This window comes from Lactobacillus sp. LL6, assembly GCF_007570935.1.
Classification (GTDB): Bacteria; Bacillota; Bacilli; order Lactobacillales; family Lactobacillaceae; genus Lactobacillus.
This window is the reverse complement of the sequence record NZ_VLLR01000001.1, coordinates 346,030-461,372: the sequence shown is the minus strand read 5'-3', so window position 1 is coordinate 461,372 and position 115,343 is coordinate 346,030. Positions and strand designations below refer to the sequence as shown.

At 34.8% G+C, this 115,343-nt stretch carries 135 protein-coding genes, 3 tRNA genes, 1 other RNA gene, 1 pseudogene and 1 other annotated feature (2 of these 141 only partly in view); of the genes and pseudogenes, 8 read left to right on the top strand and 132 right to left on the bottom strand.

Features of this window, described 5'->3' with window-relative positions; translation table 11 throughout:
* The 18 genes from FOD82_RS02365 to FOD82_RS02280 all read right to left on the bottom strand — a co-directional run.
* Positions 1–1,350: the 5' portion of an endonuclease MutS2 gene (locus FOD82_RS02365; protein ID WP_144354898.1), read on the bottom strand. 1,008 nt of this gene lie to the left of the window's left edge; the window shows 1,350 of its 2,358 coding nt (coding positions 1–1,350); its start codon is at positions 1,348–1,350; its stop codon lies beyond the left edge, outside the window.
* Between the two features lie 52 nt (positions 1,351–1,402).
* Positions 1,403–1,711, bottom strand: coding sequence for a DUF1292 domain-containing protein (locus FOD82_RS02360; RefSeq protein ID WP_144354897.1), 309 nt, complete (start codon positions 1,709–1,711; stop codon positions 1,403–1,405).
* Positions 1,711–2,145 (bottom strand): Holliday junction resolvase RuvX, encoded by a 435-nt coding sequence (gene ruvX, locus FOD82_RS02355; RefSeq protein ID WP_144354896.1) that lies wholly within the window; start codon positions 2,143–2,145, stop codon positions 1,711–1,713. Before ruvX ends, FOD82_RS02360 begins: the two co-directional genes overlap by 1 nt.
* The gene (locus FOD82_RS02350) at positions 2,146–2,403 is read right to left on the bottom strand and encodes an IreB family regulatory phosphoprotein (RefSeq protein ID WP_004045418.1); all 258 of its coding nucleotides are present in this window, start codon (positions 2,401–2,403) and stop codon (positions 2,146–2,148) included. It lies immediately after the preceding gene.
* A 52-nt stretch (positions 2,404–2,455) separates the two neighbouring features.
* On the bottom strand, positions 2,456–5,095 hold the full coding sequence (gene alaS, locus FOD82_RS02345; protein ID WP_144354895.1) for an alanine--tRNA ligase: 2,640 nt from the start codon (positions 5,093–5,095) through the stop codon (positions 2,456–2,458).
* A 243-nt stretch (positions 5,096–5,338) separates the two neighbouring features.
* Positions 5,339–6,700, bottom strand: a complete 1,362-nt coding sequence (locus FOD82_RS02340) for a DEAD/DEAH box helicase (protein ID WP_144354894.1) — start codon at positions 6,698–6,700, stop codon at positions 5,339–5,341.
* Positions 6,693–7,649 (bottom strand): bifunctional oligoribonuclease/PAP phosphatase NrnA, encoded by a 957-nt coding sequence (locus FOD82_RS02335; RefSeq protein ID WP_144354893.1) that lies wholly within the window; start codon positions 7,647–7,649, stop codon positions 6,693–6,695. Before FOD82_RS02335 ends, FOD82_RS02340 begins: the two co-directional genes overlap by 8 nt.
* Positions 7,650–7,703: 54 nt before the next feature.
* Positions 7,704–8,825 (bottom strand): DNA polymerase IV, encoded by a 1,122-nt coding sequence (gene dinB, locus FOD82_RS02330; protein WP_144354892.1) that lies wholly within the window; start codon positions 8,823–8,825, stop codon positions 7,704–7,706.
* Positions 8,818–10,269, bottom strand: a complete 1,452-nt coding sequence (gene zwf / locus FOD82_RS02325) for a glucose-6-phosphate dehydrogenase (protein WP_144354891.1) — start codon at positions 10,267–10,269, stop codon at positions 8,818–8,820. Before zwf ends, dinB begins: the two co-directional genes overlap by 8 nt.
* A gap of 99 nt (positions 10,270–10,368) precedes the next feature.
* On the bottom strand, positions 10,369–10,800 hold the full coding sequence (gene yajC / locus FOD82_RS02320; protein WP_186277703.1) for a preprotein translocase subunit YajC: 432 nt from the start codon (positions 10,798–10,800) through the stop codon (positions 10,369–10,371).
* A 75-nt stretch (positions 10,801–10,875) separates the two neighbouring features.
* Positions 10,876–11,892 (bottom strand): Holliday junction branch migration DNA helicase RuvB, encoded by a 1,017-nt coding sequence (gene ruvB / locus FOD82_RS02315; RefSeq protein WP_144354889.1) that lies wholly within the window; start codon positions 11,890–11,892, stop codon positions 10,876–10,878.
* A 51-nt stretch (positions 11,893–11,943) separates the two neighbouring features.
* Positions 11,944–12,531 carry a Holliday junction branch migration protein RuvA gene (gene ruvA / locus FOD82_RS02310; RefSeq protein ID WP_144354888.1) on the bottom strand — a complete coding sequence of 196 codons (588 nt, stop codon included), beginning with the start codon at positions 12,529–12,531 and terminating at the stop codon, positions 11,944–11,946.
* Between the two features lie 2 nt (positions 12,532–12,533).
* Positions 12,534–14,399: a DNA mismatch repair endonuclease MutL gene (mutL, locus tag FOD82_RS02305; protein WP_144354887.1), complete on the bottom strand. Its 1,866-nt coding sequence runs from the start codon at positions 14,397–14,399 to the stop codon at positions 12,534–12,536.
* Positions 14,400–14,401: 2 nt separating this feature from the next.
* The gene (gene mutS / locus FOD82_RS02300; protein ID WP_144356006.1) at positions 14,402–16,969 is read right to left on the bottom strand and encodes a DNA mismatch repair protein MutS; all 2,568 of its coding nucleotides are present in this window, start codon (positions 16,967–16,969) and stop codon (positions 14,402–14,404) included.
* Positions 16,970–17,107: 138 nt separating this feature from the next.
* A complete protein-coding gene (gene groL / locus FOD82_RS02295) occupies positions 17,108–18,739 on the bottom strand; it encodes a chaperonin GroEL (protein ID WP_144354886.1) in 1,632 nt (543 codons plus the stop codon).
* Positions 18,740–18,756: 17 nt separating this feature from the next.
* A complete protein-coding gene (gene groES / locus FOD82_RS02290) occupies positions 18,757–19,041 on the bottom strand; it encodes a co-chaperone GroES (protein ID WP_144354885.1) in 285 nt (94 codons plus the stop codon).
* A 203-nt stretch (positions 19,042–19,244) separates the two neighbouring features.
* Positions 19,245–19,739, bottom strand: coding sequence for a hypothetical protein (locus FOD82_RS02285; RefSeq protein ID WP_144354884.1), 495 nt, complete (start codon positions 19,737–19,739; stop codon positions 19,245–19,247).
* Between the two features lie 111 nt (positions 19,740–19,850).
* Positions 19,851–21,800 carry a sucrose-specific PTS transporter subunit IIBC gene (locus FOD82_RS02280; RefSeq protein ID WP_144354883.1) on the bottom strand — a complete coding sequence of 650 codons (1,950 nt, stop codon included), beginning with the start codon at positions 21,798–21,800 and terminating at the stop codon, positions 19,851–19,853.
* Positions 21,801–22,048: 248 nt separating this feature from the next.
* Here FOD82_RS02280 and FOD82_RS02275 point away from each other — a divergent pair, with 248 nt between their 5' ends.
* Together FOD82_RS02275 and FOD82_RS02270 are read left to right on the top strand one after the other, a co-directional pair.
* Positions 22,049–23,503: a sucrose-6-phosphate hydrolase gene (locus FOD82_RS02275; RefSeq protein WP_144354882.1), complete on the top strand. Its 1,455-nt coding sequence runs from the start codon at positions 22,049–22,051 to the stop codon at positions 23,501–23,503.
* Between the two features lie 14 nt (positions 23,504–23,517).
* The gene (locus tag FOD82_RS02270; protein ID WP_144354881.1) at positions 23,518–24,504 is read left to right on the top strand and encodes a LacI family DNA-binding transcriptional regulator; all 987 of its coding nucleotides are present in this window, start codon (positions 23,518–23,520) and stop codon (positions 24,502–24,504) included.
* A 30-nt stretch (positions 24,505–24,534) separates the two neighbouring features.
* On the opposite strand, the gene FOD82_RS02265 is transcribed toward FOD82_RS02270, so the two are convergent.
* Both FOD82_RS02265 and FOD82_RS02260 read right to left on the bottom strand, forming a co-directional pair.
* Positions 24,535–25,518, bottom strand: a complete 984-nt coding sequence (locus FOD82_RS02265) for a class III bacteriocin (RefSeq protein ID WP_144354880.1) — start codon at positions 25,516–25,518, stop codon at positions 24,535–24,537.
* 94 nt (positions 25,519–25,612) lie between these two features.
* Entirely contained in the window at positions 25,613–26,263 is a 651-nt protein-coding gene (locus FOD82_RS02260) for a redox-sensing transcriptional repressor Rex (RefSeq protein WP_144354879.1), read from the bottom strand.
* Between the two features lie 194 nt (positions 26,264–26,457).
* Between FOD82_RS02260 and FOD82_RS02255 the strand changes: the two genes are divergently transcribed.
* Complete coding sequence (locus FOD82_RS02255; protein WP_144354878.1) at positions 26,458–28,386, top strand: ABC-F family ATP-binding cassette domain-containing protein; 1,929 nt, start codon at positions 26,458–26,460, stop codon at positions 28,384–28,386.
* A gap of 47 nt (positions 28,387–28,433) precedes the next feature.
* Here FOD82_RS02255 and FOD82_RS02250 read toward each other — a convergent pair whose 3' ends face one another.
* The 33 genes from FOD82_RS02250 to rplJ form a co-directional block, all read right to left on the bottom strand.
* On the bottom strand, positions 28,434–29,159 hold the full coding sequence (locus FOD82_RS02250) for an ABC transporter ATP-binding protein (protein WP_144354877.1): 726 nt from the start codon (positions 29,157–29,159) through the stop codon (positions 28,434–28,436).
* Positions 29,160–29,171: 12 nt separating this feature from the next.
* The gene (locus tag FOD82_RS02245; protein WP_144354876.1) at positions 29,172–29,999 is read right to left on the bottom strand and encodes an energy-coupling factor transporter transmembrane component T; all 828 of its coding nucleotides are present in this window, start codon (positions 29,997–29,999) and stop codon (positions 29,172–29,174) included.
* Positions 29,950–30,984 carry a cobalt transporter CbiM gene (gene cbiM / locus FOD82_RS02240; protein WP_144354875.1) on the bottom strand — a complete coding sequence of 345 codons (1,035 nt, stop codon included), beginning with the start codon at positions 30,982–30,984 and terminating at the stop codon, positions 29,950–29,952. The genes FOD82_RS02245 and cbiM overlap by 50 nt, the downstream gene beginning before the upstream one ends.
* A gap of 25 nt (positions 30,985–31,009) precedes the next feature.
* A complete protein-coding gene (locus FOD82_RS02235; protein ID WP_144354874.1) occupies positions 31,010–31,861 on the bottom strand; it encodes an urease accessory protein UreD in 852 nt (283 codons plus the stop codon).
* Entirely contained in the window at positions 31,851–32,477 is a 627-nt protein-coding gene (gene ureG, locus FOD82_RS02230) for an urease accessory protein UreG (RefSeq protein ID WP_144354873.1), read from the bottom strand. The genes FOD82_RS02235 and ureG overlap by 11 nt, the downstream gene beginning before the upstream one ends.
* Before the next feature lie 21 nt (positions 32,478–32,498).
* Positions 32,499–33,209, bottom strand: a complete 711-nt coding sequence (locus FOD82_RS02225; protein WP_144354872.1) for an urease accessory protein UreF — start codon at positions 33,207–33,209, stop codon at positions 32,499–32,501.
* Positions 33,210–33,221: 12 nt separating this feature from the next.
* Positions 33,222–33,671 carry an urease accessory protein UreE gene (locus FOD82_RS02220; RefSeq protein ID WP_144354871.1) on the bottom strand — a complete coding sequence of 150 codons (450 nt, stop codon included), beginning with the start codon at positions 33,669–33,671 and terminating at the stop codon, positions 33,222–33,224.
* Positions 33,672–33,746: 75 nt separating this feature from the next.
* The gene (gene ureC / locus FOD82_RS02215) at positions 33,747–35,468 is read right to left on the bottom strand and encodes an urease subunit alpha (RefSeq protein ID WP_144354870.1); all 1,722 of its coding nucleotides are present in this window, start codon (positions 35,466–35,468) and stop codon (positions 33,747–33,749) included.
* Positions 35,469–35,495: 27 nt separating this feature from the next.
* Positions 35,496–35,870 carry an urease subunit beta gene (locus FOD82_RS02210; protein WP_144354869.1) on the bottom strand — a complete coding sequence of 125 codons (375 nt, stop codon included), beginning with the start codon at positions 35,868–35,870 and terminating at the stop codon, positions 35,496–35,498.
* 24 nt (positions 35,871–35,894) lie between these two features.
* Entirely contained in the window at positions 35,895–36,197 is a 303-nt protein-coding gene (locus tag FOD82_RS02205) for an urease subunit gamma (protein WP_144354868.1), read from the bottom strand.
* 22 nt (positions 36,198–36,219) lie between these two features.
* Entirely contained in the window at positions 36,220–36,738 is a 519-nt protein-coding gene (locus tag FOD82_RS02200; RefSeq protein ID WP_144354867.1) for an AmiS/UreI family transporter, read from the bottom strand.
* A 37-nt stretch (positions 36,739–36,775) separates the two neighbouring features.
* Complete coding sequence (locus FOD82_RS02195; protein ID WP_144354866.1) at positions 36,776–37,981, bottom strand: ammonium transporter; 1,206 nt, start codon at positions 37,979–37,981, stop codon at positions 36,776–36,778.
* A 330-nt stretch (positions 37,982–38,311) separates the two neighbouring features.
* Positions 38,312–39,361, bottom strand: coding sequence for a tRNA (adenosine(37)-N6)-threonylcarbamoyltransferase complex transferase subunit TsaD (gene tsaD, locus FOD82_RS02190; RefSeq protein WP_144354865.1), 1,050 nt, complete (start codon positions 39,359–39,361; stop codon positions 38,312–38,314).
* A gap of 15 nt (positions 39,362–39,376) precedes the next feature.
* Positions 39,377–39,931 (bottom strand): ribosomal protein S18-alanine N-acetyltransferase, encoded by a 555-nt coding sequence (rimI, locus tag FOD82_RS02185; RefSeq protein WP_144356005.1) that lies wholly within the window; start codon positions 39,929–39,931, stop codon positions 39,377–39,379.
* Positions 39,915–40,658: a tRNA (adenosine(37)-N6)-threonylcarbamoyltransferase complex dimerization subunit type 1 TsaB gene (tsaB, locus tag FOD82_RS02180; protein WP_144354864.1), complete on the bottom strand. Its 744-nt coding sequence runs from the start codon at positions 40,656–40,658 to the stop codon at positions 39,915–39,917. The genes rimI and tsaB overlap by 17 nt, the downstream gene beginning before the upstream one ends.
* A gap of 22 nt (positions 40,659–40,680) precedes the next feature.
* Complete coding sequence (locus FOD82_RS02175) at positions 40,681–41,199, bottom strand: folate family ECF transporter S component (protein ID WP_186277702.1); 519 nt, start codon at positions 41,197–41,199, stop codon at positions 40,681–40,683.
* Between the two features lie 51 nt (positions 41,200–41,250).
* Positions 41,251–41,988, bottom strand: a complete 738-nt coding sequence (locus FOD82_RS02170; RefSeq protein WP_144354862.1) for an acyl-ACP thioesterase domain-containing protein — start codon at positions 41,986–41,988, stop codon at positions 41,251–41,253.
* 2 nt (positions 41,989–41,990) lie between these two features.
* Positions 41,991–42,845, bottom strand: a complete 855-nt coding sequence (gene rsmI, locus FOD82_RS02165) for a 16S rRNA (cytidine(1402)-2'-O)-methyltransferase (RefSeq protein ID WP_144354861.1) — start codon at positions 42,843–42,845, stop codon at positions 41,991–41,993.
* A gap of 1 nt (position 42,846) precedes the next feature.
* On the bottom strand, positions 42,847–43,200 hold the full coding sequence (gene yabA, locus FOD82_RS02160) for a DNA replication initiation control protein YabA (RefSeq protein ID WP_144354860.1): 354 nt from the start codon (positions 43,198–43,200) through the stop codon (positions 42,847–42,849).
* A 10-nt stretch (positions 43,201–43,210) separates the two neighbouring features.
* Entirely contained in the window at positions 43,211–44,068 is an 858-nt protein-coding gene (locus tag FOD82_RS02155; protein ID WP_144354859.1) for a DNA polymerase III subunit delta, read from the bottom strand.
* A complete protein-coding gene (locus FOD82_RS02150) occupies positions 44,068–44,388 on the bottom strand; it encodes a cyclic-di-AMP receptor (RefSeq protein WP_144354858.1) in 321 nt (106 codons plus the stop codon). The genes FOD82_RS02155 and FOD82_RS02150 overlap by 1 nt, the downstream gene beginning before the upstream one ends.
* 12 nt (positions 44,389–44,400) lie before the next feature.
* A complete protein-coding gene (tmk, locus tag FOD82_RS02145) occupies positions 44,401–45,039 on the bottom strand; it encodes a dTMP kinase (RefSeq protein WP_144354857.1) in 639 nt (212 codons plus the stop codon).
* A 100-nt stretch (positions 45,040–45,139) separates the two neighbouring features.
* Positions 45,140–45,373, bottom strand: coding sequence for a YaaL family protein (locus tag FOD82_RS02140; protein ID WP_144354856.1), 234 nt, complete (start codon positions 45,371–45,373; stop codon positions 45,140–45,142).
* The gene (recR, locus tag FOD82_RS02135) at positions 45,373–45,972 is read right to left on the bottom strand and encodes a recombination mediator RecR (protein WP_144354855.1); all 600 of its coding nucleotides are present in this window, start codon (positions 45,970–45,972) and stop codon (positions 45,373–45,375) included. The genes FOD82_RS02140 and recR overlap by 1 nt, the downstream gene beginning before the upstream one ends.
* A 1-nt stretch (position 45,973) precedes the next feature.
* Complete coding sequence (locus FOD82_RS02130) at positions 45,974–46,303, bottom strand: YbaB/EbfC family nucleoid-associated protein (protein ID WP_144354854.1); 330 nt, start codon at positions 46,301–46,303, stop codon at positions 45,974–45,976.
* 12 nt (positions 46,304–46,315) lie between these two features.
* Positions 46,316–48,097 carry a DNA polymerase III subunit gamma/tau gene (gene dnaX / locus FOD82_RS02125; RefSeq protein ID WP_144354853.1) on the bottom strand — a complete coding sequence of 594 codons (1,782 nt, stop codon included), beginning with the start codon at positions 48,095–48,097 and terminating at the stop codon, positions 46,316–46,318.
* Positions 48,098–48,117: 20 nt separating this feature from the next.
* An RNA gene (gene ffs / locus FOD82_RS02120) (signal recognition particle sRNA small type) lies at positions 48,118–48,216 on the bottom strand.
* 43 nt (positions 48,217–48,259) lie between these two features.
* Positions 48,260–48,766 carry a tRNA adenosine(34) deaminase TadA gene (tadA, locus tag FOD82_RS02115; protein WP_277950084.1) on the bottom strand — a complete coding sequence of 169 codons (507 nt, stop codon included), beginning with the start codon at positions 48,764–48,766 and terminating at the stop codon, positions 48,260–48,262.
* A gap of 65 nt (positions 48,767–48,831) precedes the next feature.
* Positions 48,832–49,014: a hypothetical protein gene (locus FOD82_RS02110; protein WP_144354852.1), complete on the bottom strand. Its 183-nt coding sequence runs from the start codon at positions 49,012–49,014 to the stop codon at positions 48,832–48,834.
* A 79-nt stretch (positions 49,015–49,093) separates the two neighbouring features.
* A complete protein-coding gene (locus FOD82_RS02105) occupies positions 49,094–49,714 on the bottom strand; it encodes a class I SAM-dependent methyltransferase (protein WP_144354851.1) in 621 nt (206 codons plus the stop codon).
* Between the two features lies 1 nt (position 49,715).
* Positions 49,716–50,564, bottom strand: coding sequence for a potassium channel family protein (locus tag FOD82_RS02100; protein WP_144354850.1), 849 nt, complete (start codon positions 50,562–50,564; stop codon positions 49,716–49,718).
* Positions 50,565–50,643: 79 nt separating this feature from the next.
* Positions 50,644–51,006, bottom strand: coding sequence for a 50S ribosomal protein L7/L12 (gene rplL, locus FOD82_RS02095; protein WP_144354849.1), 363 nt, complete (start codon positions 51,004–51,006; stop codon positions 50,644–50,646).
* A 60-nt stretch (positions 51,007–51,066) separates the two neighbouring features.
* Complete coding sequence (rplJ, locus tag FOD82_RS02090; RefSeq protein WP_144354848.1) at positions 51,067–51,576, bottom strand: 50S ribosomal protein L10; 510 nt, start codon at positions 51,574–51,576, stop codon at positions 51,067–51,069.
* 39 nt (positions 51,577–51,615) lie between these two features.
* Positions 51,616–51,741: a sequence feature (ribosomal protein L10 leader region), on the bottom strand.
* A 90-nt stretch (positions 51,742–51,831) separates the two neighbouring features.
* On the opposite strand from rplJ, the gene FOD82_RS02085 reads away from it, so the two are divergent.
* Positions 51,832–52,215, top strand: coding sequence for a hypothetical protein (locus tag FOD82_RS02085; RefSeq protein ID WP_144354847.1), 384 nt, complete (start codon positions 51,832–51,834; stop codon positions 52,213–52,215).
* Between the two features lie 29 nt (positions 52,216–52,244).
* Here the strand turns inward: FOD82_RS02085 and phoU are convergent, their stop codons facing one another.
* From phoU to FOD82_RS01985, 20 genes are all read right to left on the bottom strand, one after another.
* On the bottom strand, positions 52,245–52,922 hold the full coding sequence (gene phoU / locus FOD82_RS02080) for a phosphate signaling complex protein PhoU (RefSeq protein ID WP_144354846.1): 678 nt from the start codon (positions 52,920–52,922) through the stop codon (positions 52,245–52,247).
* A gap of 15 nt (positions 52,923–52,937) precedes the next feature.
* Positions 52,938–53,693: a phosphate ABC transporter ATP-binding protein PstB gene (pstB, locus tag FOD82_RS02075; RefSeq protein WP_144354845.1), complete on the bottom strand. Its 756-nt coding sequence runs from the start codon at positions 53,691–53,693 to the stop codon at positions 52,938–52,940.
* A 10-nt stretch (positions 53,694–53,703) separates the two neighbouring features.
* Complete coding sequence (gene pstB, locus FOD82_RS02070; protein WP_144354844.1) at positions 53,704–54,501, bottom strand: phosphate ABC transporter ATP-binding protein PstB; 798 nt, start codon at positions 54,499–54,501, stop codon at positions 53,704–53,706.
* Positions 54,502–54,510: 9 nt separating this feature from the next.
* Positions 54,511–55,398: a phosphate ABC transporter permease PstA gene (gene pstA / locus FOD82_RS02065; protein ID WP_144354843.1), complete on the bottom strand. Its 888-nt coding sequence runs from the start codon at positions 55,396–55,398 to the stop codon at positions 54,511–54,513.
* Complete coding sequence (pstC, locus tag FOD82_RS02060; protein WP_144354842.1) at positions 55,399–56,397, bottom strand: phosphate ABC transporter permease subunit PstC; 999 nt, start codon at positions 56,395–56,397, stop codon at positions 55,399–55,401.
* Positions 56,397–57,269: a phosphate ABC transporter substrate-binding protein gene (locus FOD82_RS02055; protein ID WP_144354841.1), complete on the bottom strand. Its 873-nt coding sequence runs from the start codon at positions 57,267–57,269 to the stop codon at positions 56,397–56,399. Before FOD82_RS02055 ends, pstC begins: the two co-directional genes overlap by 1 nt.
* Positions 57,270–57,365: 96 nt before the next feature.
* Positions 57,366–58,058: a 50S ribosomal protein L1 gene (gene rplA / locus FOD82_RS02050; protein WP_144354840.1), complete on the bottom strand. Its 693-nt coding sequence runs from the start codon at positions 58,056–58,058 to the stop codon at positions 57,366–57,368.
* A gap of 78 nt (positions 58,059–58,136) precedes the next feature.
* A complete protein-coding gene (gene rplK / locus FOD82_RS02045; RefSeq protein WP_004045505.1) occupies positions 58,137–58,562 on the bottom strand; it encodes a 50S ribosomal protein L11 in 426 nt (141 codons plus the stop codon).
* 122 nt (positions 58,563–58,684) lie between these two features.
* Positions 58,685–59,236 carry a transcription termination/antitermination protein NusG gene (nusG, locus tag FOD82_RS02040; RefSeq protein WP_144354839.1) on the bottom strand — a complete coding sequence of 184 codons (552 nt, stop codon included), beginning with the start codon at positions 59,234–59,236 and terminating at the stop codon, positions 58,685–58,687.
* Between the two features lie 105 nt (positions 59,237–59,341).
* Complete coding sequence (gene secE / locus FOD82_RS02035; RefSeq protein WP_144354838.1) at positions 59,342–59,512, bottom strand: preprotein translocase subunit SecE; 171 nt, start codon at positions 59,510–59,512, stop codon at positions 59,342–59,344.
* A 6-nt stretch (positions 59,513–59,518) separates the two neighbouring features.
* A complete protein-coding gene (rpmG, locus tag FOD82_RS02030; protein WP_144354837.1) occupies positions 59,519–59,668 on the bottom strand; it encodes a 50S ribosomal protein L33 in 150 nt (49 codons plus the stop codon).
* A 142-nt stretch (positions 59,669–59,810) separates the two neighbouring features.
* Positions 59,811–60,026: a hypothetical protein gene (locus FOD82_RS02025; protein ID WP_144354836.1), complete on the bottom strand. Its 216-nt coding sequence runs from the start codon at positions 60,024–60,026 to the stop codon at positions 59,811–59,813.
* 68 nt (positions 60,027–60,094) lie between these two features.
* A complete protein-coding gene (locus tag FOD82_RS02020) occupies positions 60,095–60,667 on the bottom strand; it encodes a sigma factor (RefSeq protein ID WP_186277701.1) in 573 nt (190 codons plus the stop codon).
* A gap of 138 nt (positions 60,668–60,805) precedes the next feature.
* On the bottom strand, positions 60,806–61,558 hold the full coding sequence (gene rlmB / locus FOD82_RS02015) for a 23S rRNA (guanosine(2251)-2'-O)-methyltransferase RlmB (RefSeq protein WP_144354834.1): 753 nt from the start codon (positions 61,556–61,558) through the stop codon (positions 60,806–60,808).
* Positions 61,545–61,985 carry a Mini-ribonuclease 3 gene (locus FOD82_RS02010; RefSeq protein ID WP_144354833.1) on the bottom strand — a complete coding sequence of 147 codons (441 nt, stop codon included), beginning with the start codon at positions 61,983–61,985 and terminating at the stop codon, positions 61,545–61,547. The genes rlmB and FOD82_RS02010 overlap by 14 nt, the downstream gene beginning before the upstream one ends.
* Positions 61,978–63,402 carry a cysteine--tRNA ligase gene (gene cysS / locus FOD82_RS02005; protein ID WP_144354832.1) on the bottom strand — a complete coding sequence of 475 codons (1,425 nt, stop codon included), beginning with the start codon at positions 63,400–63,402 and terminating at the stop codon, positions 61,978–61,980. The genes FOD82_RS02010 and cysS overlap by 8 nt, the downstream gene beginning before the upstream one ends.
* A 103-nt stretch (positions 63,403–63,505) precedes the next feature.
* Positions 63,506–63,826 (bottom strand): bacteriocin immunity protein, encoded by a 321-nt coding sequence (locus FOD82_RS02000; protein ID WP_144354831.1) that lies wholly within the window; start codon positions 63,824–63,826, stop codon positions 63,506–63,508.
* A 66-nt stretch (positions 63,827–63,892) separates the two neighbouring features.
* Positions 63,893–65,392, bottom strand: coding sequence for a glutamate--tRNA ligase (gltX, locus tag FOD82_RS01995; protein WP_144354830.1), 1,500 nt, complete (start codon positions 65,390–65,392; stop codon positions 63,893–63,895).
* 73 nt (positions 65,393–65,465) lie between these two features.
* Positions 65,466–66,842, bottom strand: coding sequence for a DNA repair protein RadA (gene radA, locus FOD82_RS01990; protein WP_144354829.1), 1,377 nt, complete (start codon positions 66,840–66,842; stop codon positions 65,466–65,468).
* A complete protein-coding gene (locus FOD82_RS01985) occupies positions 66,842–67,393 on the bottom strand; it encodes a dUTP diphosphatase (RefSeq protein ID WP_144354828.1) in 552 nt (183 codons plus the stop codon). The genes radA and FOD82_RS01985 overlap by 1 nt, the downstream gene beginning before the upstream one ends.
* Positions 67,394–67,520: 127 nt before the next feature.
* Here FOD82_RS01985 and FOD82_RS01980 point away from each other — a divergent pair, with 127 nt between their 5' ends.
* Both FOD82_RS01980 and pepC read left to right on the top strand, forming a co-directional pair.
* Positions 67,521–67,805 (top strand): N-acetyltransferase, encoded by a 285-nt coding sequence (locus FOD82_RS01980; RefSeq protein ID WP_144354827.1) that lies wholly within the window; start codon positions 67,521–67,523, stop codon positions 67,803–67,805.
* Between the two features lie 69 nt (positions 67,806–67,874).
* Positions 67,875–69,221, top strand: coding sequence for an aminopeptidase C (gene pepC / locus FOD82_RS01975; RefSeq protein WP_144354826.1), 1,347 nt, complete (start codon positions 67,875–67,877; stop codon positions 69,219–69,221).
* 55 nt (positions 69,222–69,276) lie between these two features.
* Here the strand turns inward: pepC and FOD82_RS01970 are convergent, their stop codons facing one another.
* From FOD82_RS01970 to FOD82_RS01945, 6 genes are all read right to left on the bottom strand, one after another.
* Positions 69,277–70,212 carry an AAA family ATPase gene (locus tag FOD82_RS01970; RefSeq protein ID WP_144354825.1) on the bottom strand — a complete coding sequence of 312 codons (936 nt, stop codon included), beginning with the start codon at positions 70,210–70,212 and terminating at the stop codon, positions 69,277–69,279.
* A 107-nt stretch (positions 70,213–70,319) separates the two neighbouring features.
* Complete coding sequence (locus FOD82_RS01965; protein WP_144354824.1) at positions 70,320–70,997, bottom strand: 2,3-diphosphoglycerate-dependent phosphoglycerate mutase; 678 nt, start codon at positions 70,995–70,997, stop codon at positions 70,320–70,322.
* 5 nt (positions 70,998–71,002) lie between these two features.
* Positions 71,003–71,182 carry a hypothetical protein gene (locus FOD82_RS01960; RefSeq protein WP_144354823.1) on the bottom strand — a complete coding sequence of 60 codons (180 nt, stop codon included), beginning with the start codon at positions 71,180–71,182 and terminating at the stop codon, positions 71,003–71,005.
* Positions 71,183–71,191: 9 nt separating this feature from the next.
* Positions 71,192–72,091 (bottom strand): cation diffusion facilitator family transporter, encoded by a 900-nt coding sequence (locus tag FOD82_RS01955; protein WP_144354822.1) that lies wholly within the window; start codon positions 72,089–72,091, stop codon positions 71,192–71,194.
* Positions 72,092–72,150: 59 nt separating this feature from the next.
* Positions 72,151–72,831 carry a histidine phosphatase family protein gene (locus FOD82_RS01950; protein ID WP_144354821.1) on the bottom strand — a complete coding sequence of 227 codons (681 nt, stop codon included), beginning with the start codon at positions 72,829–72,831 and terminating at the stop codon, positions 72,151–72,153.
* A 46-nt stretch (positions 72,832–72,877) separates the two neighbouring features.
* Complete coding sequence (locus FOD82_RS01945; RefSeq protein WP_144354820.1) at positions 72,878–73,642, bottom strand: sulfite exporter TauE/SafE family protein; 765 nt, start codon at positions 73,640–73,642, stop codon at positions 72,878–72,880.
* A gap of 69 nt (positions 73,643–73,711) precedes the next feature.
* On the opposite strand from FOD82_RS01945, the gene FOD82_RS01940 reads away from it, so the two are divergent.
* A complete protein-coding gene (locus FOD82_RS01940; protein WP_144354819.1) occupies positions 73,712–74,296 on the top strand; it encodes a DJ-1 family glyoxalase III in 585 nt (194 codons plus the stop codon).
* A 1,130-nt stretch (positions 74,297–75,426) separates the two neighbouring features.
* Here FOD82_RS01940 and rpsI read toward each other — a convergent pair.
* From rpsI to rpsL, 38 genes are all read right to left on the bottom strand, one after another.
* Positions 75,427–75,822, bottom strand: coding sequence for a 30S ribosomal protein S9 (gene rpsI / locus FOD82_RS01935; RefSeq protein ID WP_144354818.1), 396 nt, complete (start codon positions 75,820–75,822; stop codon positions 75,427–75,429).
* Positions 75,823–75,833: 11 nt separating this feature from the next.
* Positions 75,834–76,277: a 50S ribosomal protein L13 gene (gene rplM / locus FOD82_RS01930; RefSeq protein WP_144354817.1), complete on the bottom strand. Its 444-nt coding sequence runs from the start codon at positions 76,275–76,277 to the stop codon at positions 75,834–75,836.
* Between the two features lie 104 nt (positions 76,278–76,381).
* Positions 76,382–77,170 (bottom strand): tRNA pseudouridine(38-40) synthase TruA, encoded by a 789-nt coding sequence (gene truA / locus FOD82_RS01925; protein ID WP_144356003.1) that lies wholly within the window; start codon positions 77,168–77,170, stop codon positions 76,382–76,384.
* Complete coding sequence (locus tag FOD82_RS01920) at positions 77,170–77,967, bottom strand: energy-coupling factor transporter transmembrane component T (protein WP_144354816.1); 798 nt, start codon at positions 77,965–77,967, stop codon at positions 77,170–77,172. The genes truA and FOD82_RS01920 overlap by 1 nt, the downstream gene beginning before the upstream one ends.
* A 4-nt stretch (positions 77,968–77,971) precedes the next feature.
* A complete protein-coding gene (locus FOD82_RS01915) occupies positions 77,972–78,817 on the bottom strand; it encodes an energy-coupling factor transporter ATPase (RefSeq protein WP_144354815.1) in 846 nt (281 codons plus the stop codon).
* On the bottom strand, positions 78,793–79,644 hold the full coding sequence (locus tag FOD82_RS01910) for an energy-coupling factor ABC transporter ATP-binding protein (RefSeq protein ID WP_144354814.1): 852 nt from the start codon (positions 79,642–79,644) through the stop codon (positions 78,793–78,795). Before FOD82_RS01910 ends, FOD82_RS01915 begins: the two co-directional genes overlap by 25 nt.
* Before the next feature lie 189 nt (positions 79,645–79,833).
* Positions 79,834–80,217: a 50S ribosomal protein L17 gene (gene rplQ, locus FOD82_RS01905; RefSeq protein ID WP_144354813.1), complete on the bottom strand. Its 384-nt coding sequence runs from the start codon at positions 80,215–80,217 to the stop codon at positions 79,834–79,836.
* Between the two features lie 29 nt (positions 80,218–80,246).
* Positions 80,247–81,185, bottom strand: a complete 939-nt coding sequence (locus FOD82_RS01900) for a DNA-directed RNA polymerase subunit alpha (protein ID WP_144354812.1) — start codon at positions 81,183–81,185, stop codon at positions 80,247–80,249.
* 45 nt (positions 81,186–81,230) lie between these two features.
* Positions 81,231–81,614: a 30S ribosomal protein S11 gene (gene rpsK / locus FOD82_RS01895; protein ID WP_004045557.1), complete on the bottom strand. Its 384-nt coding sequence runs from the start codon at positions 81,612–81,614 to the stop codon at positions 81,231–81,233.
* Between the two features lie 22 nt (positions 81,615–81,636).
* A complete protein-coding gene (gene rpsM, locus FOD82_RS01890; protein WP_144354811.1) occupies positions 81,637–81,987 on the bottom strand; it encodes a 30S ribosomal protein S13 in 351 nt (116 codons plus the stop codon).
* Positions 81,988–82,010: 23 nt separating this feature from the next.
* Positions 82,011–82,127: a 50S ribosomal protein L36 gene (gene rpmJ / locus FOD82_RS01885; RefSeq protein WP_002878160.1), complete on the bottom strand. Its 117-nt coding sequence runs from the start codon at positions 82,125–82,127 to the stop codon at positions 82,011–82,013.
* Between the two features lie 14 nt (positions 82,128–82,141).
* Positions 82,142–82,363: a translation initiation factor IF-1 gene (gene infA, locus FOD82_RS01880; RefSeq protein WP_004045559.1), complete on the bottom strand. Its 222-nt coding sequence runs from the start codon at positions 82,361–82,363 to the stop codon at positions 82,142–82,144.
* A gap of 71 nt (positions 82,364–82,434) precedes the next feature.
* Positions 82,435–83,091, bottom strand: coding sequence for an adenylate kinase (locus tag FOD82_RS01875; protein WP_144354810.1), 657 nt, complete (start codon positions 83,089–83,091; stop codon positions 82,435–82,437).
* Positions 83,092–83,101: 10 nt separating this feature from the next.
* Positions 83,102–84,397 (bottom strand): preprotein translocase subunit SecY, encoded by a 1,296-nt coding sequence (gene secY, locus FOD82_RS01870; protein WP_144354809.1) that lies wholly within the window; start codon positions 84,395–84,397, stop codon positions 83,102–83,104.
* Complete coding sequence (gene rplO / locus FOD82_RS01865; protein ID WP_144354808.1) at positions 84,397–84,837, bottom strand: 50S ribosomal protein L15; 441 nt, start codon at positions 84,835–84,837, stop codon at positions 84,397–84,399. The genes secY and rplO overlap by 1 nt, the downstream gene beginning before the upstream one ends.
* 25 nt (positions 84,838–84,862) lie before the next feature.
* Positions 84,863–85,048 carry a 50S ribosomal protein L30 gene (gene rpmD / locus FOD82_RS01860; RefSeq protein WP_144354807.1) on the bottom strand — a complete coding sequence of 62 codons (186 nt, stop codon included), beginning with the start codon at positions 85,046–85,048 and terminating at the stop codon, positions 84,863–84,865.
* Between the two features lie 11 nt (positions 85,049–85,059).
* Positions 85,060–85,569 carry a 30S ribosomal protein S5 gene (rpsE, locus tag FOD82_RS01855; RefSeq protein ID WP_144354806.1) on the bottom strand — a complete coding sequence of 170 codons (510 nt, stop codon included), beginning with the start codon at positions 85,567–85,569 and terminating at the stop codon, positions 85,060–85,062.
* 16 nt (positions 85,570–85,585) lie between these two features.
* Entirely contained in the window at positions 85,586–85,945 is a 360-nt protein-coding gene (gene rplR / locus FOD82_RS01850) for a 50S ribosomal protein L18 (RefSeq protein WP_144354805.1), read from the bottom strand.
* A 23-nt stretch (positions 85,946–85,968) separates the two neighbouring features.
* Positions 85,969–86,499, bottom strand: a complete 531-nt coding sequence (gene rplF / locus FOD82_RS01845; RefSeq protein WP_144354804.1) for a 50S ribosomal protein L6 — start codon at positions 86,497–86,499, stop codon at positions 85,969–85,971.
* A gap of 24 nt (positions 86,500–86,523) precedes the next feature.
* A complete protein-coding gene (rpsH, locus tag FOD82_RS01840) occupies positions 86,524–86,922 on the bottom strand; it encodes a 30S ribosomal protein S8 (RefSeq protein ID WP_144354803.1) in 399 nt (132 codons plus the stop codon).
* A 24-nt stretch (positions 86,923–86,946) separates the two neighbouring features.
* On the bottom strand, positions 86,947–87,132 hold the full coding sequence (locus tag FOD82_RS01835) for a type Z 30S ribosomal protein S14 (protein ID WP_103660821.1): 186 nt from the start codon (positions 87,130–87,132) through the stop codon (positions 86,947–86,949).
* A gap of 12 nt (positions 87,133–87,144) precedes the next feature.
* Complete coding sequence (rplE, locus tag FOD82_RS01830; protein ID WP_144354802.1) at positions 87,145–87,687, bottom strand: 50S ribosomal protein L5; 543 nt, start codon at positions 87,685–87,687, stop codon at positions 87,145–87,147.
* A 17-nt stretch (positions 87,688–87,704) separates the two neighbouring features.
* Positions 87,705–87,938 (bottom strand): 50S ribosomal protein L24, encoded by a 234-nt coding sequence (gene rplX / locus FOD82_RS01825; RefSeq protein ID WP_144354801.1) that lies wholly within the window; start codon positions 87,936–87,938, stop codon positions 87,705–87,707.
* 19 nt (positions 87,939–87,957) lie between these two features.
* Positions 87,958–88,326, bottom strand: coding sequence for a 50S ribosomal protein L14 (gene rplN / locus FOD82_RS01820; RefSeq protein ID WP_090092306.1), 369 nt, complete (start codon positions 88,324–88,326; stop codon positions 87,958–87,960).
* Between the two features lie 32 nt (positions 88,327–88,358).
* On the bottom strand, positions 88,359–88,625 hold the full coding sequence (gene rpsQ, locus FOD82_RS01815) for a 30S ribosomal protein S17 (protein WP_004045575.1): 267 nt from the start codon (positions 88,623–88,625) through the stop codon (positions 88,359–88,361).
* An 18-nt stretch (positions 88,626–88,643) separates the two neighbouring features.
* Entirely contained in the window at positions 88,644–88,841 is a 198-nt protein-coding gene (gene rpmC, locus FOD82_RS01810; protein ID WP_008472651.1) for a 50S ribosomal protein L29, read from the bottom strand.
* Positions 88,831–89,271 carry a 50S ribosomal protein L16 gene (rplP, locus tag FOD82_RS01805; RefSeq protein ID WP_144354800.1) on the bottom strand — a complete coding sequence of 147 codons (441 nt, stop codon included), beginning with the start codon at positions 89,269–89,271 and terminating at the stop codon, positions 88,831–88,833. Before rplP ends, rpmC begins: the two co-directional genes overlap by 11 nt.
* On the bottom strand, positions 89,271–89,936 hold the full coding sequence (gene rpsC, locus FOD82_RS01800) for a 30S ribosomal protein S3 (RefSeq protein ID WP_144354799.1): 666 nt from the start codon (positions 89,934–89,936) through the stop codon (positions 89,271–89,273). The genes rplP and rpsC overlap by 1 nt, the downstream gene beginning before the upstream one ends.
* Positions 89,937–89,950: 14 nt before the next feature.
* Entirely contained in the window at positions 89,951–90,304 is a 354-nt protein-coding gene (gene rplV / locus FOD82_RS01795; protein WP_144354798.1) for a 50S ribosomal protein L22, read from the bottom strand.
* 19 nt (positions 90,305–90,323) lie between these two features.
* Positions 90,324–90,605, bottom strand: coding sequence for a 30S ribosomal protein S19 (rpsS, locus tag FOD82_RS01790; protein WP_144354797.1), 282 nt, complete (start codon positions 90,603–90,605; stop codon positions 90,324–90,326).
* 18 nt (positions 90,606–90,623) lie between these two features.
* The gene (rplB, locus tag FOD82_RS01785; RefSeq protein WP_144354796.1) at positions 90,624–91,460 is read right to left on the bottom strand and encodes a 50S ribosomal protein L2; all 837 of its coding nucleotides are present in this window, start codon (positions 91,458–91,460) and stop codon (positions 90,624–90,626) included.
* A 15-nt stretch (positions 91,461–91,475) separates the two neighbouring features.
* Positions 91,476–91,781, bottom strand: coding sequence for a 50S ribosomal protein L23 (gene rplW / locus FOD82_RS01780; RefSeq protein ID WP_144354795.1), 306 nt, complete (start codon positions 91,779–91,781; stop codon positions 91,476–91,478).
* Positions 91,781–92,398, bottom strand: coding sequence for a 50S ribosomal protein L4 (rplD, locus tag FOD82_RS01775; protein WP_144354794.1), 618 nt, complete (start codon positions 92,396–92,398; stop codon positions 91,781–91,783). Before rplD ends, rplW begins: the two co-directional genes overlap by 1 nt.
* A gap of 14 nt (positions 92,399–92,412) precedes the next feature.
* Positions 92,413–93,051, bottom strand: a complete 639-nt coding sequence (gene rplC, locus FOD82_RS01770) for a 50S ribosomal protein L3 (RefSeq protein WP_144354793.1) — start codon at positions 93,049–93,051, stop codon at positions 92,413–92,415.
* A gap of 28 nt (positions 93,052–93,079) precedes the next feature.
* Entirely contained in the window at positions 93,080–93,388 is a 309-nt protein-coding gene (gene rpsJ / locus FOD82_RS01765; RefSeq protein ID WP_144354792.1) for a 30S ribosomal protein S10, read from the bottom strand.
* 276 nt (positions 93,389–93,664) lie between these two features.
* Entirely contained in the window at positions 93,665–95,755 is a 2,091-nt protein-coding gene (gene fusA / locus FOD82_RS01760) for an elongation factor G (protein WP_144354791.1), read from the bottom strand.
* A gap of 36 nt (positions 95,756–95,791) precedes the next feature.
* A complete protein-coding gene (rpsG, locus tag FOD82_RS01755; RefSeq protein ID WP_144354790.1) occupies positions 95,792–96,262 on the bottom strand; it encodes a 30S ribosomal protein S7 in 471 nt (156 codons plus the stop codon).
* Between the two features lie 14 nt (positions 96,263–96,276).
* A complete protein-coding gene (gene rpsL / locus FOD82_RS01750; RefSeq protein WP_004045589.1) occupies positions 96,277–96,684 on the bottom strand; it encodes a 30S ribosomal protein S12 in 408 nt (135 codons plus the stop codon).
* 176 nt (positions 96,685–96,860) lie between these two features.
* Here rpsL and FOD82_RS01745 point away from each other — a divergent pair, with 176 nt between their 5' ends.
* Positions 96,861–97,538: a prepilin peptidase gene (locus FOD82_RS01745; protein ID WP_186277700.1), complete on the top strand. Its 678-nt coding sequence runs from the start codon at positions 96,861–96,863 to the stop codon at positions 97,536–97,538.
* Positions 97,539–97,576: 38 nt separating this feature from the next.
* On the opposite strand, the gene rpoC is transcribed toward FOD82_RS01745, so the two are convergent.
* From rpoC to dusB, 15 genes and pseudogenes are all read right to left on the bottom strand, one after another.
* Positions 97,577–101,245 (bottom strand): DNA-directed RNA polymerase subunit beta', encoded by a 3,669-nt coding sequence (gene rpoC / locus FOD82_RS01740; protein WP_144354788.1) that lies wholly within the window; start codon positions 101,243–101,245, stop codon positions 97,577–97,579.
* Positions 101,246–101,260: 15 nt separating this feature from the next.
* The gene (gene rpoB, locus FOD82_RS01735) at positions 101,261–104,893 is read right to left on the bottom strand and encodes a DNA-directed RNA polymerase subunit beta (RefSeq protein ID WP_144354787.1); all 3,633 of its coding nucleotides are present in this window, start codon (positions 104,891–104,893) and stop codon (positions 101,261–101,263) included.
* A 222-nt stretch (positions 104,894–105,115) separates the two neighbouring features.
* Positions 105,116–107,602 (bottom strand): ATP-dependent Clp protease ATP-binding subunit, encoded by a 2,487-nt coding sequence (locus tag FOD82_RS01730; RefSeq protein ID WP_144354786.1) that lies wholly within the window; start codon positions 107,600–107,602, stop codon positions 105,116–105,118.
* Positions 107,603–107,671: 69 nt separating this feature from the next.
* Entirely contained in the window at positions 107,672–108,130 is a 459-nt protein-coding gene (locus FOD82_RS01725) for a GAF domain-containing protein (RefSeq protein WP_144354785.1), read from the bottom strand.
* A 148-nt stretch (positions 108,131–108,278) separates the two neighbouring features.
* A tRNA-Pro gene (locus tag FOD82_RS01720) sits at positions 108,279–108,352 on the bottom strand.
* Between the two features lie 39 nt (positions 108,353–108,391).
* Positions 108,392–108,463, bottom strand: a tRNA-Gly gene (locus FOD82_RS01715).
* A gap of 60 nt (positions 108,464–108,523) precedes the next feature.
* Complete coding sequence (locus FOD82_RS01710; RefSeq protein WP_144354784.1) at positions 108,524–108,973, bottom strand: GNAT family N-acetyltransferase; 450 nt, start codon at positions 108,971–108,973, stop codon at positions 108,524–108,526.
* Between the two features lie 54 nt (positions 108,974–109,027).
* A tRNA-Gly gene (locus FOD82_RS01705) sits at positions 109,028–109,099 on the bottom strand.
* Between the two features lie 345 nt (positions 109,100–109,444).
* Positions 109,445–110,053, bottom strand: coding sequence for an SAP domain-containing protein (locus FOD82_RS01700; protein WP_144354783.1), 609 nt, complete (start codon positions 110,051–110,053; stop codon positions 109,445–109,447).
* 111 nt (positions 110,054–110,164) lie between these two features.
* A pseudogene (locus FOD82_RS01695) lies at positions 110,165–110,389 on the bottom strand (amino acid--tRNA ligase-related protein); the annotation flags it as partial.
* A gap of 476 nt (positions 110,390–110,865) precedes the next feature.
* Entirely contained in the window at positions 110,866–111,369 is a 504-nt protein-coding gene (locus FOD82_RS01690) for a hypothetical protein (RefSeq protein ID WP_144354782.1), read from the bottom strand.
* 87 nt (positions 111,370–111,456) lie between these two features.
* Complete coding sequence (locus FOD82_RS01685; protein ID WP_144354781.1) at positions 111,457–112,236, bottom strand: LytTR family DNA-binding domain-containing protein; 780 nt, start codon at positions 112,234–112,236, stop codon at positions 111,457–111,459.
* Positions 112,237–112,238: 2 nt separating this feature from the next.
* Positions 112,239–113,537 carry a GHKL domain-containing protein gene (locus FOD82_RS01680; protein ID WP_144354780.1) on the bottom strand — a complete coding sequence of 433 codons (1,299 nt, stop codon included), beginning with the start codon at positions 113,535–113,537 and terminating at the stop codon, positions 112,239–112,241.
* A 101-nt stretch (positions 113,538–113,638) separates the two neighbouring features.
* The gene (lysS, locus tag FOD82_RS01675; RefSeq protein WP_144354779.1) at positions 113,639–115,180 is read right to left on the bottom strand and encodes a lysine--tRNA ligase; all 1,542 of its coding nucleotides are present in this window, start codon (positions 115,178–115,180) and stop codon (positions 113,639–113,641) included.
* 19 nt (positions 115,181–115,199) lie between these two features.
* Positions 115,200–115,343, bottom strand: the end of a protein-coding gene (gene dusB, locus FOD82_RS01670) for a tRNA dihydrouridine synthase DusB (protein WP_186277699.1). 882 nt of this gene lie beyond the right edge of the window; only the last 144 of its 1,026 coding nucleotides appear in the window; the start codon falls outside the window, past its right edge; it ends in the stop codon at positions 115,200–115,202.

Sequence of the window (115,343 nt, the reverse complement as noted above, 5' to 3'; positions counted from 1 at the left end):
TAATTCAGGATAGTGAGTTGTAACCATAATTTGAGCTTTATTTTTACGTAAAAAGTCCAAAATACTAATGGCTAAACTTGCTCCTTCTTCCGGGTCAGTTCCGGCTCCAATTTCATCAATTAAAACCAAAGTATCACTATCGACGTTTTTCATAATAGCGATAATATCGTTAATATGTGAAGAGAAAGTACTTAAAGATTGTTCAATTGATTGTTCATCTCCAATATCAGCATAAATCTGCTTAAAAATACCAACTCGGCTTCCCTCTTGGGCTGGAATAAACAGGCCAGATTGTGCCATTAATTGTAAAAGACCAGCTGTTTTTAGGGTAATGGTTTTACCACCAGTGTTTGGTCCGGTGATAAGCATCGTATCAAAATCTTCTCCAAGCACAATATCATTTGGCACTACTTTTTCAGGATCAATTAAAGGATGACGCGCCTTTAATAAGTTCATTGAATGATCTTGAGTTAATTTTGGCTCAGTGGCTTGCATCTTTTTAGCTAGCTTGGCTTTAGCTTGTAAAAAATCAAGTTCTGTTAGTGCATTAGCAATAGAATTAAGATTTTCAATTTCTTCACGAGCTAAATTAGATAGGTTCTTTAAAACGCGACGAATTTCTTGCCGTTCTTGAGCCAATAAATTTTGTTGACGATTATTTAATGCCAAAACTGATTCTGGCTCAATAAATAAAGTCTGTCCACTTGCACTTTGGTCATGAACTACTCCACCAAATTTACTTCGATATTCTTGCTTAACCGGAATAACATAGCGGTCATCACGAATCGTCACAATTTGTTCTGACAAATACTTGCTACTATTCCCCTTAGTATAAGCATCCATTCGATTCTTGATGTCTTCTTCATTACTTTTCATATCATGACGAAGTCGAGCCAAGCTGCTAGAAGCAGAATCTAATACTTCTCCATCATAATCAACTGATTTTTTTAATTCATTAAAAAGTAGTTCAGGCACGTCAAGTTTATCTAAAATACTTTCAATTGCTGATAAATCAACTTCTTCAACATCTTCCAAAAAGTTATTAACTTCTTTAGCTAAAGTTAAAACTAATAATAAGTTTCCAAGTTCTTCTGCGTTTAAATCAGCTTTAACACTCAAACGTTTAGTACTTGGATGAATATCTAAGAAGTCACTTAAAGGCAGTTGCCCTTTTACTCTCAATAAATTTACTAAAGATAAAGTTTGCTCTAATTGCAGTTTTACTTGATCATAATCACTAGCAGGACGCAATTGTTCGGCATGTTTTTTTGCTGGAGCAGTTATTGCTTCATTTTTTAATTTATTAGTAATTTGTTCAAATTCTAAAATTTCTAAAATCTTTTCGTTCATTATTCCTTATTCCAATTAACAAAAAGAGGCTGGCATTAAACCAGTCCTCTTTTTATTCACCACTTAAACGGTCATCATCAAGGAAAGTATTTAATACTCCTTGTACCATTTCCCATTCTTCATCAGATTCAATTTCATGCAAATCACTGCTGGTTACATCTCCAGCATCATCTGCATCATAGCTAAATGCTTGAACTTCAATATCTTCTCCTTCACCAACTGCAGCTGGATAAAGAAGGACATAAGACTTATCATAATCATCTGAATGAAAAGTGAATAAGATTTCATATAATTCTTCATTACCCTTGTCATCAACTAGAGTAATTTGGCGATCCATATCGTCTTTATTTTGTTGTGTCATTATTGATCCTTTCGGTTTAAATCTAAATAGTTTTGCAAGATAAGAACTGCAGCCATTTGATCAATTACCTCTTTGCGTTTATGGCGGTCATGAATTCCAGCTTCTTCAACTAAAACTCTTTCTGATTCTATAGTAGTTAATCTTTCGTCTGAATAATATACAGGTAAACCAAACTTCTTTTTTAGTCTTTCCCCATATGCTTTACTACGTGCTACAGAATCGCCTGCTGAACCATCCATATTTTTAGGTAATCCCAATACAAAACCTGCTGGGTCATACTCACGCACTAATTTCTTAATTGATTTCATACCAAAATTAAATTTGGTTTCATCAACTTGAATTGTTTCTACTTTTTGCGCAGTATATCCTAACTCATCGCTAACAGCTACGCCGACAGTTTTAGAACCAATATCTAACCCTAATAGTCTACGCATTTACTTATCCTTACCGAGGTAACTTTTAACTAATTCTTCGATAATTTCATCACGTTCATGCTTAAGAATTAAGTTACGCGCATCATTGTGACGTGGGATATAAGCAGGATCGCCAGAAAGTAAGTATCCTACAATCTGGTTAATTGGGTTATAACCCTTTTCTTCAAGCGCATTGTAAACATCTTGCAGAGTATCATAAACATTTTTACCCTTATTTTGGTTAAAGTCAAAATGCATTGTTTTATCTAACGAACTCATAATTATTCCTCCTGTTCCAATTTTACTTGAAAAAAAGCTTAAACTCAATTAATTAATTCTTTGAAATTTCATCAAGTACTACATCAATGGCATCCTTCAAGCCCTCTGGTTTCTTACCACCAGCTTGAGCCATATTAGGACGACCACCACCGCCACCACCAAAGATTGGAGCAGCAGTCTTAATTAAGTTACCAGCTTTAAGGCCTTTATCTAATGCCTTGTCATTCAAGCTAATAATCATATTTGCTTTACCGTCATTTTCTGCGGCAAGAACTAAAATATCTGACTTATTTTGACTCTTCCAGCTATCAGCAAGTTCACGCAAGTCTTTCATACCATCAACATCAGCAATTTCTGCAATAACAGTTAAATCACCTGCTTGTTTAATGTTATTAAACAAATCTTTTGACTTAGCTTGGTTAATAGTCTTGTTTAATTCTTCAACTTGTTTTTGACTATCATGTAAATCAGTTTCAAGTGAATCAATCTTATCAATGATATTTTCTGGTTTAGTTGCCTTAACTTCTTCTTGAATATTATCAAGTAAGTTTGAGCGATTTGCTAAATATTCATATGCCTTCTTTGAAGTTACTGCTTCAATTCTACGCATACCAGCACCGATAGCAGATTCTGAAGTAATCTTGAAAATACCGATTTGACTAGTGTTATCACAGTGAGTACCGCCACAAAACTCAGTTGAAAAGTCAGAAATTTGAACAACACGAACTTTATCACCGTATTTACCGTTGAATAGTGCTAATGCTCCCATTTTACGACCAGTTTCTGGATCAGTAATAGTAGTCTTAACTTGAATTGCTTCCCAAATCTTTTGGTTAACAAGTTCTTCGACTGACTTAAGTTCACGTGGAGTCATTGGGTCCATTGCAGTAAAGTCAAATCTCAAGTAATCAGGTTCTACTAAACTACCTGCTTGGTGAGTATGTTCACCTAAAACTTGGCGAAGTGCTGAATGTAAAAGGTGAGTTGCAGTGTGTGAGTGACGAAGACCTTCACGACGTTCACGATCAATCTTAAGAATGTATTCTGTACCTTTTTCAAGTGGCAAAATTACATCTACAAAGTGTAAGTTTTGATCATTTGGTGCATGTTGTACATCAGTAACTTTAGCTACTAACTCACCATCTTTATTATAGATATCACCATGATCAGCAACTTGACCACCACGTTCAGCATAAAATGGTGTCTTATCAAATACTAAAGTTGCTTGTTCACCTTCTGCTTTATCAACAAGCTTATCATCAACAATAATATCAATAAGTTTTGCATGGGGTTCTTCATAAACACCATATTCAAACTCTGACTTATCCTTTAAATTCATCAAAGTTTCATCTTGCTTACCCATTGATTGAAGATCACCACGAGCTTTTCTAGCACGATCTTTTTGAGCTTGCATTTCTGCGTCAAAGCCATCTTTATCAACATTTAAGCCTTCATCTTGAGCTGATTCAAATGTTAATTCATATGGAAATCCATAAGTATCGAATAACTTAAATGCATCTTTACCTGAAATAGTCTTATCTTCAGATTTTTTAGCCTTTTCAATTAAATCATCAAGCAAAGTTAAACCGCTGTCAAGAGTTGCACCAAATCTTTCTTCTTCATTTTGGATAACATTTGCAATGAATCCTTGTTGATCAACAATTTCTGGATAGTGACTTTGCATAATTTTACCAACAACTGGAACTAATTTGTAAAGAAAGGCACCCTTAATTCCTAAACGTTGACCATTAAGATCAGCACGACGGATTAAACGACGCAAAACATAGCCACGTCCTGAGTTTGATGGAAGAGCACCATCTGCAATAGCAAAACTTACTGCACGAACGTGATCTGCAATAATCTTGAAGGCAGTTGTATCTTCTTTATTTTCACCATATTTCTTTCCATCAGTCATTTCTTCAGTTGCATGAATGATTGGTAAGAAAAGGTCAGTTTCAAAGTTTGTTGGTGCATCTTGTAAAATTGAAAGCACACGTTCAAGCCCCATACCAGTATCGATATTCTTGTGTGGCTGGTCTACATATTGGCCATTTGGCAAGTGGTTATATTGTGAGAATACAATATTCCAAATTTCAAGATAGCGAGCATTTTCACCACCTGGAAAGTTTTCTGGGTCATCTTCGGCAACATCATTATTTTCTTGACCACGGTCATAAAAAATTTCTGTATCCGGACCACATGGACCCTCACCAATATCCCAGAAGTTATCTTCTAATTCAACAATATGATCTTTTGGCATCCCTGCTTTAATCCAAACTTCTTTTGAATCTTTGTCTTTTGGATAAACAGTACAGTAAAGTTTTTCCTTATCAAGATCAAGCCATTCAGGACTTGTCAAAAATTCCCATGCCCAAGGAATTGCTTGTTCTCTAAAGTAGTCTCCTACTGAAAAGTTACCAAGCATTTCAAAGAAAGTTTGGTGACGAGCAGTTTTACCAACGTTTTCAATATCATTAGTTCTGATTGACTTTTGTGAAGAAGTAATTCTATGATTCTTAGGAACTACTGAACCATCAAAATACTTCTTCATTGTAGCAACCCCTGAGTTGATCCAAAGAAGAGTTGGATCGTCTTGTGGAATAAGTGATGCACTTGGCATAATCATGTGGCCATGGTCCTTAAAGAAATCTAAGAACATTTGGCGAAACTCTGAACTATTTAGTTTCTTCATGAATTTTTATCTCCCATTTACAAAAAATAAAAAACACCGTTGCTTAATGCAAGGACGCCCAAAGCGCGGTACCACCTTGTTTGCAACAGTGCTTGTTACCTCTTTATTATCTTCAATTCAAAACTTAAAGGAGCATTTTTTAAACGTTATTAGACTTTTTCACCAAGCAGTCCTCTCTTTGAAATAACTATTTAAAAAATATATCTTAAGCTGAGAAAAATTATACTACAAGTTGAAGCTTTGTCAACGTCCTTGTTCGCGCTTACGCTTTCTTTGGCGCTTAGCCTTTCGAATTTCATGACGTTGTTCAAGTTTGCGTTTTTGACGATTATCTTCTTGGATTGCACGCTTAATTTTCTTTTTGTAGCCTGGCTTACGCTTACGTTTTTGCTTTTTCACCAAACCTACAAGCTTAGTATCAAGCTTTCTATTTTTAGCTTCACGATTATCACGTCTTCGATAATGCTTACGCGGTACTAATTCGCCATTTTTAATTTCAACAAAATCAAAATGAACCCCCATCTTTTCAAGATCAGCAATTCGATTCATTTCTTCTTCACGAATTAAAGTAATCGCATGTCCAGATAAACCATTTCGACCAGTACGTCCAATTCTATGAATTACAAATTCTAAATCTCTTGGAACTTCATAGTTAATAACCAAACTAACTCCATCAATATCAAGACCGCGTGCTGCTAAATCACTTGCTACAACATATTGGAATTGCCCTTGTTCTACTTGTCTAATAGTACGTTTACGCTCACGTTCTGTGATTCCACCATGAATTTTAGCAACTTTCATTCCTTGATCTTGTAAATATTTAGTGATTTCATCAACTTTTTGCTTAGTATTAGCAAAAACTAGTGCCAAATATGGCTGACCCATTGTCAAAAGTTTATATAAAATTGCCTTTTTATTTTTAGAACCTACATCTAATAAGTCATTTTTTATAGTAGGTGCAATAACAGCTGGATTATCAATTACAATTTCATCAGGATGGGCCATATATTTACGTAAGAAATTGGAGAGCTTAACTGGAATAGTTGCAGAAAATGCAGCAAATAAGACATTTTTAGGTAATTTATTTGCTACTTGATCAATATCTGCTAAAAATCCCATATCAAGAGTCATATCAGCTTCATCAATCACAAAAACTTTAACTTGATCTACTGCAAAAATTTTCTTTTGTACAAAATCAAGCAAACGTCCTGGCGTCGCAATAATTAATTGCGGTTTTTTATTAGCCATTTTTTCAAGTTGACGCTCACGATCAGTTCCTCCAGCTAAATGCGCAATTGAAATATCAAGCCCAGATGCATCCCTTAATTGTCTAGCAACTTTATAAAGCTGATCAGCTAATTCTCGACTTGGAGCTGTGATAATAGCTTGAACATAATCAGAATTTTCATCTATTTTATTTAAAACAGGTACTAAGTATGCATGAGTTTTACCTGAGCCAGTTGCAGCTTGAACAACTACATTGACATCAGATAAAAGAGTTGGAATAACTTTTTCTTGAACTTTAGTTGGCTTTTTAAAATTAATTTTTTCCAGAGCTGTCTGAAGTTCTGGTCTAATTCTTGAATCGGTAAAAGTATTATTCATTTTCTTCTTTGTATCTCTTTGTTACATCAACTAATTCAGCAAAAATTTGCTTAACTTCATCCATGTCCTTGGCATTAGCACCACTTGCTAATGCATGACCTCCACCATCGTGCTTTTCTGCTAAATGATTAATTACAGGACCCTTTGAACGATAGTGAACACGATAAGTACCATCTGGCTTTTCAACAAAGACATTCCAAGCAATAATATCCTTAATTCTGCCAGGAGTTGAAACAGTTACTGAAGTTTGTTCAAAGTTAACTCCTAACTTCTTAAGTTCATCTTGAGTAAGTACTGCATAGGCAGCGCCGCTTGGATCAACTGTCATATAATCAAGAACAGCTGCTTGAAGTTTAGCTTGAGCAAAAGTTACGTCACTAATATTACGAGCAATTTCAGTAATATCAATACCAGTTTTTGCAAGTTGAGCTGCTACTTCAAAAGTATGGGCAGAAGTTTCTGGATACATAAAACGACCAGTGTCGCCAACAATACCAGCATAAAGTGGATAAGCAATTTCTTTATTCATAGGTAAGTTTTCGGCATTGATAAAATCAACAATGATTTGACAAGCAGCTGGAGCATCTGGATCAACATAACTCATATCTGCATATGGGTCTACATCTGGATGGTGGTCAATTTTAATCAAGAAATCCCCTTGATCATAAAGCTTATTAGAAATTCTTGGGGTATTAGCTGTATCAGTAGTAATAACTAAAGCTCCCTTATAATCCTCAGCATTGACTTCATCCATATGGTTGATCCATGCTAAATCACCTTCATCATTTTCCCCAGCACATAGAATTCTCTTTTCTGGGAACTTTTCACTTAAACTGCGAGCAAGCCCAGCTTGTGAACCAATTGCATCTGGGTCTGGACTAGTATGACGGTGCAAAATAATAGTAGGATATTGTAAGATTTTTTCATAAATATCATCAAATGAACTCATATTAATTTCTCCTCGTTTTTAATAATCACTATCTAGTTTACCAGAAAAACGTCCTTAAAGTGTATCAAACAAATCAACTTCCGCATAATGAGTCTGCTCTAAGTTAGTTGTAGAAACCCCTAGTAAACGAATTCCTTTGTTCAAAAATTCTGGCAATGTTAAAAATAAATCCCGTACTTCTTGAAAAATTATTTTTTCATTACTTGTGGCTTTTTTTAACATTCTTCTTCGAGTAATGGTATGAAAATCACTATCTCGTATTTTTAGAACTATACACTTAGCAGATAAATTTTTCTCTATAAGAATATCACTAACTTCACTGCTATATTTTCTCAAATTGGTCAAAGCTTGTTGCTGATCAAAAATACTTGGTTCAAAAGTTCTTTCTTTTCCAATAGATTTCCTAGTTCTATCACCTTCAACTGGACTCAAATCAATTCCACGAGAGTGCATCGCTAAAGAATAGCCCCATTTTTTAAACTTTTTTATTAAAAATTCTACACTTTTATTTTGTAAATCTTTACCTGTGTTAATTCCTAATTCTCGCAATGAATTTTGTGTCTTTTTTCCAACACCAGGAAACTTTTTAATATCTTGTCTAGCCAAAAAATCTATTGCTTCTTCAGGCAGAATAATAGTTTTTCCAAATGGCTTAGCATATTCAGAAGCCATTTTAGCCAAAAATTTATTATAAGTTGCACCAAAAGAAGATGTTAGACCGGTTCTTTTATATATCTCGGCTTGCATATAATTTCCTAACTCAAGTGCCGTGTAACTACCAAGTTTATTTTTAGTAACATCTAAATAAGCTTCATCTAATGAGATAGGCTCCACAATGTCAGTTACTTCATGCATAATTTCATGAACTTGCTGTGAAACTGCCCGATATTTTTTGAAATTTGGTTCTACAAATACTAATTTATCCGGTGGAATTTTTCTTACAGCTTCAATTGCTGGCATTGCGCTTCCTACTCCATAACGACGTGCAATATAATTAGCTGTTGTAATTACACCATGACCATTATATTTTCGCGGATCATGTGCTACTACTAATGCCTTAGTCTTTAAATTAGGGTTATCTCGCATTTCCACTGAAGCGTAAAAGGCATCCATGTCTAGATGAATAATCCGACGATGGATGTCTTGTTTAGGTAATAAGTTTTCAGAACTATTCATAAATCCAATGTTCAGTAGGCGATTCAAAGACGTTATTTGATTCTTTAGGTCCCATTCTATATGGCGCATATTGTACTAGTTCTGCTTGACCATTCTCATTTTCTTTTTGCCAAGCTTCTTCTATTGCATCGATATATTCCCAATAGCGCTTAAGTTCTCCCCAATGAGTAAAGTTAGTTGAATCATTGATAAATACATCATGAAGAAGTCTTTCATAACCATCTGGTACTTGTGCCATTTCTTCTTTAGAAAAAGCATAAGTTAAATCTTCTTGTCTTAATCCTTCACCAATAATCTTTTTACCATTAATAGTTAAAGTAATAGAACTAGTTGGATCAAACTCAATTGTCAATACATCATGCTTAACTTTACCATACAAACTATGACAATTTTTAAAGACAATATCAATTCGGTTTTTCTTTTCCTTAAATTCTTTACCTGTTCTAAAGTAGATAGGAACTCCAGCAACTGGTCCCTTCTTAAACTTAACAAGCCCTGCAGCAAAAGTCTCAGTAGTAGAATTTTCATCAACATTTGGCTCATTTTTATAAGCAAAAGTTGTATCACTACCGGCATATTGACCACGAACAAAGTGATTCTTGATTTCTTCAGTATTTGGGATTATTAAGCTATCTAATAATTTTTGCTTAGCTTTATGAATATCGTTATCTTTTAAACTTTCAGGCTCTGGCATAGCTAAAAGAGTTATAATTTGAAAAATATGATTTTGAACCATATCACGCAACGCGCCAGAAGTTTCGTAATAGCCACCCCGTGCTTCAACTCCTAAACGTTCAGCAAGCGTTACTTGAATGTTCTTAATGTTTTCTTTATTCCAAGAGTTTTTAAAAATCCAGTTACTAAAACGAAGCGGAATGATATTTTGAATCATTTCTTTACCAAGATAATGGTCGATTCTAAAAATATCATCTTCTTTAAATGAAGCAGTAATTTGTTTATTTAATTCTTCAGCTGATGCTAAATCACGTCCAAATGGTTTTTCAACAACAATTCGATTAAAACCGCTTCCTGTTAAATGTTGATCATTAATATGAGTTGCAATTGTACCAAAGAATCTTGGAGCCATTGCCATGTAAAAGAGACGATTACCTTGAGCATTATAGTGCTCATCGAGATCTTGAGCTAATTTTTTCAAAGTTTCATAATGTTCTACATTAGTAACATCATGAGATTGATAATAGAAATGACTAGCAAAATTCTTTACTTCATTTTCATCAACATTATTATGAGTTTCATGAATTGCATCGCTAACTTGACTGCGTAAATATTCATGTGACCATGGTCTACGTGCGGTTCCAATAACTGCAAAATTGTCATGAATGAGTCCTTGTTCATAAAGATTGTACAAAGCTGGATATAGTTTACGGTGAGCTAAGTCACCACTGCCACCAAAAATAACCATAACTACTGGAATATTTTTCATTTAAATTCCCCTTTTCTACTTCTGAACTTATACTAAATTCATTTTACAACAAGCACTCACTTAGAAAAAATAAAAAAGTGTTCATTTGAACACTTTTTTCTATTCTTTTGAATTATCTGTATCTTTATTTTTATCGGAAACAGGGTTTTCTGATTTTTCAGACTTTTCTTCAGGTTTATTTTCTACGTCTTTAGCAGTATCAACTACTGTTTTTTCTTCCGTAGCTTCACTTGACGGAATAATTTGTCTAACAGCCATTCTGCTAAAAGTTAGGTAAATACCATCTGCATCAACAACTACAGTTTGATCCTTAGAATTAATGGAATCAATTTTTGCATGTAATCCGTCTACTAAGACTACACGGTCACCCTTTTTTAATTGGTCCATCATTTCCATACGCTTTTGTTGTTGCTTTTTTTGTGGACGAATCATACCAAAGTAAGTGAATCCAATTAAAATTATAAACAAAATAATCATCATTACATTGTTGCTTTGCATACCACCATTAGCTGCTAAAAATAAAGTATTCAATATTTCCACCTCATCAAAATTTTCTATTTAAAATGTACATTAATATAATTATACAAAAATATAGTTGTTTTTTCATTAATCTTCATGAGGAATTGGCAAATTTAACTGAGCATATGCTTTTTCAGTTACCATTCTTCCACGAGGAGTTAATAAAATAAAGCCATGTTGAAGCAAATATGGTTCATATAAAGACTCAATTGTTTCGACATCCTCACCAATATTTGCTGCTAAAGTCCTGATTCCGACTGGGCCTCCATTATAACCATCAATCATAGTTTTCAAAATTTTACGATCAGTTAAATCCAGTCCCTCATCATCAACTTGTAGTTGTTTTAGTGCATGATTAGTGGTTGATAAAGAGATGGTATCTTCATCTTTTACTTGGGCAAAATCACGCACACGTTTCAAAAGTCGATTAGCTACTCTAGGAGTTCCTCTAGAACGACGAGCTAATTCATGAGCTGCTTCTGGGGCAATATGCGTATTAAAGACATCGCTTGAACGTTGAACAATTTTTTCAAGTTCATCAACAGTATAGTATTGCATATGTTCAACAATTCCAAATCGATCTCTCAATGGAGCTGATAATTGCCCTGCAAGTGTAGTTGCACCAATTAAAGTAAAGGGTGGCAATGGAACATGAACTGCATGAGTAGTTTGCCCTTCACCAATCACAATATCAATATAATAATCTTCCATTGCAGAATAAAGAATTTCTTCAACTGGTTTTGCTAAACGATGAATTTCATCAATAAATAATACATCGCCTGGATCTAAATCTGACAAAAGAGCTACTAAATCTCCTGCCTTTTCAATAGCCGGTCCACTTGTGCTTTTTAAATTTACTCCAAGTTCATTAGCGATTACAAAGGCCAAAGTAGTTTTACCAAGACCAGGTGGTCCATAAAGCAAAACATGGTCAAGCGCTTCATCTCGTTTAAGAGCTGCCTTAATATAAATAGACATCTCATTTTTAACACGCTTTTGCCCTAAATACTGACTAAGTCTCTGAGGACGAAGCGATAGTTCCATAGCTTCTTCGTTAGTGCCTTCTACTTCTCCGGAAACTACAGAATCATCTTTAGTTGCCAATTTTTTCACTTCCTTAAATCTATTTAATCAATCCTTTTTATTGTAGCAGATTTATTTTTTTAGTAATAATGAGAGACCATATTTAATATATTCATCTGCAGTTGTTGCATCAAATTCTTCTAGCTTAGGAGTAATTTTATTTACTTCTTTTTGTGTATAACCTAATGCAACCAAAGCTAAAAGTGCATCATTTAATGCCGGTGAAACTTCCTTATCGTGTACTTGATCAAGGCGCTGAACATAATCACCTAATTTACCCTTTAAATCAAGCACAATTTGGGAAGCAGTCTTTTTTCCAACTCCAGGAAAACGCGTTAAATATTTAACTTCACCTTGTTCAATTGCTTCCGCTAAAGACTGACTATCTTCTGCTGCCATGATTGCCAAAGCAGACTTAGGACCAATCCCACTAACACTTAGCAAATTTAAAAATAAACCTTTGGCATCTTCACTTTCAAAACCATACAAAGTGAGACCTGTATTATCACTAAATTTTTGCTCAATATATACTTTTGCCTTTTGTCCTTGCTCATAAGCAAAAGGAGTTGGACTATATACTTTATAACCTACGCCATTTACATCTATAACAATGTAATTTGGCATAATTAAAGTTATTACACCTTCTAAATATTCATACATAATTATTTATCCTTTTTAAACATCTTTTCTAAATCGCGTGCAGGCATTTTAACAATTACCAAATTTCCTTCTTCATCATGATATGGTTCTGAAACTGTTCTAAGAGAACTTAAAATTCTTCTAGCTTCTGCATCTGAAATCTTTTTTCTGGTCTTGACCTGCTTTTTGCTTTCTAAAAGTGCAATTTGATTTAAAAACTTAGTGAAATCACCTTTAGCATAATTTAAGTAATTATCTAAAATTTTACGTATACTTTTTTCGATATCACCACTAATCCAGGTTGGATAAGATCTAACGATAAAACTATCTTGACCAAAATCTTCCAGAGCAATTCCAATTTTATTTAATTCAGAAGCTTTAGCTTTAATTTGCAAAAAATCAAAATTGCTAAATTCTAAGATTATTGGCGTCAATAAAGTTTGCTGAATTTTTTTATCAGAATCTATCTGCTTACGGAGCTTATCATACATTAATCTGCGTCTTGCAGCTAGTTGATCAACAAGATATAAGTCTCCGTCGTTATCAGCAATCATATAGGATTGATTTTGCCCAATATAATTTAATTGAGGTAAGTTATTATTTAAAATTTCATCGCCATCAGATATAATTTCAGTATTTTTTTCTTCAGGAAATGGAGTAAGCTGGGTTTGTTTTTGAACATTCTCATTCCAAGTTTTAGTTAAAATATAGCGACTATCTTCTCTAACTTGATTTAAATCTACATAACGTGGTGTTCGCTTGATAATTTTAGTTGGTCTATTTTCGTGAACTTCACTTTTACGTTTAGTATTTACAACATTTTTATTGAGATTAAACTTAAGCTGATCAACTAAAGTATTCTTACGATTAATTGTTACATTATCAAATGCATTAGTTTCCTCAACTTTTTGAATAAATGTTGTGCTAATAGCTGAAGTAATTAAACGACTTAGCTCTTTTTCTTTTGAAAGACGAACCTCTTGTTTAGTTGGATGAACATTAACATCAACTAAGAGCGGATCAACTTTAATATTAACAATTGCAATGGGATAGTGGCGAGTTGTTAATTTTGCTCCGTAGCCATCCATTACTGAAGCTGCTAATTGATAATTTTTAATATAACGACCATTAAGCAATATGGAAATAAAATTACGTGTGGATCGCGTTAAATCAGGTTTAGAAAGCAAACCACTAATTTCAAAATCACGATCTTTCTTTTTAAAAGGCACCATTTTTTCAGCAATATGGCGACCATACACGTTAGCAATTGTTTGTTGTAAATTTTTGTTACCTGGAGTTCTTAACAAAACTTTACCAGAATTTGTCAGCGTAATTGCAATTTGAGGATATCCTAAGGCAATTCGGTTAACAATATCAACGATTTTCATAATTTCAGTTCGTGGACTGCGCAAATATTTTAACCTTGCAGGAGTATTATAAAACAAATCTTGAACTGTAATTTGAGTTCCTTTTCTAGCAGCAGCATCTTCTTGACTATCTTTAATTCCACCAGAAAACTTTGCTCTTGTGCCAACCTCACTCCCACTACTTGTTAAAATTTCAACATGACTAACTGCTGAAATTGAAGCTAAAGCTTCTCCTCTAAACCCTAAAGTAGCAACATTAAACAAATCTCGCTCAGTATTAATTTTACTTGTTGCATGTCGAGTAAAAGCCAAATCTATTTGGTCACGTTCAATCCCAGACCCATTATCTTGAACTGTAATTTGTTTAAGACCAGCATCTATAAAATCAATCCTAACCCTAGTACTGCCAGCATCAATTGAATTTTCAATAAGTTCTTTTACCACACTTGCAGGTCGCTCTATAACTTCACCAGCAGCAATTTGATTAGCTAAATTTTCAGATAATTCATGAATCTTTGCCATTATTAATCATTATCCTTTAATTCTCGTTGCCAATCGGCAACCATTTGCATAATTTCAAGGGGCGTTTTATCCGCTAAATATAAATTTGAAATTTCATCTAATACATCTTTTTCTGCATTAGAAACTACTTCTCCCTCTTCTTCAGACTCTACTGTTTGTGCAGATGCTTCATTAAACAAGTCTAATTGCTGACTACTTGGAGCAAGTTCACTGCCTTGAGCTTCAAGTCGCTTTAATAATTTAGTAGCTTCTCTTAATACCCCATGAGGCAAGCCTGCAAGTTGGGCAACATGAATACCATAACTTTGATCAGCAGGCCCAGGTAAAATTTTATGCAAGAAAATCAACTTTCCATTTTCTTCAGTTGCACCAACATGGATATTTTTAAGATGTGTTAAGTTATTCTCTAAATCAGTTAATTCATGATAGTGCGTTGCAAATAGAGCTTTAGCTCCTACTTTATCATGTAAATACTTTACAATTGCTCCAGCAAGCGCCATACCATCATAAGTTGCAGTTCCTCGACCAATTTCATCAAATAATACAAGACTGCGCTTAGTAGCATATTGCAAAGCATCATTTGCCTCGCTCATTTCTACCATAAAAGTACTCTGTCCTGAAATTAAATCATCAGCAGCTCCAATTCTAGTGAAAATTTGATCAAAAATTGGTAAATCAGCACTATCAGCTGGAACAAAACTCCCTACTTGTGCCATGATTGCAATCAAGGCCATTTGCCGCATATAGGTACTTTTACCAGACATGTTAGGACCAGTAATCAAATAAATATTAGTTCCATCCCCCATTTCAACATTGTTGGGGATATAGCTGCCTGCGGTCATCACTTTTTCAACAACTGGGTGCCGTCCTTGAATAACATTAATATCCTGATTATCAGTATGGAAATTAGGACAACAATAATTATTTTCTTCAGCTACTGTCGCAAATCCACAATAAACATCAAGAGCAGCTAGTTGATTTCCAAGTTTTTGGAGAGCAGGAATATATTTTTTAACTTCTTCACGTAATTTAACAAATAAATCATATTCCAAACTAGTTGAACGAGTTTGAGCTTCCATAATTAAGTTTTCATGTTCTTTAAGTTCGGGAGTAATATAGCGTTCAGCATTAGTTAGGGTCTGTTTACGAGTATAGCGGTCAAGTGGCACTTTTTTCTTATTACCATTTGAAACTTGAAGATAATAACCAAAAACTTTATTATAACCAACTTTAAGATTATCAATACCCGTTTTTTGACGCTCTTCCATTTCCATCTCAGCAAGCCACTTTTTACCATTATTCATAGCATCACGGTAGCGGTCTAGTTGACTATCTACCCCTTCTTGAATAAGGCCTCCTTCTGTTGTAAGAATTGGTGGGTCCTTTACAATAGTAGTAGAAATAAGTTCAGCTACTCCTTGTAATGGATCAATTTCACTAGCAAAATTCTTCAAAGAAGCATCATCTGATTGTTCTAAAGCATCTAAAATTACAGGAACTGCATTAAGTGAACGTGATAATTGTAAAAGCTCTCTTGCATTAACATTTCCAAAGGCAATTCGTCCAGTTAATCGCTCCAAATCATAGACACCCTTTAAAGCATCAATTACATTTTCACGAGTAAAATAATTATCAAAAAGTGCCTGTACAAGCTGTTGACGATGGTTAATTTCTTCTATTGATAATAAAGGACGTGCTAACCACTGCTTAAGAAGGCGTCCACCCATTGCTGTATGAGTTTTGTCTAAAACCCAAAATAAAGACCCCATCTTCTTTCCAGTTTTAGCAGAAGAAATAAGCTCCAAATTATTTTGGACAGTGTGAGACATTTGTAAGTATTGGCTAACTTCATAGCTTTTAGCAATTTGTAAGTGAGCTAAGCTTCGTTTTTGAGTAGATAATAAATAACCAACAAGTTGTTCTGTAGCTAAACGTTCTGACTTATTCGTTAAATTTTGTTCTACATATGAAACTTCTGCATGTTCTCCTTCAAGTTCAGTTGGCTGAGACACAGTAATATTTGCCTTCTTCATAAAGTCACGATCTTTTTCAGTTAATGGACCATTATAGACAACTTCACGAGTTCTTAAAGATAAAAGTTCATTAGTGACTGCAGCAAAATCTTTTAAGTGTGTAGCATATACTTCACCAGTAGATAAATCGCTGTAAGCTAAACCAAAGCCACTTTTCGTAGTAACTACTGAAGTTAAATAGTTAGACTCTTTGGCATCTTGTGGTCCCTCATTCATCATTGTTCCCGGAGTAACTAATTGAATGATTCCACGCTTAACCATACCTTTAGCTTCTTTTGGATCTTCTAATTGCTCACAAATTGCAACTTTGTGTCCCTTTTCTACCAAGGTATTCACATAGCTATCGACTGCCATATGTGGCACACCTGCCATAGGAACAGGATTGGCAGTTTTATTAGAACGGTGGGTCAAGGTTAATTCAAGAATTTGGGCACCTTTGACAGCATCTTCTTCAAACAATTCATAAAAATCCCCAACACGATAAAAAAGAAAGGCATCGGGATATTGTTCTTTAATCTTATAATATTGCTCCATCATAGGAGTGGTGCTTGTTTTAGCCAAATGGATTCCTCTTTCTATAAAAATAATATCTGCTCTCAATTATACGACAAAAATAGGTTTTGCCCAATTTGACAAAACCTATTTTTTATATCTTCAATTAAAATTATCAGGAAATTACATTCCCATACCCATTCCTGGAGCACCTGCACCTGGATTTGGAGTATCATTCTTTTCTTCTGGAATGTCAGCAACAACAGCTTCAGTAGTAAGAAGAAGAGCTGCAATTGATGCGGCATTTTGAAGAGCAGTACGAGTTACCTTAGTTGGGTCAATAATACCTGATTCAATCATGTTTTCCCACTTACCAGTTGCAGCATTGTAGCCGATTTCTGGTTCTTGGTGTTCAAGCTTATCTAAGATAACTGAGCCATCTTCACCTGCGTTTTCAGCAATTTGACGAACTGGTGCGCTAAGTGCACGAAGAACAATGTTGATACCAGTTTGTTCGTCTGGGGTTTCGCCCTTAACTTCACGAACACCCTTTTCAGCGTTTACTAAAGCAGTACCACCACCTGCAACGTAACCTTCGTCAACAGCTGCACGAGTTGAGTTCAATGCGTCTTCAATTCTGTAACGACGTTCTTTCAATTCAGTTTCAGTAGCAGCACCAACGTGAATAACAGCTACACCACCAGTAAGTTTTGCAAGACGTTCTTGTAACTTCTTCTTGTCGAAGTCTGAAGTAGTATCTTCAATTTGCTTTCTAATAGTGTCTTCACGTTCTTTAATAGATTCTTTAGAACCTTCACCATCAACAATAGTAGTTGAGTCCTTAGTTACAGTAACACGACGTGCTTGACCTAATTGGTCAATCTTAGTGTCCTTAAGTTCTAAGCCAAGGTCTTCACTAATTACAGTACCACCAGTTAATACGGCAATATCTTGAAGCATTTCCTTACGACGGTCACCAAAGCCAGGAGCCTTAACAGCAACAACATTGAAAGTACCACGAATCTTGTTAAGTACAAGAGTTGGAAGAGCTTCACCAGTTACATCATCAGCAATGATAAGCAAGCTCTTACCTTGTTGAACGATTTCTTGAAGAAGTGGCAAAATATCTTGAATGTTAGAAATCTTCTTGTCAGTAATCAAGATGTAAGGATTATCAAGATCTGCTTCCATCTTATCGTTATCAGTTACCATATATTGTGAAAGGTAACCGCGATCAAATTGCATACCTTCTACTACTGAAAGTTCAGTATCAATACCACGTGAATCTTCAATAGTAATTACACCGTCATTACCAACTTTTTCCATAGCATCAGCAATTAAATTACCAACTTCTTTTGAAGCTGATGAAACAGCTGCAACTTGAGCAATTTGTTCCTTTGAAGAAACTTGGTGACTAATCTTGTGAAGTTCATCAACAGCAGCCTTAGTTGCTTTTTCAATACCACGACGAATACCTACAGGGTTTGCACCAGCAGTAACGTTCTTCATACCTTCACGAGCGATTGCTTGAGTCAAAACAGTAGCAGTTGTAGTACCGTCACCAGCAATATCGTTAGTCTTTTGAGCAGCTTCAGCAACAAGCTTTGCACCCATGTTTTCAAAGTGATTCTTTAATTCAATTGACTTAGCAATAGTAACACCGTCATTAGTAATATCTGGATTGCCGTAGCTTTGTTCCAAAACAACATTACGACCCTTAGGACCAATAGTAGTCTTAACAGTATCTGCTAACTTATCTACACCCTTTAAAAGTGAACGTCTTGCATTTTCTGAAAACTTAATATCTTTTGCCATAATTAAATTACTCCTAACTACTTAACAATTGCTAAGATGTCTTGTTCATGAAGGACTAAATATTTTTGACCTTCGTATTCAACATTGGTGCCAGAGTATTTATCATACAATACTTCGTCGCCTTCCTTAACAGTCATAGGAATCTTGTCACCATTGTCAGCAAATTTACCAGTGCCGACTGCAACAACTTCACCTTGAGTTGGCTTTTCTTTAGCGTTTGATGCTAAAACAATGCCACCAACAGTCTTTTCTTCTTCTTCCTTAACTTTAACGATCACGCGATCACCGATTGGTTCTAACACGTTTAGTCCCTCCTATTAATTAAGTTTTTTATTTTCATTTGTTTGTCGTTTTTAGCACTCTTATTTATTAAGTGCTAACTTACAATTAAAATAATAACTTTTTTTAGGAGTGATTGCAAGCAAAAAGCACAAAAAATTAGCACTTTTATTAAAAGAGTGCTAATTTTTGCATTTTATTATTTTCACTTACTTCCACTAATAAACTAATTAAATATTGCAGCCAAAATCATCTCAAAAATTCCTGATACTAGTCCCTCTAGATAATATTCTTTAAATGCTTCCCAAAAATTATCACAACGCTTTTTCCTATTTCCTTCTACATAATAATATCTATCATTTTTTCGATATTTAAACGTTTTATACAAAGCATAGAAAACTGCTAAAATAGCAAAAATAATTAAGAATATGATTGGGATGAAATACCCAATTACATCTTGTAATTTATACGCCAAACTAACTGCAATCACAATGAGCAAATATATACCTGCAATTGGAACTTTATTTACCCAATGTGGGACCTTTATCTTTAAAGTTACTATTAACGAATAAACCACCGGCAAAATCAACGTTATAATTAAGCTAATTCCATAGTAGCTATTGATATGTTTTATTCCGCCCCAGAAAAAACAAACTACACCAATAATCCAATAAAGTCCTGTGAAAAACCAAGTCTCTTTAATATTTTCATTTTGCTTCATAATTAATCCTCCATTAATCAACAAAAAATGCCAGAGAATAATCTCTGACATTAGTATAACGTACATATTTTATTTTTTGACTTGAGAGAGGAAAGTAAGTCTTAATTAATTTTATTTTTCATGTGCAGTTACAGCAATTAAGTCATCGCCGTGCTTATCGCCTGCATCAGTAATACGTGATACGCTTGCATAATCAGCTGTATTAGTAATTACCACCATAACAGTAGTATCATAACCGGCCTTCTTTAAAGCTTCAATATCAGCAGTTCCAAGTTTATCGCCCTTTTCAACACGTTGACCTTGTTTTACAAAGCTTTCAAAGTGTTCACCCTTAAGGTTAACAGTATCAAGACCAATGTGAATCAAAACTTCAGCACCATCATCTGACTTAATACCATAAGCGTGTTTAGTTTCATAAGCAATAGTAATTGTCCCTGAAACTGGTGAGTAAATTGTATTATCAGTTGGAACTACAGCAGCTCCATCACCCATAAGTTTTGCAGAAAATACTTGGTCATTAACTTTGGTTAAACTTTCAGGCTTACCATCTACTGGTGAATAAATTACTTCATCTTTCAAGCTTAATTCTTCTTTACCAAGTTTTTCGTCTTCTTGAGTTTCTTCTGCATAATCAGTTGCATCTTGAACTGGGACATCTTGTTCAGCAACTTCTTCTTTTAAGTGACCCTTACCGTAAATATAAGTAATGGCAAATGAAGCTACAAAACTAATAGCAACTGATACTGCCCACATAGGAATTGTCTTTGGATAAATTGAAAGGAATCCTAACAATCCAGCTGAACCAAGTGCTGCAGCAGTTACATGCATAAAACCAGCAAAAGCAGCAGCAATACCTGATCCAATAAGAGCACTAAAGAATGGGAACTTGTACTTCAAGTTAACACCAAAAAGTGCTGGTTCAGTAATACCTAAGAGTGCTGATACACCAGATGATGAAGCTAAGCCCTTCATCTTTTCATTCTTAGTTAAGAAGTAAACTGCAAATGTTGCAGCACCTTGGGCAACGTTTGCCATACATGCAGTAACAAAGATAAAGTCTCCGGCTCCACGACCTTGAGCAAATTGTGCAAGAAGCTGTGTTTCAACAGCTGGGAAACTTTGGTGAAGCCCAGTAGTAACAATGGCTGAATATGATAAACCAAAGACACCCATACCAAATGCACCGGTTGTATTGTAAAGCCATACAATCGCATCAGTAATTGCGTCTGACACACCCTTGAATACTGGACCAATAATAGTAAAAGTAAGGAATCCAGTAATCATAATTGCCAAAAGTGGTGTAAAAGTAAAGTCAACTGCAGATGGAAGCCACTTGTGGAATTTCTTTTCTAAAATAGAAAGTATCCATACTGCAACTAAAACCGGAATTACTTGATATTGATAATTAGTTTGAGCAACATGCAATCCAAAAATATCCCAGAACTTAGCAGCTCCGCCTAAGTTTGGCGTGGTCATAATCATACCAATTGTTGCACCTAAGAACTGGTTCGCTCCAAATCTCTTAGCCGCCGACATACCTACAAGAATCGGCATAAAGATAAATGGTGCAGCTGACATGATTTGAATCATGCTAGAAAGTCCAGCAATACTTGGCACCATCTGAACAATTGCTTTTGGTCCAAACAATCCAGGTGATGTCAAGAAGTTGTTCAAAGCCATCAACAAACCACCAGCCACTAAAGCCGGAATAATTGGTACGAAGATATCTGATAAGAGCTTAATGAAGTCCATCACTGGATTCTTCTTTTTGCCGTTTTCAGCTACCTTCTTCAAATCCTCAGTTGATAATTCCTTTAAACCAGTAATCTTAATGAATTCATCATAAACATCATTAACATCTCCCGGTCCAATAATTACTTGGTATTGACCATTAGTCTTAAAAGTCCCCTTAACATCTGGATCATTGTCCAATGCTTTTTGATCAACTTTTGAATCATCCTTAAGCACAAGACGCAAACGAGTAGCACAGTGAGCAGCTGCGATAATATTATCGCGGCCAACATCTTTAATTACTCGCTCGGCCACTTTTTTATGGTCCATATTATAAGTCCCCCTTCAATTATGTAAACGCTTTATTAAATATGCTCAATAACTATGATAGCGTATTCTAAAAATATGTCAATCGTTTATCACAAATTTTCTTTATTTTTTTGCATTTTGTATTGCTATACTTAAATTTAAGCATCTATATTCTATAATTTATGTGTCAAACGATTGACATATTTTTCATATCTATTTACAATATTTATTAAAAGATACCGCTTACAGGTTAAATGGAGGTTTTTATTATGGAATGGACAAGAAAAAAACGTTATTTACCTTATAATGAATGGGATGCAGATACACTTTTGCATTTACAAAGCCAAGCATCAAGATCTAACTATCAAATGCGTTATCATTTACGCCCTATTTCAGGATTAGTTAATGATCCTAATGGTTTTTCTTATTACAATGGAGAATACCATGTATTTTATCAATCATATCCTTTTGGAGCCGTTCATGGATTAAAGTCCTGGGTTCATTTCAAATCTCATGATTTAGTTCACTGGGAAAGACAAGGCTTAGCAATTGAACCTAGTTTCAAGGGAGATTCACATGGAGCTTATTCTGGATCCGCAAAACAAATCGGTGACAAATTATTCATTATGTATACTGGTAATCACAGGAGTAAAGATTGGATTCGGACTCCTTATCAAATAAGTGCTTGGATGAACAAAGATGGTGTAGTCAGTGATAAAGAAATTTTATTTAAAAATCCATCTCACATTACTGAACATTTCAGAGATCCACAAATCATCGAAAAAGATGGAACTTACTATGCCATTTTAGGAGCTCAAGATGAACAAAATAAAAAAGGACATATCGATGTTTGGAAGTCTCAAAACCTTAAAGATTGGGAAGAAATTGGCTTTTTAAACTTTACTGATGAAGATATGGGTTACATGATTGAGTGTCCTAATTTAGTTCAAGTAGATGACAAATGGGTGTTAATCTTTTGTCCTCAAGGATTAAATAAAGCTGTAGCAGATTATCAAAATATTTATCCTAATATGTATGTAATTGCAGATGATATTGACTTTGAAAATGCAAAAATGATTAATCCTTCAAAACTTCAAAATCTAGATGAGGGTTTTGACGTTTATGCAACTCAAGCGTTCAACGCTCCAAATGGTAAAGCTTATGAAATCAGCTGGGTAGGTCTACCTGACATAACTTATCCAACAGATGATGAAAACTGGGCAAACTGCTTAAGTCAAGTCAAAGAATTATCTATTAAAGATGGTAAATTAATTCAAAAACCAGTAAAAGCAATTGAGTCTATCCGTAAATCTGAAAATAAATTAACAGATAAACTAATCAGAAATACTACTAGTGGACAATATGAGTTAAAATTAACTATCGCTAAAAATCAATCCACTACCCTTCATTTAGCAGCAAACAAAGACTTGAGCGAAAGTTTAATTCTTAATATTGATACAAATGATGGGAAACTAGTTTTAGACCGCTCCAAAGGTAAAAAAGTGGCTGTTGATTATGGCGAAACCAGATCTTGTGAATTGAATCCTAATGAAAGTGTAGATTTAGATATTTTTATTGATCATTCATTGATTGAAATTTTCGTCAATCATGGAGAACATGTATTAACTGGAAGATTTTTCACTAATCCAGAAAATCAAAAAATTAGTTTTGATAAAGATATTGATTTTACTGGAAAATTCTGGGAAATGGAAACTATTTTTTAAAGTAAGGTGAAACTATGGCAGTAAAGTTGACTGATGTTGCTAAAAAAGCAGGAGTTTCAGCTACAACAGTTTCAAGAGTAATCAATAATCATGGTTATCTTAGTGAAAAAACTAAGCAAAAAGTGTTTACAGCAATGCAAGAATTAAATTATCAACCCAATTCTTTAGCACGCTCGCTTCAAGGTAAAAAAATGAAATTAATTGGTGTAGTCTTTCCAAGTATTACTAATCCATTCTTTGCAGAACTTATTCAAAATATCGAGGAGCAGCTTTTTGACCAAGGCTATAAAATTATTCTTTGTAATGCAGGCAAAAACAAGCAAAAAGAACATGAATATATTAAGATGCTAATTGCAAATCAAGTAGATGGTATTATAGCTGGTGCACATAATTTGGGAATTGATGAATATCAACGCCTTAATCTCCCAATCGTTTCTTTTGATAGAAAGTTATCAGATAATATTCCAATTGTTTCTTGTGATAATTATCAAGGTATGCAACTTGCAGTTCATGATCTATTACAAGCTGGCTGCAAAAACATTTATTTTTTAGGCAATAAAATTCAAAAAGGTAATCCTACTGATGAACGACTTGAAGCTTATTGCGATACTATCAAGGCTTTAGGACTACAAGAACATATTTGTTCAATTTCATTTTCTGATTCTCCATTATTAAAAAATATGGCAATTCATAAAATGCTTGAAGAAGACCGCCCTGATGGAGTTGTTGCCACTGATGATCTATCAGCCATTCTAGTATTACAAGAAGCTCATAAGTTAGGTATTTCAGTACCAGATGATTTGAAAGTGATTGGCTTTGATGGAACTCAAGAAATTCAAACTTATCATTCAGAACTTTCAACTATTGAACAACCAATTTCAGATATGGCTACTTTACTTGTAAAATTATTACTTCAAAGAATTGAAAATCCTAAAAAAGTATTTGAGCAAAAACACTACAAACTACCTGTTAAATTAATTAAAAGTCAAACAACTGCATAAAAAAGAAAGCTGCATTCGCAGCTTTCTTTTTTAATTACCAAATCCTTCAACTTTATAAATTCGGTTCTTCAATGTAGTCAAATCACTTCTTCTGTGATAAGCCACAGTCAAATAGATATTATTAGCATCAAGTACTTGCACACTTTCAAATTCAGTTACATACCCAAGAGAATCAACCGTTTTATCATGAGTTAAATCTGCAACTTCCCAGTTATCTGGATTAGTTTCACCCCATGGAATTTTAACAATTTCTCTAGGTTTACCTTCTTTAGCAAGACCTAAAAAATCAGTAGTTGGTCCTAATTGACTAGATACATAAATATTATTATTTTCATCAATATCATAGCCTTGCACTGATTGAATAATTTCCGAATTAAAATTAGGTACTGCAAATGCTCCCAGACAGTGCATATTTTGAATATTTACATCTGCATTATCAGCTTCTGCTTCATCAAGCGCTTGATTAATTTCATCTAAGTCATAAAGTGCAAACCTACCAACATGATTAACATCAATACTTGCAACCAAAAATTTCTTATAGTCTGGCGAAACTGCTGCTTCAAGACGTTCAAATTGGCTCCCTGGAATTGGAACACTATTGTCGCCATAACCATATCCTGCTCGATTCATATAAGAAAGTCGAGGCAACGCAGTATTACTATCCACTTGGAGTGGTGCATTTTCTAAATTAACTCTAGCAATTTGAGTATCCCAAAGAATGCTCCCATGTTTTTTAGGTTTAGTTCCAATAAACCAGCGATCTTTTTCACCAGAATAAGTCCAAGTTTGAGTATGACCACCAGCCATACCTGTTAAATAAACAAGAGGATTATCTTCATCAAAAATTACATGACTTCCTTCAGGTTCAGCCCGATAAACGATAATATCAGTTTGCTTATGAAGAAGTTGCAATGCATAAACATATTTGCTTCCAACATCACTTGCTTGAACCACAACATGATGCAAATTATCAAGTTCATACATTAAACTAAGTTCAACATTTTTATTAATCATAAAAATTACACTTTCTATAAATACCTTTATCTTTATTTTAGTGATTTTTTTAATAAAGACAATTAAAAAAGACTGCTAAAAAGCAGCCAAATAGCTATTTATCTTCTTTATCTGAATCTAAGAAGTAAATCAAAGTCTGAAGTTCAGTTGCTAAGTCCACATTCTGAACTCGAACATCAGCTGGTGCAGAAAGTCTAATTGGTGTAAAATTCATAATGCCTTTTACGCCTGCTTCTACCATTTCATCAGTAGTTTTTTGCGCTTCAGTTGATGGAACTGTTAAAATAGCAATGGAAATTTGTTGATCAGTTAATTGCTTCTTCAAATCATCCATATGATATACTGGCACTCCACTTAGAATTCGACCAGTAATTTCTTCATTAATGTCAAAAGCACAAGAAATACGAATATTATTACTACGTTTAAAGTTATAATTAAGAAGAGCTCGTCCTAAGTTTCCTACTCCTACTAACGCTACATTAGTTAAAGTATCTTGATTCAAAATTTTCTTAAAGAAATTAAGTAAGGCTTCAACATCATAACCATATCCGCGTTTGCCTAATGCACCAAAATAAGAAAAATCACGACGAATTGAGGCACTATCAACTTGAACTGCTTCAGATAATTCTGTTGAAGAGACCTTGTCCTTTCCTTCTTCATTTAAGATAATAAGGTAGCGGTAATAAAGTGGAAGCCGTTTAGCAGTGGCTCTAGGAATTTTTATTTTTTTATCAATGTTGTTCATTTGTGAAGCCTCCATATGTTTCATCTTTGTGAATATCAATCAAGCCTTTATATAATACCTATAGTTATACTGTATTTGCAAGTATATTTTTCACAATGTTAAAATCCTTACTTAAATTGTAACATTACTTCACAAACAATTACTAGACAAAACAATTATTAGATTATGATAGAATATTTTTAGGTGAAAAAATTATGATTATTGCACAAGGGCACGATTTGCAGCAGCAATTTGGTGCCAATATTTTATTTGATAATGTTAACTTTTCAATTGATTCTAATGCCAGAATTGGTCTTGTTGGTCCAAATGGTGCCGGAAAAACTACCCTACTTAAAATAATGACTGGTCAGCAAGATCCAACCCACGGTGAATTTACAGTTAACAAAAATGTTGATGTAGGTTATATCGCCCAGGAAAATGACCTTGATGAAAGTAAAACTATCTGGGACGGGATGGAAGAAGTATTTGCGGAATTAATTGCTCAAAGCAAAAAACTAGAAAAGATGCAAATGCAAATTGCAGACCATCCTGAAGACCAAGAACTTCTCAAGCGATATGATCAATTACAGTTTGATTTTGAGCAAAGAGGAGGTTACACTTATCAATCTGATATAAAGAGTATCCTTAATGGATTCAAGTTTCCAGAAGATACTTGGAGTAAAAAAATTGGTAGTTTATCTGGTGGAGAAAAGACACGTTTAGCATTTGTTAAGCTCCTTTTAAAAAAGCCACCGCTACTTTTACTAGACGAACCTACTAACTACCTTGACATGGATACTTTGGATTGGCTAGAAAGTTTCTTAAAAAATTATTCTGGCGCTATTTTGGTTGTATCTCACGACCAATACTTCTTGGATAACTTAGCTAATCAAATCTTTGAACTTGAATTTGGAAAGCTTACTACTTTTAAAGGTAATTATTCTCAGTATAAAGCTGAACGCGAATTACGAAATAGACAACAACAGGCAGCTTATGAAAAGCAACAAGAAGAAATTAAACGTGATGAAGAATTTGTTCAAAAGAATATGGTACGCGCTTCAACAACTAAACGCGCACAAAGTCGTCAAAAGAAGCTTGAAAAAATTGAACGAATCACACCACCAAAACATAAAAATAAAGTCCGTATTCACTTTAATAGCGATAGACCTTCTGGTAAGGAAGTTTTAATTTTAAACGATTTATCAATCGGTTATCCAGATAAGACAATGGTTGAAGATATTTCTTTCCAAATCAATAAAGGAGACCGTGTGGCTATAATTGGTCCTAATGGAATTGGTAAATCTACTCTTCTTAAAACTGTAATGAAACAGCTTACCCCTAAAGCTGGGTCTATTAAATATGGCGCTAGTCTTGATATTGGCTACTATGATCAAGAATTACAAAGACTCGACCCTTCAAAAACTGTTCTAGATACCATCTGGGATAGACACAAAACAATGCCTGAAAAAGACGTACGCTCAATTCTTGCAAGTTTCTTGTTTACTGCAAAAGATATTGATAAAACTGTTGGACAATTATCTGGTGGACAAAAAGCTCGTTTAACTTTGACTGTTTTATCACTTGAACATGATAACTTCTTATTAATGGACGAGCCTACTAACCACTTAGATATTGAAGCAAAAGAAGTGTTAGAAGAAGCTTTAAATGAATACGATGGTACACTTTTGTTTGTATCCCATGACCGTTACTTTATTAATCAGCTTGCAAACAAAATTGTATCTGTTAGAAACGGACATGCTAAAATTTATGATGGAAATTATTCATATTACCTTGATGAAAAAGCAAAACAAGCTGCTGGAGTAACACCTGGAGAAACAAGTAGCGAAGATATTGTAGCCCCGACTAAAAAAGTAAGTGAACAAAAATTATCTTATCAAGAGCAAAAGCAGCGCGATTCTCAAAAGAGAAAGTTAGAACGTGCTGTAGAAAATTCTGAAAAAGAAATTGAAGAGTTAGAAAATCAAGAAAAAGAAATTCAAGATAAAATGGCTGATCCAGCGATTGCCTCAAATTTTGATAAATTAGGACCTTTACAAGAAGAACTTTCAAAAATACAGGCAAAAATCACTCAAATAAGTAATGAATGGGAAAAAGCAATGGAAGACTTAGAAAACTTTGAGTAACAAAAAAGACAATCAGACGATTGTCTTTTTTGTTTAAATAATTATTTTTATAAGTTATCCAAATAATCAATAAACTGTGGCATATCCGTAAGTTGCTGAGAGCTTAGTTCTCGACAAATCGTATGATCCTCTGAGAAAACATATACTCTATCAACAATTGAACGAATTTGATTAAAGTGGTGACTAGAAATAATTAATGTTTTTCCAGATTGATGCAATTGATGAATAATTTGATTAATCAATGTTCTATATTTAGGCGACAAACCATTAAAAGGCTCATCTAAAATAATAATATCTGGATTCATTGATAATACACTGGCAATGGCAACCAGTTTTTGTTCACCACCAGATAAATGATACGGAACTCGATCTTTAAGACGCTCAATTTTCAAAAGTTTTAAGCAATCATTAACACGCTTATCTACTTCTTCTTGAGTAAGCCCTAAATGCAATGGACCAAATGCTATTTCTTCAGCTACACTAGTATTAAATAGTTGAACTTCACTATTTTGAAAAACAAATCCAAATTTTTGATAAAATGGACCAGTTTTTGTGGAATCTTTCAAAAATCTCTTATCAATTACTTGTCCATTAAAAGTATAACTTCCATCTTCAAGAGCATATAAACCAACGATAGTTTTTAACAAGGTCGATTTTCCTGATCCATTAGGTCCCATTATACACACTGCATCCCCTTTACCAATTTCCAAATTTATATCATGAAAACCAGTATGAACACCATATGTATAAGTTCCACCATTTATTTTAATCATCAATTACGCTCCTTAAATTACAAAATATGCGATAATTGCAACTAATATTTCTATTAAGCTTAAATTATCATATTTATTCCAGCCTAGTTTCCAGTTTACTACATTTTTATTGTTATAGCCGCGTAAAGTCATTGCCTGATATAAATCTATAGTTCTTTTTTTAGCAGATAAATAAACTTGTCCCACAATAACGCCTAAGACTTTACGATTTACATGCTGACCAAATGTACGTAATTTAATACTATTTAAAACTTCTTGAATATATATTCCTAATGTATATACATACTTCATTGTAATATCTAAAGTCAAAATCATTACACTTGGAAAGTGAATTTGTTCAAGCCCTTGAATAAATTGAGGCCAAGAAGTAACACTCAAAAATATTGAAATATTAAGCATTATTAATACTGTGCGTGCAATAAACAAGCCAATATTGTTATCCCTCAACAACAAACTTGGTAATAGAACTATTAAAGAAATTAAAATTAATTTTGTTAATTTCTTTCCAATTCTAACAATTACTTTTCCAGGTAAAAATACCAAATGCAATAAAATTAATATAAAAACCAGCCACAAAAATACAACTTGAGATGATAATAATATCAAAGTAGTAAGAACTATCAATTCAGCTATTCTCATCCAGGGAGAATTTTTAGCAGCATAAGCTGGAGATACTTTTGTTAGAGCTTTAATTAAATTAGTAAAAATATTTAAATTATTTTGAATTAATTTGCCCTTTGAAAGCTGGACCTTACTTTCTTCTTTCTTATTAAGCCATCCAGGCAAATCATTACAATCGTTGACCTGATTGCTTTGGCTTTGATCTATTTGATGAATCATAAATTGACATCAACACCTTACTAATAAGAAAGAAAATTAATATTGCGGTAACCGCACTTAAAATATACCCAATAGGCAAACTAGTTCCAGGAATTGTATAGTCCCCAAATAGAGCAGTGTACTTTATTCCATGACTCATTCCAGTTGGAATTGTATTTGAAATATGCTCTAATTTTAATCTCTGCAATAATTCTGCGTTATCCCATTCGCCAAAAGCAGTTCCAGTAGCAAGTAATCCAATTGGCGATAAAGCTACTAAACCAATAATAAAGTAAATGAAATACTTGACTGCACTCTTTTTAGAAGTATTTTTTGGTAAATTATTTTGATAGAGCTCATTAGGAGCCGCCTTTTTAACAAATGCATAAACAACGTAAGTAAAGAACGCTTCAACCCAGCCTCCAATAGCTAAGTGAGCAACACAAAGCGCTGGAATTGTAATTGCTAATGGATATGGATTATATAATGGAGTTCCATTTGAAGTGTGTGCAATCAATGGCTGAATCCCAAGTTCAAATCCCGCCATTAAAGCTGCTAAATTAATACCACAATAAGACCCAACGATGGCACCTAAACTTGGATGGTGATGTTTACGCAAAAAGTTATAGATCCAATATCCTGTAAATGGCATTACAATGGCCATATTAAAGATGTTTGCACCAAGCGCTAAAATTCCGCCATCTCCAAATAAAAATGCTTGTAAAATCAACGCGACACTCACCGCAATCGACGCGGCATATGGTCCTATCAATATCGCTAGTAGTGTCCCTCCGACAGCGTGCAGACTTGTAGCACCAGGAATTGGAACATTAAACATCATCATTAAGAATGATAGTGAAGCTGCAATTCCCAGCATCGGCGCTAAATCTTTACGCTGTTTAAGTTCTAACTTAACTTTTTTCAATGAAATTGCCACAACAGGAGCTGCTACTACAAACATAACTCCACATGTTGCTGGACTTAAGTAGTTATCTGGTATATGCATTTAATTTCCTGCTTTCATTTGATGTTTATACATCACATTCAATATGATCGCTTTTACGTAAATCAAACTTTGAAAAGTTAAGCATTTTTTCTCTATAATAATTAATGAATTTTAATATTAATTTTCGATTTTTATAAGAACTGCTACTTAAAACCCGCAAAACTATTCCGTCTTCTTCAAGCACTGAAATACCATAATGAACATCAAAATCAAACTGATTCAAATATTTACGGATTTCTTCTACTGTATCTTGATTAAGATTTTCATCAATAATTACTGCGGAATTGAAATTTTGCTTTCCTTCAAAGTAGCCAATTTGGTACATTGGATCAATTTCTGGATCAACAATTAAATAATCATTATATACCAAGCGACCATCATAAGTTATTTTTGTTTGCAAGCCAATTTCACTGTATTGAAATGGAGTATCATCTGGTGACCATCCACTTGACAATCCATCAGTTAGGATTAATTTAGCTCCTTTTTCCATTTCAATTTTAGTATTTTGATGATAATATGCATCCTTATAAGGAATTGTTTCATCTTGATAAAATTCTAAGAAAGCATCTTTTCCTATATGAATCCGATCTTCTTGACTCGTTAATTCATGATTTTCACACTTATAAACATATGTCGGAGACTGTGTAGTAACTATAGCATGACTATTATCTTCAAGCTTAACTTGATATAGATAATTTTCACCTTCGACATAGCCACCTCCAGTAGTAATTAAAAAATAATATGGAATATCATCTTTATTAGGCTGCCGAAATGAAATCCATGAATTTCCTTCACGATATGTACGCTTAGCAAAACTACGACCATTTTTATTAACAAACTGAAGATCAATCAATCCATCTACAGTTTTATTTTGCATTTTCTAGATCCTCAAGCAATACATCTTTCTTAATCCAATTAATAACGCCATCTAAGCCCTCATCTGTCTTAAGGTCTGTAAACAAGAAGTCGCCATCTTTACGGAATTTTTCTGAATCTTCCTTCATTCGATCAAGATTTGCACCTACATATGGAGCTAAGTCAGTCTTATTAATGATAAACAAATCAGATTTAATCATACCTTGACCAGCTTTACGTGGAATCTTTTCACCTTCAGCTACATCAATGATATAAATTGAAAAATCTACCAATTCTGGACTAAAAGTTGCAGCAAGGTTATCACCACCACTTTCAATAAAAATTAAGTCCAAATCATTATTAAAGCGCTTTTCAAGTTTTTCAACTGAGGCCATGTTCATTGAAGCATCTTCACGAATTGCTGTGTGGGGACAGCCTCCAGTTTCGACACCAATGATTCTGTCTTCATCAAGGACTGAATTCTTAACCATATATTCAGCGTCCCACTTAGTATAAATATCATTAGTGATAACTGCCATGTTGTAATCTTTATTCATATGGCGTGTTAGACGTTCAATCAAAGTAGTCTTACCTGATCCAACAGGTCCACCAACACCAATTCTTACTGCACGTTTCATAAAATTATATCCTTTCAATAATTACGACATAAATAAACGAGATTCTTGAGTTTCATGCTTTATTTGAGCTATTTCAAGCCCAGGTGCATTCGCACCTAAATATGCTTCATCAAGTTTTTGAACTTGCTTATATAATCTTTTAAGAAGCTTAATTAAATCGTTTAAAATTACTTGACCTTCTCTTTGTCCTAAAGGAATTGCTCTAACCGCATTCAATACCAACGTAGAAGCTACACTGTAGCCATACATTAAAAATGCATCTAATAACGGAATTTTTTTATAATGGGCAAAGATTGAGAAAACAATAGCCGGATTTCCATAAGCTTTATTATCCTCAATAGCTTTAGCATATTTGTTTAAATATGGTACTTTGTTACCATAAATTTTTTTGATCAGAGTAATCATTTCATGAGCGATAAGCTTAGTACCGTCACGAGTTTCAACAGCTAAAGTAGACTTGGTGATTTCGTCATCATATTTGAATAATCTTTCAATTTTTTTATCATTGAGTGCTTCATAACACAACTTAACGAGCAAGCCTTCACCATACTTAAACTGTGAACGATAATAATTTTCTAGCCAAATTTTAAACTCTGGGGACTTTTTAATTACATTTCTTCTTAGATAATTTTCCATTCCAAATGAATGGTTAAACGTTCCAATTGGAAAAGTTGAATCACAAATCTGAAAAACCTCAAGATAGTTTATTTTTTCATTTAGCTCATTTTTCATCTTTTTTCCTACTTATTTTGTGAAATCAACATACTCTAATGGTTGATCAAGTTGTATCTTCTTTGTTTCATAATTAATGTCTTTATTGTTAAGGGCATTAATGACTACTTTATCTAAAAGCAGTGCAATTTTTCCATTCTTGATTTGAACAGGTTTATGCAAATTACCTAAAAAGTGAGCAATCAAGCCCATTTCATCAATATCTTTTGGAGTAATTTCAATCATTTCATCTGGAATTACGCTCAAGACAAGTAATTCGTGCTCACCTAACTTAAAAGCAGAACCGTTTTCTAGAATTTGATCTTCATTTTCAAGACGGATACCATATTCATTACCATGATCAGTCTTTACGCGAAGAATATTCTTCATTAAATCATCACTTTTAACTGATGCGGTTTCAATATGATAGCTTCCGATATTTGGAATATCATCTACATTACGATAAACTTCTGTTAAAATCATTTATAAACCTCTTTTGTCGAGTAATAAAAGAAGATTGGAATTAAATAAATTCCAATTCCTCTTTCAAATTTTCAATTAGAATAAGTAATAACGTTGAGTTAATGGAAGTGTTGGTGCTGCTGGACAAGTAATTTCTTTTCCATCAATAGTTACTACATATGTTTGTGGATCAATTTCGATAGTCTTTGGTGTGTAATTGTTAAGCTTCATATCACGCTTAGTTAAGTTTCTTGTGTTGTGAACTGGCAAGATTGTCTTATTCAGACCAAGTTCTTCTTTAATACCATGATCATAAGCATATTGTGAAACATAAGTTACACAAGTGTGGTTAACTGCACGACCTTTTGCACCATAAAGGAAACGTTCAAAGACTGGCTCTGGAGTTGGCAAACTTGCTCCTGGATCACCTTGGATTCCGTAGGTAATCATACCGTTTTTAATTACCATATCAGGCTTACCACCAAAGTACTTAGGATCCCAAAGAACTAAGTCAGCATATTTGCCTTTTTCAACAGAACCAATATAGTCGCCAATACCATTACAAATTGCAGGATTAATGGTATATTTAGCAACATATCTCTTAATACGATTATCATCATCATATTTAGAGTCGCCTTCAAGTGGACCACGAAGTTTCTTCATTTTACTTGCAAGTTGCCATGAACGCATTGCAACTTCACCAATACGTCCCATAGCTTGGGCATCTGAAGACATCATACTTAAAGCACCCATATCTTGGAGAACATCTTCGGCTGCTTCAGTTTGCTTTCTGATTCTAGATTCAGCAAAAGCTACATCTTCAGGAAGCTTTGGATTCAAGCTGTGACAAACAATAGTCATATAGAATAATTCATCAATAGTATCCTTGCAGAATGGGTTAGTTGGAGTAGTTGATGATGGAAGTACATTATCTTGACCACAAACAACCATGATATCAGGAGCGTGACCACCACCGGCACCTTCTGTGTGGTAAGTGTGAATGGTATTTCCGCCAATAGCATTGATAGTATTTTCAACGAATCCACCTTCGTTCAATGAGTCAGTGTGAATCGCAACTTGTACATCATATTTATTAGCGACAGCAAGTGTATTTTCAATACCAGCAGCTGTAGCACCCCAGTCTTCGTGAATCTTGACTCCAGCACAACCAGCCTTAATTTGTTCAGCAACTACTTCTGGATTGGTACCAACACCTTTTGCCATCAAACCATAATTTACAGGTGAATCATCAACAGCTTGTAACATTCTGTGAGTGTTCCAAGCACCTGGGTTACAAGTAGCTGAACGAGTACCATTAGCAGGACCAGTTCCCCCACCAAATAAAGTAGTAATACCATTATCAAGAGCTGCTTGTTCTTCACCAGGTGAGATATAGTGAACGTGAGTATCAATACCTCCAGCAGTAAGAATCTTACCTGATCCATCGATGGCTTCAGTACTTGCTCCAACAACAAAGTCTACTTTATCCATGATGTCAGGGTTACCACCCTTACCAATAGCAAGAATCTTACCATCACGAATACCAACATCAGCTTTATAAATTCCTGTCCAGTCAATGATCAAAACATTAGAAATGATTAAATCAGCAACCAGTGGGTTGTCCTTACGAGTTTCATTAGGGTTAACACCCATTCCATCACGTAAAACTTTACCTCCACCGAATACACTTTCTTGACCATGGACTGTTAAGTCTTTTTCAACTTTAGCGAATAGATCTGTATCACCTAAGCGAACACTATCTCCTGTTGTAGGACCATAAAGTGATGCATACTGTTCGTGATCCATATCAAAACTCATAAATTTACCTCCTTATAAGTATTATTTTTAATAGTTTGCCTTATCTTGAGTTTTAAGTGGGTACTTATTATAAGTATCGGCTTTCTTATCAACATCAAGCCAGCCATTGACTTTATTATTGAATCCAAATACACGACGCTTGCCGCCAAAGTCAATTAATCTAACAGTTTGTTCTTCTCCAGCTTCTAGACGAATGGCAGTACCTGCTGGAATATCAAGGTGCTTGCCCCAAGCCATATCACGGTCAAATTGCAAACCTTCTTCATTTGCTTCATAAAAGTGATATTCGGAACCAACTTGAACTGGACGGTCACCGACATTCTTTACCTTAAGTGAAATCGCTTTATATCCAACATTGTATGGAACTTTGTCGGATTGTAATTTATATTCTCCAGGAATCATTTAAATTCTCCTTTTTATTTACATCTAACGAATTGGATCAGTTACAGTAATCAACTTAGTACCATCAACAAAAGTTGCTTCAACTTGAATCATAGGAATCATTTCAGAAATTCCTTCCATTACATCTTCTTTTGTTAACCAAGTTGCACCTTCATCAGATAATTCTTTTACTGACTTACCATCACGAGCGCCTTCTAGTAAACGACTTGTAATGTAAGCAACAGCTTCTGGTTCATTTAACTTTAAGCCACGTTCTTTTCTTTTTTCGGCAATCATACCAGCTAAGCTGATCATCATTTTTTCTTGTTCACGCTTCGTAAGCCTCATTATTTATTCATTTCCTTTCTAACTAATTTGGCCATACATTCACAAGCATTAGGAATCCTGGAATCCATGCTGTTATAATTCCCTCAACAATTCCTAAATAACCTGGAAACTTTCCTAAGTTTAGATGGAGATTATTGGTTAAAAAACCTGTCAGCCATAAAATTCCCCATGCCCACCAGATAAGTCCATAAATCCAATTTCCACCAAAATTTTGAAAACATAAAATTCCAGCGGGAATTGAGTTTATAGCAACAAATAAACTAAAATAGCCATAGAGTCTTTGGTCGAACTCACATATTGTATTTATCGCTACATAAAGGTAAGTAAATGCAAACAATAATCCAGTAGCACTAGCATAAAACCAACTATTTGGTTTTCCTGCAATAATTCCCCATGATAGGGCAACAATGTTCAGAATTAAACTTAAACCACCTGTGAAGAAGTTCATCACAATAATTGATTTATCTGATATTTCTTCGACTGAATATAGACCATTGCTTATCAAAACAATTCCAACATACAGTAATATGCACCCTAACACTTATTTCACTTCCTTCTGCGAATAATTTTATTTAAAACTAGATATCATAAGTCTTTTCATTAAGCATTGTTTCATCTAGGCCAGCTTTAATAATTTCCTCAGAAGGACGAATATTAGTAATCGAGCCTAAAAGCTTCAGCAAAATAAAAGTGATAATAAAGGAATAAGCCGCTACTAAAATTACACCGCCAGCTTGAATCAAGAATTGACTAACACTAGCACTAACGCCATTTACGCTGCTATCTGCAAGAATTCCAATCAAAATTGTTCCAGTAAATCCACCTATTCCGTGAACCCCCCAGACACCGAGAGCATCATCCCAGCCAACTTTTTCTTGGATGCTTACAGCAACATTACAAATAATTCCAGCAACTATTCCAACAATTATCGCAGTAGCTGGATTTATATATCCAGCACACGGAGTTATTGTTGCAAGACCTGCAACTGATCCAGTTAAAACATCAACAAAATTAACGCTTCCACGAACAAAATAAGCATATAAAATCCAAATGACCATTCCACTAGCCAAGCCAATGGCAGTATTGGTAAATGCTTTAGTAGCAAGAGCACCTGCTTTTAAGGCACCCCCTGAGTTAAAGCCAAACCAACCAAACCATAAAAGTCCGGTACCAATAGCTGCAGCCATTAAGTTACTTGGCTTCATTCCTTTATGACTAAGGTCACGCTTCCCTAGCACGATAACACTAGCCAGGGCTGCAAATCCTGCAGTTGTATGAATCACGGTGCCACCAGCAAAATCAACAAATCCTATTTTTTCGAGGAAACCATTTCCCCAAACCCAGTGACAAACCGGAATGTAAACAAGTATTGTCCAAAAGATTAATAAAAGAATATAGCCTTTCATATTTAATCTTTCAGCAAAAGCTCCACTAATTAACGGAACTGTAATAACACAAAACATCATTTGAAATAAGAAAAATAGCGCAAATGGAATTGAAGCTGCATGAACTGCACTAGGAACCAAGCCAACATGGGCTAAGCCAAAGTAATCAGTAATATTACCAATTATTCCGCCAAAATCTTTCCCAAAAGCTAGTCCAAAACCACCATAAGTCCAAATTAAGGTTACGATTCCCATTGAAATCAATGATTGCATCATAATATATAGGACACTTCTCTTGCGTGCTAACCCGCCATAAAAAAATGCTAAACCTGGTGTCATTAAACACACCATCGCGGTACAAAGCATCATAAAAGCGGTATCGCCACTATTAATCTGCATTAAAATCTCCTCTCATTACTAAACTATCTAGTTATAACTAAACTTAGGACATCAATGTGTAAGCTGTTTCACAACTCTTTCTTAGCGTACGCCATAAAAAATCAGTATACAAACAATTACACTTGGTGTTTACTTTTTAAAATGTATATAAAGTTTTAAATATAATGGTAGCCTCATATTAAACATAACTTTTTATTTATATATAAAAATACGATCTCTCAGTTTAATAAAAATCAATTTATGTTTATAAATTGGTCCTTTTATCTTTTATAGCTTTATTATTTTTTTAAGCAACAAAAAAAGAGGACTTATGTCCTCTTAGAAATAATTTTAATTTAACATACTACTTGCATAGGGTAATTCTAATGATGGATCAGCATTTAAAGTTAAGTCTGCAAACTTGCCCTCATTATACAAATTATAAGCTGCTGCACCAATCATAGCTGCATTATCACCACAAAGTTTTAAATCTGGCAAAATTACCTTAGGTTGCTTATCTTTTGGTAATTTTGCAATTTCAGCGCTCATTCGTTCACGCAAACCAAGGTTAGCAGCAACCCCGCCACCCATAATAAATGTTTTAGGTTGATACTCTTTAATAGCTCTAATAGTTTTATGAGCTAAAACATCAATAACTGCTGCTTGAAAACTTGCAGCCAAATCATATTTATTCAACTTTTCATGAATTTGATCTGCATGATGGCAAGTATTAATAAAAGCGCTCTTTAATCCTGAAAATGAAAAGTCATAATCATCATCTTCCATCATTGCTCTTGGAAAATCAAAAGTATCTTTTCCTTCATGAGCCCATTTATCAATGGTTTTTCCAGCAGGATAGTTTACACCTAGCACTCGTCCAATTTTATCATATGCTTCACCTGCTGCATCATCACGAGTATCTCCAATAATCACAAAATCAGTTGAACTCTTCAATAAGACAATTTCCGTATGTCCTCCAGAAACTTGTAAAGCAATTGCAGGATATTCAATTTCATCCTTTAATTGAGCTGCCATAATATGACCCATAATATGGTCAACACCAATCAAAGGAATTCCAGTAGCCATTGAAGCGGCCTTTGCGGCACTTACTCCAATTAAAAGCGCGCCTACTAAACCAGGTCCATAAGTTACAGCAATTGCATCAATATCATCCCAGCTAGTATTTGCTTCAGCGAGTGCTTCTTTAGTAATCTGACTAATAACTTCAATATGGTGACGACTTGCAACTTCAGGAACAACTCCACCAAAACGCTGGTGACTTTTAATCTGAGTAGCTACAATTAAACTTTCAATTTCACGTCCATTTTTAATTACAGCTGTTGAAGTTTCATCACATGAACTTTCATAAGCTAAAATACGAACATCTTTCTTTTCATTCAAAATATAAACTTCCTTCTAACTTTTAACTCGATGAGGCGTAAGCCATAGCATCATATTTATCGCATCAGTATCATCTTGATAATAATTTTTTCGAATAAAAGTCGACTCAAAACCTAATTTTTGATATAAATTTTGAGCTCCCTGATTATCTACTCTCACTTCTAAGCTAACTGCTTCACTGCCATTAGTACGTGCTCGATCAATTATGAAATCCATCAAGTATGTAGCGATATGCTGACGTTGAAATTCAGGCGAAACTGCAATATTTGTAACATGCGTTTCTCTAGGATGAAAACGTGCACCAATAAATGCTACTAAAGTAGATCCATAATAAACTACTAAATAAAGTGAATTTTGTCTTTTAGCTAATTCCGTTTTAAAAGAGAAACTACTCCATGGCGTACTTCCTGAATAAACTTGTTTCTCTAAAATGAGCAAATCGGGAATATTATCATCAGTTGCTTGCATTACTTGCATTCTTTTTCCAGCAATTGAAACAATAAACGGGGAAAAACTCATATCTATTTTATTTTCTATTGGATGAAAAAATTTTTTAAACTTCTTCAACATAATCACTGTCAGGTCCAAATGGCTTCCCTGTCTTTTTATGCCAATCTACTTCTGCCTGTGTGCGACGCAAATAGCGAGGTAATAACTTATCAGGGTCAATTGTTTTTTCGTCCAATGCAAGTTGTCCAATTAGCCCAGCATGAACAATATTTTGTTCATCAGTTCCATAACTATAATCAAATCCACTATCAGTAATTCGTTTATCCTGCTTATTAAAACCGTTACCTACAAAAATAACTTTTTGAAAGTCACTCTTTCCCAAGTATTCTTTAATAGCATCCAACAAGACATCAATATGATAATGTCCATCAGCAATTACATTTTCAAGTTTCCCATTTTCATTAATGATATAACCACCTGCAAAGTAATTATCATTTCTTGCATCTAACCCTGCAATAATTAAAGTAGCTTTATCACTCACACTTTTTGCAAGGGCCTTTAAAGTTGAGACACCAACCACTTCTTTGTTTAAAATACTACTAAACATTTTTACAGTGGTAATACCTATTCTAAGACCAGTATAAGAACCAGGACCAATTGCAACAGCAAAACGATCAATATCTTTAAGTTCTAACTGATTATTAACCAAGATTTCTTGAATCATAGGATCCAAATGTTCACTGTGATTACGTTGATCAACTTCATTTTTTTCGACAATAATATTTTCATTATCATTCAATGCAACACTTAGGTTACTAGTTGCTGTTGAAACACTTAAAATTCGCATATCTAACTCTTTTCTTTTTTAGTTACTTTTTTATTTTAACACGAGATACAGATTGTAAAACAAAGTAGCTTACAATCATTTGTAACCAAGGAACGATTATCTCTTTTGGTGCCCGTTGAATTAAAGCAGCCTTAATATCTAAACCATATAAAATGTGAACCCACATTGTATTCATTCCTACATTAACAATTAAAGTTACCAACAAAGTTGCTACAATAATTCGCCAAACTTTAATTGGCTTTTGATAAAAAAATAACCCATAAATAAATGGTCCTACTATCGCACTCAAAGTAAAGCCAATAAAGAAACCACCTTGCTGTCCAAAGAGAGCAGAAGCAACTAAATCACTAACTCCACCTCCAACTGCACCCCAGATCGGACCAAATAAGTACCCTAATAAGATGTCTCCGATAAATCCTAATCCTACTTTTACCATTGCGGGGCCAAATGAAAATTGACTTAATACTACCTTCATAGCTACCACAATTCCCAATAAAATCAAATCACGCAATTCAACACGGATTAAACCTTTGGTTTTCAAAAGCATCCCTCCTTAAACTAAAAAACATGACAATCGTCATGTTCCATTAAATCATATTTTACGCCATTTTAGTTCGCAGAGTGCTTGTTCTTTACCATTTTCATTTAAAATTGCATGATGTGAATAAATTGCACTGCCATTTTTTTCAAGTTTCATTACAGATACAGGCTCTTCTCCATATTGAACTTCTTTATCAAATTTTATATCAATTGATTCAATTACATAGTCTCTTAAGAAATCTCGAGACATCATATCAACAAACCAATTAAAATAATGGCTATTAGTTAAATGGTGATTAGTATCTAAATCATCATATCGAACACGATACTTTCTTTTAATATCATATTCATTACGCAACCGTAATCGTGGAAATCTTGGCATTTTCTTTAATAGCGGAACATCAAAGCTTTCCATTAATTCACTATCAGTTGGAGTCAATTTACGCTGTTTTAAATCAAATAATACCCACTGACTTTTAACTGTAACAATTTCTTGTCCTTTATAATCAGTAATTGAAAAGTCACGATATTCAAAAAAGCGATTATATCCACTAGCTTCTGTTGTTAAAACGATTTTTTCACCTGGTGAAGGCAATCTAACAATATCAAAATGATATTGTGTTACTACCCATCCTAAACCGCGTTTAACTAAATCATCTGTTCCAGCATCACCAGCATCTAACTGATGTTCTGAAACCATCATTAATAAATCAATCATAGTAGGAATTTTTAAATGTCGATTTTCATCGCATTCACCAAATTCTACTGTATGTTTTTCACTATATCTCATAATTATCCCTGATGATATTGCTCATAGAGCTCATTTTTAGAAACTTTATTTTCTTTAGCAACTTGCTTGATGGCATCTTTTTTACTAGTTCCTTCGGCAACTAATTTATCGACTAATTTAATAAGTTCGTTCCATGATAAAGTTTCTTCTTTTTCCATATTTGGAGAAACTAAAATTACAAATTCCCCTCTTGGAGCATTTTCATTAAAATAATTAGTTACTTCCTCTATACTGCCACGAACAAATTCTTCGTGAATTTTTGTTAATTCCCGAGCTGCAACAATTTGTCTATCTGCTTTAAAAATAGAACTCATTGTTTTTAGAGTTTTGCTTAGTCTATGAGGAGCTTCATAAAAAATTGAAGTAGCGTGAGATTTTGCCATTTGTTCAAAAAACGGTTTTTGTTCAGATGATTTTCTTGGCAAAAAGCCATAGTATGTAAACGGTTGAGCATCAAAACCTGAAGCGATTAAAGCCGTTGCAAAAGCTGAAGGACCAGGTAGTGGAACTACGGGAATATCAGCTTTAATACATTCTTTAACTAGAATATATCCTGGATCAGAAATAACAGGCATTCCAGCATCACTGATTTCTGCAATCACAGCGCCTTCTTGCATTAGCTTAACTAACTCTGGAGCACGTTCTTTTGAGTTATATTTATGAAAAGACAACATTTTATTATGAACGCCGATTTTTTCAAGTAAAATCCCACTTGTTCGAGTATCCTCTGCAGCAATATAATCTGCATCTGTTAGAACTTTCTTAGCTCGAATTGTAATATCTTCTAAATTGCCAATTGGAGTTGGAACTAAATAAAGTTTTCCTTTATCATCTTTATAACTGCTTTGACGTTTCATATCATCTATTATCCTTTTTTACAGTCTTTTTTTCACCAAAATTATCAAGAATATCTAAACAAAACATGCAATCAGCATTAGGATCACGGTGAGAGCCATAATACATATTACAAATATGATATCCTGAATCATAAATTTGTCTAATTGATTCTAAACCACTCTGAGTTTTGACAACTGGCTCATTTTTACTTGCCTGAGTTAATTTATCCAACTTTTCACGTAAAAGCTTATTTTCGACTTTTAGTTCAGTGTTTTCTTTTAAAGTTTCTAAAATATCATTTTCTAAACTTTCGACTGTTTTGGTCATTTTTTCCATTGAATCATGGAGTTGCTTCAGCTTTGAATAAGAATCCACTATAAAACACCTACCGTTTCCATTTTAAAGCAAGATAATCTAGTACATTACGAAAGTTCACATTGCTGGCTTGCATTTTATCAGCTTCTATTAAGTATTTTAGCATTTTTGCTGCTACTAAGCGTCTTCGATCATTATTTAAATCTTTTTGCGCCCACAATTTTAAATTAAGCAAAATATATTTTCTTTGACTTACCAATTTTACTTCGCCTAAACGATGTGCATTAACCAAAGAAAGACTATTTCCTTCTAACATTTCTTGATAAAAATACTTAATTAACTGATCCAAATTTTTTGTATTACCTAATTCTTCAATCTCTGCATTTGAAAAACCATTTTCAAGTAAAATTTCAGTTTTTCCTTTTGCTGTCTTACCTTCATTAAAATTTAATACCTGAACTCTTGACCTAATAGTTGGCAATATCTGGTCAGCATTATTAGTAATTAATATTGAAACCACTGGTGCAACAGGTTCTTCAAGCAAATTAAGTAACGCATTAGCAGCAGATAAAGTTAATTTTTCAGCTTCTTTAATAAAGAAAAAGCGCCGAGAAGATTCCACCGGACTTTTAGCTAATTCTTCTTTCAAAGGTCGAATTTGATCAATACTCAAACTATTCTTACCTTCTGAATCAACTAATAAAACATCTGGATGATTAACTGAAATAATTTGCTGACAATTTCGGCATTTTCCATCAGGCTTAACTTCTCCACTACAATTAAATAAACAAGCAAGCCAATATGCAGTATTTAATGCCTCATCTTCATCATTATCTACAAACAAATAACTATGAGTTAACTGCTTATTTTCGTATGCTCTTTTTAAAAAATCAGCCTGTGAGTTATTAATTTTTGTTATATCAACCATTAGAAACGCTTAAATTCATCAACTGGCACAACAAAACAAGTAGCTCCACCTACTGTAATATTTACTGGCTGACTGATTTCATAACCAGTTGTTACCATGCTTGGTTGAATCAATTCTTCACGAGAACGAGATTGTTTCTTGATGATATCAAGCACATCTTGTACTTTATTATCGTCAGTACCAATCATGAAAGTGGTATTACCTTGACTTAAAAAGCCACCTGTAGTTGCCAATTTAGTAGCTCGAATATTATTTTTAACAAATTCACGTTGTAATTTATTTGAATCTTCTTTTTGAACAATTGCAATTACTAACTTCATTGATAAATCCCTCTAAAAAATTTCTGGTAGATTTTCTTCGATAACCTTAATGCAATCCGCCACTACTTTTTCAATAGTTTGACTTGCATCAATCACTTTAATACGCTTAGGATTATCCTTATTTACTATTTTATAGCCATCGTAAACCTTTTTATGAAAAGCTAATTTTTCTTGTTCTAAACGATCTTCATTATCAGGACGAAGCTTTTGGATTCGGCTAAGTCCTACTTCAGGCTCAATATCTAAAAATATAGTCAAATCAGGCTCTATTCCTCTTGTAGCAAAGTCATTGATTTGCTTAATTTCCTTTATTCCTAAATCTCGCCCGGCCCCCTGATAAGCTAAAGAACTATCTACAAACCGATCCGATATTACCAACTTACCTGCTTGTAAAGCTGGAATAATTACTTCTGACATCAATTGACTTCTAGATGCAGCATATAATAAAGCTTCGGTTCGATCATCCATTTCTGAATTATTTGGATCTAAAATAATTTTACGAATTACTTCAGAAATTTTAGAACCACCAGGTTCTCGAACTGTAATATACTGAATTTTTAATTTAGGAGTAATTTGCTCCAAAATTTGCTTTAAAACAGTACTTTTACCAGCTCCATCCGGACCTTCAAAACTAATAAAAAAACCTTTCATAAAATTCCCCCATAGCTTCTATTCTACAGAAGTTTACCAAACTTTAACAGAGCAAATATTTGAATGCCAAAAAACTCCCCTTTCAATTAGGGGAGTTTTGTTATTGTGTAATAGCATTGGTAATGCCACTAAATTTTGTATGACGGTGACGTGCTTCATTATATAAGAATGTGTATTTAGCTCGCAAAATTTTACTTGCAACAACATTGTCATCAGACATATCTAGAGTTGTCTGATCTAAATCTTTTTGTAGTGCTATTTCATTTTGTAGCTTTTCAACCAATGTAATGAGACGCTTGTCACCTTCTTCTTTAATTTTATTTCTTTTTGCCATTATAAAGACGTTCTTCCTTGTACTGCACGTTTTAGCGTAATTGAATTTGCATATTCGATATCACTACCAACAGCAAGCCCTGCAGCTAAACGAGTAACTTTAATACCAGCGGGTTTAATAAGCTTACTGATATACATTGCAGTTGCTTCACCTTCAGGGGTAGAATTAAGCGCTAAAATTATCTCTTTAACCTGGTCTTGTTTTTGCAGACGAGTAATTAAAGATTTAATATTAACTTCTTCTGGACCTATTCCATCCATAGGAGACAACACTCCATGTAAAACATGATACAATCCGCTATATTCACCCATTTCTTCAAATGCCATTACATCTTTAGGCTGTTCAACAACCATAATAGTAGTTTGATCACGTTCAGGATTGGCACAAATATCACAAATTTCTTTTTCTGTAATATTACCGCAAATCTTGCATTGATGAATATTTTCTTTAACCTCTCTTAATGATTTAGAAAAATCTTCCACATCTTGTTGAGGCATATCCAAAGTATAAAAAGCTAATCTAGTCGCAGTTTTTTCACCAATTCCTGGTAGTTTCATATATGAGTCAATCAAACGAGCAATTGGTAATGGATATTGCAACTTACATCAAACCCTTCGTATATTTACCCAAACTTGCTTGAGTTGCTTCGTCAATTTGAGATAATCCCTTATTAACTGCATCAATAATTAAATCTTGAAGCATGTCTGGATCTTCTGGATCAATTGCTTCTTCGTTAATCTTAATATCCTTTAACTTACGGTCACCACTAAAAGTTGCAACTACTAAATCATCAGCTGATTTTCCAGTGAAAGTTTGAGCAGTAATATTTTCTTGTTCTTCTGCCATTTGAGCTTGAAGCTTCTTTGCCTGCTTCATCATTTGTTGCATATTCATGCCGCCCATACCACCAAAATTAGGTCTTCTACTCATTTTTTATCTCCTTTAATCTTTAACTTTAACTACATCCCCAAAAAGTGCCTTTGCTTTTTCAACAACTTCTTTACTTTCTTGGGAATCAGTCTCGTTTTCATTTTTAACTAGTTCAAGCTGCTGCTTTTTCTTTGCTAAAAGCTCATCTTTATGACTCTTAACAAATTCGCTTCTAACTTGTAGCCAGTCAGTATCCGGTACTAATACAATACCATAAGAATGCTTTGTAAACTTCTCAATATTGTCTTTAACTTTAATTATAAATTCACTATCAGTCGTATTTTCAAACCAAAGCATATACTTACATTTCAATACTACCTTTTCAGAACTTGCAGCTACCGGCTCCAATACTTCTAAAATTGCTCTTTCAGAAACTTCTAAAATTGAACGCAAGTCTGGCCAAACATTCTTGATTGCTTGTAAATCTTTTTTTGTTGCATTTTCTAAAACTTGATATACTTCTTTGCGATTTTTTTCCTCAGAACGTTTAAGCTTTTTAGCAGATTTAGTATTAACTGAAGTTTTATTTTGAGTTTGAGATTTAGTTGTTTTCTTTGAAGTAAATTTCACATCATCAATAGAACTTGAAGTTTGAGCAGTTGCAGTTTGAGCTGGCAAGTTATTAATCTTTTCAGTTAATTGAATAACTTGTTGTCGCAAATTTTTCAATTCTGCATCTAATTCAGAATTTATCGAAGTATTTACTGGTTGTACTTTTTCTTTAATAGTACTTGCTTCAACCAAAAATACTTCAAGCGGAATTTGTTGCTGATTAGTATAACGCAAATCCTTTAAAGCGGTATTTGCCAAATTAATTAAATCAAAGTATCTTTTTTCTGGAATATTCTTAATTTGTTCGATAAACTCTTCAGTTAAAAAATTACTTTCATTTTTTTCATTTGTCTTAATTACCATTAAAGCATTTGTTGTCATATCAATTAATTCATCCAAGATATTTTTAGAACTTGCCCCATCTTGAAGAGATAATTTTGCTTCAGACAATGCTTGAGACACATTTTGAGATAAAATTGCCAAAAGAATCTTTTCAATTCTTTCTTTTGCTGCAAAACCTGTAATTTGCAAAGCATCTTTATAATTTATTTTACCCTTTTCATAGCTTAAAAGCTGATCTAAGATACTGAGAGAGTCTCTCATTCCTCCATCAGCTACTTGAGCAATAACAGAAAGAGCCTTTTCTTCATAATCAATCTTTTCCTCATTAAGGATAAATTTCATTCTATTTTCTAAATCTTTTTTAGAAATTCGCTTAAAATTATACCTTTGAGTTCTTGAAATAATAGTAGCTGGAACTTTTTGTAATTCAGTTGTAGCCAAAATAAAGACAACATGCTCTGGGGGTTCTTCTAAAGTTTTAAGCAGAGCATTAAATGCTCCCATCGAAAGCATATGAACTTCATCAATAATATAAACTTTGTACTTTCCCTGAGTTGGAGCATATTTTACTTTATCACGAATATCACGGATTTCATCAACACCATTGTTAGAAGCTGCATCAATTTCCATAATATCAGGCATCGAACCACTATCTGCTGCTAAGCAGTTTTCACATTTATTGCAGGGTTCTCCATCTTGCAAATTAGTACAATTTAATGCTTTTGCAAAAATCTTGGCACAAGAAGTTTTTCCTGTTCCGCGAGGTCCTGCAAATAAAAATGCATGTGAAATAGTTCCGCGTTTAATTGCATTTTTAAGAGTATCAGTGATAGCTTCTTGTCCGACGACACTATCAAAAGTATTCGGTCGCCACTTCCGATATAGTGCTTGATATGCCATTAAATCTCTTTCCTTAATAAAAAAACTAACAAAAAAAGGCACATGTCTGAACAACCTTAGTGCTGCTACCTTCCGGTCCTGACACAATTCAGAGGTCAAACATTGCCCAACAAATATAATAACGTATTTTAAGTAAGAATACCAGTAGAAAATAATAAAAAACTAATTTTCTTGCTGTTCTTTTTTTAATTGCTTAGCTAACTTTTGTTTCTGTCTGATTTCTCTAAAAAAGGTTTTTAACATTTTACTAGCTTGTTCACGAAACAAACCACGAACTACATGAGGATGATGGTTAAATTTTTCCACACTAAACAAGTCGACAACACTACCACATGCTCCTGCTTTAGGATCAAGAGCACCAAAATATACATCTTTAATTCTAGAATTAATAATTGCTCCCGCACACATTGGACATGGCTCAAGTGTTACAAAAAGACTGCAATCAATCAAACGCCACATACCTAAATTTTTACAAGCTTCGCGAATTGCAATCATTTCTGCATGTTGAGTAGCATCTTGATCAAGTTCACGACGATTATAACCACGACCTATTACATTACCTTCTGGATCCACAATAATCGCACCAATCGGAACCTCATCTTGATTTTCAGCTTTTTTTGCTTCTACAAAAGCTAATTCCATATATTTTTTCTTTTCTTCTCCTGTCACAAATTTTTCTCCTTAAATTATTATTTATTATTGTAACAAAAAAGAAGCACCTTCGTGCTTCTTTATCATAAAGGACCTACATTGGGATTTCTGAAATAATGATAAAAAAATATTCCTTCAGTTATCATATATAAACAAGTTAGACCAAATGGAGTACAAGTTTCATTATCTCCTAAAATCCAACCCATCATACATACTCCGCCTAAAATAAACAGTACAGCAAATAAATACTTTATAAACTTTTTCATGATAAACGCCTTCTTTTATTGTGAATCCGTTTACATTATATACCCATATTTAGACGTAGCAAAATGTTTTAATTTTTATTTAATTAGCTCTTTTAACAGCCTTTAAAATATAATATCCCTTGTCTCTGGTTACTATTTCGCAATTGCCATATACTTCTTTCATAAGTTTGCGAGCACTAGGTTCTCCTTGTTTTTTCTGAATTACTACCAACAAGATACCACCAATTGTTAAATAGTTATTCGCATTTGCAATAATAGAGGAAACCACTTTTTTACCAGCTCTAATAGGGGGATTAGTAACAATTAAGCCAAAATTTTGACCGTGAATATCAGAATAAATATCTGAAGAATGAATATCTACATTTGTTATCTGATTAGTTTTAGCATTTCTTTTAGCTAAATCTAATCCTCTTTCATTCACATCCACCATTTCCACTTGTTGATCAGGCCAAAACTTTGCAGCAAATAACCCTATAGGTCCGTATCCTGTACCAACATCCAAAATATTTGATTTTGGAAAAGCCATTTGCTTCATCGCTTTAATTAATACACCAGAACCATAATCTATTCTCATTTTAGAAAAAACACCAGCATCAGTTGTAAATTTTAAATCAATTTCATCAATTTTATAATCAACTATATGTTCATCATGCTTAGCATTCGGATCTGTTGCAAAATACATTTGATTTTTTTCATTCATTTTATTGATTTTTTCCTTTTTCACGCTTATTTATCCAGTTTTTAAACTTTTGCCATTCATTTGAATCTGACTTGTTTTTTAAATTATTAATTTGAACTTGCATTTCTTTATTTTGCTTAGCAAGCTCATTATTTTGTTTTTCTAGTTTTTCTAGTTTCTTCAAAATCAATTGTAAATCATTTTTACTTTCATTGGAACTTGGCCATGAACTTCGGCGCATAAAATAAGCCGTAAGCGAACTAGTAATCATTCCCATTACTCCAACTCCAATTAGAATCATTACTAAAATGACACCTTTTCCAATCAAAGAATGCGGTGAAATAGTATAAGTTGAAATATCACCATAGCCCACCGTACTTGCAGTGGTAATCGCCCACCAAAAAGCCCGATCTAGTGATACATGTTCGGTAATCGAAATAGCAATTGAGCCCAACATTAAGAAAGTAATCATAAAATAAATTACATACAAAATACCATTAGTATGTAAAATTTCACGTAATTTCCCTACTAGTCCTGCCAATCTAACTAATCGAATCAATCTAAAATACAGCGCCATGTTAGCAATTTGAGCTTCTAACATCCAAAACGAAATTACACTAACTGGAATAATAGCTAAAAGATCAAAAATATGCGTTTTAAAATATTGTTTCCGGTCAACCGCCTTATATAAATGATAAAAATAATCATACGCTAATATAACTAAAATACCATTATTAATCCAAAACCATTTATTATTTGGGCTATTAATATTAATTATTGCAGCAAAATCTAAAATTATTAAAAGTATAGAAATAATGGCTAATCCAGCGATGACCCATTTATAAGTTTTTTCTCGATTAAATTTTTTCATCGTTAATCACTGTTAAAAAAATAGGGCTCTGAATTTCAGAGTCCTATTTTTATATAATAGTTGCCCAGTTGGGCAGTAACTATTTAAGGGTTACAGTTGCGCCAACTTCTTCAAGCTTAGCCTTGATGTCGTTAGCTTCGTCTTCTGAAACGCCTTCCTTAACGTTCTTAGGAGCACCATCAACAAGGTCCTTTGAGTCCTTAAGGCCAAGACCAGTGATGTCACGTACAACCTTAATAACCTTAACCTTTTCTTGACCTGCTTCAGTCAATTCAACGTCGAATTCTGACTTAGCAGCACCTGCGTCTGCAGCACCTGCAGCAGCAACTGGAGCAGCAGCAGTAACGTCAAATTCATCTTCGATAGCCTTTACAAGGTCGTTCAATTCAAGGATAGTAGCACCCTTTAATTCTTCAATAATCTTATCAGTATCTAAAGCCATTTATATATCCTCCGAAAATTTAGAATTTAGATATTAGTTATGATAATTACTTATCAATAATTATTCAGCTGATTCATCCTTTGATTCAGCAACAGCTTTAACAGCATATGCGAAGTCGCGTACTGGAGCTTGCAATACAGAAACAAGCATTGAAAGCAAACCTTCGCGACCTGGGATAGAAGCAAGTTCCTTGATTTCTTCTTTTGAAGTCAACTTACCTTCAAGCATACCACCCTTGATTTCGATTACATCAAAATCATCTTCGTACTTAGAAACAATACGAGCAGGTTCAGTAATGTCGTCAGCGTTATCAGTGTAGATAACAGCAGTTGGTCCTACAAAAGTATCTTCAAGACCTTCAATACCAGCCTTAGCAGCAGCACGTCTTAAGTAGGTGTTCTTGATAACCTTCATCTTAACGTCGTTGTCACGAAGTTCCTTACGCATAGCAGTAACTTCTTCAACAGTTAAACCTAAGTAGTTGATTACCAAAATAGCCTTAGCATTCTTAAGTTCTTCAGCAAATGCATTAACGAGCTTTTCCTTTTCAGCAATAGCAGCTTTACTCAAACGAATTCACCTCCACGAAAACTTTAATAAATTCTATAAGGCCTAATTAAAAAATCTCCATGCCATAAGAGACACAGAGAGTTGAAATTCATCATCATCTTCTGGCCTCGGCGGGATTTTGAGGCGTCATGCCACCCGAGTCTTAGGTAGAATTTACTTTAATTAGTATAGCAGGCTGGTACAATTCATGCAAGAACTAATTTACATTTTTTCTAAAAATCTGTATCATTAATGACAGAAGCAGGGGGACAAAACATGACAAACCAAGAGAAAAAAACTAAAATTTTAAATCGTTTAAGAGCTATTATTTATCTAGTACTAGGTATTACTGTTTTATTTTTAAGTATTCAAAGTATGGTAGAAGCCCATGGAAACCTAGTAACTATTTTGATTAATTTTATCTGGCTATTCTTAAGTTTAATTATTATTATTGAGGGAGGCTTTGTTATTAAAAATATCCTTTTAGCAACTGCTCCTAAACAACGACTTTTTCAATTAAGCGACTGGTGTATTATCATTGCAGGAATTATCATTACAAATGCAGCCTATATAAATAGGAATAATACCTTTTTATTGATTGGAATTGTAATTTTTATAGCTGGTTGCTTCCCCATTAAAGAAATTTCTAGAAAAAAATAGGAGATTCAAAATCTGGAATCTCCTATTTTTTATATGGTTTGGCTTTCAGTCGGATTAGTAAGTTCACTTAATTCCCCAGTAGTCTTATATACCACCCACATAGCTAGATTAACAATGTGGTCACCAATTCTTTCAAGCAAACGTGTTACCACAAAGTAACTAGATGAAGCCATTGCTGCACTTGGATCTTGTTCAATCCCATCAACAATCAACTTACGAGCTTTTACATAAGCTTTATCAATATCTTTATCTCGGCGTGCTACATCTTTAGCCATCTTTTCATCATCTTGAACATATGCTGTTAAAACTTGAATAAGCATATGACGAACACTATGTGTCATTTCACCTATAATTTCTTCTACTTCTGGAATTCTAGGATTTCCCTTAACTCGAATTGTTTCTAAAGCAATACTCATTGCATTTTCACCAATTCTCTCTAAATCAGTAGTAGCCTTCAAAATACTAATTACCACTCTAAAATCCGTTGCTACAGGCTGTTGAAGAGCCATTAATTTTAAAGCCTTTTTTTGAATATCAAGAGATTCTTGCGGAATTTTTTCCTCATTATCCACCATAGATTGGGCTGTTTTTTTATCATGATCTACAAATGCGCGAGTGGCATGATCAATTTGATCATTTACAAAAACTCCCATTTCCATAAATTGCGTATTCAACTTTTTTAATTCATCTAAAAATATTTCGTGCATCTTTTTACCTCACATTTAACCAAAACGACCATTAAGGTAATCACTAGTAATTTGCTTTTTAGGTGCTAAGAACATTTCTTCAGTTGGACCCGCTTCAACTAAATTACCATTCATTAAAAAGGCGGTTTGATCAGAAATACGCCCCGCTTGCTGCAAGTTGTGTGTAACCATAATAAAAGTATATTTACGCTTTAAATCCATAAGTGTTTCTTCAATTTCACTACTTGAAATTGGATCAAGTGCACTAGTTGGTTCATCAAGCAAAACAACTTTAGGTCTAATTGCTAAAGCTCTAGCAATACAAATACGTTGCTGCTGGCCTCCTGAAAAAGCTTGAGCATTTCTATTCAAATTGTCCTTAGTTTCTTTCCAAATTGCAGCTTGTTTCAAACTTTCTTCAACACGTTGGTCAATCAAATTTTTATCTTTGATTCCCGCAATTTTTAAGCCATAAGCCACATTGTCATAAACTGAAAAAGGGAATGGGGTTGGCTGCTGAAAAACCATCCCTACCTCTTTTCTAAGCTTTACTAAATCCATTTTGGGACTATAAATATTTTGTCCTTCAAAATCAATCTCACCAGTAATTTTGATATTCTCAATATCATCATTCATACGGTTTAAACACCGCAAAAAAGTAGATTTTCCACATCCTGATGGACCAATTAAGGCAGTTAACTCTTTTTCATGAAAATCCAAACTTATTCCATGAAGTGCTTCATAATCACCATAACTTAATTTAACATCTTTGGCAGTAATAATTTCTTTCATACTTTTTCCTTTAACCAAAACTACCTTGAATATACTCTTCTGTAATTTTTCCTTTAGGATTAGTAAAAATGTTTGCAGTTGTATCATACTCCATTACATGCCCTAAATGGAAAAATGCCGTATAATCACTTATTCTAGATGCTTGTTGCATATTATGAGTGACCATAATCATAGTATATTCGCTTCGGAGCTGTTTGAGAGTATCTTCAAGTTTAGAAGTTGACACTGGATCCAGTGCACTTGCAGGTTCATCTAACAATAATATTTCTGGTTTTACCGCTAAAGCTCTAGCAATACATAATCTTTGCTGTTGGCCTCCTGAAAGAGCTAACGCACTTTTATCAAGCTTATCTTTTACTTCATCCCAAAGAGCCGCTGCACGTAAACTTTCTTCAACTACTCTATCTAATTTTTTAGTATCTTTTTCCCCATCAGCTTTTAAAGCATAGGTAATATTTTCTCTAATTGATTTTGGGAACGGATTTGGACGTTGAAAAACCATCCCAATATTTTTACGCAATTCATAAACATTAATATTCGCTTTATTAACATCTAATCCATGAAACATAATTTTGCCATTAATTGTGGCAACTTTATCATTCATGCGATTAATTGAACGCAAAAATGTTGATTTTCCCGAACCTGAAGCACCTATCAAAGCCGTTATAGTATTCTTTTTAAAACTTAAACTAGCATCAAATAGTTTTTGTACAGTTCCTCCATACAAAACACTTAAATTTTCAGTTGAAAGAGCCAATTCATCTTTAGGGAAAGTTTTAATAAAACTCGGTTGATCTAAATTTTCCATAAAACCACCTTACTTAGCCGCTGTGAGCTTCTTGTATAATTTATTCCCCAAGAAACGTGCGCCAAGATTAAATATAATTACTACAATTACTAAAAGAGCTGAAGTTGCTGCTGATACAATAGTTGCATCTGATACAATTCCTTCAGTATTTACTTTCCAAATATGGACAGCTAAAGTTTCTGCCGGACGCATTACATTTAAAAAGCTAGTCGGACTAAAAGGATTCCAATTTGAATAATCAATGGTAGACCCACTTTGACCTGCGGTATAAATCAAAGCTGCAGCTTCTCCAAAAATTCGACCTGCACTTAAAATGAGTCCAGTTAAAATTCCAGGAAGTGCAGCCGGTAAAACAATCCCACGAATGGTTTTCCAATTTGATAAACCTAATGCAAGCCCAGCTTCACGTTGTGACTGAGGAACACCTTTAAGAGCTTGTTCAATATTACTAGTTAAAATCGGTAAATTAAAAAATGTTAAAGCTAAAGCACCAGAAATAATAGAGAAACCAAAACCAAATTGAACTACAAATAATAAATATCCAAATAAACCCACAACAATTGATGGTAATGAACTCAAAATTTCAATTGTAGTTCTAATTAAGTTTGTGATCCAATTATCTTTGGCATATTCAGCTAAATAAATTGCAGCACCTAAAGCAATTGGAAGAGAAATTATAGTTGTTAAGACTAATAAATACAATGAATTAAAAAGCTGATCTCTTACACCTCCACCGGCTTGGTATGAGGAAGCTTCTGAAGTTAAAAAATGCCATGATAAATGTGGAACACCTGTAACTAATATATTTCCTAAGATCCCAACAAGAATTAAAACAACTATTGCTACTAAGATATGAATTACTATTGTAGCAATTTTATCGTTTCTTTTTGCTTTCATCTATTTTTGCCCTTTCTTTCCAACTAAACGCACTAGGAAATTAAATACCAATGACATTATCAAAAGAAGTAATGCCAATGACCATAATGCATTGTTAGGCAACGTTCCCATAACTGTATTTCCCATCTGGCTGGTCAATTGACTAGTTAATGTTGCTGATGGACTAACTAAGTTATAAGGCATTAATACAGCATTACCAATAACCATTTGTACAGCTAATGCCTCACCAAATGCTCTGGCCATTCCAAAAATTACTGCAGTCAAAATTCTTGGGGTAGCAACAGGCAATATAACTTTAGAAATTGTTTGCCAATGAGTGGCTCCTAAAGCTGCTGAAGCTTTTCTAAAATGTGAAGGAACTGCATTTAAACTATCAACAGTTAAAGAAGTGATAGTAGGAAGTACCATAACAAATAATACTAAGGTAGCTGCTAAGATACCAAATCCAGTTCCGCCAAAAAGATTTCTAATTACGGGAACAATAATTGTTAACCCTAAGAAACCATATACAACAGATGGGATACCTACTAAAAGTTCCATAACAGATTGTAGGAATTTAGCACCCTTTTTAGAAGTATATTCGGTCATAAAAAGGGCTACTGCAATAGCAAATGGTGTGGCAACTAAAGCAGATAAAAGAGTAACTGCAAATGAAGTCACAATCATAGCCGCAGCTCCAACATGATTTTTACCATCACTTGGATCCCAGTCAGTAGATGTCAAAAAGTGAAAAACATTTACATGATCCTTAATAAAGGTTGCTAATCCATGAATACCTACAAATCCAATAATTGAAACTACTAAAACAATAATTAATCCAATTGCAAAATAAGTTAATCCTTTACCCCAATATTCTTGCCTAGTTTCTTTTGAGGGTCTAGTTAATTTTTCAATATCAACACTAGTCGGTCCCATTTTTTTAAGTTTAACGTGAGGAACCTCTTGATCAGCAATTGCTTGGTTAACAATATCTTTTAACCTATCTTTTCTTTTACTCATTAATTCTTCCTTATCGTTGTCACTCTATTATTACTATCACGGACCACTTTCATATCATTAATACTTAAATAGCCGATTTTAGGAACTAAATCCTTTTGAACTTTTTTACCTAACATATACTTAATAAAGTTTGAAGTTGCTTTATTAGGCTTTCCTTTAGTGTACATATGTTCATATGACCATAATTGCCATTTATTAGTTGTTATATTCTTGTTAGTTGCTTGAACATGATTAAGACTTAATTTTTGAATATGCTTATCATTAGCATATGGCAGTGAGATATAGCTAATGGTTCCTGGAGTAGAACTAACGATTTTTTTAACTGTACCATTAGAATCTTGTTCTTGAGATCTGACTGATTTTTTGCCTTTTAAAACTATATCTTCAAAAGTAGTTCTAGTTCCACTACCCTTTGATCTATTAATCACAGTAATATTTTCATTTTTTCCGCCAACTTGTTTCCAATTGGTAATTTTTCCTGTAAAAATATCACTTAATTGTTTCATTGAAAGATTTTTGACACCAACATTTTTATTAGCGATTGGAACAATACCTACTACAGCAATTTGATAATCTTGTAATTTTTTAGCATCTATTCCTTTTTGAGTCTCAGCATAAACATCAGAAGTACCAATTTCAACGGCTCCTGCCTGAACTTGACTAAGACCTGTACCAGATCCTCCACCTTGGACCACAATATTACTATCAGGATGGGCTAAACGATAATCATTGCCAGCCTGCTCAGCCAAAAGTTGCATTGCACTTGAGCCAACAATTGTAATTTTAGAACTATTATTATTTCTACATCCTGTTAAAAATAATAGGACAAACAACAACGGAAATAATATCCTTTTCAAGAGATGTTTATGCATATCTTTCTCCTTATAGTGCTTAAATCACCTAATGATAACATATAAAAAAAGCGTCTCGCAACATTGCGAGGCGCTTTGTAAAGTCTAATTTATAAATTAGTCCAAGTTTAATGGATCAAGCTTGATCCCTGGGCCAAATGTTGCAGCAACGGCAACACTCTTAATGTATTGACCCTTAGCTGATGCAGGACGTGCACGTAAAATTACGTCACGTAAAGCGTCAAAGTTTTCAGTTAATTGTTCTTCAGTAAATGATACCTTACCGATAGCAGTATGAATAGCTGCTTGACGGTCAACACGGTATTCTACTTGACCAGCCTTAACGTTCTTAACAGCCTTTTCGATGTCCATAGTTACAGTGCCAGTCTTAGGGTTTGGCATCAAACCTTTAGGTCCAAGAATACGACCTAAACGACCAACCTTAGCCATCATCATAGGGGTTGCAACAACAACGTCAAAGTCCAAGTAACCGTTTTGAACTTTTTCTACTAATTCGTCAGAACCAACTTCGTCAGCACCTGCTGCTTTAGCTTGTTCTGCTTGAGGACCTTCAGCAAATACGATAACCTTTTGGGTCTTACCAGTACCATTAGGTAAAACAAGTGAACCACGAATTTGTTGATCAGCTTGCTTAGGGTCAACACTTAAGTTGTATGATACTTCAACTGAAGCATCAAAGTTTGCATATGAAGTTTCCTTAACAAGTTCCATAGCTTCTTTTACTGAGTATAACTTGTTTGGATCAACTTTCTTAGCAGCTTCTAAATATTTCTTACCATGCTTTGGCATGTGATTTCCTCCTTATACCTGTGGTCAAACGAGCTTTCTCTGTAGCTCTCCCACCTAATATTATTAAAAATAACAGGATTAGTCTTCGACTTCGATACCCATACTTCTAGCGGTACCTTCAACCATGCGCATAGCAGCTTCAATATCAGCAGCGTTAAGGTCCTTCATCTTAGTCTCGGCAATTTCCTTAACTTGGTCTTTGGTTACCTTACCAACCTTCTTGGTGTTAGGTTCACCAGAAGCCTTTTGAATCTTAGCAGCTTGCTTAAGAAGCACTGGAGCTGGTGGAGTCTTAGTAATGAATTCGAATGAACGATCTTCATATACAGTGATGACTACAGGAATAATCATACCCTTTTGGTCAGCGGTTCTAGCATTGAAGTCCTTAGTAAAACCTACAATGTTAATACCTGCTTGACCCAAAGCTGGACCAACTGGAGGTGCAGGGGTTGCAGCACCAGCTGGGATTTGTAATTTAACAACGTTAATAACTTTTTTTGCCACGGTCAAAACCTCCTTGATTCCGTGATGCGGTTAAAATGGAGAAGTTACCTACTCCTCCTCCCACAATAATAAGTACTTTATGTATGTTACCATCGTTTAACCGCAATTACAATATTTTTTTATTAGTTTTCAAATTTCTTGACTTGATCATAATCAAGTTCTGCAGTAGTTGCTCTTCCAAACATATCTACTGAAACATAGAGCTTATGTTTATCTGGTTGAATATCAGTAATTTTACCAACCATATCTTCAAATGGTCCATCAGTAATGGTTACTGTTTCATCAATTTCATAATCTGGCAATTCTTCTTTTGCAGGTTGACCCTGATTCTTCAATAAACGATTAACTTCTTCTTCAAGAAGTGGAGATGGCTTAGAACCACCACCATGTGAACCGACAAATCCAGTTACGTTAGGAGTGTTTCTTACAATAAACCAACTTTCATCAGTCATTACCATTTCTACTAAAACATAACCTGGAAAGATTTTTTCTTCCACTTCTTGCTTTTTACCGCGAACAGTTTCTACTTTTTCTTCTTCTGGAACCATCACACGGAAGATGTAATCTTGCATACCCATACTTTGTGCACGTGACAAAAGGTCAGATTTAACCTTGTCCTCATAACCTGAATAAGTGTGCAAAACGTACCATTTTTTTTGTGTAGTTTCGACCATAATAAAATTCTCCTTAAAAATTGGCAAACAAAAAAACCTCACGAGAGGCCCTTTTCTTCTTTATGATTAAAGTATACCATGCATTAGCGCAATTTGTCATCAATATTACATAACTACTTGAGTCAAAGCACTGAATGCCCAGTCAAGTGCACCTAAATATGCAGCGAATAAGACTGAAGATATGATAACAATACCAGTATCATGACGGTTTTGTTTAGCTGTTGGCCAAGTTACTTCTTTCATTTCTTGAACAACACCCTTAAAAAACTTAATCATCTACTTTTACCTCGTTTCCTTATGCAAAGTCATTTTACCACAGTGTTTACAAAATTTTCTTAATTCAAGTCGCTGAGTGCGATTGTTACTTGCGGTAATTGAATAATTGCGTGACCCGCATTCAGTGCAGGCTAATGCTGCTTTTTTTACTGCCATAATCTCACTTCCAAACTCCCGCTATTGTACCAAAAAAGTATCTTTTATGCAATTAAAAGACAGCTACCGGAGAAGCAGCTGCCTTTTTGGTGGTCAAACATGCGTGACCACTGTGCGTAGAACATTGTTTTTTAGTCGGAAATTACTTCTTAAGATTTTCGTCGACAAAGGCCTCGATCTTTTCATCGGAGTCCTTTAAAAATGGAAGCATATCTTCCTCCGTCTTCATGGTATCTCTACCATTCTTTTCCATAAAGTAGTCCCAAAGTGCATCTCTAACTGGCATATCTGAATCACTCCAGTCAAAAACTTCCTTCATGTGACGGTCCAACAATGCAGTTTTAATAACTTCTGCCATCTTAAATTACCTCCTAAAATATTCTACAATTAATATTATACCGCAAAATAAAGCGGTTAACTAATTTTTTATTCTAATAGTGAATTGCGAATTTTTTGAAGAGTTCTAAATTTTGCTCTATCAATTGCTTTTATATTTACTCCGAGTATATTTCGAACATGTTCTTCATCTATTCTACCTAGACTAACTAATAAAGCTGCAAGTTCCAAATTAGAAAGTTTTTCTAAACATTCCCTATAAGTTACAGAGGTGGGCAAACTAAAATCAACAGTTTTTGGTTCTTGAACAATATTGCTTGTATCATATACTATTTTTTCCCAAGAGATTGAATCATTGTTAATTTTTCTTTTTGCCGAAAGTTGCTTACGTAAAATACTAATTGCATGATTGTTCAAACAACGTTTAAAATAACTGCCAAATTTACCTCGATTGGTAGAATAAGCAATTGCTGATTGATAGCAAACAATCATTGCCTCTTGATCCCAATCTTGTTCATCGTAAAGTCTTAGGTAATATTTTCTTTTCACTGTATTAATCATTGGTCGATAAATTTGACACAAATTTTTTACTGCTAAACCATCAGCTTCTCTTTGAATTCTCTTAATTAATTCCAACTCATAGCTAGAGCTCAATTTATTCATCATTTTTTCTCCTCAATGGGAAATTTTTAACAATGAATAAGATATGAACTTTTGTAAGAGATTAAAAGAGAGTTTTCCCTGTATTTAATTAAAAAGAGATTTTAATTTAGTTTTTACAACCATTAAAATCTCTTTTGTTTAATTAAGCGGATGACGACTATTCATCATTTGATAAAGCATAATTCCAGTAGCTACGCTAGCATTTAAGGATTGAACATGACCAACCATTGGTAGAGTTAAAGTTTGATCCATTTGTTTTTTCAGAAGTGGAGCAATGCCTTTACCTTCATTTCCAATTACTAAGACTGTCTTACCATTTGCGTTCCATTCACGGTAATCAGTACCCTGCATATCTGTTCCGAAAATCCAATAACCTCGTTTTTTAAGCATTTTGGTAGTTTGGACTAAATTATTAACACGAGCTACTGGTACATAATCAATTGCTCCTGTTGAAGTTTTTGCAACCACAGAAGTAAGACCTGTTGCATGACGCTTAGGAATAATAATCGCATCTACTCCTGTAGCATCTGCAGAACGCAAAATTGAACCTAGATTATGAGGATCTTCAATTGAATCAAGCATTAATAAAAACGGTTCTTTTCCTTCATCGTCAAACTTATCAAGCAATTCATCAAGATCAGCATATTCAAAACTCGAAATCGCTAAAACCAATCCTTGATGATTCCCTCCTTGAACAAGTTTATCCAACTTATTTTTAGGCACAGTTTGAACTACCAGACGCTTTTTCTTAGCTAAACCATAAACTTGATTAGCAAACTCATCTTGAACACCATGCTGCAAAAAAACTTTATTGATACGATCAGCATCTTGCGTTTTTAAGAAATCGATTCCAGCATGACGACCAAAAATAAAATCTTTATCTTGACTCATATTTTACCTCGCCATTTTCTACAGTTTTAATACACCATTCAGTTAATTCTTTTACCCGCTCACCTTTACCTGCTAAATCTAAATATCCCCACACTGCTTCAAAACCAGTTGACAATTGATAAGTTTTAAGACTAGTATTCTTTGCCTTGGTGTGGCTTTTTGCATTACGTCCACGTTTAAAAGCTGCTAATTCTTCATCTGTTAGCATTTTTTCTTCTTGAAGTTTTGTAATTAAACCAGCTTGGGCTTTTGCAGAAACATAATGAGTTGCATCTCTTTGTAAAACTTGTGGTTTAACTACACCACCTTTAATAAGATGCCTGCGAATATAAATTTCATATACAGCATCCCCCAAATAAGCAAGTGTTTGACCACTTAATGTATTTGGGTCAACAGAAGTTTCAGTTAATTTCTTTATTTTAATCACGAGTCCACCTAGTTCCTTGAGGAGTATCTTGAATAGTTACTCCCATATCCTTTAATTGATCACGCAACTTATCACTAGTAGCCCAGTCTTTATTTTTACGAGCTTCATCACGCTGTTTTACTAACTCATCAATTTTTGCATCATCCGAGTTTTCAACTTTTGCAGTTAATTTTTTAGTATCAATTCCAAAAATTTCTAACCATGAACTAAGTAAATCCTTAAACTCCCTAAGAGTTTCTTTATCTGCTAATTCTGAATTACTGTTACTATTAATTATTGGCAAAACATTGTAAATAGCAGTTAAAGCATTTTGAACATTAAAGTCATCATCCATTGCCGCTTCAAATTCTTGCTTAGTTTTTTCAATTTCATGCTTTAAATTGTTATCTACTTTAGAAGCAGTATCATCATCTAAGCGATAATCAATATTCATCAAAGTGTTCTTGAAACGGTTTAAAACATTTTCAGCTTGCTTTAAATTTTCTTCAGAATAGTTAATTTGACGACGGTACTGTACGCTTGCCATGAAAAAGCGTAAAACTTGTGGGTCGACTTCTTTGATAATGTCATGAACTGTAACAAAGTTATGAAGAGACTTAGACATTTTTTCTTCATCTTTACCAACAGTTACAAAACCATTGTGCATCCAGTAATTGACAAATTTTTTACCAGTTTTAGCCTCACTTTGAGCAATTTCATTTTCATGATGAGGAAACTCAAGGTCTTGTCCTCCGCCGTGAATATCAATAGTATCACCAAGGTACTGAGTTGACATTACAGAACATTCAATATGCCAACCTGGACGACCTTTGCCCCATGGAGAATCCCAAGCAATCTCATCACTGGTTTTTTGTGCTTTCCAAAGTGCAAAATCAATTGGATCTTCTTTACGACTTTGTTCAGTATCGTTGATATGCTCAGAAGCTCCTTCTTCAAGTTGCTCAATATTTTGGTCACTTAATTCACCATAATTTTTGAATTTTTTAGCGCGATAATATACATCTCCATCAACTTCATAAGCATAACCTTTATCAATTAAATCCTTTACAAAGTTAATAATTTCTGGAATTTCTTTTGTTGCACGTGGGTGCAGTGTAGCTGGTTCAATATTTAAAGCATTAGTATCTTCTAAATAAGCATTGATAAAGCGTTCAGCAAGTTCAGGTACAGTGATGTTTTCTGCACGTGCTTCATTAATCATCTTATCATCAACATCAGTAAAATTAGAAACGTACTTAACTTTATATCCCTTATATTCAAAGTATCGTCTAATCGTATCAAAGGCAATTGCACTTCTTGCATTACCAATGTGGATGTAGTTATAAACCGTAGGACCGCAGACATACATGCTGACCTCACCTGGCACAAGAGGTTTAAATTCTTCTTTTTTTCGTGTTAGAGTATTAAAAACTTTCACGGTTTACTTGTCCTTTCTTAGTATTAGTTAATTTTATTTTACCAGAAAACTCAAAAGATACTAAAAAACTGCTAGAACTTTTATGCTCTAACAGTTTGAAAAATTAGTGAATGGTATTCCATGTAACTGGGATGGAAGTCATACCAGAAGTAATATCACCTTTGCTAAAGGTCATAAACTTGCTTACTGGCTTTGGTGCTTTAAAATGATGCGTTTGAATATAGGTAGTTAATTGATAATTAAGCTTAGAATTTATTGTTAAAATTGATTCATTTCTTTCAGCTTTATCAATAGCTTCATCAAAATAACGCATAAGTTCTTCATCATGTTCTACTTCTGGAGAAAAACGCACTTCTTCTAAAACATTCTTATAATCTAAAATATCTTGCAAAATTTTAGATTTATCTCTTTTTTTGCCAAACATAATTTTATCCTTTTGTACTAAAAAACTGCTAGAACTTTTACGCTCTAACAGTTTGAAAAATTTTAATTAAAGACCATTTTCTTCCATTTGCTTCAAAGTAAGGTCTAAGTGATTCATAACTCTTTCCTTACCCATAAGTTCCATAGCTTCACCAACGCCTGGTCCAACCATTGAACGAGTACCAGCAATACGGATTGGCATAAAGAGCTTACGTCCCTTAACACCAGTAGCCTTACGAGTAGCTTGAACTGCATTCATAATTTGAACTGCAGTAAAGCGTGGAATCATATCCAATTGCTTCTTAAATTCTTCAATTACTACACGTCCATCGTCTTTCTTGATTTCTTCGATTTCTTCATCAGTTAAATTCTTAGCTTCTTCAAAGAAAATCTTAGTCATCTCAACAATTTGGTTAGTGTATGACATTTGAACTGAGTAAATGTTAACTAATTGACGAATCCATTCCATCTTTTCTGGGGTCGGATTTTCTTCAACAAGACCTGCTTCTTGCAAGTTATTAAGTGCCAAATCAAGAAGAGTATCACGATCAGCCTTCTTAATGTATTGGTTATTGATCCATTCAAGCTTCTTTTGGTCAAAGGCTGCAGGAGATTTTGACAAACGCTTAGGATCAAATAACTTGATAAATTCACGTTGTGAATAAATTTCGTTTTCACCTTCTGGAGACCATCCAAGAAGAGTAATAAAGTTAAACATTGCATCTGGAAGGTAGCCTAGGTCACGATATTGTTCAATAAATTGAAGAACTGATTCATCACGCTTAGAAAGCTTCTTACCAGTTTCAGCATTGATAATTAAAGTCATATGACCAAACTTAGGTGCTTCCCAGCCAAGTGCTTCATAAACAACCAATTGCTTTGGTGTGTTTGAAACGTGGTCATCACCACGAAGAACGTGAGTAATTTCCATTAAATGGTCATCAACTACAACGGCAAAGTTGTAAGTTGGCATACCATCACGCTTTTGAATAACGAAGTCGCCACCAATAGTATCACTTTCAAAACTCAAGTGACCCTTAACAATATCATCCCATTCATAAGTTTCCATTTCTGGAATGTGAATACGAACTACTGGCTTAAGGCCCTTTGCTTCTGCTTCTTCTTGGGCCTTCTTAATTTCGTCAGCAGTCATGCCTTCATATTCATAAGTGTAATGAGGTGCAATACCCATTGCACGTTGTTCTTCACGTTGTTCTTCAAGTTCTTCTTCAGTCTTGTATGAGTAGTAAGCCTTACCTTCATCAAGAAGTTGTTGAATATACTTGTTGTAAATATCTTTTCTTTCTGATTGACGGTATGGACCATAGTCGCCGCCCTTGTCAGGACCTTCATCCCAGTCAATACCTAACCAGTGAAGGTTTTCCATTTGAGATTCAGAACCACCTTCAACATTACGTTTTTGGTCAGTATCTTCAATTCTCAAAACAAAAGTGCCCTTATTATGACGAGCAAACAAATAGTTAAAAAGTGCAGTACGTGCGTTACCAATGTGTAAGTGACCAGTTGGACTTGGTGCATATCTTACACGAATCTTTTTTTTAGCCAAATTTCATGCCTCTTTCAAAAATAGTAGATTTTAACATTCTTAGTTTACGCGTTCTAGCTAAAAAGTTCAACGTTTAGCCAAAAAGCAGTTTTAAAGTTTGTGGCACACTAGAAACTGGAACTACTTCAATACCAAATTCAGTCAAACTTTTATGCATATTATGGCGAGGAATAAAAATTCTTTCAAACCCCGTTTTAGCAGCTTCTTTAACTCTAGCCTCAATTTTATCAACTCGGCGTACTTCACCAGTTAAGCCAATTTCTCCAACAAAACAATCAGTTGGAGAAATCTCTTTATTAGAATAACTAGATGCGACAGACATTGCTGCAGCTAAATCAATTGCAGGTTCATTTAACTTAATACCGCCGGTTGCAGTTAAATAAACATCTTGATTTTGAAGCATTAAGTTGCCCCGTTTTTCAAGAACTGCTAATAAAAGAGCCGCGCGATTATAATCAATTCCAGAAGTTGTACGTTTAGCATATCCAAAAGCAGTTGGAGTAACTAAAGCCTGGATTTCTGCCAACAGTGGCCTTGTTCCTTCCAAAGATACTACAACTGCAGACCCAGTTGAATTTGGCAAACGTTCATCTAAAAATATAGATGAGGGATTAGTTACTTCTTTTAGTCCCTCATTAATCATTTCAAACATTCCTATTTCATTAGCTGCACCAAAACGATTTTTTACTGAATGCAAGATTCGATAAGTGTGATGTTCATCCCCTTCAAAATAAAGCACAGTATCTACCATATGCTCTAATATCTTAGGGCCTGCAATCGCACCTTCTTTTGTAACGTGTCCAATAACAAAAACAGTAATTGCATCCATCTTAGCAATTTTCATCAATTCACTTGTTACTTCACGCACTTGTGAAGCTGAACCTGTCATTGAATCAAGACTAGGTTCGTTCATAGTTTGAATTGAGTCAATCACAACAAAATCAGGTTTTACATCATTAATTTGTTCACGAATGTCATGCATATCAGTTTCTGGATATAGTAACATACTGCTTGAACCTACGCCTAACCGATCTGCACGCAATTTTATTTGATTAGCAGATTCTTCTCCTGAAACATATAATACTTTATATTTTTCAGCTAAGTCACTCATAATCTGCAGCATTAAAGTGGATTTGCCAATTCCAGGGTCACTCCCAATCAAAACCAGAGACCCCGGCACAATTCCTCCACCAAGAACACGATTAAGTTCTTCTGATTTAGTTGAAATCCGTTCTTCTTTTTCAGCTTTAATTGTATCAAGTTTTACAGGTTCATTAAGACCTGTTTTTCTAATCAATCTACTAGCTGTTGCTTTAGTTGAACGTTTTTGCACTTCTTCAGTTTCTTTTTCAAATTGATTCCATGCTCCACAATTTGGGCAACGGCCTAAATAACTTGCTGAAATATAGCCGCAAGAGTTGCACTTATATTGCGTCTTTATACGAGCCATTAACTTTCCTTTCTTTCATTGGTTGAACCAAATCCACTTACACGAGGTCTAGTGATTGGATTATCATCGTCGGTTTTTAAGTATTTCATAAAAATCCCCTGAGCAATCCGATCTCCTTTTTTAATGTGAAGGGGACGAACTCCGTAATTTAACACTTGTACAAAAAGTTCGCCTTCATTATTAGGATTGTTATAATAATCTGCATCAATTACACCAATTCCATTTGGCAAGCTTAGGTTCTTTTTAAAAGTATTAGAGGAACGATTAGCAAGAATTAATACTTCATCTTCTGGCATATAAACTTTTAAGCCGGTTGGAACTAAAATTGGTTTCAAAATACTTTCTGCTAATTCATAATCTTTTTCATAAAGTTCATGACCATTACGAATCAAACGAAAAATTCTTACAAAATTCAATCTCCAAATACTTGGAATCACAATATCCTTTGCTGCTTCAATATCGTATCCAGCACTTGCTATAGTTTGTCTTCTGGGTAAGTTAATTCCTTTATCCTTATATTTAGTAACTACTTCAAAACCACGTGTCTTCATTTATTTTTCCTATTCTTTTTGCAAACTTTATTTTTATTTATCAGAAAACTATTTTACAATTATTTTTAACGAAAATGAATTATAGTTCTTAAATAATAATTACGCAAAAGAAAGGTGATTTTATTTTATGGAAAAGAAAATTTTTGAAATAAAAATTGGAGATATATTAACTTCTAGAACTGATATCGACTTAATTAAGAAAAATAATCAACAAATTTGGGTCATGAATCATATTTTTATAAATCCTACTAACCATGATGAACATGAAATCAGCTTACTAATGGAAAAAGTAATAAATTTCATCAAACAATCTGGCATTTCCATTTGGGTTTTAGATCCAATTGCAATCGAATATTTTAAAAAACATCCCGAACTAAATAATATTTGGGCTGAGCAACCTTTTAGCATTTAATAGACAAAAAATTATTTTTGCATTAAAATAAAATTAGGTTATTGTAAAATAAAAAGGAGGAAATTTTACATGGCAAAAGAAATTACTAATGATAGTATTGCTAAATTTGAACAAGATTTAGCTAAGCACCCTGCCTACAATGTTGCCAGTCGTGCTGCTCAAGAAAACGGAATTTTTAAGGCTAGCCAAAATTTACAAACTAAAATCGACTTGGATCCAACTTTTTCAATTGAAATTGAAACTGGAAAGCCAGCTGACCAAAAACAATCTGGTCGTTGTTGGATGTTCAGTGCTTTGAACACTATGCGCCATCCACTTCAAAAGAAGTTTGCTTTAAAAGATTTTGAATTATCTCAAAATTACACCAACTTCTGGGATAAATTCGAAAAGAGTAATTGGTTCTTCGAAAACGTAATTGCAACTGCTGACAAAGATTTAGGCGATCGTAAAGTTTCATTCTTATTTGCTACTCCTCAACAAGACGGTGGTCAATGGGATATGCTCTGCGGCATCATTGAAAAATATGGTATTGTCCCAAAGAGTGTCTATCCAGAAACTGCCAACGCTACTAATTCAAGTGCTTTAAATGATACTTTAAATACTTTACTTAGAAAAGATGGTCTTGAACTTCGTCGTATGATTCAAGATGGTAAACCAATGGATGAAGTTGAAAGTCGCAAGGAAGAAATGCTCAACGATGTCTTTCGTGTTCTTGCAACTTCACTTGGTGTTCCACCTAAGAAGTTTAATTTTGAATATCGTGACGATAACAAGAATTACCACATTGACAAAGATATTACTCCAAAAGAATTCTTTGATAAGTATGTTGGAATGGATCTTGAAAACCATATTTCAACTATTAATGCTCCAACTAAGGACAAGCCATTCCACAAAGTATTTTCAGTAGAATACCTTGGAAATGTCGAAGGTGGTCGTCAAGTTCGTCACTTAAACTTAAAAGTTGATGAAATGAAGGACCTAATTATTAAACAACTCAAAGATGGTGAAGTTGTTTGGTTTGGTTCAAACGTTGTTAAAGACTCTGAACGTCGTGCAGGTCTTCTTGATACTGACCTTTATAAGCGTGATGAATTATTTGATGTAGACTTTACTATGTCAAAGGCTGATATGCTTGATTCCGGTGAAAGTATGATGGACCATGCAATGGTTATCACTGGTGTTGATATTGTTGATGGTAAACCAACTAAATGGAAGATTGAAAACTCATGGGGTGAAAAACCCGGCTTTAAAGGTTACTTCGTAATGAGTGACAAGTGGTTTGACTCATTCGTTTACCAAGCTGTTATTAACAAAAAATACTTACCAGAAGAACTTAAAAAAGCTTATGAAGATGGTAAGGAAAATCCAATTCAATTATTGCCATGGGATCCAATGGGTGCTTTAGCATTTGAATAACTTTATATTTAGTAAAAAAACAACCGCTGACAGAAATTAGTCAGCGGTTGTTTTTTTACCAAATATGAAGCAATCTTGTTGGATCAAGCTTACTTAAATTAAATTGATGTACATGGGGATTCTTATTTTCTGGAAACTGCTTCACAAAATCAGCCACATTATAAAGTCCAGTTGAATAAGTCCAAACTCCTTTAACTTTTCTAATTGGATCCAGCATTTCATTTCTAATTGGATATGCTGAAATTAAAAAGTGTTTATGATGAAACTTAAATACAAAATATGGTAATTTAAAATCTTCAACTGCTTCTTCTGGCGTTGTTGCAATCGTTACAACATTGCGGTAAGTACCATATTTTTCAGTGAATCTTTTATTAAATGAAAAATAGAAATTCGAAATGTGAACATGAGGAAAGTCTTCCTCTTTTACCTTATCTGGAACTGCAATAACATGAGAGTATCGGTCTAAATTGCTCTCACGCTGTGATAGTGCCTTATCCATTTGATTAGGTACAATTCCATGTGCCCATTCCGGAACTTCTGGGTGAGCCTTATATGAGCGATACATTTGTTTAATAACTTCAGGCTTTACCCAATCATAATGCATTCTAATTTCATTGCGCTTGAGTAAACTATCAAGCGTATTATGCTGCATCAAATCAACTACAAATAATTCATAGTGGTACTTGTCCACCCATGGTTTAAAGTGCTCAATTGCACTAGGAACAATATGTGTGCCGTCAACAATAACTGTTTCGCCATACGACATTTTATGTTCCACCAAATTATCCACCATCTGCTCGGTACGAACGGTTACGTGCCGTGGGATCACTTGGTGCAAGCGATCTTCATCTTCTTCATAATAAACTGTTAAGTCCGCCAATAATAACCGTATTTCATCGCGACTTATCGCATACGGTTGTAAGTGATGACGAGCAATAAAAGAAGATTTACCGGAGCCTGGTGCACCTCGCAATAAAAATATTTTACGCATGGTCTTAACTCCAAACTAAGAAATCTAAAAACTCTATTTCCTATAAATTTTACCACAAATAGTCGGCCTACCTAATTATAAGCACAAAAAAAGTGCATCAATGTGCACTAGTTTAATATTTTCTTATCTAAAATATTTAAATGTTCATCCATTGTGTAAACTATTGGCTCAGCATTTGGAACTTCTAAATTCACAATGTCCTGATCATTAATATTTTCAATTTTTTTAATTAAAGCTCTTAAACTTGATCCATGAGCTACAATTAATTGATCTTGCCCCATTAGCATTCTACTAGCTATTTCATCATAATAATAAGGTAAAAGTCTAAGCTGAGTTTGATAAAGACTCTCTGCTCTAGGCATGAGATGCTGATCACAAAACTTATATCTTCTATCAACCATTGGCGAGCCTTGTTTTGGCGGAATTGAATAAAAACCACGTCGCCACTCTAAAACTTGCTCAGCACCAAACACCTTTCGAGAAATATCTTTATTAAGTCCTCTTAATGCTCCATAGTGACGTTCATTTAAACGCCAAGTCTTAGTCATTGGCAACCATAAAATATTACACATATCTGCTACAATATTCGCTGTTACAATGGCTCTTGATAATACTGAAGTATGGATATGAGTAGGATAAAAGTTAGATAGATTTTTAATTTTTTCTCCAGCTTCTTGTGCCTGCTTTTTTCCTTTATCCGTTAATGGTACATCATTCCATCCAGTATAGACATTTGCAGCATTAGCCTGACTTTCACCATGTCTTACTAAAACTAATTTAACCATACTTACTACAACCTCGTTAACAACAGAACTATTCCACCAATTGTAAAGATTATCCCCAATATGGCAAATGCCCTTATACCACCACGATTGTTGGGTTGCTTTCGTCTATTCCATGCATATGCTAAATCATAAAGTCCTACAATAATAATTATTATTGCCGTAAAAACATTTACTTGAAAATTCATTTTTATCTCCTAATTTTCTTTGCCAGGACCAGGAACAATCATTTTATCATTTTTCCCACGTTCACATTCTGGCTGCAAATTAATATGATTAATACCTAACTCTTTTTTTAATTGATCAGCAATATTTTTAGTTAATTTTTCAAACTGAGCCGCTTTTAGTCCTTTATCAACATTAATATGAGCATCGAGCATAATATAATCATCACTATAGCGCCAAACGTGAACATGATGGATATTTTTTACTTCTGGATAAGAAAGAACAATCTTATTAATTTCATTTAAATTAATATTAGGATTGGACTCCATCAAAACATTTGCAGCCTTCATAGTAATTTCATAAGCCTCATGTAACACAAATAATGAAACTAATATTGTAAGCACTGGATCAAGCCAAGTTACATTCCAAAAGTAAATGAAAATCGCACCAATTACAACGGCTACACTAGATAATGCATCACTTAACATATGGACAAAGGTGGAACGTACATTAAGATTATTTTTAGCATCTTTATGCATTGCAAACATTGAAATAAAGTTTGCAGCCAATCCAATAGCAGATACCACTAACATAATACCGCCTTTTATATGTTCAGGTTGCCAAAAACGCTGAATTGCTTCTACAAAAAGTACCAAACTAATAACAATTAAAACTACACCGTTTGTAAAAGCCGCCAACGTTTCTGCTCTTTGATAGCCAAAAGTTTTATTAGTATTACGACTTCGCCGACTAATTAAATGGGCAATAAAAGATAAAATAATTGCTCCAACATCACTTAAATTATGTACCGCATCAGATAGTAACGCTAATGAGCCTGAAACAATTCCACCAATAAACTCTGCAACAGTAATAATTACATTTAATAAAGTTACAAAAACGTATCTTCTAGTTGTATGATCTTTATTATTCATTATCACTTTTCCTTTCAAATATAGTCTACCAAAAAAGGCCATGCTTTTTCAGCATAGCTTTATAGATTTTCAGCTTTCATATTATAATCAATAATTTCAAACTTACCATCATTATGAAGCAGTCCACGAGTTACACTACCATTATCAGGAAACGGAATATCATGCAAACCATCACTCTTATTCCAATATTTAATAGATAGTGTCTTAATAAAATCACCATGAGAAACTACTAAAACCCTTTTTTCTTCTTTGGTTAATTCATGTAATACTTCAATCGCACGTATCATTCGATCATCAAGTTCTTCTTTATTTTCAGCTAAATGACGTGGGTCAGCTTTTTTGGTTGCTTCTCGAAAATTATAAATCCCTACCGTGTTAATGATATTGCGAACGTCATCTTCGTGACCTATTCCAGCAGCTACCGCAACTTGGTCCCAAGTTTCATTAATATCATCACCCTCAAAACTGCCAAAAAATACTTCACGAAATTCTGGTAATTTTTTGATTTTTCCTATCTTAGATACAAGATTTGCATTTTTCATTAAGTGAACAGTATCAATAGCACGTTTTAAATCTGATGAATACATATTATCAAAGTGTACTTGTGCTAAGGCATTAGCTGTTCTTTTTAAATCGTCAATCCCCTTAACAGTTAATGGGGAATCACACCAGCCTTGAACCTTATTCAGCTGATTAAACATCGTCTCACCGTGACGAACTAAATAAACCTCTGTTGACATATGTAACTTCCCTTCTTTATTTATAATTATGTATATTTTAGCAGATTTAAGCAATATACGCTGTATAAAACAAATAACTTGCCAAAATTACTGAAAACCCTGCAGTAATCCATCTAACAGCTTTCGGGGATAAATAATGCACACTTTTCTGTCCTAAATATCCACCAATAAATAAACCGATTGCCATCGGAATTACCATCGACCACATAATTTTTGAGCCAAAAATAAAAACAATTAGTGCAATCAAGTTTCCAAGTGAGCCAATGATATTTTTCATAGCATTAATTACTACAAATTCATCATCGCTAATATAAGTTAAAAATATTAACATTAAAACTCCAGAAGCTGCCCCAAAATATCCAGTATAAATACCTGCTACTATTAAACCTAAATATGCCCCAATAGTTCCTTTTTTAGAACGATTTTTTGACAAATCAAAAAACTTTTTACTTCCACTTAACAGTAGCATCCCTGCTGAAAAAAGAACAAAAAATGGAACTAATTTTTCAAAAATATCACCTGGAAATTTTAATAATAGTAAGCTTCCCCCTAAAGCCCCAATTAAAATAAAAATTGAATACTTAGCTGTTTCTAACCAACGCCCCTTCAAATCCTTAAGTGACGACATTGCACTTCCTACTCCTGTAAAAATCAACGAAGCGGTATTAGTAATATTAGCCATTACTGGTGGTACTCCTACAATAAGAAGAGCTGGATAGGATACAAGTGATGCCATACTAGCAATTGTCGATACTATTCCTGCCAAAATTCCTGCAATAATCAAAAATATAAATGTTCCCATTAAAATCATCAAATTCTTTCTAAATAATTCTAATTATAAGTTTATAATAAAGGTAATTAGTACAGAAAGGAAGATTTTATGACAAAAGTTGCCGTAGTTTTTGCAGATGGTTGCGAAGAAGTCGAAGGACTTAGCGTAGTTGATGTTTTGCGTCGTCTTAATATTGAAACTGATATGGTTGGTCTTACCAACAAAGACGTAATGGGCGATCACAAAATAAAATTAACTTGTGATAAAGTAGTTGATAATAGTTTATTAGATTATGATTTAGTTGCTTTTCCTGGTGGAAAGACTGGTGCAATCAACTTGCGTGATAATGAAAAATTACGTGATTTAATGGTTAAACGTCATCAAGAAGGCAAGTGGGACGCTGCAATGTGTGCTGCGCCTATCGCTTTAGCCCGTTATGGCGTTTTAGCTGATGCCGATTATACTTGTTATCCAGGTTTTGAAAAAGAAACTGAAAAAGATGCTCCCACGGGTCATTTTAAAGAAAGAATTACTGTGACCGACAAAAAGCATAAAATTATTACTAGTCGTGGACCTGCTACTGCTTGGGCATATGCTTATGCAATCGCAGAAGCTCTAGGAGTAGATACCAGCAATCTTAAAAAGGGTATGCTGTATGACTATTTAGCTGAAAATATTCAAGATAGTCTTTAAGACTTATTTTAGGCGAAGGATTAGCCTTCGCCTATTTTTGCATAAAAAAAGTCAAGAAGTTAAAACTTCTTGACCTCATAAACATGTCGATCTTTAATTTTTCAATTTTTTGCGTTTATTTATGTAATTAAATTCAAAAGTTTTTTCAAAATTAAGTTTATTCAACATTTAGCTTTAATTATTATCAAGTATAGGAATTCTAAGTAGTTTTTTGTCGTCATAACTTCTAACTAACAATCGAACTGAAGGAGGAATAATGTAATAACATTTTTAATTGCTAGTTTAGAATTGGGGTCAAACATTAATTGGTATTAGCTTTTACGGATCGGATAACATTTCATGTCAAATATTATAAGCCAATTCTGCTGATAAAATTAAACGAGTTTGTGTAAGTGGAATAATAGTTATGTGATATTATCAACAGGCAAAGCTAAATCTAATAAGTAAAAAAATACTTAATTTGAACTCTTTGATTTAATTATTAATTATTATCAATAACAAAAATAAGTTGTTCGAATTTTTAAGCAAATACTTAATATGAGAAGGAGTTATTAAGATTAAATTGCTTATTTATAAAACCAATCCTAAAAATAAGTATGGAGTAAAGATAGGGGTATAAATGTTATAAGGATATCTTAGGATTGTACATGCTAAAAACAATAATTAATCTAGAGATTTTAAGTCGGTATTAGTCTCTAATGTAAACATAAAAATTTCGCAAAGTTCGGAATAATATTGCAAAGTAATCTACGAATTTTCACTCGAGATCGAAAAAGGCCATCTGGTCTTTTATTAAGACCCTCTTTCCATCAAACAAAGGCACTATTAATATAGTGCAAAATAGCTTAAGATAATTTTTTGAAATTATTTTATCTAAGTTATTTTTAATAATAAAAGTGATTCTAGAATCAGTACTCGTAAGCTCTTACACTTTTTACTATAACACGATATTCGTTATATTAAAAGAAAAAGGGTAAATAAATTGTTTACTTTGTACTATGAAAGTTTTTCATTATTTTAATATATTAAGCTTTGAATTATTAAAACTGTAAATAGGAAAATATGAATTTTTAATATCAAAAAAAGCGCTCCATCTGGAACGCTTTTTTGTATAAACGTAAATCGGTTGATTAACGCTTTGAGAATTGAGAAGCTTTACGGGCCTTCTTCAAACCTGGCTTCTTTCTTTCCTTCATTCTTGGGTCACGAGTTAAGAAACCTGCCTTCTTAAGTGGACCACGGAAATCTGGGTCTACTTCAAGAAGTGCACGAGCAATACCGTGACGGATTGCACCAGCTTGGCCAGAGAAGCCACCACCGTTAACATTAACAACTACGTCGTATTGACCTTCAGTTTCAGTTAATGTTAAAGGTTGCTTCAAGTCCTTAACCAAGTTAGGGAATGGAATGTATTGATCAACATCTTTATTGTTAACAGTGATCTTACCGTTACCTGGTACTAAACGAACGCGCGCAACTGAATCCTTGCGGCGACCAGTACCTGCGTATGCAGCTTGTTGTGCCATTATTTAACCTCCTAGATTAATTTGTTAATGTCTAACTTTTCAGGCTTTTGTGCTTCATGCTTGTGATCAGCATCAGCATAAACATGCATCTTCATGAATTCTTGGTGACCAAGAGTATTCTTTGGAAGCATACCTTTTACTGAAATTTCAACCATCTTAACTGGGTTATTAGCAAGCAACTCGCCGTATGAAACAGCCTTTAAGCCACCACGCCATGATGAGTGGTGGTAATGAATCTTATCAGTAGCCTTCTTACCAGTCAACTTAATCTTTGAAGCATTGATGACAATTACATTATCACCAGTGTCAACATTTGGTGTATATTGAGGCTTGTTCTTACCTCTTAAAATAGTGGCTACAGCAGTTGAAAGACGACCTAATGAAACGCCTTCTGCATCAATAATGTACCACTTACGTTCAATTTCGCTAGATTTAGCTAATGGTGTTGTACGCAATGTAAATTCCTCCGTTTATTTGCAGTTTGAAAACAATAAGTTTCCGGGGCCTATCGTGGACAAACATACTATACTAGAGTACGTCCTTTTGCCCAAAATGTCAATTATAAATCACAATCCTGGCGGTATTTATTTGGTAACTCATCATAAAAAACATGGTATAGATATAATCCATTTGCTTGAGCTGTTTCACGAACTTCTTCACGATTTTTAGCCTTTATTACTCTTGGAAAATCATTCACAGGTCTTTTACCGTTACCAATTTCTAATAAGGTTCCAACCAAAATTCTGACCATATTATACAAAAAACCAGAACAAATAAAATCAAAAATAATTTCATTATTCTCTTTATCTTCTTGCACATTAACATAGTACATCGTTCTAACCTTATTTACAATCTGGCCTCCGCTAGCTGCAAAACTAGTAAAATCATGTGTACCAATTAAATCTCGTGCTGCTGTTTGCATTTTATCTATATCTAATGGATAAGGAAAGTGTCCTGTATAAAAGCGTCTAAATGGATCTACGAATCGATCTCGACTAACTCGATAGCGATACCATTTACCCTGTGCAGAATACCGAACATGAAAATTTTTATCTACAATTTTGCAATCTTTAAATACAATATCAAGTGGCATCATAGAGTTTAATGCTAGAATCATTTTATCAGCTGGAATTTTTTTACCAGGATAATCAAAATGAATCACTTGTCCAATTGCATGAACTCCCGCATCCGTTCTACCTGAGCCTTCAACGATTACTCTTTGACCCTTAGTCATCTTCTTTAATGCTTCTTCAACTGTGCCTTGAACTGTTCTTTGATTTGGCTGCATTTGAAAGCCATGAAAAAGATGACCATCGTAAGCCATCGTCATTTTATATCTTGTTGTCATCATTTTGCCCTAAAAATTAATAATAATCCTACTAATAATATAAAATAGCCTAAGCAATATAAATCATATTTTGACCATTTTAATACTCTAAACTTAGTTCTGCCTTCACTTCCGCGATAACCGCGAGACTCCATTGCAGTGGCTAAATCTACCGCAGTTTGTAAAGAACTTATAAATAAAGGTACAAGAAGTGGTGCAATAGCCTTTGCACGTTTTATCAATCCACCATCATTAAAGTCTGCTCCACGCGAACGTTGTGCATTCATAATTTTTACAGTTTCATCAAATAATGTTGGTACAAATCTTAAAGCAATTGACATTACTAAAGCAATTTTATCAACTGGTACCTTTAAATATTTTAAAGGTGTTAGTATCCATTCCATAGCATCAGCGATCTCTAAAGGCATTGTTGTAACTGTAAGTACAGTAGAAATCAAGATAATCAATGTAAATCGAATAAAAATATAAATTGCATTTATAATCCCAAAACTAGAAATTGTGAATATCAACCATTTCCAATAAATATGTCCTCCTGTTGTAAAAAGAAGCTGAAGCAATGATGTAAACAAAATTAGCCAAATTAACGGTTTAATACCGTCCCAAAACACTTTGGGTTTTAGTTTAGTTTCAAATACCGCAAATAAACTAAATAATGTAATAATTGCATATGTAATCCAATTATTAGCTAAGAAAATTATAAATATAAAAGCAATGCAGGCCAATAATTTCCCTCTTGGATCCATTTTATAAATAATTGAATCTCCAGGAATATATCTACCTATCAATATTTTACTCACGCTCTCACCTCTTTAAGTTCTTGGAAATACCTGTAACTAATTCATCCAATGTCAATGGTTTTTTATCAAAAGTAAAATTAGATAATTTATCAGCAAACGTTGTAGCAGTTGGCTTTAATATTTTATGCTTTTTAAGCCACTCATTATCTTCAAATACTTTATCTGGATTTGCATGTTTTATCAACTTTCCATTTTCCATTACTAAAACATCATCTGCATATTTTGCTACATCATCCATATTATGTGTAACTAAAATTACAGTATGTCCTTCTTGCTGATATTCTTTAAATAAATCCATCATTTGTTTTCGAGCGTGGGGATCTAAGCCAGCCGCTGGTTCATCAAGACATAAAATATCTGGTTCATATGCCATAACTCCTGCAATAGCCACTCGTCGCATTTGACCCCCAGACAAGTCAAAGGGAGACTTCTCAGAAATATCTTCTGATAATCCAACTTTTTTAATCCATTTATGCGCTAATTGAATAGCGTCTTGTTCATTATAACCAAAGTTTTTAGGACCAAAAGCTATATCATCAATAACCGTATTTTCAAATAATTGTGCTTCAGGAAATTGAAAAACTATACTCACATGCTTACGCAGTTCTTTTAAATGCTTATTTGAAGTTTGATTATTAATATTATATCCAGCAATAGAAATATTACCACTGCTTGGTTTAAGTAATGCATTAAAATGCTGCATTAAGGTAGACTTTCCACTTCCAGTATGTCCAATAATTGCTATAAAATTTCCTTGCTTCAATTCAAAACTTACATTATTTAGACCCCTTTTTTCAAGAGGAGAACCAGGTGCATATATATAATCTACATTGTTGAATTTAATTGACATAAATATTTCACCAGCTCTTTCTCTGATTGTATATCATTAGGAATAGAGATATCTTTTTCTATTAATTTTTGGCGAAGCTTAAATTCAAATGGTATATCCAAACCAAGCTCATGCAATAATTTATCTTTGGTAAAAATAACTTTAGGTGTCCCTTTAGAAATAAGCTTACCATCATTTAAAACTATTACTTCATCTGCAATTGCGGCTTCATTAATATCATGAGTAATTGAAATTACTGTTAAATTATTTTGTTCCTTTAAATTCTTAATGATAGTTAAAATTTGTTCTCTACCTTCGGGATCAAGCATTGAAGTTGATTCATCTAAAATAATTATTTTAGGTTTAACTGCCAAAACTCCCGCAATTGCTACACGCTGTTTTTGACCACCTGAGAGATTGGATGGCTCCATATTAGTATAATTAGACATCCCAACACTTTTTATAGCCTCAGACACGATTTTTTGCATTTCTTGATGAGGAACTCCACGATTCTCAAGTCCGAACGCAACATCATCAGCAACTGTAGCACCAACAAACTGATTATCCGGATTTTGAAAAACAATTCCAACTCTATCTCTAATATCCCATACAGTATCTTCAGTTAATTTAATTCCATCAACTTCGATATAAGTATCATCACTCTTATCAGGAACTAATAAGCCATTAATCAGTCTGGTAATTGTTGATTTGCCACTACCATTATGTCCAATAATTGTAGTCCAAGATCCTTTTTCTATATTCAAATTTAAATTATCTATCGCAGCTTTATGACTACCTGGATAAGTAAAAGTTACATTGTGCAATTGAATTATATTTTTATTTGGCATATTATCCACCACCTTAAAACATATTCTAATTGTACCAGTTTGTACCAAAAAAAGAGTAAAAAAAATCACCCATGAAGAGGGATGATTGTCATCATCTAAGCTAGACTAAGCTTTCGCCATCATCATCGCGCTTATTCTCACTTTCATGGATAATTCTTAATAGCTATTAAGTTTTTGTTATTCTATAAATTAAACTAATTCAAGAATAACCATTGGAGCAGCATCACCTTTACGAGCTAATGCTAACTTCATAATTCTGGTGTAACCACCATTACGATCCTTGTAACGAGGTGCAATATCGCTGAAAAGTTTTTGCAATGCTGACTTAACAACAACTGCATCTTTTTCTTCTTTAACATCAGCAATTTCATCACGTACAAATGCAGCAGCCTTTCTTCTAGCAGCTAAATCGCCACGCTTACCTAAGGTAATCATCTTTTCGGCTGTCTTACGAATTTCTTTGGCACGTGCTTCAGTAGTAACAATGCGTTCGTTAATGATCAATTGAGTAGTCATTTCTCTAAGCATTGCTTTTCTATGTGCACTATCGCGACCTAATTTACGGTATGCCATGAGTTTGCCTCCTTTATTTGCCTACTTAGTTAATCTTCTTGACGAAGTGAAAGTCCTAAGTCTGCTAATTTGTTCTTAACTTCTTCCAATGATTTACGTCCCAAGTTACGTACACGCATCATATCTGCTTCAGTCTTATCAGTTAACTCTTGCAAAGTATTAATACCTGCACGCTTTAGGCAGTTATATGAACGAACTGAAAGATCAAGCTCTTCAATTGTCATTTCAAGCTTCTTTTCTTTCTTATCGTCTTCTTTTTCCACCATTACTTCGCTGAATTTAGCATTTGCGTCAGCAGATTCAAACACCTTAAAGTGTTCTACTAAAATTTTAGCAGCAAAACTGAGGGCGTCATTAGGGTTGATTGAACCATCAGTCCAAATCTCTAAAGTGAGCTTGTCAAAGTCATCTCTCTTACCAACACGAGTTGATTCAACTTGGTAATTAACTTTCTTAATTGGTGAGAAAAGAGAATCAACTGGAATAACACCAATTGGCATGTCTTCACTCTTATTGTCACTTGCAGGAACATAACCGCGGCCATTTTTAACAGCGATTTGCATATGCAAATGTCCACCTTCAGCAATGGTACAGATATATTGATCAGGATTCAAAACTTGAACATCCGCATCAACTTTAAGATCATCAGCAGTCACAGTAGCTGGACCTTCAACATCCAACTCAATAACCTTTTGTTCATCAGAAAAAGACTTTAACTCAAGCTTCTTCAAGTTAAGAATAATCTTGGTTACATCTTCTCTAACACCCGGAACTGTTGCGAACTCGTGTAAAACGCCATCAATTTGAACGTAAACAAGTCCTGTACCCGGAATCGAAGTCAATAATACTCTACGTAAAGAATTACCTAAAGTTGTACCAAAGCCTCGTTCAAGTGGTTCAACAACAAACTTACCGTAAGAATCTTCTTGTTCAACAACGGTAATATTTGGTTTTTCAAATTCAATCATTACTAGGCCCCTTTCAAAACGCAACGTCCCATATTAAGGACAAAATTAAACACGACGACGTTTTGGTGGTCTGGAACCATTGTGGGGAACTGGCGTAACGTCACGAATTGCAGTAATTTCAAGACCAGTTGCTTGAAGTGATCTAATAGCAGATTCACGACCAGCACCAGGACCTTTAACAGAAACTTCAACATGTTTCATACCTTGGTCCATTGCACTCTTAGCTGCTGCTTCAGCTGCCATTTGAGCTGCGAATGGAGTAGACTTACGACTACCCTTAAAGCCCAATGCACCAGCTGATGACCAAGCAACTGCATTACCTTGAACGTCAGTAATCATGACTAAAGTATTATTAAACGTAGAATGAATATGAGCAACGCCGCTTTCGACATGCTTCTTCACACGACGCTTACGTGCTGTTTTAGGCATCAATAAACCTCCTTATAACTTATTAACGATTTCTCTTAGTACCCTTACGAGTACGAGCATTGTTCTTAGTGTTTTGACCACGAACTGGAAGTCCACGGCGGTGACGCATACCACGGTATGAGCCAATATCAACTAAACGCTTAATGTTCATGCTGATTTCACGACGTAAGTCACCTTCAACACGGTACTTGTCAACTTCTGAACGAAGCTTTTCTTGATCTTCTGGAGTCAAATCCTTTGAACGGATGTCTTCAGAAACACCTGCATCTGCACAAATCTTCTTAGCTGTTGGTTCACCAATACCAAAAATGTATGTTAATGCAACAACGACTCTTTTGTCTCTTGGTAAGTCAACACCAGCAATACGTGCCATAAATTGCACCTCCTATTTTATTTTTAACCTTGACGTTGCTTGTGCTTTGGATTTGCTGGGCAAATAACCATAACACGGCCATGTCTCTTAATAACTTTACAATGTTCACACATTGGTTTAACAGATGGTCTAACCTTCATGTTTACCTCCGTTATTACTTTATAAACCGATACGTAATTCTACCTTTAGTTAAATCGTATGGAGACAACTCAACAGTAACACGGTCTCCAGGCAAAATACGAATGTAATGCATTCTAATTTTACCGGAAACATGTGCCAAAATAATTGCTCCGTTTTCCAATTCAACTTTAAACATAGCATTAGGTAAGGTATCTACTACCTTACCTTCTACTTCAATGACATCATCTTTTGCCAAAGTTGTTCCTCCGCAATTAAACAGTCATACTTTGAAATTATAACACGGAATAGTAATTATACAAGTATAAATTACTTGTCCTTACTTAATACCGCATCAATATCTTCAAAGACTTTCTCTGGAGTTTGTTCACCATTAATTACAGTAAGCAAACCTTTCTTTTCATAAAAGTCCTTCAAAGGTGCATTCATCTTTTCATTAACTTCAAGACGATTCTTAACTACTTCTGGTTTGTCATCTTCACGTTGATAAAATTCATGACTACCACAACGATCACAAGTTCCTTCTACTTTAGGCTTCTTAGAAATCTTATTATAAGTAGCACCACAATTTTTACACATGTATCTTGCTGACAAACGGTCAATCAAAGTTTGTTCGTCTACTTCAAGTGAAATAACATTAGTTAATGGCTTGTTAAGACGCTTAGTAATACCTTCTAAAAGTTCAGCTTGTACAGTTGTTCTAGGAAAACCATCTAAGATAAAACCTTCTTTAATATCAGGTTGACTTAAACGCTCTTCTACTAACTTTGCAGTAACTTCGTCTGGTACCAAATTACCCTTGTCGATATAACTTTTAGCTTCAAGACCTACTTTGGTCTCATTAGCCATTGCTTCCCTAAACATATCTCCAGTTGAAATATGAGTTAAGTGATATTTATCAACAATTCGCTCTGATGCTGTTCCTTTACCAGCACCTGGCAAACCTAAAAGAATTAAGTTAATCATTTTTACGTTCCTATCTGATGAATCCAACATATTCTCTCTTCATTAACAATCCGTTAATTTGACGAGATAATTCAAGAACTACTCCTATTACAATTAATAGACTAGTTCCGCCTAAACCAATAGAACTTGGTAAGTTCCAAAAGTTAGTAGCCAACTGTGGTAAAAGTGCAACTAAACCTAAGAAAACTGAACCAACAGTTGATAATTTCATTAACATTTTTGAAATATAATTCTGAGTATCTTTACCTGGCCAAACACTAGGAATATATGCGCCCTGTTTTTGTAAGTTTTCTGCTAGCTTCTCAGGGTTAACCTGAACGAAAGCATAGAAGAAAGTAAATAAAATAATTAATAGCGTATAAATAATTACTCCAGGAGTTGTTTGTAGGCTAAAGATGTTAGTTAACACTTTAAACCATTGTTGATCGCCATGGCTTCTTTGAAAGGCCATTAAGATTGTTGCTGGTGTAATAATAAATGAACTGGCAAAAATTACCGGAATAACTCCAGAAACATTAACCTTTAATGGTAGAAAACTTTCTGAACCACTAACCGTCGCTCTTCTAGTATATTGAATTGGAATACGACGAGTAGCTTGTTCAACCCATGTAACAAGTTGCGTTACTATAAGGATTGCTACGATTACTCCCACGAAGAACAAAATACCTTGCCAACGATCACTAGCACTATTATTGATAATTTCTTCTTTATAAATTTGCCATAATCCTGCAGGCAATCTTGCAATAATACCTGCAAAAATGATTACCGATACACCATTACCTAAACCTTTGTCAGTTATTTCATCACCAAGCCAGGTAAGTAACATTGTACCAGCTGTCATAATAATGGCAATTTCAATATAGGTTTGTGGAGTTTGATTCTTAACTAAACCCATTTGGGTTAAAGCATTAAATCCAAGAGTAATACCAATACTTTGCACGAAAGCTACAACTAGTGCTAACCAACGAGTTACTTGATTGGTTTTACGTCTACCAACTTCACCTTGCTTTCCCCATTCAACCAGCGTAGGAACAATGTCCATCTGCAATAATTGAATAACAATTTGTGCAGTAATATATGGAGAAACACCTAATGAAAAAATTGAATAATTGTCTAGTCCACCACCAGATACAGTATCCAACATTGGGACCAAACCTGTTTGCGCAACTTGAGTGATCGCCTTTGCATTAACACCTGGAACTGTTATATTAGCACCGATGCGATACAGCAAAAGAATAAATAGAGTAAACCAGATTTTATTTCTGATTTCTTTATCCTTAAAGGCGTTCTTCAAGGTCGAAAACATTAGATCACCTCAACAGTTCCGCCAGCGGCTTCAACTGCTTCTTTAGCAGCTGCTGAAACTTTGTTAACTTTTACAGTTACCTTAGTCTTTAATTCACCGTTAGCAAGTAACTTAACACCTGATAATTCTTTCTTTACCAAGCCATTTTCTTTAAGACTTTCAACAGTTACTTCACTGCCGTCTTCAAACTTGTTTAAGTCATCTAAGTTAATAATTGCGTATTCCTTACGGTTAACATTCTTAAAACCACGCTTAGGCATAGTTCTGAATAATGGCATTTGACCACCTTCAAAACCTAAACGAGTGTGGCCACCTTGACGAGCCAATTGACCCTTTTGACCACGACCAGAAGTCTTACCGTAACCACTTGAAGTACCACGACCAACACGCTTTCTAGCGCGACGTGAACCTTCAGCAGCATGTAATTCATGAAGCTTCATTAAATCGGCACCTCCTTGATAATTCTTATTTATTAATCTCTTCAACTGAGATTAAGTGAGCAATTTTCATTAATGCACCACGTGTAGCAGCGTTATCTGGAAGAACAACGGTACTGCTTACTCTACCCAAACCGAGTGCTTTAACAACTTTTCTTTGGTTTGGAAGACGGTGGGCAACACTTCTAATTAAAGTAACTTTTAAATCAGTCATCTAAAATCTCCCTAATCTGCGCTCTTTACTTGGCGAAGCTTATTAACTTCTTCGCTAGTTCTAAGCTTCTTTAAACCGTCAATAGTTGCACGAACAACGTTGATTGGAGTGTTTGAACCAAGTGACTTTGAAGTTACGTCTGCAATACCAGCCATATCCATAACGATACGTACGGCACCACCAGCAGCAACACCAGAACCAGCTTCAGCAGGCTTCAACAAAATGTTACCGGAACCGTAGTGACCAATTACTTCGTGAGGAATAGTAGTACCAACCTTAGGAACGTTAATCATATTCTTCTTACCAGCTTCAACAGCCTTACGGATTGCTTCAGGAACTTCTTGTGCCTTACCGGTACCAAAGCCTACACGACCCTTTTTATCACCAACGACTACCAAGGCAGCAAATCTCATACGTTGTCCACCCTTAACAACCTTGGTGACACGGTTAATTGCTACCAATTGATCTTCGATATCGTCCTTGTTTCTACGATTATTGCGAGAATCGTTGCGGTTTGCCATGTGTTAATCTCCTTTCCTAGAAATCTAATCCGTTTTCACGTGCGGCATCTGCCAAAGCTGAAATACGGCCGTGGTATAAGTAACCACTTCTATCAAATACAACGTTTGTAATATTCTTAGCCTTAGCTGCTTCGGCAATTGCCTTACCTACAGCTGCAGCTTGTTCTACTTTGTTTGCGTCTTCAGATACAGACTTATCCAAAGTTGAGGCACTTGCAAGCGTTACACCCGCTACGTCATCAATTAATTGAGCGTAGATGTTTTTGTTTGAACGAAAAATACTTAAGCGTGGGCGCTCAGCAGTACCAGAAATCTTACCACGAATACGTTTATGACGCTTTAAGCGTAATTTGTTTTTATCTGGTTTAGAAATCACAATTTCACCTCAAAAATTAACTATTACTTACCAGTCTTACCTTCCTTACGACGTACATATTCGTCAGTGTAACGAATACCTTTACCCTTGTAAGGTTCTGGTGGACGTACGTCGCGGATTTCAGCTGCAAATTGACCAACAGCTTGCTTTGAAATACCTTCAACTTCAATGTCAGTTGCTGAAGGTGTCTTTACTGAAACTCCTTCAGGAGCAGTCATTACAACTGGGTGTGAGTAACCAACATTTAAAGTTAACTTGCTACCTTGAGCTTGTGCACGGTAACCAACACCGATTAACTTCAAAGTCTTCTTGTAGCCATCAACTACACCTTCGATCATAGAAGCCAAGTTAGCTCTTTCAGTACCGTGAAGTGCTTTATCACTTTCACTTGAACGAGTAAAGTTAATTTGACCATCTTCTTGATTAAAAGTAATCTTTGGATCAAAGTATCTAGTTAATTCACCCTTAGGGCCCTTAACAGTAATGTTGTCGCCTTCCTTGGTAACAGTGACACTGTCAGGGACTTCAATAGTCTTTAAACCGATACGGCTCATTGATTGTTCTCCTTTCTGTCAGAATTACCAAACGTAAGCGATAACTTCGCCGCCAACGTTCTTTTGTCTAGCTTCTTTATCGGTAATAACACCAGCAGAAGTAGAAACGATGGCAATACCTAAACCATTAAGAACCTTAGGTAAGTCTTCAGCACTTACATAGTTTCTAAGACCTGGCTTAGAAATACGCTTTAAGCCTGAAATGACACGTTCTCCGTTTGGACCATATTTCAAGAAAACTTTGATGACACCTTGCTTGTTATCATCTGCAACTTCGTAATCGCGAATGAAACCTTCATTCTTCAAAATTTCTGAAATAGATTTCTTCATGTTTGATGCAGGAATTTCAACTGAATCGTGCTTTGCCATGTTAGCATTTCTGATTCTAGTCAAGTAATCTGCGATCGGATCTGTCATGACCATTTATGCTATCCTCCTAACCGTATACTACCAACTAGCCTTTTTAAGACCAGGGATTTGACCCTTGTGTGCTAATTCCTTTAAGCAAATACGGCATAAACCGAATTTACGGTATACGGAGTGTGGACGACCACATCTCTCGCAACGTGTATATTCGCGTGAAGAGAACTTAGCAGGACGATGATTTCTAATTTTTTGTGATGTTTTAGCCATTAATGTCCTCCATTACTTTGCAAAAGGCATACCAAATTGACCTAAAAGTTCACGAGCTTCTTCATCAGTGTTGGCAGTAGTAACAATAACAACATCTAAACCTCTAGTACGGTTTACCTTATCGAAGTCGATTTCTGGGAAAATCAATTGTTCCTTGATACCTAAAGTGTAATTACCACGACCATCAAATGAACGAGATGAAACACCGCGGAAGTCACGAACACGTGGAAGAGAAACATTGATTAACTTATACAAGAAATCATACATTCTATCACCTCTAAGGGTTACCTTAGCACCGATAGACATACCTTCACGTAAACGGAAGTTAGCGATTGACTTCTTTGCTTTAGTGATCAATGGTTTTTGACCTGAGATCAAAGTTAATTCTTCAACTGCTTCATCTAAGTTCTTAGCGTTGGAAACAGCATCACCAACACCCATGTTCAATACGATCTTATCGATCTTTGGTACTTGCATTACTGACTTGTAGTCAAACTTTTCTTCTAATGCAGGCATAACCTTTTCTTTGTATTCTTGAGCTAAATAACTTGCCATGTGTGTCCTCCCCTCTATTACTTACTTTCTGCCTTTGAAATAACCTTAACATTTGATGCGTGAATTGAACCTTCAGATTCAACTACGCCACCATTTGCGTTGGTTTGTGAAGGCTTTTGGTGTTTCTTAATCATATTAACGCCCTTAACAACTACACGGTTCTTCTTAGCGTTAACTGAAAGAACAATACCTTCTTTACCTTTATCTTTTCCGGCAATAACTTTTACCTTGTCACCAGTTTTAACAAACATCAGTGCACCTCACTAACAATTATAAGACTTCAGGAGCAAGAGAGACGATCTTCATAAAGTCGTGCTCACGTAACTCACGTGCAACTGGCCCAAAGATACGAGTACCGCGTGGGCTCTTATCTGCATTAATAACTACGCCAGCATTTTCGTCGAACTTGATGTATGAACCATCTTCACGACGTGCGCCTGATTTTGTTCTGACAATGACAGCTTTTACGACGTCACCCTTTTTGACAACGCCACCTGGTGTTGCTTGTTTAACAGTGGCTACAACAATGTCACCAATGTTACCAGTCTTACGCTTTGAACCACCTAAGACTCTAATAACTAAAAGTTCTCTGGCACCAGAGTTATCAGCAACCTTTAAACGAGATTCGTTTTGAATCACTGTATAATCCTCCCCTCACTAAATCCGCAAAATTAAACAGATTTCTTAACAATCTTAACTAAACGGAAGCGCTTTGTACGAGATAATGGACGGGTTTCCATGATACGAACAGTATCGCCAACTTTAGCTTCGTTATTTTCGTCTTGTGCGTAGTACTTCTTTGAGTACTTAATACGCTTATTGTAAACAGGGTGGTTCTTGTAAGTGTCTACGACAACAGTAATTGTCTTATCCATCTTATCAGAAACTACACGTCCTTGATATACGTGACGACGATTTCTTTCGTTTGATTCGCTCAAGTTAATAGCTCCCTTCCACTAATTTTCTTCTAACGCTTTTTCGCTAAGAATAGTCTTAATTCTAGCGATATTCTTGCGGACTTTGCTCAAGCGAGCGGTATTTTCTAATTGACCCGTTGCTTGTTGGAAACGCAAATTGAAAAGTTCTTCCTTATATTGCTTTTCCTTTTCTAACATTTGATCAGTGGTTAATGCTCTGATATCTTTAGCCTTCATTAGAATTGCCACCTACTTCCGAACTTCTAGTCACAAACTTAGTCTTAATTGGCAACTTAGTTGAAGCAAGTCTTAAAGCTTCACGAGCAACTTCTTCAGAAACGCCACCAATTTCAAACAAAATCTTTTCTCTCTTAACTACAGCTACCCAACCAGCTGGTGCACCTTTACCAGAACCCATACGTACACCTACACCTTTAGCAGTGTATGACTTTTGAGGGAAAATTCTGATCCAAACCTTACCGCCACGCTTCATGTAACGAGTCATTGCAACACGGGCAGCTTCGATTTGACGGTTAGTAATCCAGTGAGATTCGAGAGCTTGTAATCCATATTCACCAAAGGCAATAGTCTTACCACCTTTAGCAGCACCACGCATCTTACCACGGAATTCACGACGGTGTTTTACTCGCTTTGGTACTAAAGGCATTACTTGTTTCCTCCCTTCGCTGGCTTTGAAGTATTCTTAGTAGGTAATACTTCGCCACGATTGATCCATACTTGAACACCAATTTCACCATAAGTAGTGAATGCGTTAACCCAAGCATAATCAATGTCAGCTCTTAAAGTTTGTAATGGAACACGACCTTCTGTGTGCCATTCTCTTCTAGCCATGTCGGCACCGTTCAAACGACCTGAAGTTTGAACTTTAATACCCTTGGCACCAGCACGCATAGATCTTTGAGTAGCTTGACGCATAGCACGTCTAAATGCAATACGAGCTTCAAGTTGACGAGCAATGCTATCAGCAACTAACTTAGCATCAAGATCTGGCTTCTTAATTTCAACAATGTTGATGTGAACTTGCTTGTTAGTCAAAGCGTTCAATTCTTTTCTTAAAGCTTCAACTTCAGAACCACCTTTACCAATAACCATACCTGGTTTTGAAGTATGAATTGAAATGTTGATTCTATTAGCTGCACGTTCAATTTCTACAGTAGAAACAGAGGCATCCTTCAACTTATTTGAAATGAACTTTCTAATACGAAGGTCTTCGTTTAATGTTTCTTTGTATCCTCTGTCAGCATACCATTTTGATTCCCAATCACGGATTACGCCGAGACGAAAACCATTTGGGTTAATCTTTTGACCCATTAATATACCTCCCTTTAATCGTTCTTTTCTGAAACTACTACAACCACATGACTGGTTCTCTTGTTAATAGGAGAAGCCATACCTTTAGCACGTGGACGGAATCTCTTCAAAGTTGCACCTTCATTTACGTAAGCTTCTGAAACGTAAAGATTAGCACTTTCAAGATCGTAGTTGTGTTCTGCGTTAGCAATTGCTGAACGTAAAACTTTTTCAACGATTGGGGAAGCAGCTCTAGGCGTAAATTCCAAGATTGCTAATGCTTCAGCAACGCTCTTGCCACGAATTAAGTCAACGACTAAACGTGCTTTTCTTGCAGCGATACGAACAGTTCTTGCTTCAGCTCTAGCTGAACTAATTTGTTCTGCCATTTAGATGTTTCTCCTTCCTCTATTTTGCTGTAGCCTTATCATCAGCGGCTTTGTGTCCATGGAAAGTTCTAGTTGGAACAAATTCACCTAATTTGTGACCAACCATGTCTTCAGTAACATAAACTGGGACATGCTTTCTACCATCGTAAACAGCTATAGTCAAACCAACAAAAGAAGGGAAAATAGTTGAACGACGTGACCAAGTCTTGATAACTTGCTTCTTATCTGAGTTTTGTTGTGCATCAACCTTCTTTAATAAAGATGCATCAGCAAATGGACCTTTTTTAATACTACGGCTCATTAATTAACCCTCCTTCTATTACTTGCTACCCTTACGGTGACGAATAATTAACTTCTCACTAGCCTTCTTGGCATCTCTAGTCTTAATACCACGAGACTTCTTACCCCATGGAGTCATAGGTTGTGGACGACCAACAGGTGCTTTACCTTCACCACCACCATGTGGGTGATCGTTAGGGTTCATTACAGAACCACGAGATTGAGGACGTCTACCTAACCAACGACTACGACCAGCTTTACCTAATTGAATCAATGAGTGTTGTTCGTTACCAACTACACCAATAGTTGCACGGCAAGTTGATAAAATCTTACGAACTTCACCACTTTGTAATCTCACTAAAGTGTAGTTACCATCTTGACCCAAAACTTGTGCGCTAGTACCAGCACTTCTAACAAGCTGACCACCCTTACCTGGTCTTAATTCAATGTTATGAATTGACGTACCAGCTGGGATGTTCTTCAAAAGCATTGCATTACCTGGCTTAATATCTACAGCTTCGCCAGATTCAATTACAGTACCAACTTTTAGACCCTTAGGTGCTAAAATGTAAGCCTTAATACCATCAGTGTAGTGAAGCAATGCAATGTTTGCAGTTCTATTAGGATCGTATTCGATTGCCTTTACAACTGCCTTTGCGTTGTCCTTGTTACGCTTGAAATCAATGATACGGTACTTTTGCTTGTGACCACCACCACGGTGTCTACTAGTAATGTGACCATATGAGTTACGACCTGCAGTATGTGATTGTGATTCAAGCAAGGTACGTTCTGGCTTGCTCTTAGTAATCTCAGCAAAGTCGGAAGAAGTCATATTACGGCGACCGTTTGTGGTTGGCTTATAAATCTTAATAGCCAATTGACTGACCTCCTATTACTTGTTGTCTTCTTTAGTTTCGTCTTGGAAAATCTTGATGTCGTTTGAATCGTCAGTTAAAGCAACGATTGCTTTTCTACGGCGAGCAGTCTTACCAGTGTAACGACCAACACGCTTGTCCTTACCGCGAACATTCATAATGTTTACGCTCTTGACCTTAACATCGAAGATTTCTTCAACAGCGTTGCGAACTTGAGTCTTGGTAGCAGTTAAGAGCACGTCAAAAGTGTACTTCTTATCATCCATTAAGTTCGTTGACTTTTCAGTAATGACAGGTCTTAAAATGATATCGCGTGCGTCCATTAAGCCAATACCTCCTCAATCTTCTTTACAGCATCTTGAGTTAAGATTAACTTTTCGTAGTTAACTGCATCTTCAACATTCAAACCGTTAACTGGAACAACCTTAACATTAGTCAAGTTTCTTGCAGAAAGCTTTACGTTTTCGTCATCAGAAACAACCAAAACCTTGCCTTCAACCTTCAAGCTGTTTAACATTGACACAAATTCCTTAGTCTTAGGTGCTGACATAGTCAACTTATCTAAAACAATTAAATCTTCATCAATCAACTTTTGGGAAAGAACTGACTTAATAGCCAAACGACGTTGCTTTCTTGGCATATTGTATGCGTATGAACGTGGAGTTGGACCAAATACAACACCACCGCCACGCCATTGTGGAGATCTGATAGAACCTTGACGAGCACGACCAGTACCCTTTTGTCTCCAAGGTTTCTTACCACCGCCGCGAACAGCAGATCTATTCTTAACCTTTGAAGTACCTTGACGCTTACCTGCTCTTTGTCTAATGATTGCGTCAAAAATTACGCTTTCGTTAGGTTCAACAGCAAATACTTTATCGTTTAAAGTAACTTCACCGGATTCCTTACCGTTTTGATCGATAACCTTTAAATTAGCCATTCTAGTCCTCCTTCCTATTTATCAGCTTTAACAGCCTTAGAAGCAGACTTAACAGTAATTAATGAGTTCTTGGCACCTGGAACGTTACCCTTGATCATTAATACATTCTTATCTGCTACAACTTTTTCAATTACTAAGTTTTCAATAGTAACTGTCTTAACGCCCATGTGACCTGGCAAACGCTTGCCCTTAGGCACACGGTTAATGATTGAACCCATTGAACCAGGAATTCTGTGGTATCTTGAACCGTGAGTTTCTGGACCTCTGGATTGACCCCAACGCTTAATGTTACCTTGGTATCCATGACCTCTAGTAGTACCAGTAACGTCTACGACGTCACCTTCCTTAAATGTATCCACAGTAACTTCTGAGCCGACTTCATAGTCCTTAAGCTCAACACCGCGAATTTCTCGAATGAAGCGCTTAGGTGAAGTCTTTGCCTTTGCAGCATGACCTTGTTCTGGCTTGTTGCTCAAAACTTCACGCTTATCTTGGTAACCTAATTGAACTGCTTCGTAACCGTCTGATTCAACAGTCTTAACTTGCATAACAACGTTAGGAGTTGCTTCAACAACAGTTACAGGAACAAGGATACCATCTTTAGTAAAGATTTGAGTCATACCAACTTTTCTTCCTAAGATTCCTTTGGTCATGATTACACCTCTTTCTATTTTTTAGTTATTATAATTTAATTTCGATGTCTACGCCACTTGGAAGATCAAGTTTCATTAATGAATCAACAGTCTTAGGTGTTGGATTCAAAATGTCGATCAAACGCTTGTGAGTACGCATTTCAAATTGTTCACGTGAGTCCTTGTTCTTGTGTGGTGAACGAAGAACAGTAAACAAAGTTCTTTCTGTTGGAAGAGGAACTGGACCTGAAATTTCTGCACCAGTTCTCTTTGCAGTAGCTACGATCTTAGCAGCTGATTCATCGAGAATACCATGTTCGTATGACTTAAGTCTAATACGAATTGATTGACTTGCCATTAAATTACCTCCTTAACGTCTTCTTTAATAAGATGACTAGCTCGGCAAAAATTCCCCGCACGCCTCTGTGGCAATGCAGCCTGGCGTGCCGCAACCTTTTACGTCAACGCTTTACAACAAATTAAGCATTAGGGTACTTATTTAACCCTCAAATGCACAAAGACTATTGTACTTGCTACAGCCGCAAATATCAAGGGGGTTATTTCATTTTCTTGATTTTTTTACAAAAAAAGATTGTCGACTATATCGACAATCTTTTTAAATCAATAATATTAATTAAGCTTCGCCGCCGCGCTTCTTAATAATTTCATCTTGAATTGACTTAGGAGTTGGTGAGTAGTGGTCAAATACCATAGTGAAAGTACCACGACCTTGAGTTGATGAACGCAAAGTAGTTGCGTAACCAAACATTTCAGAAAGTGGAACCATAGCATTCAATACCTTAGCACCTGAACGGTCTTCCATACCGTCCATAGTACCACGACGTGCAGTAACTGAACCCATAACGTCACCTAAGTATTCTTCTGGGGTAATTACTTGAACCTTCATAATTGGTTCAAGAACTACAGCACCAGCCTTAGAAGCAGCATTCTTCAATGCAAGTGAAGCAGCAACCTTGAAAGCAGCTTCTGATGAGTCGACTTCGTGGTAACTACCATCGTAAAGCTTAGCCTTAACATCAATCAATGGGTAACCTGCAAGAACACCATTCTTCATAGCTTCTTGAAGTCCAGCATCAACTGAAGGGATAAATTCACGAGGAACAACACCACCAACGATAGCGTCTTCAAATTCGTAACCTTTACCTTCTTCATTTGGAGTAAAGTCAATCCATACGTCACCGTATTGACCCTTACCACCAGATTGACGAACGAACTTACCTTGAGCCTTAGCTTCCTTGGTGAAGGTTTCACGGTAAGCTACTTGTGGTTCACCGATAGTTGCTTCAACGTGGAATTCACGCTTCATACGTTCAACCATGATTTGAAGGTGCAATTCACCCATACCAGCAATCAAGGTTTGACCAGTTTCAGCGTTAGTTTCTGCCTTGAAAGTTGGGTCTTCTTCAGTAAGCTTTTGAAGAGCAACATCAAGCTTGTCACGGTCAGCCTTTGACTTAGGTTCGATTGAAACTTGGATAACTGGGTCTGGAATTTCCAAACTTTCCAAAATAAGTGGACGCTTAGGATCAGTTAATGAATCACCAGTAGTAGTGTTCTTCAAACCGATAGCACCAGCAATATCACCTGAGAATACTTCTGGAATTTCAGTTCTTGAGTTGGCGTGCATTTGAAGCAAACGACCAACACGTTCACGACTGTCCTTTGAAGCGTTCAATACGTATGAACCTGATTGAAGTGAACCAGTGTAAACACGAATGAAAGTCAAACGACCAACAAATGGGTCAGTAGCAATCTTAAATGCTAAAGCTGCAAATGGATCCTTGTCGTTAGCCTTAAGTTCTACTTCTTCACCAGTCTTTGGATCATGAGCAACGTAAGGCTTAACATCTAATGGTGATGGTAAGTAATCAATAACACCATCAAGCATCATTTGAACACCCTTGTTCTTAAATGCTGAACCAGCAAATACTGGGAAGAAGTCTAAGTTAATAGTTGCTTTACGGATAGCAGCCTTTAATTCTTCATTAGAAATTTCTTCACCGCCAAGGTATTTTTCCATGATGTCATCATCAACATCAGCAACAGCTTCAATTAATTCACCACGACGCTTTTCAGCTTCTTCCTTGTATTCATCAGGAACTGGAACAGTATCCCACTTAGAACCAAGTTTATCTTCGTCGTAGATATCAGCTACCATGTCGATTAAGTCGATAACACCTTCAAAAGTATCAGCTGAACCAATTGGCATTTGAACTGCGTGTGCATTAGCGTTCAAACGTTCATGAAGAGTTTCTACTGAGTGATCGAAGTCAGCACCGATCTTATCCATCTTGTTAATGAAAACAATACGAGGAACACCGTAAGTTTCAGCTTGACGCCAAACATTTTCAGTTTGTGGTTCAACACCAGCTTGTGCATCAAGAACAGTTACAGCACCATCAAGAACACGAAGTGAACGTTCTACTTCGATAGTGAAGTCAACGTGTCCTGGGGTATCGATGATGTTAATTCTGTAATCTTTCCATTGAGCAGTAGTAGCTGCTGAAGTGATAGTAATACCACGTTCCTTTTCTTCTTCCATCCAGTCCATTTGTGAATCACCTTCGTGAGTTTCACCAATCTTGTGGATTTTACCAGTGTAGTAAAGGATACGTTCAGTAGTGGTAGTCTTACCCGCATCAATGTGGGCCATGATACCAATATTACGTGTTTTTTCTAATGGAAATTCACGCTTGTTAGCCATAGATATATAATCTCCTTAAAAAAATAAAAGAACAAATTAGAAGCGGTAGTGTGCAAATGCACGGTTTGCTTCAGCCATGCGGTGAACATCTTCACGTTTCTTAACTGCTGAACCAGTGTTGTTTGATGCATCGATGATTTCGTTAGCTAAACGTTCATCCATAGTGTGTTCATTACGTAAACGTGCGTATGAAACAAGCCATCTTAAACCTAAAGTAGTTCTTCTTTCTGGACGAACTTCTACTGGGATTTGGTAGTTTGAACCACCGATACGACGAGCTCTAACTTCCAATACTGGCATAACATTGTTCATTGCTTCTTCAAAAACATCAAGTGGTTCTTTGCCAGTCTTGTCCTTAACAATAGTGAAAGCATCGTAAAGGATTGAAGAAGCCTTTGCGCGCTTACCGTCAAGCATTAAGTGGTTGATGAGCTTAGTAACAAGCTTTGAGTTGTAAACTGGATCTGCTAAAACGTCTCTCTTAGTTACATGTCCTTTTCTAGGCATTATTTAACTCCTCCTTAACCTTTCTTAGTACCGTACTTAGAACGGCTTTGCTTTCTGCCATCAACACCAGCAGTGTCAAGAGCACCACGGATAATGTGGTAACGTACACCAGGAAGGTCTTTTACACGACCACCACGAATCAAAACAACAGAGTGTTCTTGCAAGTTGTGGCCTTCACCTGGAATGTATGCAGTAACTTCAATCAAGTTTGAAAGACGTACACGAGCATACTTACGTAAAGCTGAGTTAGGCTTCTTTGGAGTCATAGTACCCACACGAGTAGCAACCCCACGCATTTGTGGAGCTGGGTTGAATACTAATTCCTTCTTCATACTGTTGTAACCGTAGTTCAAAGCTGGTGACTTTGATTTAGTCGTTTTTGAGTGACGACCTTTTCTTACCAATTGGTTAATGGTTGGCATTAAAAATTTCCTCCTAAATTCATCTATTTTGTTCACACATCCGGGAGTTTCTTTTTTACTCGCGGAAAGACTGTTCAAAACATACAACAACCATTGTACTCGGTTTTTGAAAGAAATCAAACCCATTTACAGTATTTTTTTATTTTTTTACGTATTTATTCCCTGAGGTGAAACAATTGAACAATATTTTTTTAATTAGTAATTTCTTTATCGGAAGCTGTTTAGCTTCACATGCATATGTTATATACGACCGCTTTTATCAAGGAAATTATATTTTAGACAGATCAAAATGCACTTATTGTCACACTGAATTAAATATATTAGAAGAAATACCTGTTTTTTCTTATATATTTCTTCATGGACAATGCTCTACTTGCAAATTCAAAATACCTGCCGAATTATTTTTTATAGAATTAATTGGTGGTTTTTCATTTTCAAATTGTGACTTTGCTACAACTAACGGAATAACTACTGCAATTTTAATATTCTCAATCTTGCTTTGTACAATTTTTGATTACTACAGTCAAGAATTTCCTACAATTTGCATCATACCTGCAATTATAGTTTCACTTTATAATTTTTCTTCTTTTACTACATTAGATTTAATGCAATCAGTTCCTATATTTATAGTATTGCTATTTTATGTGTATAAACAAAAACTAGGAAGTGGCGACTTAATTTTATATTTAATATTAGTATTTTATTTTCATGCTGAGTTCGCTAATTATACTTTTTTATTAGCATCTTTATTTTGTATTGTGCATTACTTTTTAAACAAAAAAAGAATAGATAAGAATCAGCAAATTGCTCTTTTTCCTTATCTATTCCTAAGTTTGATTATATTTTTGATGTAAAAAAATGCCCCTATTTATCATAGGAGCATTTTTTGCTATTAAGCTTTTGGCTTTTCGGCCTCATCTTTTTCTTTCATTTGCTTTTCAATGTCAGCAATTGAGTAAACAGACTTTGGCTTCTTTTTAGCATCAGATTGTGGTTCCATACTACGGTAAACTGGCATACCAGTACCAGCTGGAATAATCTTACCAATAATAACGTTTTCCTTAAGACCAAGGAGTGGATCGTTTTTACCTCTAATAGAAGCATCAGTAAGAACACGAGTAGTTTCTTGGAAGGAAGCAGCAGACAAGAAACTGTTTGTTTCAAGGGCTGCCTTAGTAATACCCAAAATAACACTTTGAGCAGTCGCAGGAATACCACCTGAAATAATAACTTCCTTGTTACGGTCTCTAAATTGACCGATATCCATAACTTCACCTGGTAAGATATCAGTTTCACCTGGATCAAGTACACGAACTTTTTGAAGCATTTGACGAGTCAATACTTCGACGTGCTTATCAGCGATATCTACACCCTGCATTCTATAAGCTTTTTGTACTTCAGCTAAAATGTACTTTTCAGTAGTTAAAGTATCCGTTACTTGAATCAATTCCTTAGGATCAACAGAACCAAGAGTCAACTTGTCACCACGGTGAACTTCATCACCTTCGCTAACTGCTACAGAAGCAGTGTAAGGAACACTGTAACTTCTAGTATCAATTTTACCCTTAACAGTAATTTCGCGAGTATGTTCTGCTGGATTTTCTTGAATTGAATCAATAATACCATCAACTTCAGAGATAGTTGAACGACCCTTAGGATTACGTGCTTCAAACAATTCTTGAACACGAGGTAACCCTTGAGTAATATCTTCTGCACCGGCAACCCCACCGTTGTGGAAAGTTCTCAAAGTAAGCTGAGTACCAGGTTCACCAATTGATTGAGCAGCAACAGTACCTACTGCTTCACCAACTTCAACTTCTTCACCAGTAGCCAAGTTCATACCATAACACTTACGGCAGACACCGTGTGGAGTATCACAAGTTAAAATTGAACGAATCTTAACATGAGTTACACCAGCATCAACAATCTTGTGAGCCATATTTTCATCCATCATAACATCCGGACCAACAATAGCTTCACCAGTCTTAGGATCCTTAACAGTTTCAGCAGTGAAACGACCAACCAAACGATCAAAGAGTGGTTCAATCATTTCATCGCCTTCCATGATAGAGTGAACAGTAATACCACGATCAGTTCCACAGTCATCTTCACGGATAATAACATCCTGGGCTACATCAACTAAACGACGAGTAAGGTAACCTGACTGAGCAGTCTTTAAGGCAGTATCAGTCATACCTTTACGAGCACCGTGAGTAGACATGAAAAGTTCTTGAACTGATAAACCTTCCTTAAAGTTTGAAGTAACTGGAATTTCGAACAATCCACCGTTAGGAGTGGCCATCAAACCACGCATACCAGCAAGCTGAGTAAAGTTTGAAATGTTACCACGGGCACCAGAGTCAGCCATGACAGTGATTGGGTTACGTGGATCATAAATTTGGGCGATTTCATTTTGAACTTCGTCCTTACATGCATTCCAAATACTAATTACTCGATCATGACGTTCTTGTTCAGTAATAAGACCACGTCTAAATTGTTTAGAAACAACATCAACTTGCTTGTGAGCTTTTTCTACCTTCTCATCCTTATCAGTGATTTCCGGAACATCGTTCATACCGATAGTAATACCAGAAATGGTAGAACTTGTGTAACCTAACTCTTTTAAGTCATCCAAGTATTCAGAAGTTCTTTGAACTTTGTAGTACTTGTAAATAGTTGCAATAGAATCTGATAAGAAGTCTTTCTTAAATGGTGTTGCAATTAAATCAGCAGCAATATCATCAATCTTCTTATCAATGTCTTCGCCCTCTTCTAAGAAATACTTAGCAGCAAGTGGATTGTTTAAGTTTTCCTCAGTTGGTTCATTAATGTAGAAGTAATCATCTGGGAAAATTTGGTTAAATACAACCTTACCATAAGTGGTAATGAAGATTCCATGTTCCTTACCTTCTGGCCATGGCTTATCTGGCATTGAATCAGCTGACATACCAATGATAGTGTGGTAGTGAATATCACCATTAGCATATGCTACAGCAGCTTCTGCTGGTGAACTAAAGATCATACCTTGACCTTCACGACCCTTTTCAGCTTGAGTCAACCAGTAGTTACCCAATACAACATCCTGTGAAGGAGTTACGATTGGCTTACCATCCTTAGGTGCCAAAATATGGTGAGCAGCAAGCATAAGCAAACGTGATTCTGCAACAGCTTCATCAGACAAAGGAACGTGAATAGCCATCTGGTCCCCATCAAAGTCAGCGTTGTAGGCTTCACATGCAAGCGGGTGAAGTCTAATTGACTTACCTGGTACCAAAACTGGTTCAAAGGCTTGAATACTCAAACGGTGAAGAGTAGGTGCACGGTTCAAAAGAACTGGACGTTCTTTAATAACATCTTCAAGTACATCCCAAATATCATCATCTTCACGATCAATCTTACGCTTAGCATTTTTAATGTTAGATGCAATCTTACGCTTAACTAATTCGTGCATTACAAATGGCTTAAATAATTCAAGAGCCATTGGACGTGGGACACCACATTGATAGAATTTCAATTTAGGTGAAACATCAATAACTGAACGACCAGAGTAGTCAACACGCTTACCAAGTAAGTTTTGACGGAAACGTCCCTGCTTACCCTTAAGCATGTGAGAAAGTGATTTAAGTGGACGATTACCTGGTCCAACAACTGGACGACCACGACGACCATTATCAATTAAGGCATCAACTGCTTCTTGAAGCATACGCTTTTCGTTTTGAACAATAATATTTGGAGCGTTCAAATCAAGTAATCTCTTCAAACGATTGTTACGGTTAATTACACGTCTATATAAATCGTTCAAATCAGAAGTAGCAAAACGTCCACCTTCAAGTTGAACCATTGGACGAAGATCTGGCGGAATTACAGGAACTGCATCCATAACCATCCATTCTGGTTTATTACCAGAATTCTTAAATGCATCCAAAATATCCAATCTTCTAATTGCACGCGTACGTTTTTGACCAGTAGCTGTTTGAAGTTCTTTCTTCAAATCAGCTACTTCTTTAGCTAAATCTACCTTCTTAAGCAATTCACGAATAGCTTCAGCACCCATTTTAGCTTCAAAACGGTCACCATATTTAGCTTTTTGTTCGCGATATTCTGCTTCAGTCAGTAATTGCTTAGGTTCTAAATCTGTATCACCTGGATCAATTACGATGTATGCTGCAAAGTAAATAACTTCTTCAAGAAGTCTTGGAGAAATATCCAAAACTAGACCCATACGTGATGGAATACCCTTAAAGTACCAAATATGAGTTACTGGAGCTGCGAGTTCAATGTGACCCATACGTTCTCTTCTTACTTTAGCAGAAGTAACTTCAACTCCACAACGATCACATACGATACCACGGTATCTAACACCTTTGTACTTACCACAAGCACATGACCAATCTTTTGTTGGTCCAAAAATTCTTTCATCAAATAAGCCATCTTTTTCTGGCTTCAAAGTACGGTAGTTGATGGTCTCTGGTTTTTTAACTTCACCATATGACCAGCTTCTGATCTTGTTAGGTGATGCAAGACCAATTTGCATACTTTCAAACTTATTTACGTCGATCAAAAGTTTAACCTCCTACTATTTAGAAACCTTTTTATCGGACTTATCTACAGGTGCTTCTTCTGGCGTATCTGCAGATTTTTTATCATCGGACTTTGTAGTTTCTTCGGCTAACTTCTTCTTTTGTTGTTCTTCTGCCATACGTGACAAAGTATCAATATTCAAATGTTCATTTGAATCATTATCCATATCACGTAATTCGATTTCCTTGTGATCCATGTCAAGAACTCTAATATCTAATCCAAGAGATTGAAGTTCCTTAACAAGAACACGGAAGGATTCTGGAACACCTGGCTTAGGAATCTTTTCGCCCTTAACAATAGCCTCGTATGCCTTAACACGACCAACAACATCATCTGACTTGTAAGTCAAAATTTCTTGAAGAGTGTAAGCTGCACCATAAGCTTCAAGAGCCCAAACTTCCATTTCACCAAAACGCTGTCCACCAAACTGTGCTTTACCACCAAGTGGTTGTTGAGTAACAAGTGAGTAAGGCCCGATTGAACGTGCGTGAATCTTATCATCAACCATGTGAGTAAGTTTCAAGTAGTGCATGATACCTACTGATACACGGTTATGGAATGGCTCACCAGTACGTCCATCATAAATAACAGTCTTACCATCTTTATCAACACCAGCTTGACGTACAGTATTCCATACATCATCTTCAGTTGCTCCATCAAATACAGGAGTGGCAACATGAATACCTAAGTCATTAGCTGCACGACCTAAGTGAAGTTCAAGAAGCTGTCCAATGTTCATACGTGAAGGCACACCCATTGGGTTCAAGCAAATATCAACTGGGGTTCCATCTGGTAAATATGGCATATCTTCTTCTGGAGCAACCATCGCAACAGTACCCTTGTTACCGTGACGACCAGACATCTTGTCCCCAACTTGAATCTTTCTCTTTTGTGCAATATATACACGAACCATAGTGTTTACACCTGGAGAAAGTTCATCGCCAGCTTCACGAGTATATACTTTAACATCTTGAACGATACCGCCACCACCGTGAGGTACACGAAGTGAAGTATCACGAACTTCACGAGCCTTTTCACCAAAGATTGCGTGAAGTAATCTTTCTTCTGCTGAAAGTTCAGTAACACCCTTTGGAGTTACTTTACCTACTAAAATATCACCATCGTGAACTTCAGCACCAATACGTACAATACCTTCTGCATCAAGATCCTTTAATGCATCTTCACCTACATTTGGAAGTTCACGAGTAATTTCTTCAGGTCCAAGTTTAGTATCACGAGCTTCTGATTCAAAGTCTTCAATACTAATTGAAGTATAAACATCATCCTTAACAAGTCGTTCTGAAAGCATGATGGCATCTTCATAGTTATACATGTTCCAAGTCATAAATGCGATAACTGGATTTTGACCAAGAGCCAATTCACCATGATCCATAGTAGGACCATTAGCAATAACATCACTTTCATCAACATGGTCACCTAACTTAACGTTTGGTGTTTGGTTGTATGACTTGGAGTTATTTGAACGACGGTATTTTTCAAGAACATACTTATCTAAAGTACCATCTTCACGTCTAATACGGATTTCATTTGCATCAACGTATTCAACTACACCAGCTGCCTTAGCAATAATAGCTGCACCTGAATCGTGAGCAGCACGATATTCCATACCGGTTCCAACAAGGGATGAGTGTGGATTAATCAAAGGAGCAGCCTGACGTTGCTGGTTAGCCCCCATCAAAGCACGGTTAGAGTCATCGTTTTCAAGGAATGGAATACATGCAGATGCTACAGAAACAACTTGCTTAGGAATAACATCCATGTAGTCGATCTTGTCTGGACTTACTTCGATGTTGTCATCTTTGTAACGAGCTAAAACCACATCATCCTTAAATGAACCATCTTCATTTAAACGTGCATCAGCACCGGCAACAATGTAATTATCTTCAACATCAGCAGTCAAGTAATCAATCTTATCAGTTACCTTGTGATCTTTCCAAGATACACGACGGTAAGGGGTTTCGATAAAACCATACTTATTAATAATGGCATATGAAGCCAAAGAGTTGATCAAACCAATGTTAGGACCTTCTGGAGTTTCAATAGGACATAGACGTCCATAGTGAGTATAGTGAACGTCACGAACTTCATATCCAGCACGGTCACGAGTCAAACCACCAGGCCCTAAAGCTGACATACGACGCTTGTGTGTCAATTCGCCAAGTGGGTTGTGTTGATCCATGAACTGTGAAAGTTGTGAAGAACCAAAGAACTCTTTGATACTTGCAACAATTGGACGAATATTAATCAATTGTTGTGGAGTAACAGTTGATGGATCTTGAATAGACATTCTTTCACGAACTACACGTTCCATTCTTGCTAAACCAATTCTAAATTGGTTTTGAAGTAATTCACCAACACGACGAATTCTACGATTACCTAAGTGGTCAATATCATCAGTTGAACCAATACCATCTTGAAGCACAAAGAAGTAATTAATTGATGCCAAAACATCAGCTGGAGTTAAGTGCTTAACATCATCAGCAATATGACCATTTGACATTAATTTAACAATGCGTTCTGGATCTTTCTTTGAAAAGACCTTAATTTCTTGAACAGTGATTGGATCTGGTAATACACCTTCTTTAGAAGGTTCATAAGTTACCATCTTAAAATCATCGCGGTCTAAGTACTTTTCAAGAGTATCCATTACTTCATGAGTTACAATGGTACCCTTTTTAGCAATGATTTCACCAGTGTCAGGATCAGCTAAAGTTTCAGCTAAAGTTTGTCCATATAGACGATTCTTAAGAGAAAGCTTCTTATTGATCTTGTAACGACCAACTGGAGCTAAATCATAGCGACGTGGGTCAAAGAATCTTGCATATAAAAGTGAACGTGAAGAATCAGTAGTCTTTGGTTCGCCAGGACGAAGTCTTTCATAGATATCCTTTAATGATTCAGCAACACGTGAATCTGCAGGATTCTTATGAACATCCTTATCCAAAGTGAATTGCAAACTATCACTTTGACCAAACATTTCTAAAATGTCACTGTCTGAACCAATACCCATAGCTCTAATAAGTACACTCAATGGAAGCTTACGAGTACGGTCTACACGAACGTAAGCAATATCCTTGGCATCAGTTTCATATTCAAGCCATGCACCACGGTTAGGAATAACAGTGGTACCAAAAATTTGACGGCCATTCTTATCATAATCACCTGAGTAATATACACCAGGAGATCTTACTAATTGAGAAACAATAACTCTTTCAGCACCATTAATAATGAAAGAACCAGATTCAGTCATCAATGGAAGATCGCCAAAGAAGACGTCTTGAGTCTTAATTTCACCAGTTTCTTGGTTAGTTAACTTTAAAGTTACATGCATTGGTGCTGCATAAGTTGCATCATGATCGCGGGCTTCATCGACAGTATACTTAGGTTCTTGAAGCTTATAACCAACATATTCTAATGACAACTTACCTGAGAAGTCACCAATTGGCATAATATCATCAAAAACTTCTTTGATACCTTCATCGAGAAACCACTTATATGATTCGGTTTGTACATCTGTCAAGTTAGGCAATTTAAGAACTTCTTTAATTCTTGAAAAGCTACGTCTTGTACGATGCTTACCGTAATTCACTACGTGTCCATTTAACAAGGAAAAAACATCCTTTCTGTTAGAGAAAGCAAAATATTACATTTCTGTTACAAAATCAAAAAGCTGCAAATTTGGGCATAAAAAAGACAAAAACAACGTTTGTCGTTTTTGCCATTATCATTTTGCTGGACAATATATCAGCAAAATCCTGAACTTCAGCCTTTTAAATCAGCAACTAATATACCGCATTTTGAGCTTTTTGTCAATATTAAAAACTTTAAATTACTTACTAGTAACTAATTCTTTTTTAGATTTATTCTCAACTTCAAATTTTAGTTTTCCATGGCTAGCTCCAATTTTCAAAGTTGTACCTGCATGAAGCTCGCCACTTATTAAAAGTTCTGCAATTTTATCTTCAATGTCGCTTTGAATAGCACGTCTTAATGGACGAGCACCCATTTCAGGGTCATAACCATCTGCAGCAATTTTATCAAGAGCCGCACGTGACAATTTAAGAGTAATTCCACGCTTAGCCAAACGTTCGACAAGCTTATGAGTAAGAAGAGTTACAATTTGGCGAAGCTCATCTTTATTAAGTTCATCAAAAATAATTGTTTCATCAACACGGTTCAAAAATTCTGGACGGAAGAATTGCTTAAGTGCTTGACGAACTCGGTCCTGACGCATCTTGACTTGACTTTCATTATCAGCAGCAAAACCAACCTGATTAGTATCAAAAATACTGCGTGAACCTAAGTTAGACGTCATAATAATAACCGTATTTCTAAAGTCAACTTTGCGTCCTTTTGAATCTTTTAAAAATCCATCATCAAGTACTTGCAAAAGTAAATTAAAGACATCTGGGTGTGCTTTTTCAACTTCATCAAGCAAAACAACTGAATATGGATGACGACGTACTTGTTCAGAAAGCTGACCGCCTTCTTCATACCCTACATAACCTGGAGCTGAACCAATTAATTTACTTGAAGCAATCTGATCCATATACTCTGACATATCTACTCTAATAAGGTTATCTTCTGAACCAAACATTGCACTAGCCACAGCTTTAGCAAGTTCAGTCTTACCTACACCAGTTGGTCCTAAGAATAAGAATGAGCCAATGGGACGATTTTCATCTTTAATTCCGCTACGACTTCTTCTAATTGCACGAGAAACCGCTGAAACTGCCTTCGATTGGCCAATTACGCGATTATGTAAAGTCTTTTCAAGGTTAGCTAATTGTTTTGTTTCGTTACGCTTCATTTGAGTTACAGGTACACCAGTCCAGCTTGAAACAACCTTAGCAATATCTTCTGGCCCAACAACTGCAGTACGACTAACTTCTTCTTGAATTTTATCAGCCATATTTTCACGTTGAGCTTGTAAACTGTTTTGTCTATCTTGCAATTTGGCAGCTTCAACAAAGTTCTGGGTTGCAGCAGCCTCATTTTTTTGATCAATAATTTTTTTGATTTGTTCATTAATTTGATTCAAATCATCATTAGAACCTAAATTATTATCAATTTTAACAGCAGCACTTGCTTCATCTACTAAGTCAATTGCCTTATCTGGTAAATAACGATTAGCAATATAACGACTTGATAAATCAATCGCATCTTTCAAAGCTGCTTCTGAAATTGTTACATGGTGGAATTTTTCATATTTTGGCTTTAACCCTTCCAAAATATGCATTGTATCTTCTTTAGTTGGTTCATCTAAACGAACTTGTTGAAAACGCCGTGCTAAAGCTTGATCTTTTTCAACATATTTTTGATATTCATCATAAGTAGTAGCCCCAATCATTTGAATATCACCACGTGCCAAAGATGGCTTTAAAATATTAGCAGCATCAATTGAACCTTCTGCACCACCTGCACCAATTAAAGTATGCATTTCATCAACAAAGAGAATAACTTTACCATCTTTAGTGATTTCTTTGACGATTTTTTTAACACGATCTTCAAACTCACCACGATACTTAGTCCCTGCAACTAAACTACCTAAATCAAGTGACATTACTCTTTTATTAAGTAAATCATCAGGAACATTTTTATTTACAATTTCGGTAGCAATTGCTTGAGCTACTGCTGTTTTACCAACACCAGGTTCACCAATTAAAACCGGATTATTTTTAGTTCTACGAGATAAAATTTGAATTACACGATCAATTTCTTTATCTCGTCCAATTACTGGATCAATTGCACCCTGCTTTGCACGTTCATTCAAGTTAACTGCTACATTATCAAGATTTGGCGTAGTGCTTTGTTTTTGCTTAGGTTGACTTGAATTAGATTGACTTGAAGATTGCCAGTTAGACATATCAGCAAAGTTTCTAGACTGATTCAAATTATCTTCAATATCTTGGCGCAATCTATTCTTATCAACATTTAAATTCTTTAAAATCATAGATGATAAAACTTGCTCACTAGCAATAAGTCCAAGCAAAATATGACTTGTTTGAATTTCTGTATAGCCTCCATCATTAGCAGCTCTTTTAGCAAAATCCAATGCTAAATTCAATCTTGGAGAAAATTCCATAAAACTGCTATTAGCTGCAGATCCATAACCAGTATATCTCTCAATTTCTTCTCGAACTGCAGTTGGAGTTAAGTTCCAAGAACGCAGAAGCTTACCAGCATCTCCATCAGATTCAATCACCAATGCCAATAATACATGTTCTGTACCTACTAAACGGTGATGGAAATTTTGAGCTTGTTCACGCGCAATTTCCAACACTTGATTAGCACTTTTACTGTAAGAATTTTCCATCTAAACACCACCCTTAAATAATCGTCAATAATTTTAATCTCTCTATAGATTAATGTAAAACAATTTGCCCTAATGGTTAAAAATTATCTCTGCAATTTTTTCTAAATATTTCTGATCAATTTCATTAAAGTTCTCTAATTTAGTTGAATCAAAATCAAACACGCCCCATAAGACCTTATCTTTAAAAATTGGAACCACAATTTCAGAATTAGTTCTACTGTCACAAGCAATATGTCCTGAAAAATCATGGACATTTTTTACAATTTGGGTCTTTTGTGCTTGAGCAGCAGTTCCACAAACACCCTTTCCAATTGGAATATGCACACAAGCAGGCTGCCCTTGAAATGGTCCTAAAAGCAATTCGTCATTTTTCATGCGATAAACTCCCACAAAATTCACATTTTTAAGTGAATTAAACAAAAGCGCTGAAACATTAGCAGTATTTGCAACCCAATCATCTTCCCCAGTTACTAATGCTTTAGCTTGCTGAGTTAACAATTCATAATTTTCTTTAGTTTCTGCTGCCATAATTTGCCTCCTTATGTTTTTTGCCATCATAACATAAAGCTGTTCTTTATCCAACTTACTAATTTTTTGTAAGTTATATTTTAAAATAAAAATCACTACTATGCAAATTTATAAAAACAAAAAGAGGACCATCGTCCTCTTTTCATTATCGGGACAACAAGATTCGAACTTGCGACCTCTACGTCCCGAACGTAGCGCTCTACCAAGCTGAGCTATATCCCGAATGCAAAAAAACTCGCCGGGTGGCGAGCTTTATCTTAGAGCGGAAGACGGGATTCGAACCCGCGACCCCCACCATGGCAAGGTGATGTTCTACCACTGAACTACTTCCGCGTTTCATCAACAAATATTATTATACATGAGTCGAAGTATTATGCAAGTATTTTTTGAAAATTATTTATTTTTTCTCATTACATAATTTACAAGCTCAATTTTATTTCTAACTACAGTTTGCTTCTTAATAACCTTGTATCCCCTTTTTTCAAAAAATGGCTTTGCAGTAATTGAAGCATGAGTTGTAATTTGTTTTGAAGGTATGCTCTCTAGCTTATTACAGAGATTTGAAGCAATTCCTTGACCTTGAAAATCTTTATGAACAAATAAATGATCTAAATAACCATCTTTGCTAATATCACCAAAACCTACAATTTGATTATCCATTTCAGCAACTAAGCAAAAATTATTCATTAAAGATTGATTCCACTTATTCAAGTTAGCTTCTTTTGGCGCCCATGAAAACAATTGCTCTTTATTATAATCTCGAGCATTAATTGTGTGGACTGTATCATAAAACAATTCTATAACTTTTTGGCAATCGTTTGATTGGTATTTTCTAATAAACATTTTTTATCCTTAAGCAACAAAAAAAGCTCGTCCTACTGACGAGCTTTATTTTAGAGCGGAAGACGGGATTCGAACCCGCGACCCCGACCATGGCAAGGTCGTGTTCTACCACTGAACTACTTCCGCATTTCTCAACAAATATTATTATACATGACTGAAGTAGAAATGCAAGAACTTTTTTTAAAAATATTTTTGATTTTTTAACAAAAAAGCAGTTCATGAATTTCAAAAAATTCAGAACTGCACCAAACGTCAATGACGGGCTAAGTGATCAACTTTGCCTGATTTTATCTTAAATATTAAAAAGGAACATTCCTCTAATACAAACTACTTGTATTATATCATGAACGCCAACACAAAGATTAAGGTTAATTTCATCCCTAATGCATTGACAATATTTTCGCTAAAAAATTAATCAATAAAACAGTTACAGAAATAAAAAACTAATAATGGTCATCATTCTGTAATAATTTATTTTTTATACCTCTTAATTTTATCTTGATATTTAATTATTAAATCAGAATCATACTTTTTTTCTTCATTGTTTTGTTTTATTTCGTTCCATAGAATCGAAGCCACTTTCATTTTTGAACGAAACTGCTTAGAGTGTATATCACTTAAAAAGTCTCTAACAAAATGATTCCATTCATATGTTTTTTCTTCTGAGTTTTTGATTTGAGTTAAATCTAAATAAGCATCTATTAAATCTTGAATTGTAGCATTAGAGTCATTAAAAGTTTCAACTTCTCTTAGTTTTACTGCCATATTTTTTCTAAAAGAAAATTTCTCTACATTAAAGTAATGTTGAAAAAATTTTCTAGCTTCATTATTTAGAGCAAAACCCGTATTTAATAATTTTGTGTTTACACTCATTTGATACCATTTTAAAGTACCTTTCTTTTTCTGAGTCCTGAGTGGAGTTATTTTTTTAAGAGGAACTTTGTTGAAATACTTTTCAATATATAAAAGCAATTCTGCTTTTGTACCATAAGTTGGCAGACTTTTTTCTCTACAAAATTTTTGCAAATCTTCTTTATACCAATAATTACTTTGCAAATTTTCTTTTGTTATATTAATCATCTTAATTATTCTCCCAGAATAACTACTTAATAATTTTACCACCAAAAAAGCCCCACACCCATATCTCTCAATATGAATGTAGAGCTTTATTTAATTCAGCCAAAAGCTAAATTACTTATTTTTCTTTTCTAAATCAGCTTGTACTTCTGCATCAATGTCTTCCACTTTTTCAGGACGCATTGTTGGGAAGAGAAGTACATCACGAATGGCTGGAGCGTCAGTTAAGAGCATTACCAAACGATCAATACCGAATTCCATTGTACAAAGGTAATCTTCGTCAATCATATCAGCTTCATCGTTACCAGCTTCTCTTTCTGCCATTTGTGCTTCAAAACGTTCGCATTAGCTATTATTTTTTTATTGAATAATAAATAGAACTTATTATTATACCCAAAACTGTAAGCATACTTACAAATGTAGCTCCAACAATAGTTAATAGTATTATTTCATTTAGATTTAAAGACATATACAAAATTGTTCCAATCCATAAACTAAAACTAACTATAACAAATAAGTTTACAACTTTAAAATTAAGAGTTGCTATTTTTACCTGCGAACTATTTATTATTATATTTTTATATTTAATATTATCATATCTTTTTCGCCACTTTTTCTGTAATAATTTTTGTATTCCAAAAACTATAATCGCTTCTAATAAACTTATTATGAACAACACAAAATTGTGCATCCAAAAGATACTAATAAATAGTTCTACAAAAAGTAAAACGAGCATTATTATCCAAAAAAATATATTAACGAACGTATAAGTTAGATATTTTATATATCTTTCTCTTTGAAAATCTCTCATAACCTTAAATAAATAATGTAATTATTTTTGTAGCAACATGTGCGATATTAGCTGGCACGTGACAATATCTTAGAGCATGATAAATCACATATTCTTCTCCACCAGTAAAGTGATCAATTGCTTTTAATAATCCACCCAAACTAGTATACTTTGCAATCTTTTTCTTTATTCCTGAAGGAATTTTCTTCCAAACTTTCAATACAGCTTTAGCAATAGATGTATATCCAACTTCAGTTTTATATGGATTATTCATATCGGATTTAAGTTGTGTGCTTAAATCTCTTATATCGGAAGATGATAATTGACTTAAGTCATCATTATTTAAACCACCAACGATTTTTAAAAATTGTTGGTCTGACAAATTATTCAAATCAGCAATACTACTAATAGTCTTAACTTCATCATCACTATCTTTCACTGCTGCATTCGCTACACTTGTTAGAGTAATACTCCCTAATACGGCAATTGTTGCCATAGCAATTCCCAATTTTTTTACTGGTTGTTTCATAATTAATTCCTCCTAAAAACATTTTTCAATCAACAGTTATAATCATAATTGTTATAAAAATATTTTTTAAAGAAATATCCTATTTTGTCATTTTAGTTGCTCATTTTGCCATTTTTTCATATAACTTCTCATTTTTCTTGAGTATTTAACATGATTACCGTTAGGAAAAACCACACTGTTTTCTGTTATATTAATTTCTATTACATTTTTAGGATTTATTAAATATGATTGTGAAATTCGTAGCAAATCTGGATTATCTTTTTCAAAACTCGTTAAATTTCCTGTTATAAATGATACACCACTATCTTTTACAATATTTAACTTATGTGACACGTTAGCCGTTTCAATATAATACAACCTATCATAATCAAGATATATAACTCTAGTACCTAATCTATAAACTATATGTTTTCTTTTCTTATTTGCCGAATATTCATGAATAATATTTTCTAATGTATCATTTAATCGCTTTTGCATTGAAGAAATATTATCCCAAGATTTAATAATATAGTCTATCGCTCCAATTCTACGTTTATAAGTTAAAAATGCCATATCTTTATAACTAGTGATAAAGACTATTTTTGCCATCTTATCTATCATCTTTATCTGTTCAGCTAAATCAATTCCAGATTTATCATCTTTATTATTACTTAACTCTATATCCAAAAAATAGATTCCATTCTTCATACTATTACTTTCAACAAATTTTTCAGCTTCATTATAAGATGTTGCCTTACTTATATTTAAAATTATTTCGTCATCTTCTCCATTTTCATCTAACATATTCGCAGCTATATTTATCATTTTTTCCAATTTATTTAAAATAATATTATTATCATCACAAATAAGTACCGGTATCTTTGTCAAAACTATCCCTCATCAATAACTAAATAAAAAATAAAATTATCATTTTCAGTATATACGTCTAAAGATAAATTGGAATATTTAGAAATCAATTCTCTTACATTAAATAATCCATCTCCATTATGTTCTTTTTTTGTTGTGAACCCTCTTGAAAATATCTTATTGATATCTAAATTTTTATTATCAAATGAATTTCTTATCTCAACTTCTATCCCCTGCTCTTCATTTTTATAAAACATGATATCGATATGTCTCCCTATAATATTTTTTTCACTAGCCTCAATAGCATTATCAAAAGCGATTCCTAATATTCGTACTAAATCAAATATCTGAAGATTGTTAGGTATATTTTTAATTATTTGTGTACACTCAAAATTATAATTGATATTTTTACTAATCATCGTTGCTATTTTAGTCAGAACTAAATTTTTTAATGGTTTCATTTTTAAATGATTCAAATCTTTGTATGCTTTTAAAGTATTTTCATCTACATAATTTTCTACATAATCCACTAATACATCCGCTTCAAAGTTGCTTGCTAACTTAATAGAAGACAACAAATTTTTAACATCATGTTTAAACCTTCGTAAATCATCTTCATTTGATTCCAAATATTCTGCATACTCTTCTACATCGCTTAAATGTTGTTGTAATTGTTGCTGTTGATTAGCATCCAACAATTTTTTATTTATAGAATAATTAAAATAAAAAGCTACGGATATAAAAATAGATTGTAATATTATTATCCCAAATAAAGCAGCGATTATAATTTTCCTATTATTTTCTATCTCAATAATTGCAGAAAACAATTCAGTTGAAATATAAAAATATCCTAATATAAAAACAAAAGATTTTCCGTACTTTAAATCTAATAATTTATATATTTTATCTCTAGTATTAAAAAGTAAAACAAAAAATATTCCCAATAAAACTAAATTTGTTAATTCTGAAATCAATATTCCTTTAATAGTCTCAGATTGAAATATCTGCAAAATATTTATTAAAATATCTCCAAAAATATCAATTATTTGAATAATTAAAATACTACCTATTACAATAAATTTTGATTTTTGTCTATTTCTAAACCATAAATAAAAAATTATAATTTCTGAAGCACTTGCAATAATACTAAACCATAAGTTTACTACAGAAATTGCTATAGAAATTAAGAAACAAATTATTAATTCTAAATCTCTAACTTGAAATTTTATTGTTGAGATTAAATAAAACCCATAATAGTCAAAAGCAGTCCAACATAAAAAACTAACTATTGTTATTGTTAAAGTAACTAATTCTATATTCATATATCCTCCAGAGTATAAAAAAAGTACAACTAATAGATTTGGTATTAATTGTACTTTTTTATTTTAAAAATTAAAACTATTTAATTCAGCCAAAAGCTAAATTACTTATTTTTCTTTTCTAAATCAGCTTGTACTTCTGCATCAATGTCTTCCACTTTTTCAGGACGCATTGTTGGGAAGAGAAGTACATCACGAATGGCTGGAGCGTCAGTTAAGAGCATTACCAAACGGTCAATACCGATTCCAAGTCCACCTGTTGGTGGCATACCGAATTCCATTGCACGAAGGTAATCTTCGTCAATCATATCAGCTTCATCGTTACCAGCTTCTCTTTCTGCCATTTGTGCTTCAAAACGTTCGCGTTGGTCATCTGGATCGTTCAATTCACTAAAGGCATTACCGTATTCAGTACCCATAATGAAGATTTCGAAACGGTCAGTAAATCTTGGATCATCTGCATTCTTCTTAGCAAGTGGAGAAACTTCAACTGGGTGACCATATACAAAAGTTGGGTTAACAATTGACTTTTCACCAAATTCTTCAAAGAAGGCATTGATAATGTGACCAACCTTCCAGAATGGTTCAACATGGATTCCATGTTCTTCAGCAACCTTCTTAGCTTCTTCAAGTGTCATTGGCTTCCAGAAGTCTACGCCAGTTTGTTCCTTGATAATATCAACCATGTGAACACGGCGGAATGGCTTACCAAGGTCAATTTCAGTACCTTGATAGTTAACCTTACCATCATCAGTTACAACCTTTGCAGCAGCCTTAATAATACCTTCTGCCTCATCCATTACATCATGGAAGTCCCAGTAAGCTGCATAAGTTTCAAGTTCAGTAAATTCAGGGTTGTGACGAGTGTCAACACCTTCGTTTCTGAATACACGACCAATTTCGTAAACTCTTTCCATACCACCAACAATAAGACGCTTCAATGGAAGTTCCAAAGCAATTCTCATGTAAAGGTTAATATCCAAAGCATTGTGGTGAGTAATAAATGGACGAGCTTCAGCACCACCTGGGATGTTGTGAAGTACTGGAGTTTCAACTTCTAAGAAGTCACGGTCGTTTAAGTACTTACGGATTGCTTGAATAATTTGAGTACGGTGAACAAAACGCATGTAGCTTTCACGATTAGTGATAAGGTCTAAGTAACGTTGACGATAAATTTGTTCAACATCCTTTAAACCATGGTACTTATCAGGAAGTGGGCGAAGTGCCTTTGATAAGAAAGTTACGTGAGTTGCACGAATAGTTAACTCACCAGTATCAGTCTTCATAACTTCACCATCAATTCCTAAGAAGTCACCAATATCTGATTTCTTAAAAATCTTGTAGTTATCTTCGCCAACGATATCTTTACGTACGTAGATTTGAATCTTACCAGTACGGTCATAAAGATCAGCAAAACCAACCTTACCCTTACCACGCTTTGCAAGCATACGACCTGCAATCTTGGTCATAGGCATATCAGCATTTAATTCATCTTTATCTTCATTACTGTACTTTTCATCTAAAGTGCGAGCTAAGTCTTGACGATCAAACTTTCTTACGCCAAAAGGTTCGATTCCATTTTCACGCATTTCGTCCATCTTAGTACGACGAGCGATTAATTGGTCATTCATTTCTTTTTTTGCCAATTGATTATTCCTCCATCTTTTACTTGTCCATTGCTTCACGTCGTGATAATTTTTCAGCTTGACGTTTTTCATATTCATCTACAAAATTATCAAGCAAATCATATACCTCTTGACGTGTCCAGACTTCATTTATTTTAGCACGAGTACGAGCTGAACGGGGAAT

Coding starts and splice junctions, on each gene's coding strand:
- pstB (WP_144354845.1), bottom strand. CDS start 53,693: ATGAAAGAAATTATTACTGCCAAAGATGTTAAATTAAGTTATGGTGAT.
- FOD82_RS02280 (WP_144354883.1), bottom strand. CDS start 21,800: ATGGACCATAAAAAAGTGGCCGAGCGAGTAATTAAAGATGTTGGCCGC.
- FOD82_RS01690 (WP_144354782.1), bottom strand. CDS start 111,369: ATGAAACAACCAGTAAAAAAATTGGGAATTGCTATGGCAACAATTGCC.
- FOD82_RS02245 (WP_144354876.1), bottom strand. CDS start 29,999: ATGATTCATCAAATAGATCAAAGCCAAAGCAATCAGGTCAACGATTGT.
- FOD82_RS01910 (WP_144354814.1), bottom strand. CDS start 79,644: ATGCCAAATAAAAATATAATTCAATTGCACAATGTAACTTTTACTTAT.
- rpmG (WP_144354837.1), bottom strand. CDS start 59,668: ATGGCAGTAAAAAAAGCAGCATTAGCCTGCACTGAATGCGGGTCACGC.
- dinB (WP_144354892.1), bottom strand. CDS start 8,825: ATGAATAGTTCTGAAAACTTATTACCTAAACAAGACATCCATCGTCGG.
- FOD82_RS01875 (WP_144354810.1), bottom strand. CDS start 83,091: ATGATTAACTTAATTCTTTTAGGTTTGCCAGGTGCTGGTAAAGGAACA.
- FOD82_RS02155 (WP_144354859.1), bottom strand. CDS start 44,068: ATGGTTGATATAACAAAAATTAATAACTCACAGGCTGATTTTTTAAAA.
- FOD82_RS02130 (WP_144354854.1), bottom strand. CDS start 46,303: ATGAGTAGAAGACCTAATTTTGGTGGTATGGGCGGCATGAATATGCAA.
- FOD82_RS02225 (WP_144354872.1), bottom strand. CDS start 33,209: ATGAAAAATGAGCTAAATGAAAAAATAAACTATCTTGAGGTTTTTCAG.
- secE (WP_144354838.1), bottom strand. CDS start 59,512: ATGATTAAGTTTTTTAAGGGTGTTGTTCAAGAAATGAAAGAAGTAACT.
- rpsK (WP_004045557.1), bottom strand. CDS start 81,614: ATGCCTAAAACAGCACGTAAGCGTCGTGTGAAGAAGCATGTCGAAAGC.
- rpsS (WP_144354797.1), bottom strand. CDS start 90,605: ATGAGCCGTAGTATTAAAAAAGGTCCATTTGCTGATGCATCTTTATTA.
- alaS (WP_144354895.1), bottom strand. CDS start 5,095: ATGAAGAAACTAAATAGTTCAGAGTTTCGCCAAATGTTCTTAGATTTC.
- FOD82_RS01970 (WP_144354825.1), bottom strand. CDS start 70,212: ATGCGTAAAATATTTTTATTGCGAGGTGCACCAGGCTCCGGTAAATCT.
- rplC (WP_144354793.1), bottom strand. CDS start 93,051: ATGACCAAAGGAATCTTAGGAAGAAAAGTTGGTATGACTCAAATCTTT.
- zwf (WP_144354891.1), bottom strand. CDS start 10,269: ATGAAAAATATTCCAGTAGTTATGGTTATTTTTGGTGGCAGTGGTGAC.
- rpsC (WP_144354799.1), bottom strand. CDS start 89,936: ATGGGTCAAAAGATTAACCCAAATGGTTTTCGTCTCGGCGTAATCCGT.
- FOD82_RS01710 (WP_144354784.1), bottom strand. CDS start 108,973: ATGTTTATTAGAAAATACCAATCAAACGATTGCCAAAAAGTTATAGAA.
- rpsM (WP_144354811.1), bottom strand. CDS start 81,987: ATGGCACGTATTGCTGGTGTTGACTTACCAAGAGACAAAAGAGTCGTT.
- FOD82_RS02210 (WP_144354869.1), bottom strand. CDS start 35,870: ATGATTCCTGGAGAATATAAATTACAATCCGACAAAGTTCCATACAAT.
- pstB (WP_144354844.1), bottom strand. CDS start 54,501: ATGGAAAATTTAGATCAACCGAGTTTTATTAAAACTTTCCCTAAAGAT.
- truA (WP_144356003.1), bottom strand. CDS start 77,170: ATGACAACAAGATATAAAATGACGATGGCTTACGATGGTCATCTTTTT.
- rplO (WP_144354808.1), bottom strand. CDS start 84,837: ATGAAGCTTCATGAATTACATGCTGCTGAAGGTTCACGTCGCGCTAGA.
- FOD82_RS01955 (WP_144354822.1), bottom strand. CDS start 72,091: ATGAATAATAAAGATCATACAACTAGAAGATACGTTTTTGTAACTTTA.
- FOD82_RS01980 (WP_144354827.1), top strand. CDS start 67,521: ATGGAAAAGAAAATTTTTGAAATAAAAATTGGAGATATATTAACTTCT.
- FOD82_RS01985 (WP_144354828.1), bottom strand. CDS start 67,393: ATGAAGACACGTGGTTTTGAAGTAGTTACTAAATATAAGGATAAAGGA.
- FOD82_RS01900 (WP_144354812.1), bottom strand. CDS start 81,185: ATGATTGAATTTGAAAAACCAAATATTACCGTTGTTGAACAAGAAGAT.
- pstC (WP_144354842.1), bottom strand. CDS start 56,397: ATGAGTAAAAGAAAAGATAGGTTAAAAGATATTGTTAACCAAGCAATT.
- secY (WP_144354809.1), bottom strand. CDS start 84,397: ATGTTTTCGACCTTGAAGAACGCCTTTAAGGATAAAGAAATCAGAAAT.
- rplW (WP_144354795.1), bottom strand. CDS start 91,781: ATGGACGCACGCGATATCATTTTAAGACCTGTCATTACTGAAAAGTCA.
- FOD82_RS01725 (WP_144354785.1), bottom strand. CDS start 108,130: ATGGCAGCAGAAACTAAAGAAAATTATGAATTGTTAACTCAGCAAGCT.
- FOD82_RS02140 (WP_144354856.1), bottom strand. CDS start 45,373: ATGGCAAAAAGAAATAAAATTAAAGAAGAAGGTGACAAGCGTCTCATT.
- rpsL (WP_004045589.1), bottom strand. CDS start 96,684: ATGCCAACCATTAACCAATTGGTAAGAAAAGGTCGTCACTCAAAAACG.
- FOD82_RS01730 (WP_144354786.1), bottom strand. CDS start 107,602: ATGGAAAATTCTTACAGTAAAAGTGCTAATCAAGTGTTGGAAATTGCG.
- ruvX (WP_144354896.1), bottom strand. CDS start 2,145: ATGCGTAGACTATTAGGGTTAGATATTGGTTCTAAAACTGTCGGCGTA.
- rplX (WP_144354801.1), bottom strand. CDS start 87,938: ATGTTTGTTAAAACTGGTGACAAGGTAAAAGTTATTGCCGGAAAAGAT.
- rplA (WP_144354840.1), bottom strand. CDS start 58,058: ATGCCAAAGCATGGTAAGAAATATTTAGAAGCTGCTAAGAAAGTTGAT.
- FOD82_RS02340 (WP_144354894.1), bottom strand. CDS start 6,700: ATGAATAATACTTTTACCGATTCAAGAATTAGACCAGAACTTCAGACA.
- FOD82_RS02000 (WP_144354831.1), bottom strand. CDS start 63,826: ATGTTTGGCAAAAAAAGAGATAAATCTAAAATTTTGCAAGATATTTTA.
- FOD82_RS02085 (WP_144354847.1), top strand. CDS start 51,832: ATGACAAACCAAGAGAAAAAAACTAAAATTTTAAATCGTTTAAGAGCT.
- FOD82_RS02025 (WP_144354836.1), bottom strand. CDS start 60,026: ATGGCAGAAGTTATTAAAACTGCATTGTTGGACCGTCACATGAAGGAA.
- FOD82_RS01915 (WP_144354815.1), bottom strand. CDS start 78,817: ATGTCAATTAAATTCAACAATGTAGATTATATATATGCACCTGGTTCT.
- tsaB (WP_144354864.1), bottom strand. CDS start 40,658: ATGCGAATTTTAAGTGTTTCAACAGCAACTAGTAACCTAAGTGTTGCA.
- mutS (WP_144356006.1), bottom strand. CDS start 16,969: ATGATGGAGCAATATTATAAGATTAAAGAACAATATCCCGATGCCTTT.
- rpsE (WP_144354806.1), bottom strand. CDS start 85,569: ATGGCAAACCGCAACGATTCTCGCAATAATCGTAGAAACAAGGACGAT.
- FOD82_RS02260 (WP_144354879.1), bottom strand. CDS start 26,263: ATGAACAACATTGATAAAAAAATAAAAATTCCTAGAGCCACTGCTAAA.
- phoU (WP_144354846.1), bottom strand. CDS start 52,922: ATGCACGAAATATTTTTAGATGAATTAAAAAAGTTGAATACGCAATTT.
- groL (WP_144354886.1), bottom strand. CDS start 18,739: ATGGCAAAAGATATTAAGTTTTCAGAAAATGCAAGACGTTCACTTTTA.
- FOD82_RS01940 (WP_144354819.1), top strand. CDS start 73,712: ATGACAAAAGTTGCCGTAGTTTTTGCAGATGGTTGCGAAGAAGTCGAA.
- rpmD (WP_144354807.1), bottom strand. CDS start 85,048: ATGACTGATTTAAAAGTTACTTTAATTAGAAGTGTTGCCCACCGTCTT.
- radA (WP_144354829.1), bottom strand. CDS start 66,842: ATGGCTCGTATAAAGACGCAATATAAGTGCAACTCTTGCGGCTATATT.
- FOD82_RS01835 (WP_103660821.1), bottom strand. CDS start 87,132: ATGGCTAAAACATCACAAAAAATTAGAAATCATCGTCCTGCTAAGTTC.
- FOD82_RS02170 (WP_144354862.1), bottom strand. CDS start 41,988: ATGAGATATAGTGAAAAACATACAGTAGAATTTGGTGAATGCGATGAA.
- FOD82_RS02335 (WP_144354893.1), bottom strand. CDS start 7,649: ATGAGTTCATTTGATGATATTTATGAAAAAATCTTACAATATCCTACT.
- FOD82_RS02195 (WP_144354866.1), bottom strand. CDS start 37,981: ATGCAGATTAATAGTGGCGATACCGCTTTTATGATGCTTTGTACCGCG.
- rplF (WP_144354804.1), bottom strand. CDS start 86,499: ATGAGCCGTATCGGTTTAAAGACTATTGAAGTCCCTGACAGTGTCACT.
- FOD82_RS01680 (WP_144354780.1), bottom strand. CDS start 113,537: ATGAATATAGAATTAGTTACTTTAACAATAACAATAGTTAGTTTTTTA.
- pstA (WP_144354843.1), bottom strand. CDS start 55,398: ATGAAAGCAAAAAGAAACGATAAAATTGCTACAATAGTAATTCATATC.
- FOD82_RS02255 (WP_144354878.1), top strand. CDS start 26,458: ATGATTATTGCACAAGGGCACGATTTGCAGCAGCAATTTGGTGCCAAT.
- FOD82_RS02270 (WP_144354881.1), top strand. CDS start 23,518: ATGGCAGTAAAGTTGACTGATGTTGCTAAAAAAGCAGGAGTTTCAGCT.
- rimI (WP_144356005.1), bottom strand. CDS start 39,931: ATGTTGAAGAAGTTTAAAAAATTTTTTCATCCAATAGAAAATAAAATA.
- rlmB (WP_144354834.1), bottom strand. CDS start 61,558: ATGAGTCAAGATAAAGATTTTATTTTTGGTCGTCATGCTGGAATCGAT.
- rpsI (WP_144354818.1), bottom strand. CDS start 75,822: ATGGCACAACAAGCTGCATACGCAGGTACTGGTCGCCGCAAGGATTCA.
- FOD82_RS02250 (WP_144354877.1), bottom strand. CDS start 29,159: ATGATTAAAATAAATGGTGGAACTTATACATATGGTGTTCATACTGGT.
- FOD82_RS02205 (WP_144354868.1), bottom strand. CDS start 36,197: ATGAGGCTTACGAAGCGTGAACAAGAAAAAATGATGATCAGCTTAGCT.
- rplV (WP_144354798.1), bottom strand. CDS start 90,304: ATGGCAGAACAAATTAGTTCAGCTAGAGCTGAAGCAAGAACTGTTCGT.
- FOD82_RS02100 (WP_144354850.1), bottom strand. CDS start 50,564: ATGAAAAAATTTAATCGAGAAAAAACTTATAAATGGGTCATCGCTGGA.
- FOD82_RS02220 (WP_144354871.1), bottom strand. CDS start 33,671: ATGATTTTAACAGAAGTTTATCGTAATGTAGATGATATTCCAAATATC.
- FOD82_RS02235 (WP_144354874.1), bottom strand. CDS start 31,861: ATGCAAAATAAAACTGTAGATGGATTGATTGATCTTCAGTTTGTTAAT.
- dnaX (WP_144354853.1), bottom strand. CDS start 48,097: ATGGCATATCAAGCACTATATCGGAAGTGGCGACCGAATACTTTTGAT.
- FOD82_RS01960 (WP_144354823.1), bottom strand. CDS start 71,182: ATGAATTTTCAAGTAAATGTTTTTACGGCAATAATAATTATTATTGTA.
- FOD82_RS02275 (WP_144354882.1), top strand. CDS start 22,049: ATGGAATGGACAAGAAAAAAACGTTATTTACCTTATAATGAATGGGAT.
- FOD82_RS02285 (WP_144354884.1), bottom strand. CDS start 19,739: ATGAAGCAAAATGAAAATATTAAAGAGACTTGGTTTTTCACAGGACTT.
- FOD82_RS02020 (WP_186277701.1), bottom strand. CDS start 60,667: ATGAATAAATTGAGCTCTAGCTATGAGTTGGAATTAATTAAGAGAATT.
- FOD82_RS02265 (WP_144354880.1), bottom strand. CDS start 25,518: ATGATTAATAAAAATGTTGAACTTAGTTTAATGTATGAACTTGATAAT.
- FOD82_RS02150 (WP_144354858.1), bottom strand. CDS start 44,388: ATGAAGTTAGTAATTGCAATTGTTCAAAAAGAAGATTCAAATAAATTA.
- FOD82_RS02110 (WP_144354852.1), bottom strand. CDS start 49,014: ATGAAAAAGTTTATAAAGTATTTATTTGCTGTACTGTTTATTTTAGGC.
- rpmC (WP_008472651.1), bottom strand. CDS start 88,841: ATGAAGGCTAAAGATATCAGAGCATTAACCACTGATCAAATGTTAGAA.
- FOD82_RS02360 (WP_144354897.1), bottom strand. CDS start 1,711: ATGACACAACAAAATAAAGACGATATGGATCGCCAAATTACTCTAGTT.
- FOD82_RS01945 (WP_144354820.1), bottom strand. CDS start 73,642: ATGATTTTAATGGGAACATTTATATTTTTGATTATTGCAGGAATTTTG.
- pepC (WP_144354826.1), top strand. CDS start 67,875: ATGGCAAAAGAAATTACTAATGATAGTATTGCTAAATTTGAACAAGAT.
- rpsJ (WP_144354792.1), bottom strand. CDS start 93,388: ATGGCAAGTCAATCAATTCGTATTAGACTTAAGTCATACGAACATGGT.
- ruvA (WP_144354888.1), bottom strand. CDS start 12,531: ATGTATGAATATTTAGAAGGTGTAATAACTTTAATTATGCCAAATTAC.
- FOD82_RS01950 (WP_144354821.1), bottom strand. CDS start 72,831: ATGTCAACAGAGGTTTATTTAGTTCGTCACGGTGAGACGATGTTTAAT.
- rpmJ (WP_002878160.1), bottom strand. CDS start 82,127: ATGAAGGTTAGACCATCTGTTAAACCAATGTGTGAACATTGTAAAGTT.
- rpsH (WP_144354803.1), bottom strand. CDS start 86,922: ATGGTCATGACAGATCCGATCGCAGATTACTTGACTAGAATCAGAAAT.
- FOD82_RS02055 (WP_144354841.1), bottom strand. CDS start 57,269: ATGCATAAACATCTCTTGAAAAGGATATTATTTCCGTTGTTGTTTGTC.
- FOD82_RS01965 (WP_144354824.1), bottom strand. CDS start 70,997: ATGGTTAAATTAGTTTTAGTAAGACATGGTGAAAGTCAGGCTAATGCT.
- FOD82_RS01700 (WP_144354783.1), bottom strand. CDS start 110,053: ATGATTAATATAACAAAAGAAAATTTGCAAAGTAATTATTGGTATAAA.
- rplD (WP_144354794.1), bottom strand. CDS start 92,398: ATGGCTAATTTAAAGGTTATCGATCAAAACGGTAAGGAATCCGGTGAA.
- fusA (WP_144354791.1), bottom strand. CDS start 95,755: ATGGCTAACAAGCGTGAATTTCCATTAGAAAAAACACGTAATATTGGT.
- rplE (WP_144354802.1), bottom strand. CDS start 87,687: ATGGCAAGTTATTTAGCTCAAGAATACAAAGAAAAGGTTATGCCTGCA.
- rplL (WP_144354849.1), bottom strand. CDS start 51,006: ATGGCTTTAGATACTGATAAGATTATTGAAGAATTAAAGGGTGCTACT.
- nusG (WP_144354839.1), bottom strand. CDS start 59,236: ATGGTCGAAACTACACAAAAAAAATGGTACGTTTTGCACACTTATTCA.
- cbiM (WP_144354875.1), bottom strand. CDS start 30,984: ATGCATATACCAGATAACTACTTAAGTCCAGCAACATGTGGAGTTATG.
- rpsG (WP_144354790.1), bottom strand. CDS start 96,262: ATGCCTAGAAAAGGACATGTAACTAAGAGAGACGTTTTAGCAGATCCA.
- ureC (WP_144354870.1), bottom strand. CDS start 35,468: ATGAGTTTTGATATGGATCACGAACAGTATGCATCACTTTATGGTCCT.
- mutL (WP_144354887.1), bottom strand. CDS start 14,399: ATGGCAAAGATTCATGAATTATCTGAAAATTTAGCTAATCAAATTGCT.
- ureG (WP_144354873.1), bottom strand. CDS start 32,477: ATGAAACGTGCAGTAAGAATTGGTGTTGGTGGACCTGTTGGATCAGGT.
- tmk (WP_144354857.1), bottom strand. CDS start 45,039: ATGAAAGGTTTTTTTATTAGTTTTGAAGGTCCGGATGGAGCTGGTAAA.
- FOD82_RS02105 (WP_144354851.1), bottom strand. CDS start 49,714: ATGAATGAAAAAAATCAAATGTATTTTGCAACAGATCCGAATGCTAAG.
- FOD82_RS02350 (WP_004045418.1), bottom strand. CDS start 2,403: ATGAGTTCGTTAGATAAAACAATGCATTTTGACTTTAACCAAAATAAG.
- rsmI (WP_144354861.1), bottom strand. CDS start 42,845: ATGAAACGTCAAAGCAGTTATAAAGATGATAAAGGAAAACTTTATTTA.
- rplQ (WP_144354813.1), bottom strand. CDS start 80,217: ATGGCATACCGTAAATTAGGTCGCGATAGTGCACATAGAAAAGCAATG.
- rplP (WP_144354800.1), bottom strand. CDS start 89,271: ATGCCTTTAGTACCAAAGCGAGTAAAACACCGTCGTGAATTCCGTGGT.